The sequence below is a fragment of the Acetobacter sp. AAB5 genome, assembly GCF_050106715.1.
In the GTDB taxonomy this organism is placed as follows: Bacteria; Pseudomonadota; Alphaproteobacteria; order Acetobacterales; family Acetobacteraceae; genus Acetobacter; species Acetobacter oryzifermentans.
Genome location: NZ_JBNIEW010000003.1, coordinates 1 through 115,343 on the forward strand (window position 1 = coordinate 1; position 115,343 = coordinate 115,343).

The 115,343-nt window shown below is 50.3% G+C and carries 89 protein-coding genes, 2 tRNA genes and 2 pseudogenes; 50 read left to right on the plus strand and 43 right to left on the minus strand.

Annotation, left to right across the window (positions count from 1 at the left end):
• Window positions 1-115: pseudogene (locus tag ACP7IZ_RS04110) on the plus strand (biopolymer transporter ExbD); the annotation flags it as partial.
• Window positions 116-127: 12 nt separating this feature from the next.
• Window positions 128-1,357 carry a tetratricopeptide repeat protein gene (locus ACP7IZ_RS04115; protein ID WP_426847962.1) on the plus strand — a complete coding sequence of 410 codons (1,230 nt, stop codon included), beginning with the start codon at window positions 128-130 and terminating at the stop codon, window positions 1,355-1,357.
• 101 nt (window positions 1,358-1,458) lie between these two features.
• On the opposite strand, the gene rodA is transcribed toward ACP7IZ_RS04115, so the two are convergent.
• The 7 genes from rodA to ACP7IZ_RS04150 form a co-directional block, all read right to left on the minus strand.
• Window positions 1,459-2,625 carry a rod shape-determining protein RodA gene (gene rodA / locus ACP7IZ_RS04120; RefSeq protein WP_426847964.1) on the minus strand — a complete coding sequence of 389 codons (1,167 nt, stop codon included), beginning with the start codon at window positions 2,623-2,625 and terminating at the stop codon, window positions 1,459-1,461.
• Window positions 2,622-4,550, minus strand: a complete 1,929-nt coding sequence (gene mrdA, locus ACP7IZ_RS04125) for a penicillin-binding protein 2 (RefSeq protein ID WP_426847965.1) — start codon at window positions 4,548-4,550, stop codon at window positions 2,622-2,624. Before mrdA ends, rodA begins: the two co-directional genes overlap by 4 nt.
• A 19-nt stretch (window positions 4,551-4,569) precedes the next feature.
• Entirely contained in the window at window positions 4,570-5,133 is a 564-nt protein-coding gene (locus ACP7IZ_RS04130) for a hypothetical protein (RefSeq protein ID WP_006116663.1), read from the minus strand.
• Window positions 5,134-5,137: 4 nt separating this feature from the next.
• Window positions 5,138-6,052 (minus strand): rod shape-determining protein MreC, encoded by a 915-nt coding sequence (mreC, locus tag ACP7IZ_RS04135; RefSeq protein WP_006116664.1) that lies wholly within the window; start codon window positions 6,050-6,052, stop codon window positions 5,138-5,140.
• 95 nt (window positions 6,053-6,147) lie between these two features.
• Window positions 6,148-7,194 carry a rod shape-determining protein gene (locus ACP7IZ_RS04140; RefSeq protein ID WP_003629847.1) on the minus strand — a complete coding sequence of 349 codons (1,047 nt, stop codon included), beginning with the start codon at window positions 7,192-7,194 and terminating at the stop codon, window positions 6,148-6,150.
• Window positions 7,195-7,398: 204 nt separating this feature from the next.
• Window positions 7,399-8,988 carry a 2-isopropylmalate synthase gene (locus tag ACP7IZ_RS04145; RefSeq protein WP_063353276.1) on the minus strand — a complete coding sequence of 530 codons (1,590 nt, stop codon included), beginning with the start codon at window positions 8,986-8,988 and terminating at the stop codon, window positions 7,399-7,401.
• Window positions 8,989-9,282: 294 nt separating this feature from the next.
• Entirely contained in the window at window positions 9,283-10,332 is a 1,050-nt protein-coding gene (locus ACP7IZ_RS04150; RefSeq protein ID WP_426848228.1) for a COX15/CtaA family protein, read from the minus strand.
• 14 nt (window positions 10,333-10,346) lie between these two features.
• On the opposite strand from ACP7IZ_RS04150, the gene ACP7IZ_RS04155 reads away from it, so the two are divergent.
• The 6 genes from ACP7IZ_RS04155 (at window position 10,347) to ACP7IZ_RS04180 (ending at window position 19,329) form a co-directional block, all read left to right on the plus strand.
• Complete coding sequence (locus ACP7IZ_RS04155; RefSeq protein ID WP_426847967.1) at window positions 10,347-11,126, plus strand: TVP38/TMEM64 family protein; 780 nt, start codon at window positions 10,347-10,349, stop codon at window positions 11,124-11,126.
• A gap of 160 nt (window positions 11,127-11,286) precedes the next feature.
• Window positions 11,287-12,549 (plus strand): multidrug effflux MFS transporter, encoded by a 1,263-nt coding sequence (locus ACP7IZ_RS04160; RefSeq protein WP_426847968.1) that lies wholly within the window; start codon window positions 11,287-11,289, stop codon window positions 12,547-12,549.
• A gap of 103 nt (window positions 12,550-12,652) precedes the next feature.
• The gene (locus tag ACP7IZ_RS04165) at window positions 12,653-14,896 is read left to right on the plus strand and encodes an ATP-binding protein (RefSeq protein WP_035353919.1); all 2,244 of its coding nucleotides are present in this window, start codon (window positions 12,653-12,655) and stop codon (window positions 14,894-14,896) included.
• 162 nt (window positions 14,897-15,058) lie between these two features.
• Window positions 15,059-15,592 (plus strand): adenine phosphoribosyltransferase, encoded by a 534-nt coding sequence (locus tag ACP7IZ_RS04170; RefSeq protein ID WP_003629841.1) that lies wholly within the window; start codon window positions 15,059-15,061, stop codon window positions 15,590-15,592.
• A 143-nt stretch (window positions 15,593-15,735) separates the two neighbouring features.
• Entirely contained in the window at window positions 15,736-17,970 is a 2,235-nt protein-coding gene (locus ACP7IZ_RS04175; RefSeq protein WP_426847970.1) for an FUSC family protein, read from the plus strand.
• Between the two features lie 120 nt (window positions 17,971-18,090).
• On the plus strand, window positions 18,091-19,329 hold the full coding sequence (locus ACP7IZ_RS04180; RefSeq protein ID WP_426848229.1) for a glycerate kinase type-2 family protein: 1,239 nt from the start codon (window positions 18,091-18,093) through the stop codon (window positions 19,327-19,329).
• Between the two features lie 6 nt (window positions 19,330-19,335).
• Here ACP7IZ_RS04180 and ACP7IZ_RS04185 read toward each other — a convergent pair whose 3' ends face one another.
• The 4 genes from ACP7IZ_RS04185 to ACP7IZ_RS04200 all read right to left on the minus strand — a co-directional run bounded on the left by ACP7IZ_RS04185 (window position 19,336) and on the right by ACP7IZ_RS04200 (window position 24,579).
• The gene (locus tag ACP7IZ_RS04185; RefSeq protein WP_426848230.1) at window positions 19,336-19,977 is read right to left on the minus strand and encodes a uracil-DNA glycosylase family protein; all 642 of its coding nucleotides are present in this window, start codon (window positions 19,975-19,977) and stop codon (window positions 19,336-19,338) included.
• Between the two features lie 130 nt (window positions 19,978-20,107).
• Complete coding sequence (locus tag ACP7IZ_RS04190) at window positions 20,108-21,526, minus strand: cytochrome c (RefSeq protein WP_035353914.1); 1,419 nt, start codon at window positions 21,524-21,526, stop codon at window positions 20,108-20,110.
• A 52-nt stretch (window positions 21,527-21,578) separates the two neighbouring features.
• Complete coding sequence (locus ACP7IZ_RS04195; protein WP_426847972.1) at window positions 21,579-23,807, minus strand: PQQ-dependent dehydrogenase, methanol/ethanol family; 2,229 nt, start codon at window positions 23,805-23,807, stop codon at window positions 21,579-21,581.
• A 208-nt stretch (window positions 23,808-24,015) separates the two neighbouring features.
• On the minus strand, window positions 24,016-24,579 hold the full coding sequence (locus ACP7IZ_RS04200) for a hypothetical protein (RefSeq protein WP_426847973.1): 564 nt from the start codon (window positions 24,577-24,579) through the stop codon (window positions 24,016-24,018).
• Between the two features lie 188 nt (window positions 24,580-24,767).
• Here ACP7IZ_RS04200 and ACP7IZ_RS04205 point away from each other — a divergent pair, with 188 nt between their 5' ends.
• From ACP7IZ_RS04205 to cyoD, 5 genes are all read left to right on the plus strand, one after another.
• Window positions 24,768-25,544 carry a Bax inhibitor-1/YccA family protein gene (locus ACP7IZ_RS04205; protein ID WP_426847974.1) on the plus strand — a complete coding sequence of 259 codons (777 nt, stop codon included), beginning with the start codon at window positions 24,768-24,770 and terminating at the stop codon, window positions 25,542-25,544.
• Window positions 25,545-26,156: 612 nt separating this feature from the next.
• Complete coding sequence (gene cyoA / locus ACP7IZ_RS04210; protein ID WP_006116679.1) at window positions 26,157-27,083, plus strand: ubiquinol oxidase subunit II; 927 nt, start codon at window positions 26,157-26,159, stop codon at window positions 27,081-27,083.
• 5 nt (window positions 27,084-27,088) lie between these two features.
• Complete coding sequence (gene cyoB, locus ACP7IZ_RS04215) at window positions 27,089-29,080, plus strand: cytochrome o ubiquinol oxidase subunit I (protein WP_019087776.1); 1,992 nt, start codon at window positions 27,089-27,091, stop codon at window positions 29,078-29,080.
• Window position 29,081: 1 nt separating this feature from the next.
• Window positions 29,082-29,687, plus strand: a complete 606-nt coding sequence (gene cyoC / locus ACP7IZ_RS04220) for a cytochrome o ubiquinol oxidase subunit III (RefSeq protein ID WP_006116681.1) — start codon at window positions 29,082-29,084, stop codon at window positions 29,685-29,687.
• Window positions 29,687-30,019: a cytochrome o ubiquinol oxidase subunit IV gene (gene cyoD / locus ACP7IZ_RS04225; RefSeq protein ID WP_003629825.1), complete on the plus strand. Its 333-nt coding sequence runs from the start codon at window positions 29,687-29,689 to the stop codon at window positions 30,017-30,019. Before cyoC ends, cyoD begins: the two co-directional genes overlap by 1 nt.
• Window positions 30,020-30,278: 259 nt before the next feature.
• Here cyoD and fdxA read toward each other — a convergent pair whose 3' ends face one another.
• Together fdxA and ACP7IZ_RS04235 are read right to left on the minus strand one after the other, a co-directional pair.
• Window positions 30,279-30,611, minus strand: coding sequence for a ferredoxin FdxA (gene fdxA / locus ACP7IZ_RS04230; protein WP_012812302.1), 333 nt, complete (start codon window positions 30,609-30,611; stop codon window positions 30,279-30,281).
• Between the two features lie 170 nt (window positions 30,612-30,781).
• Entirely contained in the window at window positions 30,782-33,322 is a 2,541-nt protein-coding gene (locus ACP7IZ_RS04235) for a helicase-related protein (protein ID WP_426848231.1), read from the minus strand.
• Between the two features lie 9 nt (window positions 33,323-33,331).
• On the opposite strand from ACP7IZ_RS04235, the gene ACP7IZ_RS04240 reads away from it, so the two are divergent.
• From ACP7IZ_RS04240 to ACP7IZ_RS04250, 3 genes are all read left to right on the plus strand, one after another.
• On the plus strand, window positions 33,332-34,918 hold the full coding sequence (locus tag ACP7IZ_RS04240) for a leucyl aminopeptidase family protein (protein ID WP_426847976.1): 1,587 nt from the start codon (window positions 33,332-33,334) through the stop codon (window positions 34,916-34,918).
• Between the two features lie 156 nt (window positions 34,919-35,074).
• The gene (locus ACP7IZ_RS04245; protein WP_426847977.1) at window positions 35,075-35,491 is read left to right on the plus strand and encodes a MarR family transcriptional regulator; all 417 of its coding nucleotides are present in this window, start codon (window positions 35,075-35,077) and stop codon (window positions 35,489-35,491) included.
• Between the two features lie 142 nt (window positions 35,492-35,633).
• On the plus strand, window positions 35,634-36,080 hold the full coding sequence (locus tag ACP7IZ_RS04250; protein WP_426847978.1) for a hypothetical protein: 447 nt from the start codon (window positions 35,634-35,636) through the stop codon (window positions 36,078-36,080).
• A gap of 10 nt (window positions 36,081-36,090) precedes the next feature.
• On the opposite strand, the gene ACP7IZ_RS04255 is transcribed toward ACP7IZ_RS04250, so the two are convergent.
• Window positions 36,091-37,188 carry a UDP-phosphate alpha-N-acetylglucosaminephosphotransferase gene (locus ACP7IZ_RS04255; protein WP_426847979.1) on the minus strand — a complete coding sequence of 366 codons (1,098 nt, stop codon included), beginning with the start codon at window positions 37,186-37,188 and terminating at the stop codon, window positions 36,091-36,093.
• On the opposite strand from ACP7IZ_RS04255, the gene ACP7IZ_RS04260 reads away from it, so the two are divergent.
• The 3 genes from ACP7IZ_RS04260 to ACP7IZ_RS04270 are packed head-to-tail and all read left to right on the plus strand — an operon-like array spanning window position 37,182 to window position 40,826.
• Window positions 37,182-39,212, plus strand: coding sequence for a polysaccharide biosynthesis protein (locus tag ACP7IZ_RS04260; RefSeq protein ID WP_426847980.1), 2,031 nt, complete (start codon window positions 37,182-37,184; stop codon window positions 39,210-39,212). The genes ACP7IZ_RS04255 and ACP7IZ_RS04260 overlap by 7 nt on opposite strands.
• Window positions 39,209-40,345, plus strand: a complete 1,137-nt coding sequence (locus tag ACP7IZ_RS04265; RefSeq protein WP_426847981.1) for a DegT/DnrJ/EryC1/StrS family aminotransferase — start codon at window positions 39,209-39,211, stop codon at window positions 40,343-40,345. Before ACP7IZ_RS04260 ends, ACP7IZ_RS04265 begins: the two co-directional genes overlap by 4 nt.
• A gap of 16 nt (window positions 40,346-40,361) precedes the next feature.
• Complete coding sequence (locus ACP7IZ_RS04270) at window positions 40,362-40,826, plus strand: hypothetical protein (protein WP_003629813.1); 465 nt, start codon at window positions 40,362-40,364, stop codon at window positions 40,824-40,826.
• A 93-nt stretch (window positions 40,827-40,919) separates the two neighbouring features.
• Here ACP7IZ_RS04270 and ACP7IZ_RS04275 read toward each other — a convergent pair whose 3' ends face one another.
• From ACP7IZ_RS04275 to ACP7IZ_RS04285, 3 genes are read right to left on the minus strand one after another with little or no spacing between them, the layout of a single operon-like run.
• Entirely contained in the window at window positions 40,920-42,284 is a 1,365-nt protein-coding gene (locus ACP7IZ_RS04275) for a dihydroorotase (RefSeq protein WP_426847983.1), read from the minus strand.
• Between the two features lie 6 nt (window positions 42,285-42,290).
• On the minus strand, window positions 42,291-43,688 hold the full coding sequence (gorA, locus tag ACP7IZ_RS04280) for a glutathione-disulfide reductase (protein WP_426847984.1): 1,398 nt from the start codon (window positions 43,686-43,688) through the stop codon (window positions 42,291-42,293).
• A gap of 60 nt (window positions 43,689-43,748) precedes the next feature.
• Window positions 43,749-44,645, minus strand: coding sequence for a ferredoxin--NADP reductase (locus ACP7IZ_RS04285; RefSeq protein ID WP_052013458.1), 897 nt, complete (start codon window positions 44,643-44,645; stop codon window positions 43,749-43,751).
• Window positions 44,646-44,963: 318 nt separating this feature from the next.
• Here ACP7IZ_RS04285 and ACP7IZ_RS04290 point away from each other — a divergent pair, with 318 nt between their 5' ends.
• The gene (locus tag ACP7IZ_RS04290; protein ID WP_426847985.1) at window positions 44,964-47,312 is read left to right on the plus strand and encodes a helicase-related protein; all 2,349 of its coding nucleotides are present in this window, start codon (window positions 44,964-44,966) and stop codon (window positions 47,310-47,312) included.
• A 54-nt stretch (window positions 47,313-47,366) separates the two neighbouring features.
• On the opposite strand, the gene ACP7IZ_RS04295 is transcribed toward ACP7IZ_RS04290, so the two are convergent.
• Complete coding sequence (locus tag ACP7IZ_RS04295) at window positions 47,367-48,317, minus strand: SDR family oxidoreductase (RefSeq protein WP_426847986.1); 951 nt, start codon at window positions 48,315-48,317, stop codon at window positions 47,367-47,369.
• On the minus strand, window positions 48,314-48,976 hold the full coding sequence (locus tag ACP7IZ_RS04300; RefSeq protein WP_426847987.1) for a DedA family protein: 663 nt from the start codon (window positions 48,974-48,976) through the stop codon (window positions 48,314-48,316). The genes ACP7IZ_RS04295 and ACP7IZ_RS04300 overlap by 4 nt, the downstream gene beginning before the upstream one ends.
• Before the next feature lie 110 nt (window positions 48,977-49,086).
• Between ACP7IZ_RS04300 and ACP7IZ_RS04305 the strand changes: the two genes are divergently transcribed.
• Entirely contained in the window at window positions 49,087-51,114 is a 2,028-nt protein-coding gene (locus ACP7IZ_RS04305; RefSeq protein WP_426847988.1) for a prolyl oligopeptidase family serine peptidase, read from the plus strand.
• Between the two features lie 56 nt (window positions 51,115-51,170).
• Here the strand turns inward: ACP7IZ_RS04305 and ACP7IZ_RS04310 are convergent, their stop codons facing one another.
• The 4 genes from ACP7IZ_RS04310 to ACP7IZ_RS04325 all read right to left on the minus strand — a co-directional run bounded on the left by ACP7IZ_RS04310 (window position 51,171) and on the right by ACP7IZ_RS04325 (window position 53,904).
• Complete coding sequence (locus tag ACP7IZ_RS04310) at window positions 51,171-52,805, minus strand: NAD-dependent malic enzyme (protein ID WP_426847989.1); 1,635 nt, start codon at window positions 52,803-52,805, stop codon at window positions 51,171-51,173.
• A 148-nt stretch (window positions 52,806-52,953) separates the two neighbouring features.
• On the minus strand, window positions 52,954-53,484 hold the full coding sequence (gene nusG, locus ACP7IZ_RS04315; protein ID WP_003629802.1) for a transcription termination/antitermination protein NusG: 531 nt from the start codon (window positions 53,482-53,484) through the stop codon (window positions 52,954-52,956).
• Window positions 53,485-53,488: 4 nt separating this feature from the next.
• Window positions 53,489-53,683, minus strand: coding sequence for a preprotein translocase subunit SecE (gene secE, locus ACP7IZ_RS04320; RefSeq protein ID WP_003629800.1), 195 nt, complete (start codon window positions 53,681-53,683; stop codon window positions 53,489-53,491).
• 144 nt (window positions 53,684-53,827) lie between these two features.
• Window positions 53,828-53,904 (minus strand) — tRNA-Trp (locus ACP7IZ_RS04325).
• A gap of 224 nt (window positions 53,905-54,128) precedes the next feature.
• Here ACP7IZ_RS04325 and ACP7IZ_RS04330 point away from each other — a divergent pair.
• The 6 genes from ACP7IZ_RS04330 to atpC all read left to right on the plus strand — a co-directional run bounded on the left by ACP7IZ_RS04330 (window position 54,129) and on the right by atpC (window position 59,497).
• Window positions 54,129-54,202: transfer RNA gene (locus ACP7IZ_RS04330), tRNA-Gly, on the plus strand.
• Window positions 54,203-54,488: 286 nt separating this feature from the next.
• Window positions 54,489-55,112, plus strand: a complete 624-nt coding sequence (atpH, locus tag ACP7IZ_RS04335; RefSeq protein ID WP_012812312.1) for an ATP synthase F1 subunit delta — start codon at window positions 54,489-54,491, stop codon at window positions 55,110-55,112.
• A complete protein-coding gene (atpA, locus tag ACP7IZ_RS04340) occupies window positions 55,112-56,647 on the plus strand; it encodes a F0F1 ATP synthase subunit alpha (RefSeq protein ID WP_089178368.1) in 1,536 nt (511 codons plus the stop codon). Before atpH ends, atpA begins: the two co-directional genes overlap by 1 nt.
• A 17-nt stretch (window positions 56,648-56,664) precedes the next feature.
• The gene (locus ACP7IZ_RS04345) at window positions 56,665-57,555 is read left to right on the plus strand and encodes a F0F1 ATP synthase subunit gamma (RefSeq protein ID WP_006116702.1); all 891 of its coding nucleotides are present in this window, start codon (window positions 56,665-56,667) and stop codon (window positions 57,553-57,555) included.
• 31 nt (window positions 57,556-57,586) lie between these two features.
• Window positions 57,587-59,059, plus strand: a complete 1,473-nt coding sequence (atpD, locus tag ACP7IZ_RS04350) for a F0F1 ATP synthase subunit beta (protein ID WP_426847991.1) — start codon at window positions 57,587-57,589, stop codon at window positions 59,057-59,059.
• 27 nt (window positions 59,060-59,086) lie between these two features.
• A complete protein-coding gene (atpC, locus tag ACP7IZ_RS04355; RefSeq protein WP_426847993.1) occupies window positions 59,087-59,497 on the plus strand; it encodes an ATP synthase F1 subunit epsilon in 411 nt (136 codons plus the stop codon).
• Window positions 59,498-59,553: 56 nt separating this feature from the next.
• Here the strand turns inward: atpC and queF are convergent, their stop codons facing one another.
• Complete coding sequence (gene queF, locus ACP7IZ_RS04360) at window positions 59,554-60,024, minus strand: preQ(1) synthase (RefSeq protein WP_426847994.1); 471 nt, start codon at window positions 60,022-60,024, stop codon at window positions 59,554-59,556.
• A gap of 119 nt (window positions 60,025-60,143) precedes the next feature.
• Here queF and rnd point away from each other — a divergent pair, with 119 nt between their 5' ends.
• Window positions 60,144-61,352 carry a ribonuclease D gene (rnd, locus tag ACP7IZ_RS04365; RefSeq protein ID WP_426847995.1) on the plus strand — a complete coding sequence of 403 codons (1,209 nt, stop codon included), beginning with the start codon at window positions 60,144-60,146 and terminating at the stop codon, window positions 61,350-61,352.
• Window positions 61,353-61,383: 31 nt separating this feature from the next.
• Here the strand turns inward: rnd and ACP7IZ_RS04370 are convergent, their stop codons facing one another.
• Window positions 61,384-62,382, minus strand: a complete 999-nt coding sequence (locus ACP7IZ_RS04370; protein WP_426847996.1) for an adenosine kinase — start codon at window positions 62,380-62,382, stop codon at window positions 61,384-61,386.
• A gap of 157 nt (window positions 62,383-62,539) precedes the next feature.
• On the opposite strand from ACP7IZ_RS04370, the gene ACP7IZ_RS04375 reads away from it, so the two are divergent.
• Entirely contained in the window at window positions 62,540-63,280 is a 741-nt protein-coding gene (locus ACP7IZ_RS04375; protein ID WP_426847997.1) for a bactofilin family protein, read from the plus strand.
• Window positions 63,281-63,365: 85 nt separating this feature from the next.
• Here ACP7IZ_RS04375 and ACP7IZ_RS04380 read toward each other — a convergent pair whose 3' ends face one another.
• The 5 genes from ACP7IZ_RS04380 to cysT all read right to left on the minus strand — a co-directional run bounded on the left by ACP7IZ_RS04380 (window position 63,366) and on the right by cysT (window position 68,460).
• Window positions 63,366-63,971 (minus strand): GcrA family cell cycle regulator, encoded by a 606-nt coding sequence (locus tag ACP7IZ_RS04380; protein WP_426847998.1) that lies wholly within the window; start codon window positions 63,969-63,971, stop codon window positions 63,366-63,368.
• Window positions 63,972-64,119: 148 nt separating this feature from the next.
• Window positions 64,120-65,601, minus strand: a complete 1,482-nt coding sequence (locus ACP7IZ_RS04385) for an amino acid permease (RefSeq protein WP_426847999.1) — start codon at window positions 65,599-65,601, stop codon at window positions 64,120-64,122.
• A gap of 170 nt (window positions 65,602-65,771) precedes the next feature.
• Window positions 65,772-66,809, minus strand: a complete 1,038-nt coding sequence (locus ACP7IZ_RS04390; protein ID WP_426848001.1) for a sulfate/molybdate ABC transporter ATP-binding protein — start codon at window positions 66,807-66,809, stop codon at window positions 65,772-65,774.
• Window positions 66,806-67,624 (minus strand): sulfate ABC transporter permease subunit CysW, encoded by an 819-nt coding sequence (cysW, locus tag ACP7IZ_RS04395; RefSeq protein WP_150177522.1) that lies wholly within the window; start codon window positions 67,622-67,624, stop codon window positions 66,806-66,808. The genes ACP7IZ_RS04390 and cysW overlap by 4 nt, the downstream gene beginning before the upstream one ends.
• A complete protein-coding gene (cysT, locus tag ACP7IZ_RS04400) occupies window positions 67,621-68,460 on the minus strand; it encodes a sulfate ABC transporter permease subunit CysT (protein ID WP_426848232.1) in 840 nt (279 codons plus the stop codon). The genes cysW and cysT overlap by 4 nt, the downstream gene beginning before the upstream one ends.
• Before the next feature lie 549 nt (window positions 68,461-69,009).
• Here cysT and ACP7IZ_RS04405 point away from each other — a divergent pair.
• The 3 genes from ACP7IZ_RS04405 (at window position 69,010) to ACP7IZ_RS04415 (ending at window position 72,166) form a co-directional block, all read left to right on the plus strand.
• Entirely contained in the window at window positions 69,010-69,219 is a 210-nt protein-coding gene (locus ACP7IZ_RS04405; RefSeq protein WP_426848002.1) for a hypothetical protein, read from the plus strand.
• A 218-nt stretch (window positions 69,220-69,437) separates the two neighbouring features.
• Window positions 69,438-71,105 carry an OprO/OprP family phosphate-selective porin gene (locus ACP7IZ_RS04410; protein ID WP_426848003.1) on the plus strand — a complete coding sequence of 556 codons (1,668 nt, stop codon included), beginning with the start codon at window positions 69,438-69,440 and terminating at the stop codon, window positions 71,103-71,105.
• A gap of 26 nt (window positions 71,106-71,131) precedes the next feature.
• Window positions 71,132-72,166, plus strand: coding sequence for a sulfate ABC transporter substrate-binding protein (locus tag ACP7IZ_RS04415; RefSeq protein ID WP_426848004.1), 1,035 nt, complete (start codon window positions 71,132-71,134; stop codon window positions 72,164-72,166).
• 28 nt (window positions 72,167-72,194) lie between these two features.
• Here the strand turns inward: ACP7IZ_RS04415 and qhpR are convergent, their stop codons facing one another.
• The gene (gene qhpR, locus ACP7IZ_RS04420) at window positions 72,195-73,340 is read right to left on the minus strand and encodes an AraC-like transcriptional regulator QhpR (RefSeq protein WP_426848234.1); all 1,146 of its coding nucleotides are present in this window, start codon (window positions 73,338-73,340) and stop codon (window positions 72,195-72,197) included.
• 92 nt (window positions 73,341-73,432) lie between these two features.
• Between qhpR and ACP7IZ_RS04425 the strand changes: the two genes are divergently transcribed.
• The 6 genes from ACP7IZ_RS04425 to ACP7IZ_RS04450 all read left to right on the plus strand — a co-directional run bounded on the left by ACP7IZ_RS04425 (window position 73,433) and on the right by ACP7IZ_RS04450 (window position 83,327).
• Window positions 73,433-74,821: an ethanolamine ammonia-lyase subunit EutB gene (locus ACP7IZ_RS04425; protein WP_426848005.1), complete on the plus strand. Its 1,389-nt coding sequence runs from the start codon at window positions 73,433-73,435 to the stop codon at window positions 74,819-74,821.
• Window positions 74,818-75,603, plus strand: a complete 786-nt coding sequence (gene eutC / locus ACP7IZ_RS04430) for an ethanolamine ammonia-lyase subunit EutC (protein ID WP_426848006.1) — start codon at window positions 74,818-74,820, stop codon at window positions 75,601-75,603. The genes ACP7IZ_RS04425 and eutC overlap by 4 nt, the downstream gene beginning before the upstream one ends.
• Before the next feature lie 32 nt (window positions 75,604-75,635).
• Window positions 75,636-76,988, plus strand: coding sequence for an ethanolamine permease (eat, locus tag ACP7IZ_RS04435; RefSeq protein ID WP_426848007.1), 1,353 nt, complete (start codon window positions 75,636-75,638; stop codon window positions 76,986-76,988).
• A gap of 498 nt (window positions 76,989-77,486) precedes the next feature.
• Entirely contained in the window at window positions 77,487-78,677 is a 1,191-nt protein-coding gene (locus ACP7IZ_RS04440; RefSeq protein ID WP_426848008.1) for an efflux RND transporter periplasmic adaptor subunit, read from the plus strand.
• Between the two features lie 5 nt (window positions 78,678-78,682).
• Window positions 78,683-81,838, plus strand: coding sequence for an efflux RND transporter permease subunit (locus tag ACP7IZ_RS04445; RefSeq protein WP_426848009.1), 3,156 nt, complete (start codon window positions 78,683-78,685; stop codon window positions 81,836-81,838).
• 4 nt (window positions 81,839-81,842) lie between these two features.
• Window positions 81,843-83,327: an efflux transporter outer membrane subunit gene (locus ACP7IZ_RS04450; RefSeq protein WP_426848010.1), complete on the plus strand. Its 1,485-nt coding sequence runs from the start codon at window positions 81,843-81,845 to the stop codon at window positions 83,325-83,327.
• Between the two features lie 79 nt (window positions 83,328-83,406).
• On the opposite strand, the gene ACP7IZ_RS04455 is transcribed toward ACP7IZ_RS04450, so the two are convergent.
• From ACP7IZ_RS04455 to ACP7IZ_RS04485, 7 genes are all read right to left on the minus strand, one after another.
• A complete protein-coding gene (locus ACP7IZ_RS04455; RefSeq protein ID WP_003623691.1) occupies window positions 83,407-83,613 on the minus strand; it encodes a cold-shock protein in 207 nt (68 codons plus the stop codon).
• Between the two features lie 294 nt (window positions 83,614-83,907).
• Entirely contained in the window at window positions 83,908-85,431 is a 1,524-nt protein-coding gene (locus ACP7IZ_RS04460; protein ID WP_426848011.1) for a hypothetical protein, read from the minus strand.
• 43 nt (window positions 85,432-85,474) lie between these two features.
• Window positions 85,475-87,829, minus strand: a complete 2,355-nt coding sequence (locus ACP7IZ_RS04465; protein ID WP_426848012.1) for a TonB-dependent siderophore receptor — start codon at window positions 87,827-87,829, stop codon at window positions 85,475-85,477.
• 271 nt (window positions 87,830-88,100) lie between these two features.
• A complete protein-coding gene (locus ACP7IZ_RS04470) occupies window positions 88,101-91,250 on the minus strand; it encodes a Hint domain-containing protein (protein ID WP_426848013.1) in 3,150 nt (1,049 codons plus the stop codon).
• A 5-nt stretch (window positions 91,251-91,255) separates the two neighbouring features.
• Window positions 91,256-92,527, minus strand: a complete 1,272-nt coding sequence (locus ACP7IZ_RS04475; RefSeq protein WP_426848014.1) for an autotransporter strand-loop-strand O-heptosyltransferase — start codon at window positions 92,525-92,527, stop codon at window positions 91,256-91,258.
• Window positions 92,528-93,032: 505 nt separating this feature from the next.
• Window positions 93,033-93,509: a hypothetical protein gene (locus ACP7IZ_RS04480; protein ID WP_426848015.1), complete on the minus strand. Its 477-nt coding sequence runs from the start codon at window positions 93,507-93,509 to the stop codon at window positions 93,033-93,035.
• Between the two features lie 34 nt (window positions 93,510-93,543).
• Window positions 93,544-94,494, minus strand: a complete 951-nt coding sequence (locus tag ACP7IZ_RS04485; protein WP_426848235.1) for a porin — start codon at window positions 94,492-94,494, stop codon at window positions 93,544-93,546.
• A gap of 639 nt (window positions 94,495-95,133) precedes the next feature.
• On the opposite strand from ACP7IZ_RS04485, the gene ACP7IZ_RS04490 reads away from it, so the two are divergent.
• Window positions 95,134-96,141, plus strand: a complete 1,008-nt coding sequence (locus ACP7IZ_RS04490) for a formamidase (RefSeq protein ID WP_426848016.1) — start codon at window positions 95,134-95,136, stop codon at window positions 96,139-96,141.
• A 48-nt stretch (window positions 96,142-96,189) separates the two neighbouring features.
• Here the strand turns inward: ACP7IZ_RS04490 and ACP7IZ_RS04495 are convergent, their stop codons facing one another.
• Together ACP7IZ_RS04495 and ACP7IZ_RS04500 are read right to left on the minus strand one after the other, a co-directional pair.
• The gene (locus tag ACP7IZ_RS04495; RefSeq protein WP_426848017.1) at window positions 96,190-97,083 is read right to left on the minus strand and encodes a DNA-binding response regulator; all 894 of its coding nucleotides are present in this window, start codon (window positions 97,081-97,083) and stop codon (window positions 96,190-96,192) included.
• Window positions 97,080-100,418: a hybrid sensor histidine kinase/response regulator gene (locus ACP7IZ_RS04500; RefSeq protein WP_426848018.1), complete on the minus strand. Its 3,339-nt coding sequence runs from the start codon at window positions 100,416-100,418 to the stop codon at window positions 97,080-97,082. The genes ACP7IZ_RS04495 and ACP7IZ_RS04500 overlap by 4 nt, the downstream gene beginning before the upstream one ends.
• Before the next feature lie 209 nt (window positions 100,419-100,627).
• Between ACP7IZ_RS04500 and urtA the strand changes: the two genes are divergently transcribed.
• The 5 genes from urtA to urtE all read left to right on the plus strand — a co-directional run bounded on the left by urtA (window position 100,628) and on the right by urtE (window position 105,503).
• The gene (gene urtA, locus ACP7IZ_RS04505) at window positions 100,628-101,893 is read left to right on the plus strand and encodes an urea ABC transporter substrate-binding protein (protein ID WP_426848019.1); all 1,266 of its coding nucleotides are present in this window, start codon (window positions 100,628-100,630) and stop codon (window positions 101,891-101,893) included.
• A 63-nt stretch (window positions 101,894-101,956) separates the two neighbouring features.
• Window positions 101,957-102,883, plus strand: coding sequence for an urea ABC transporter permease subunit UrtB (gene urtB, locus ACP7IZ_RS04510; protein ID WP_426848020.1), 927 nt, complete (start codon window positions 101,957-101,959; stop codon window positions 102,881-102,883).
• 11 nt (window positions 102,884-102,894) lie between these two features.
• A complete protein-coding gene (urtC, locus tag ACP7IZ_RS04515; RefSeq protein ID WP_426848021.1) occupies window positions 102,895-104,010 on the plus strand; it encodes an urea ABC transporter permease subunit UrtC in 1,116 nt (371 codons plus the stop codon).
• A gap of 13 nt (window positions 104,011-104,023) precedes the next feature.
• A complete protein-coding gene (gene urtD, locus ACP7IZ_RS04520) occupies window positions 104,024-104,776 on the plus strand; it encodes an urea ABC transporter ATP-binding protein UrtD (RefSeq protein ID WP_426848022.1) in 753 nt (250 codons plus the stop codon).
• A gap of 22 nt (window positions 104,777-104,798) precedes the next feature.
• On the plus strand, window positions 104,799-105,503 hold the full coding sequence (gene urtE, locus ACP7IZ_RS04525; RefSeq protein WP_426848236.1) for an urea ABC transporter ATP-binding subunit UrtE: 705 nt from the start codon (window positions 104,799-104,801) through the stop codon (window positions 105,501-105,503).
• A gap of 280 nt (window positions 105,504-105,783) precedes the next feature.
• Here the strand turns inward: urtE and ACP7IZ_RS04530 are convergent, their stop codons facing one another.
• The gene (locus ACP7IZ_RS04530; protein WP_426848023.1) at window positions 105,784-106,329 is read right to left on the minus strand and encodes a DUF4142 domain-containing protein; all 546 of its coding nucleotides are present in this window, start codon (window positions 106,327-106,329) and stop codon (window positions 105,784-105,786) included.
• Between the two features lie 416 nt (window positions 106,330-106,745).
• Here ACP7IZ_RS04530 and ACP7IZ_RS04535 point away from each other — a divergent pair, with 416 nt between their 5' ends.
• A complete protein-coding gene (locus ACP7IZ_RS04535; RefSeq protein ID WP_426848024.1) occupies window positions 106,746-107,240 on the plus strand; it encodes a hypothetical protein in 495 nt (164 codons plus the stop codon).
• Window positions 107,241-107,315: 75 nt separating this feature from the next.
• Here the strand turns inward: ACP7IZ_RS04535 and ACP7IZ_RS04540 are convergent, their stop codons facing one another.
• Complete coding sequence (locus ACP7IZ_RS04540) at window positions 107,316-107,720, minus strand: hypothetical protein (RefSeq protein WP_426848025.1); 405 nt, start codon at window positions 107,718-107,720, stop codon at window positions 107,316-107,318.
• Window positions 107,721-107,991: 271 nt separating this feature from the next.
• Between ACP7IZ_RS04540 and ACP7IZ_RS04545 the strand changes: the two are divergent.
• The 5 genes and pseudogenes from ACP7IZ_RS04545 (at window position 107,992) to ACP7IZ_RS04565 (ending at window position 113,395) form a co-directional block, all read left to right on the plus strand.
• Window positions 107,992-108,524: pseudogene (locus ACP7IZ_RS04545) on the plus strand (transposase).
• Window positions 108,525-109,817: 1,293 nt separating this feature from the next.
• Window positions 109,818-110,582, plus strand: a complete 765-nt coding sequence (locus ACP7IZ_RS04550) for a hypothetical protein (RefSeq protein ID WP_426848026.1) — start codon at window positions 109,818-109,820, stop codon at window positions 110,580-110,582.
• The gene (locus ACP7IZ_RS04555; RefSeq protein ID WP_426848027.1) at window positions 110,566-111,231 is read left to right on the plus strand and encodes a hypothetical protein; all 666 of its coding nucleotides are present in this window, start codon (window positions 110,566-110,568) and stop codon (window positions 111,229-111,231) included. The genes ACP7IZ_RS04550 and ACP7IZ_RS04555 overlap by 17 nt, the downstream gene beginning before the upstream one ends.
• 15 nt (window positions 111,232-111,246) lie before the next feature.
• Window positions 111,247-111,879 carry a hypothetical protein gene (locus ACP7IZ_RS04560; RefSeq protein WP_426848028.1) on the plus strand — a complete coding sequence of 211 codons (633 nt, stop codon included), beginning with the start codon at window positions 111,247-111,249 and terminating at the stop codon, window positions 111,877-111,879.
• A gap of 301 nt (window positions 111,880-112,180) precedes the next feature.
• Window positions 112,181-113,395, plus strand: a complete 1,215-nt coding sequence (locus ACP7IZ_RS04565) for an IS256 family transposase (RefSeq protein WP_426848029.1) — start codon at window positions 112,181-112,183, stop codon at window positions 113,393-113,395.
• A 1,033-nt stretch (window positions 113,396-114,428) separates the two neighbouring features.
• On the opposite strand, the gene ACP7IZ_RS04570 is transcribed toward ACP7IZ_RS04565, so the two are convergent.
• On the minus strand, window positions 114,429-115,097 hold the full coding sequence (locus tag ACP7IZ_RS04570) for a recombinase family protein (RefSeq protein ID WP_426848030.1): 669 nt from the start codon (window positions 115,095-115,097) through the stop codon (window positions 114,429-114,431).
• Window positions 115,098-115,343: the final 246 nt, after the last annotated feature.

A 115,343-nucleotide genomic window follows, 5' to 3' on the forward strand; every position in this document is an offset into this window, starting at 1 on the left:
GCCCAACCGTCTGGCAGACTACAAAACCGTCATCCACGTCATGGCCGACGCACAGCGCCTCGGCGTTACAAAACTCGGAATCGTCGGGCAGGAACAGTTCGCAGACGGTAAGTGAGGATTTTTGAGAATGGCTTCTCGTTTTTTACGTACCCTTTTGTGTGCAACAACAGCATGGATTGTCATGCAGCCCGTTGCACATGCGGCAGATGAACTCGGCCAACAGGTTGGGACAGAACTGGAAGCCGCGCAGTCTGCTCTGGCAGCACATAATTATGCCAAGGCGATGGATGCAGTAAATGCTGCAGATGCCGTAAAAGGCAAAACAGATTACGAAGATTACACCATTGCGCAGATGCGTGCCGCTGTGGCCACACAGGCAGGCAATCTTTCGGCAGCAACAGCGGCTTACGATAAGCTGATCGCCTCCCCCCGCACGCCGCAGGCCATGAAAAATCAGATGTTAAAGTCTGAAGCGACCATGGCTTATACTGCCAAGGACTACCCTAAGGCAGTTGCCAATATTCAGCGTTACCTGAAAACTGCTGGTTCTGATCCCCAGATGGAAACATTGCTGGCGCAATCCTACTACCTTCAGAAGGATTACCCCAATACCATCAAGGTGGTGAAGCAACAGGCAGGTGCCGCTATAAAGGCCGGCAAAACACCAACAGAATCTGAACTGCAAATGCTTGCAGCCAGTGCAACGGCACTAAAGGATTCTGCTGCTACAACCCACGCATACGTTCTGCTGGCAACGTATTACCCTAAAAAGGAATACTGGGCGCTGTTGCTGCATGAACTGGTGGTAAATACCAAAATTCCGGCATCGTTACAGTTGGATGTTTATCGTATCCGTTTGGCCGTTGGGGATGTTTCCCAAGCGCGTGATTTTATGGATATGACGGAAATTGCTATCCAGCAAAATACGCCGCAACTGGCGCTGGACCTGATGAATCAAGGTTACCAATCTGGTATTTTAGGGCAGGGGGCGGAGGCCCCCCGTCAAGCCCGTTTGAAAGCTATGGTTGAAAAAGCTGTAGCTTCCAAGAAGGCTTCCATTGCAGCAGATGAGCAGGCTGCTGCTTCTGCCAGCAATGGGGATGATTTGCTGACAGTCGGGTACAATTACGTCACTTTTGGGCAGGCTGATAAAGGCTTGCAACTTATGCAGCAGGCCATCAGCAAAGGTGTAAGCGACGTGAATATTGCGCGCCTGCACTTAGGGCTTGCAGAGCTTTATGCTGGCCATAAGGATCAGGCTCTGGCGGCTTTGCGTAGTGTTGAAGGAGACAATGGTGCGCATGATATCGCGCAGCTTTGGATCTTGCACGTGATGCAGCCCGTGAGCGCTAAATAGCCTAAACTGCAAAGTTATATAAAAAAGGCCATCCTGATATTGAGGGTGGCCTTTTTTATAAGGAACGAAACTGCGGTATCGGAAGCATGAGGCTGATTTTATCAGATAAGATCTTTGTTGGCGTCTTCTTCTTCCCCATCGTTAACAGAATCACGATGAACCCATGTTGAAAGGAGCAACCCAAACCCCAGCATGACATTCAGCATGGCGGAACCACCGTAAGAGACCAATGGTAGAGGCACACCCCCTACGGGAATAGCGCCCATCACCATGGAAAGATTAACCAAGCAGTAGAAAAAGAAGTTCATGCTGATACCAAGGGCAATAAGGCGCCCAAAGCGGTTACGGCAGCGGATAGCCATGATCATGCCGCCCAGAATGATTGTGAGCAGCAACCCGATAACAGCAGCAGCGCCAACAAAGCCCCATTCTTCTGCAATCATTGTAAAAATGAAGTCTGTTTGCTTTTCGGGCAGAAAGTTTAATTGCCCTTGTGATCCATGCAGATAGCCCTGCCCCCACATACCGCCAGAACCCAAGGCAATTTTAGACTGGATGATATTGTAGCCTGCTCCTAGTGGGTCATTTTCCGGATGCAAAAAGGTGGTTATGCGCGCGCGTTGGTAATCATGCAGATGGTTGTATGCAAATTTGATAAGCGAAGGCACGGGAAGTAAAAGCAGCACAATTTGCCAAAGCCGCATGCCTGCCGCAAAAAACAGAGATGCGCCAATGCCGCCAATAATGACGGCAGTGCCAAGGTTAGGTTCCTTTAATACAAGGCCAACAGGCACAAGCACGATAAGTGCAGGCGGGATCAACCACAAAGGGTTGCCCATACGGGCATAGCTTATGCGAGAAAACCACGCAGAAAGTGCCAGAACCAGCGCAATTTTGGCGAATTCTGAGGGTTGAACCTGCAACCCACCTATAATCAACCAACGTTCTGCGCCCTTGCCCACATGGCCCATGCGTAACACGGCTACAAGCAGGATAAGCGAAAGCACATACATGGGTGCTGCCGCGTGGATAAGCATGCGTGGGGGCAGCATGGCGATGGTAATCATCATTACCAAACCCACAGCAAAGCGTGCAGCTTGTGGGGCCGCAAAGGGGTAAGGCGTGCCACCACCGGCAGAATAGAGTGTAACGTACCCAACGCCAGCTAATGTGCAGATCAGTAGAATGTACAGCCAACTGATACGCCATAACTTGGACATCAGGCGGAAGCTTGGTTCTGCCCGGAGCAGCCGTTTATGAAACTTCATGGATCACTTACCAGACTGCTTGCATCAGCTACACTTTCTGGTGGCGGCGTGGTGTGTGTTACCGGATCACGCAACAAAGTATCGCGCATGATAATACGGGCCAGAGGGGCTGCGGCATCTGCACCTGCGTTTCCGTGTTCGATCACAACAGAAACAGCATAACGTGGGGAATCATACGGGGCGAAGCAGATAAACAACGCGTGCGGCCGATACTCCCATGGCAGATTGGCAGAGTTAAAATGCCCACTTTCACGCAATGCGCGTGAAACACGCCGTACCTGTGCAGAACCCGTTTTGCCAGCCATAGTGATGCCGGGTAGATCCAGCCGCGCTTTAGGGGCCGTTCCATGGGGTTCGTTAATAACGGCAAACATGCCAGAGCGTAGGGCTGCCAGATATCTGTCAGGCATATCGAGGGAAGGCCAATGGTCAGGCTGTACTTGCTTGCCAATTTCTCCATTTATGGCGCGCACAAGATGGGGCTGCACGGCCCGGCCAGAGGCAATGCGGGCTGTATAGGTTGCCAGTTGTAAAGGCGTAACCTGTACAAACCCCTGTCCAATGCCGCTTACAATTGTATCTCCGCCATTCCAATGGTGGTGGTGGGCCTGCCGCCATGCGGGAGTGGGAATGAGGCCGGTGCGGGTATGGGGTAACTCGATATCCAACTGCGTGCCAAGGCCGAATTTATGGGCTGTGGCTGCAATACGTTCCATGCCTATACGACGTGCGACTTCGTAAAAATAAACGTCGCAGGAATATTTAAGCGCCAGATGCAGATCAACAGACCCATGCCCCCACCGAGACCAGCAGTGAAAGCGTGTGCCACCGACATCTAGGTGACCAGGGCAGAAAAAACGATCTGTGGGGGAAACAAGGCCAGATTCCAAAGCCGCCATGGCAACGGCGGGTTTAAAGGTGGAGCCGGGAGGATACACCCCAGCTACAGCTTTGTTGATAAGGGGCGTGCGCTGGTTGTTTGTCCATTCAATCCACTGCGCATGGCTTACGCCACTATCAAACAATGAGGGATCAAACGAGGGTGTACTGACCATGGCAAGCACCTCGCCATTCTGGCAGTCCATCACCACGGCAGAGGCTGTTTGATCTCCGATGGCGTTCAGCACTTTTTGCTGAAGCGCGCGATCTATGGTTAGGCTGATTTCTTCACCCGGCACGCCTTCTTCGCGGTTTAGCTCAGACATCACACGCCCAACGGCGTTGACCTCCATTTCCACAGATCCGGCCGTGCCACGAAGGTTGTCATCCTGACTTTGCTCAATACCCGCACGGCCTACGCGCATCCCAGGCAGAGCCAACAAAGCAGAGCGGGCTACATCTTTTTCATTGGGCGGGGCTACGTAACCGATAATATGCGCGAGCAGTTCGCCTTCCGGGTAAACGCGGCGTGTGCCCACATCAATCAACACGCCGGGGAGAGAGGGGGCATTGAGTTCAATACGTGCCATTTCATCCCACGAGAGGAAATCTCGCAGCATGACCGGCACAAAGCGTCGTTGATGCCGCATTTCACGCGCGATTCGTGTGCGGTCACGTTCATCTAGCGGAATAATGCTGGAAAAGCGTTCAATCGTGCCCGTTACATCCGTGGTTTCTTCGGGCATCAAAAGGGCGCGCCAGTTTTCCTTGTTATTGGCAAGGGCCACGCCGTAGCGGTCTACAATACGCCCGCGTGGTGGTGCCAAAAGGCGCTTGCTGATACGGTTTTTGGCGGCCATGCGGGCATAATGGTCACCATCTTCTATCTGGATTTTATACAGGCGGCGGCCAAGCTCCCCCAACGCCACCGTTTGGACAGCCATAAACAGCAGCGCCCGGCGTGTAAAAACGCCACGGGCAGGGTCTTTCTGTTCACGAACAGGTAGAAAACGCCGGTTTTCTTTCTTGCGCCGCTTCAGCCACATAAGAAGCTTTCATGCCTGTTCATGCGGATTCCTTTTCATCCAGAATATGCAGGAACCATGAGAAGGTGGCGGAAAGCAACGGATAAACCCCTATGCACAGTAGTGCTTCAAAAAAGGCAGGAGCCGGATCAAGGCCATGCAGCCGGAACAAACATGCCAATGCCCACTGTAGGAAAGAGGCGGCTCCACCTATCAGACCGTAAAGGCACCATACTACTAAAAAATTCATGCGCATGAGCCCAAATCGGGCATAGGTGCTGATTCCGTAAACCAGAAGCAGAATAAATGAGCTTACGCCCAAGGGTGTAAAGCCAACCAGATCCATAAACAGGCCCAGCAAGAAAGGCGCCAGCGCGGGCATACCGGTAGGCCGCCAAACAGACCAGAAAAATACAGAGCCGATAACAATGGCAGAAAGCAGTTCGGCAGAACCGGGAATGGCTAGGGGGGCCGAAAAAAAGATAATAACCAGAACAATAAAAGCAGATGGCAGCAGATGGCGCGCTGTGCGGTCAAGCTTCTGGCCGAGCGTTAGGCGCGGTTCAAGATCTGGGTCCCATGATGGGGGTGAGGGATCGGACATCAGGTTACCCTTCCTGTCCTTGTCCCAGAAGTGTTTTAAATGGCAGTGCTAATGGCCGATGCGGGCGGGTAAGTGGCACATGGCCCGGTGCATCAGGCGGTTCAATTTCAGATTGTCCAAAATCGAACACACGCAGCATGGTCAGTTTATCCAATTGCACAAAGGGCTGCACAACTGGTTGCCCCGGGTGCAGGTAATGTACGGTGCCAATAGGCAACCCCATGGGGAAGGCACCAGCCTGATCACTGGTAACAACACGCTCCCCTTCAATGGGGCGTGAATCCTGCGGATAATACATCAGCCTTGGCATGGGGGAGTTGTCGCCTGCCATTATGGCCGTGGCATGGCTGGATTCCAGTTCAATGGGCAGGCGGCTGGCAATATCGGTTATTAACAAGATGCGGGCCGCATGTGGGCCAACTTCGGTAACGCGTCCTGCCAGACCATTTGTTGCTAAAGCAACATTGCCAACATGCACACCACTGGTGGTGCCAGCCACAAGCAAAACAGCGCGGGCATACATGCCGCCACTATCTGCCACCACTCGGCCCGTTACAAAGGCTGGGGTAGGTTCTGGCACCCAGTGCAGTTCTGTTTTTAAGCTATCATTTTCACGCGCAAGGGAAACTGCAACATCATACCACCGGCGCAGTTTGGCATTTTCGGTTTGGAGTTTGGCGTTTTCTTCCGCCAGGTGGCGGGCATCTTTTATGCCCTGCACAAGGTGGCTAACATCTGTTTGCGTATGGGCAATAAGCCCCCACAAAGGGGCCAAAGCATCTGCCACATACATACGCGCAGTATCAGCCAGCTTTCTATCGGCTTGGCCTGCAATAATAATCCCGACAGACAACAGCAGCAGCACTGGCAAAACCAGTTTGCCAAGAGCTTGTCTTACCTGGATGGAAACCGGGATCATAAAAGCCGGGAACCCCTATCAGAGGGAAGGAAAGCGGAAGGCATGCCCATTTGCATTCTGGCGCCGGGTTACAGCCAGATAGCTGGTGCCTTGGGTTAATACATGGTTGTCAGCACGTTGCGCAGACGTTTCATTTCCTCCAACGCGCGGCCTGTACCCAAAGCCACGCAGGAAAGTGCATCTTCAGCTACTGTAACAGGCAGGCCTGTTGCAAGGCGCAGTACGTCACTCAGCCGGTAAAGCAATGCGCCGCCACCGGTCAGAACAATGCCTTTATCAACAATATCGGCAGCAAGTTCCGGGGGCGTATTTTCCAGCGCGGTTGTTACGGCATCCACAATCTGGCTTACAGGCTCCATAAGGCTTTCTGCAATTTGCGCTTGTGAAACCTGAACTTCACGCGGGACACCGTTAATCAGATCACGTCCTTTAACATCCTGCCACGGGCCATTTTCATAAGGCTCATCTGGCATCATGGCGGAGCCAAGGCTGATCTTGATACGTTCTGCTGAGCTTTCACCAATCAACAAGCTGTGGGTGCGGCGAATATAGGAGATAATGGCTTCATCCATTTTATCTCCGCCCACGCGTACGGAACGCGCATACACAATGCCGCCGAGGGAGATAACGGCCACTTCTGTTGTGCCGCCGCCAATATCTACAATCATGCTGCCAGAAGGTTCTGTAACTGGCAGGCCCGCACCTATGGCGGCTGCCATGGGCTCTTCAATCAGGAACACACGCCGGGCACCGGCACTTTCTGCACTTTCCTGAATGGCGCGGCGTTCTACCGCAGTGGAGCCGGAAGGCACACACACAATAATCTGGGGACTGGCGAAAGCGCGACGATTATGAACCTTGCGGATGAAATGTTTGATCATTTCTTCCGCCACTTCAAAATCAGCAATCACGCCATCACGCATGGGACGAATGGCCGTAATATTGCCCGGGGTACGACCAACCATCTGCTTGGCTTCTTCCCCTACGGCAAGAAGCTGCTTTTTTCCTCGTATATCTGCAATAGCCACAACAGAGGGTTCGTTCAGTACGATACCCCGTCCTTTTACGTAAACAAGGGTGTTGGCAGTACCCAGGTCAATAGCCATGTCGGCAGACATGAGACCGAGCAGACGAGAAAACATCCAGGACTCCTGGTTGAAGCGGGCACCATACAACAGAGGGCGAGAAAGCCGGACACGCTAACCCGCCCCTGCTGCTTTGGAAATATGTGAGCAGGAATTACCGGTGCGTAACGAGGCAGACAAGACCTTCCGTCAAGAAACTGACATATAATGTCAAGGTAAGGTCTGTCTGCCCGGTTTTGCAGGAGGGCCTGAAAAGTTTTTTCAGGCTGTCAGGGCTTCTGGTTCCGTACGTGCCCGTTTAACCAGCAGCTTGTTTAGTGCATGCACGTACGCACGCACGGCAGAAACAACCGTATCTGCATCTGCGCCTTGGCCATCTACCATCTTACCGGCTTCTTCCAGGCGCACGGTTGTGCGGGCCTGCGCATCCGTACCTTCGGTTACGGCGCCAACAGAGAACAAGGCCAGACGTGCTTCATGCGGGAAGGCCTTGCGCAGCGCGTTAAAGGCGGCATCCACTGGGCCGTTGCCTGTGGCTTTGGCTTCAATGGCTTTGCCATCCACGCTCAGTTCCAGATCAACTTCGGAAGGCTGGCCAGAAATGGATTTCAGGCTCAGCGCACCAAAGCGGATGCGGTCATGATCACGGGCTTCATCGTCCACCAGTGCGATGATGTCATCATCGTACACAACCTTTTTGCGGTCTGCCAGATCCTTAAAGCGAGTGAAGGCTTCGTTCAGGCGTGTGTCATCCATGCCGTCATAACCCAGCACCTTCAGCTTATCACGGAAGGCAGCCCGGCCGGAATGCTTGCCCATTACGAGGGAAGAGCGTGTCCAACCCACGCTTTCGGGGGTCATGATTTCATAGGTGGCGGCATTTTTCAGCACGCCATCCTGGTGGATACCGCTTTCATGCGCAAAGGCGTTACGGCCCACAATGGCTTTGTTAGGCTGCACGTCAAAGCTGGTGATGGTGGCCAGCATCCGAGAAACCTTCAGCAGCCCTTCGGTGTGGATGCCGGTGGTGAAGGGGTATTGGTCATGCCGTGTGCGCAGCGCCATAACAATTTCTTCCAGCGCGGCATTCCCGGCACGTTCGCCAATGCCGTTGATGGTGCATTCCACCTGCCGCGCACCACCACGGATAGAAGCCAGCGTATTGGCAACAGCCAGCCCCAGATCATTATGGTTATGGGCAGAGAAGATTACCTGATCTGCCCCCGGTACGCGCTGGCGCAGCATGGAAAAAATCTTTTCCATATCTTCTGGCGTGGCGTACCCAACCGTATCGGGAATGTTGATGGTGGTAGCACCAGCCTTAATGGCGGCTTCTACACAGCGGCACAGAAAATCTGGTTCTGTGCGGGAGCCATCCTCAGCAGACCATTCCACATCATCTGTCAGATTACGGGCGGCTGCGTTGCCGGAGGTAATCAGTTCCAGAACAGTTTCTGGTTCCATCCGCAGCTTGTATTTCATGTGCAGCGGAGAAGTGGAAATAAAGTTGTGGATACGCTTGCGTTCTGCCGGGGCCAGAGCCTCACCCGCAGCGGCAATATCCTTGGCGCCGCCGCTGCGTGCCAGTGCGCAGATAACGGAACCCTTGGTGTGTTTGGCAATCTCGTTAACGGATTCGAAATCACCTTTGGATGCAACAGGAAAGCCCGCTTCAATCACGTCTACACCCAGATTGGCCAGTGCTTCCGCCATACGGAGCTTTTCTGCCAGGTTCATGGAAAAACCGGGAGATTGCTCGCCATCACGCAGGGTGGTGTCAAACACAATCACGCGGTCTGGCGTCATGCGGCCAAAGGACGGATGATTGAAGCTGGTGGTATCAGCAGACATGGAATTCTTCCTGAAAAAGTCTGGTCTGGAACAAGAATAGAGGGGCTGTGCCATATTCTGCCCGTTTATGCACGGGCGCTCTTTTCGTTCTCCCCTGGGCGTGGCAGCGCTTGGCCACCTGGCTCGCTCAGGGGCAGATTAGTCGAAGGAGAAGGTCCAGACGGAGGGCCACGCCGCCCGCACCCGTCAATTTACGGGTTTGCAGGGAATCGGACGTGAACCACTCGGAATTCATGCGCAGCACCATACCGTCCAGTTTTTCAAACGCAACAGTAAACGTTGTTAAATGCCCCTTTAGGCCACAGCTTTTGTGCCACGCAGGCAATGCAGCACATACAGCATAACGCCCAGCAACACGGCAGCGAATGTTTGGTGCACCGCACCCGCCCACACAGGCACGACCAGCAGCAGAGTGGTGACACCCAGCGCGTACTGGATAACAACGGCCCACCCTAAAAGGATGAAGGCGTTATGCGCCTTGGCCCCCAGATCTGTTGCTTTCAGGCCAACAAATAGCACAGCGCCAATGCTGAGGGCTGTAAGGGTGGCCAGAAGGCGGTGGTCAAACTGCACAGCCGCTTTGTTGATGAACCAGTTCATCCAGAAAGGGGAAAGTTGGGCGTAATCTGTCGGGATCAAATGCCCGTCCATCAGCGGAAAGGTGTTGAACAGGAATCCCGCATGTGTGCCAGCCGTAAACCCACCAGCAATAATCGTGGTGCACAGCAGCACAATAGTAAAGCAGGCCAACCGCTTGGCCAGACGTGCGGCGGAAGATGAAGCATGACTTTCTGGTACAGGCCAACGGATAGAAAATGCCGTCCACAAAATGGCGCCATAAAGCAACAGGGCTGCACTCAGGTGCAGCACAAGCCGGATAGGTTCTACTGCCGTGCTGTTGGGGCGGAAGCCAGAAGCCACCATAAACCACCCAATGGCGCCCTGTAGCGCACCCAGAATGAAAAAGATGAACAAACGCAGGGCCAACCGGCGCGTGATCATGCCTCTCACAACAAACCAGATCAGAGGCAGCAGAAGAACCAGCCCCATTAGGCGGCCCCAGAAGCGGTGAATCCATTCTGCCCAGAAAATTCTCTGGAACCCTTCCAGCCCAAATCCTTCGTGCTGAAGATGATATTGCGGAATGGTTTTATAAAGTGCGAACAACCTTTCCCACTCAGCATGGGAAAGAGGCGGAATAAAACCGCTTACGGGCTGCCAATCCATAATGGAAAGGCCCGAGCCTGTCAGGCGCGTTACGCCACCAATGGCGATCATGCCCAGCAGCATGAAGCAAAGCAGAAACAGCCAGCCTGAAATGAGTTTGCGGTGGGCGGGTGTCATGTCTGTCTGGGGGGATGATGAGGTGGGCATGGCAGCCTTTGGCGCTGTGGGTTAAATTTCTGTATCGGGTTTACAGCCAGCTTGCGGGCTGCTGCAAGAAGATGGTACCGCTAGGCCGGATGGAACAGCATATTCGTCCACCCTCCCGGTCTTCTGTATCGCTTCTGCGTCCGCTGCTCATGCTGCTTGTATTGGTGGTGGGGGCGGTTGGGTTGCGGCATGTGCCAGTACTCCACAGTATGTTGCATGGCACAGATGTGCTGCGCCAAGGCGTGTGGGGCCGCATGGTGTTTTTATCTGGTGCTGTTTTGTGGTGCGGGTTTGGGCTGCCACGTCAGGTGGCTGGATTTGCCGCCGGATTGGCTTATGGTTTGTGGGAAGGCCTTGCACTTATCACCATAGCCTCCACATTGGGGTGCTTGGCAGGGTTTTTCTGGGCCAGATGGGGCGGGCGCGCATGGGCGCGGCAGAAATTGGGGCAACGTTTTGCCCAAATGGACGCATTTCTGACACGTCAGCCGTTTTCAAGTATTCTTACCTTGCGGCTGCTGCCCGTGGGGTCTGCGTTACTGCTGAACCTTTTGGGGGGCATTTCAGGTATGGATGTGCTGCCGTTTTTTACAGCAACTCTTTTGGGGAGCATACCGCAGAACCTTGTTGCCGTTTTGTTGGGCGCGGGGGTTCAGGTCGGTACTTTTTGGCAGTATGCAGCAGGGGGCGCGTTGTTTGTGCTTTCTGGCGCTATTGGGGTGTGGCTATGGCGGCATGCACGTATAGCCCGGCAGGTTTCCTGATCCATATATGGTCTGGCTGCTGCTGAGATGTCAGGAATTAAAGGCTGATCTTAAGCCCGTTGTAAAATAAAAGGCGCTGGCCTGTTGGGCTGTTGCCTGTCTTTTTGCCAGACATTTTTCTTTTTCCTTCTGTTTTTGTTTGTTTTTTGGAGTGCTGCTTATGGCTTCTCCCTCTGCTGTGCGGGATGCCGGAACGTCTTTTATTGGTGGGCGCATTCCCATGTGGATGCCGGTGCTTTTAGGGTTCCTGACAGCCGTTGGACCTATTTCGACAGATATCTATCTGCCGGCTTTTCCGGCCATGGAGCAGACCTTCCATACAAGTGCGGGCAATGTGCAGTTCACATTGTCCATCTGGTTTGTTGGGTTAGCTATTGGGCAGATTACTGTAGGCCCCTTGTCCGATAGGTTTGGGCGGCGCAAGCCCATGCTTATAGGCAATGCCCTGTATGCCGTGGCTTCTGCCGTATGTGCGTTTGCGCCAGATATCACCACATTTTCCATTGCACGGTTTGTGGCCTCCGTTGGGGCATCAGCCAGTCTGGTTATTCCAACGGCTTGTGTGCGCGATATGGTGCCAGACCGTAATGCCGGAGCACGCATGATGTCTCAGCTGGTCATGGTGATGGGTGTTGTGCCCATTCTGGCCCCTATGCTGGGCGGGTTGGTTGTTGAGTTTGTTTCCTGGCGGATTATTTTTTGGGCTTCTGCGGCCTATGGCGCGATATGTGTGGCGTTGATTCTGTTCGTGCTGCCAGAAACTCTGCCATATGACCGGCGCGTGGCTCTTTCTCCTTTCACGCTGGTATCACGTTACGTCACCCTGATTCGGGATCGGGCCTTTGCCAGCCATGCGCTGATAACGGCTTTTTCTACTTTCATGTCCTTTAGCTACCTTACCGCAGCGCCTTTTGTGTTTGTGCAGTTGTTTCATTTCTCACCGCTGCATTTTTCCATGCTGTTTGGGTTTTTTGCGGTGTTCATGATCGGGGCTTCGCAGGTGAACGGGCTTTTGGTCGGGCGCATCGATTCTGGCAAACTGCTTCAGGGGGCTATCTGTCTTTCCGTTGTCGGGGGGATTTTGCTGGTAGCAGTAAGTTTGTGGAGCGCTTGGTACGCACCTCCGGCATGGCAGCCATATGAAGTGTGGTTGGTTATTGCGGCTATGCTGCTGGCACTTGCACCTACCGGCATTATTTTTCCCAATGCCATGATGGGCGCTTTGGCGGATCATCCATCGCTTGCCGGGGCGGCATCTGCTTTGGCCGGCACGCTGCAATATGTGTTTGGGGCTGTGGCTGGTGTTGTGGTTGGACAATTTCCGGCTGTTTCTGCAATTCCTATGGCAGGATGCATGTGTTGTGGTGCTATTCTGATGTTCTTGGCGGGCCTATCGCGCCCTCATCGACAGAATGTGAACTAAAAATTGAACAAAAAGCGGTTATGCCCGCTCTGCTCTTGACGGTGACAGGGCTGCGGCCCAGTCCAGATGAAAAGATGGCGTTAGGGAAGGGAGCGTGCATAACATGCCACGGCATCCAGCAAGACGGGCCCACATTCTGGCGCTTATTGGCGCCGGGCTGCTGATTGTAACTTTTGGCACAATGGGGATTGAGCTGGGTAATGAAATGGCCCGGCATGGTAATCTGGACCGTCAGAGCACCGCAGCAGGCAATTACTTGCGCGGGTTGCACCATGCCACCAGTGATGCCCGCATATGCCATTACGCTTGGATGGCCGAGCATAGGCCGCAGGATGGCAGTTGTTACATTCAGGCTATTCAACAGCTTTCTGATGCGCGGCGTGGGTTTGAATCCTTTCGCGTCGTTCAACTGCGAGAGGGTGGGGGCCGTGTAGAACCGCTGCAAAGCGTGTGGCAGCAGCTTGAAACCATAAGCGCATGGCCCCATTCCCCAGAGGGGACTCCCGCCGGAGGGGCGCAGCTTCTGGCAGATCTGGATCAGAATCTTTCTATTCTAAGCCGTGCCAGTACGCTGGATCAGGCAGACCGTGTTGCCAACATGCTGCGCAACACAAGTTGGCAGCGGCGCTTGGCGTTGCTGGGGATTCTTACTGGTGTTTTCAGCCTTGTTTCTGCAGGCTGGGTGTTGGATCGTTCTTCCTTGGCGGCAGCGCGGGCAGAGGCTTCATCGCGTGATCTGGCGTTGCGTTTGCGGGCAACGCTGGACAGCTTGAGCCTTGGCGTGGCTGTATTTGGTGCTGATGGCCATTTGTGGCACTGGAACGAACAACTGGCTATGGCCTTGGGCTTGGAAAAAAGCTTTTTCAAACCCGGCCTATCTTACAATGATTTAAGTGCAGTGCTGGTGGTAGATGGTGTGCCGCTGCTTGAACCCTTGGAACATGTTGAAACCAGTTTGGCCAAAGGGCAGCCCGCACCACCTGTTGTCGTGGAGTGCAAAGGCATTAACGGCGCGGATCTGGAATTGTGCCGCACCTTGTTTTTTGCTCCGGATGGAGCAGCGGAGCGGCGCGGGTTTGTGCTGACAGCCGCAGATATCACCATGCGTTTGCGCAGTGAACGTGCATTGGGTGAGGCGCAAAAGCTGCGAGCACTGGGGCAGTTTACCGCAGGTATTGCTCACGATTTCAAAAATCTTCTCACCGTCATTTTGGGAAATCTGGAGCTTGCGGCAGAGCACGATCTGCCAGATCAGGTAGAGCAGCGGCAGGAATATCTATCTGCTGCCACACATGCCGGGCATAGGTCTGAAGCTCTTACAAGCCAGCTTCTTTCCTTTATGCGCAGGCAGCAAACTGGCGTGCCAGACTGTTTTGATTTGGCCGACCTGTTTTCTCTGCTGGATGGATTGTTGGCGCGTGTTATCGGCCCCAGAATTGTGGTGGAATGTGCTGATGTTTCAGGCGTATGGCCTGTACGTGCAGACCCAGCGCAGCTTGAAAGCGCGGTGCTCAATCTGGCTATCAATGCGCGAGATGCCATGCCTTCCGGTGGTCGGCTGCGTATTGCTGCCCGTAATGTCACATTCTCCGTCAACGCAGATCTGATGAGCTTGCCCGTTGAGGAAGGTCGCAACATGCGCGTGGTTTCAGACCCGACTCCGCTGCCTGCCGGGGACTGGGTGCGGTTGGATGTGATTGATAGCGGCAGCGGCATGACGCGTGAGGTGTTGGACCATCTGTTTGAACCGTTTTTTACCACCAAACGGGAGGGCGCAGGCACAGGGCTTGGTATGGCCATGGTTCTGGCTTTTTCCCAACAGGTGAAGGGGCGGGTTGTGGTGGCAACAGGGAGTGGCAGCGGAACAGAGGTTTCCTTGTGGTTGCCTAAGGCTGCGGCTCTTTCTGCCGCACAGGTTTTGCAGCCAGCGGTGTTGCCCAAAATAAGCAAATCAGCGCCATCACAGGCTTTACAAGTGCTGGTGGTGGAAGATGATGCCGCTATCCGCGATATTGTTGTGACCATTCTGAGTATGGCTGGTCATCGCGTGTTAGAAGCCGGAGATGGTGAGCAGGCTTTTGATGTGGCCGCGGCTGCGGAAGGGCCTCTTGATCTGTTGGTAACGGATATTCAACTGCCCGGACCACTGGATGGGCTAACCCTCTCACGCGTGCTGGTAGAACGGTATCCTGAACTGGCTGTCGTTTATATGTCGGGGGATCTTACAGCGGATTCCAAACTCCCCGAAGGTGGCGTGGCCAATGCGCGGCTTTTGGCCAAACCTTTCCGCAGAGATGGCCTGATGGAAGTGGTAACAGCAGCACTGAGTGCACGCACTGGAGCATAAGCAGACCATAAGGGAAAAGCCGCCATACCTTGCAGAACCGGCGCATGCAGGATAGAGCGGGCGCCGGATTGCCCGAACGTGTTCTTCTTTTTTGGCAGGATACAAGGCAGAAGTAACAGAGGGTCAGCCAAGGGCTGGCACGCAGGAAGGATTATTAAGGCCATGACGGCACATGAGGAAATCGACCTCAAGCGCTTTATCCGGCACGTTCCCGATTTTCCTAAACCGGGCATTCTATTTTACGACATTTCCACCCTGATGCGGAATCCGGATGCCTGGCAGTTGGCCATGGGGCGTTTGGCACGGCAGGTGGCGCCGCTTAAGCCAGATCTGCTGGCTGCCGTTGAATCCCGCGGGTTTTTAACGGCTGCACCGTTGGCGGATCGCTTGGGCTGTGGGCTGCTGATGCTACGTAAATGTGGCAAGCTGCCGGGTGAAACCATTTCCCACACCTATGATCTGGAATACGGCAGCGATACGCTGGAAATTCAGGCAGATGCCATTCAGCCCGGCCAGCGCGTGGTGGTTATGGATGATCTGCTGGCAACCGGCGGTACTTTGGCTGCTTCTGTAGCGCTGCTGCGCAAGGCGGGAGCGAACGTGGTTGGCGCTTCTGTTATGGTGGAATTAACAAGCTTGGGTGGCCGTAATAAAGTAGATGCACCTGTTTCCACTTTATTGACGTACAAAGAATAAGCTCTTTCAACATTCATATGTTCTGTTTGCGCATCTGGGTGCTGAACAGAACATATGAGGTGTGAATACGCTTTTCTGCCATGTTGGGGTAAGAGAAGATGTATGGCACGTTGTTTCCCCATTAGTACCTCAGGTTTGGCCGCGTGAAAAGCATGACGCTTTCCTTGGGGCAGCTTTGGCGGTCGGTCTCTATTATTGTCCGACAGGCGCTTGTTGGTGGCGGCCCACCACGCAAGCTTGACCATTTACGTTGGCTGTTTGCGCCCAATCTCCTTTCTTTTGGGTATGCGCTTCGCACCACCATTTCATCCTTAATCGCTCTTGGCATTGCCTTGTGGTGGGAACTGGGGAGCCCGCAATGGGCAGCCCTTACTGTGTGGATGGTGGCGCAGGGCACGCGCGGCAAATCCATTGCCAAGGCGCGCTGGCATATGTTTGGCATGGTAGTGGGCACAATATGTGCCATCGTGCTGGTGGCCAGCATGCCGCAATCTCCGCTGCTGTATATCTTTTTTGTGGCAGTAGGAATTGGCACTTTTTGCTTTATAGGCACGTTGTTGCCCGGCCCAGCCGCCATGACCAATTATCGTATTCACGGTATGCGGGCATCGGGTTTTACGTACGTTATTATTGCGCTGGATGGCATCGTTGCGCCTGATCATATTTTTCAGATCGCAATGGCACGTGCCACATACATTACGCTTGGTATTGTGGTGGAAACCACAATTTCATCCCTTTTTCAGTATCAGTTGGGGTTGCGGGCTAGAACACGGTTGGCAACCAACTTTGTGCAAGCCCTTAAAGGTGCCGTGCCCGCCATTTTGCGCTTGTTGCAGGGTGATAGACGGGCGGTAGCAAATTCCCCCGGTGTGTTTTCCACTCTTATTGCGCTGAGCGATCAGGTTGAGTTTGCTGAAATTGAGATGGGCAAACATCAGCATGAAGGTGATCACGCCAGAGCCGCCTTGGCAGCCATTACGGTACTGTTGTCACGCGGGTTGGATTTGGGTGCGCTGCTAGAGGTGCCGCACAGTCAGGGCGCGGAATATCAGGATACAGCCCAGCAAGTGAGCACTTTTTTGCAAGCCTTGCCAGACAGGCTGGATAACGATCAGCCTATTGAGCCAGTTTTGCGGGATCTTACATCTTTACGGGCAACATGCCGGCAGCTTGCCGCTGGGTGTCTGGAAAAGGAAATGGAAGCGGCCACGCATCCCCCGCTTGATGAGCAGCAGGATGAAGTGCTGACCCGGCAAGGGCAATTGCTGCATAAGCTGGATACCATGCTGGAAGAGCTGTATCTGGCCATTGAGCAGTTTGAAATGAGCCGCAACCCGCAGCCGCATGACCATTTCCGTTACCCCATGAAGTCTTACCGAGACTGGCGGATGGCGTTTACCAATAGCTTGCGGGCTTCTGTCACCATCTTTCTGGCTGGTGTTCTATGGATTACCACCGCTTGGCCTGATGGCCTGACATTTATTATGTTTGTGGGCATTGTGTGCGCGCTGTTTTCCACTTTGGAGCAGCCAGCCCTTGCCACGCAGGCGTTCTTGCACGGCACTGTGTGCGTGATTGGCATGAGCGCACTGCTTGATCTGTGGGTGATGGCACAGCCTACAATTTACGAAATGATGGCCATGTGTCTGGCTGTGCCCATGCTGATTGGTGGGCTGGCTTTTGCATGGCCACCGCTGGTGCTTGCGGCGGTCGCTTATAATCTGTTTCTGCCTATTCTGGTGGGGCCGATCAATCAGGGGCGGATGGATGAAATCATGTATTTCAACACCGCCATGCCACTGTTGTTGGCCATGATGTTCTGCATGTGGATGTACCGCGTGTTTCTGCCATATGATCCAGATGGTTTGCGGTGGGATATGCGTGTGAATATTCTGCGCGGTCTGCGCCGTTTGGCAGGCCAGCGCAGACCGCCCGCTGTAACGGAAATTATTGGGCGGAGTGTAGATGGGTTTGTACGCCTTTCCACCATGGCGACAGATGATGGCAATACCTATGTGCTGGAGCGGTATTTAAGCGGCGTGCTGTCTAGCATGACCATTGCGCTTAATGTGCTGCGGTTACGTACCGTTTTAGCGAAGAATGTTCTGCCACCAGAGGCACAGAAAGCCGTAGAGGTGATGATGGAACGCATGCAGCGTTTTACAGGCCGATATGGTGGGCAGTACGGCCGAACTGCGCGGGCAACACATATAGCTGTAGAGTATTTGTTGAACTGTGAAGAAACCGAAGCAAACCTTTCTGTGCGTGAAGAGATGTTACGGGCATTAGCCAGTTTGCGGGTGATAGAAACAGAACTTGCAGAGAACCGAGCGTTCTTTGATGCGTCTTCTCCATATCTGGATAAAGCATTTACCTAAACCAGATGGGTCATAAACAGGCTCTGATATTAAGGTAGAGCATTGTAGGAGAGTGTTGCATTGGCGCAGTCAGACATCACAAAAGAACAAAACGAACAGGCGCGCAACCTGTTGCGCAGTATGTTTGATGCTGCGGTTACCGCGGCTGATCCTTTCAAGGTATTAGCAGAATATCTGCCCCAAAAACCCAAAGGCCGCTGCATTGTTGTGGGGGCAGGTAAGGCGTCTGCTGCTATGGCTGCTGCGCTGGAGGCGGCATGGCCAGATGTGCCTTTGCAAGGCGTTGTGGTCACGCGGGATGGGCATGCCGTTCCAACGCGCCACATTACAATTCTGGAAGCATCCCACCCTGTGCCAGATGCGCGGAGTGAACAGGCAGCACATGATATCTTGCAGGCTGTAAAAGGGTTGGGGCCAGATGATCTTGTTCTTGCTTTGATATCCGGTGGAGGATCTGCGCTTCTGGCTTTGCCGGTAGAAGGCACCACGCTGGCAGAAAAACAGAATATTGGCCGCCAGCTTTTGCATTCTGGCGCAACAATTTCTGAAATGAACACAGTGCGTAAGCACTTATCTGCCATTAAAGGCGGCAAGCTGGCTGTTGCAGCGGCCCCTGCGCAAGTGGTTACGCTTGTTATTAGTGATGTACCGGGAGATGACCCGGCAATTATTGCCAGCGGCCCCACTGTGCCAGATGCAACAACACCTCAAGATGCTTTGCGTATTCTCAATAAATACAATTTAGACGTGCCCGATACTGTTCGTCATGTTCTGGAGAAAAACACCACGGCAGTTTCGTCCCAGCACTCTGCCAATGCAGATAATCGGGTTGAAATGATAGCAACTCCTTTTATGGCGCTACAGGCCGCAGCCGAGGTGGCGCGTGCAGCAGGAGTGACCCCTTTAATTTTAGGGGATGCGCTGGAAGGTGAAAGCTGTGTTATGGGCGTGGTGATGAGTGGCATTGCCCGTTCTGTTCAGGCACACGCTGTGCCTGTTCGTGCTCCGGCTGTTTTGCTAAGTGGCGGGGAAACAACAGTAAGTATTCGCGCAGGCACAAAGCCGGGAAAAGGCGGACGGAATACAGAGTTTTTGCTCTCTTGCGCACTGGCCTTAAATGGCCAGGCAGGCATATGGGGCTTGGCGGGGGATACAGATGGTATTGATGGCACGGAAGATGCCGCTGGCGCCATATTTGCCCCGGATACATTAGCCCGTGGCCTGCAAAATGGTGTAGCTGCCGAGGATTTTTTGAAACAGCATGACAGCTACAGTTTTTTTGAAAAACTCGATGACCTTATTAAAACAGGCCCAACGTTAACAAATGTGAATGACGTGCGCCTGCTTTTGGTGCTTTAGTTCTGTTTAATCATCAAGTGCACGCGCCACTTCGCGTCGAAGGGCAGGAATAATCTTTTCCTGAAACATGGGGGTTTTGCGCTCCCATGCCCCGGTGCGCCATGATGGGTGGGGCAAAGGAAAATATTGCGGCAGAAAATCCTGAAAATGCTCTGTCCGTTCATATACTTTGCCTTTTCCCAAAACGTAATTCTGGGCATAAGACCCGACCAGAAGTGTCAGCCGAAGGTTGGGCAGCAAAGCGAGAATACGTTCTCGCCATAGGTTGGCGCATTCCGGTGGTGGTGGACGATCACCACCTTTAGGTAGTACGCCCGGGTAACAAAGCGCCATAGGTAAAATGGCTACACGGTTGGAATCATAAAAAACATCTCGGCTCATTCCAAGCCATCCCCGCAGGCGGTCTCCCGAGGCATCGTTAAAGGAAATTCCAGTTTCATGCACACGTGTGCCCGGAGCTTGCCCGGCAATAAGTAAACGTGCGTGAGGGGAAACATGTAAAACAGGCCGAGGGCCTAGCGGTAACTTATGCGCACAGGCTGTGCATTGCCGGATTTCCTGTACCAAGCAGTTCAGTTGTGTTTCAACATCATTGCTTTCTGCAGAACTTGGCGCGCGCCATTTCAATTTTGTCTGAGTGTGGATCATTCTGTTGAAATATGTGGGGATGATCCGTCCGCTCACAATGCAAACAATATAAAAAAAGCGCCGTAGTGTTGCCACTACGGCGCTTTGTAACCAGCCCATAAAAGTAGGGCTGGTTATTTAAGCAGAAGCTTTACTGTGCTTCATCCACACCAGCATGTGTCTGCGGTGCGAAGGTCCAGCCAGCGCCGTAAGGCTGCGGCATGAAGAGGCCCCATGTAGCGGATTCTTCAGTTGCATTAGCCCAACCCGGTGTCGGCAGCGGCGTATGATCCAGACGGAGTTTCTGGATATCTGCTGCTGTTGTGTTAGCCGGTGCGCGGTTACCCCATGCAGAACGGATGAAGTTTACGACATCTGCAATCTGCTGGTCAGACAGGATGTTTTTGTAATCCGGCATAGCCACAGCAGAAGGTGCCCAGTTGGTGGGAGGCAGAACGCCACCATCAACAACAATATGGGCAACAGATGTCGGGTTATCGGAAACAACAACCGGGTTGCCAGCCAGCGGCGGGAACATACGGGCTACACCACCACCATCGTTACGATGGCAGATAGCGCACTGTTCCACATATGTTTTGGCACCAGCATTGCCGGAGAAGTTGTTGGAATCCAGCATCTGAGCCGTAGAGGCATCGTAGCTGTAATCACCACGTGCAGGCGGAACCGGCGGCAGGGATTTAATGTATTTCACCATGGCGTGCAGATCTGCATCGGTGAAGTACTGGGTGCTCCAGCCAACCACGTCTGCCATGCCACCAAAGGCTGCGGAGTGATCAGTACGACCGGATTTCAGGAACAGGAACAGATCTTCATCAGACCAGCGGCCAAGGCCCAGAACCGGATCGTTGCGCAGGCTTGGGGCAATCCAGTTGTCGATTACGCCACCGCCGCCAAGGAAGTCTGGCCCACCAGATGCATCCAGAGCTTTTTCCTGCATACCAAAGCCGCGCGGTGTATGACATGCACCACAGTGGCCAGGGCCGGTTACAAGGTATTCACCACGTGCTGTTTCAGCATCTGTGCCGGGTGCCGGAGTGAAATCCTTCGGAGCCGGTGCAAACACAGAGCGCCAGATGGACAGCGGCCAACGCATGGACATCGGCCAAGAAATATCAGTTGCGTGATTTTTCTGAGCAATCGGCTGCACACCATGCATGAAATATGCATACAGAGCCTTCATGTCATCCTGCGTCATGCGGGCGAAGGATGGGTAGGGCATTGCTGGATACAGCGTAGCACCATCCTTACGCACGCCATGGCGCACGGCTTCATCAAACTCTTTAAATGTGTAGGTGCCAATCCCGTAAGTAGGGTCTGGCGTGATGTTGGTGGAGTAAATTGTGCCGATGGGGGTCTTGATAGAAAGACCACCAGCATATTTCTGACCATTTAGGGATGTGTGGCAAGCCACACAGTCCCCCAGACGAGCAACGTACTCGCCCTTCTTGATCAGATCTTCATCAGCGTTCTGTGCATGCGCTAGGGACGTTCCCGCAAGAAGCCCGACAGCGACTGCCCCCAGGGCAGCTTTTAGCCTGTTAATCATCATTTTTACCACTTATCGCCTGTGTGCTGAATGACGTCGTAACTCTGCCGAGGCATTAGGGGTTAATGCCAAGTGTCGGGTTTTCGGGAATGTTCTTGTCATTCTTCCGAGCATCCACTTCACGCTGATACGTGTCGTTTGCTCGTTTGATCAGATACTGACGGATAGCTTCAATTTCATCCGGCGTCATGCTGGTGTCAAAGCGATCCATCCCGTAAGCCGTCAGCGCACCGCGACCAACCACGTTGTAGAAGGCATCCTGGTGGCGGATAGCACCGGCCCAACGCAGATCAGGCAGCATGCCTGCGCCTTCGCCGTTATCACCATGACAGGTCTGGCAGTAGGTCTGATACTGGAAGTAACCATTATCAACGACCTTCTGGTCATACTGTGCAGGTGGTTTTACGGGCAGGAAGCCGCGGTTGTTCAGAGCCGGCAGTTTGGCTTTGCCATCCAGAGAGAACGCAGCAATGTAGGAGTGGTTAACTGTCCAGCCAGAAGTACGGCCTACGCCACCCATGGAAATCGGGTAGATGCCGCCCCAGCCCACTTCAACAGCAACATACTGCTTGCCGTTGACGCTATAGGTCATAGGCGGAGCGATAATGCCGCTCTGTGCGTCAAACTTGTAAAGATCGCTACCGTTTGTGGCGTCATAGGCGTGGAATTCACCATTGGCCAAGCCCTGGAACAGAAGATCACCGCCGGTGGCCAGAACGCCGCCGTTCCACGGACCTTTGTGGTCAATCTTCCAGACCGTTTCCATCTTGACCGGATCCCATGCCAGCAGCCAGCCGTGCAGATCCTTAATATAAGCGGTACGTGCTTCTGGGGTGTCAGGCAGACCGTTCTTGGTCATGTCCAGACCAACGTTCCAGGAATCCGCATGTGGCTTAAAGCCACCAACCTGGTTTTTATAACCAAACGGAATCTGATGAGCCGGGATATAGACCAGATGCGTTTTGGGGCTGTAAGCCATGCCCATAAAGTTATGTGCACCCAGTGGGCCAGGAATACCGTACCAGAACTTGCCGTTCAGGGTGTACAGACCATCCGGGTTGTAAATCGGGCGACCTGTCAGCGGGTCCAGACCATTGGCCCAGTTCTGGTAAACGTAGTTTTTGCCAGACAGGAATTCACCAGTCTTGGCATCCAGAACGTAGAAGAAGCCGTTTTTAGGAGCATGCACGATCACGTGGCGCATTTCGCCATTCACTGGCATGTCCAGTGTCATGATCTGCTGAACAGAAGTGTAATCCCACTGATCCATCGGGGTTGCCTGGAAGTGCCAGACATATTCACCCGTTTCAGGCTTCAGGGCGACAATGCTGCCCAGGAATAGGTTGGAACCAATGCCTTCGGAACGGTATTTATAGTTCCAGGGGGAGCCGTTACCAACAGCCAGGTAGATCAGGTCACTGACCGGATCATAAACCAGAGAATCCCATACGGTGCCGCCGCCGCCCTGACGTACCCAAGCGCCTTTGGGGCCCCAGGTTTTGTAGGCTTTGCTCATCAGAATATTGTCTGATACAGCGTGATCAGGTTCGTTCTTGTTGTTCGGAACGGTGTAGAAGCGCCATTTCAGCTTGCCGGTTTCGGCATCAAAAGCGGAAACAAAGCCACGGGCACCAAATTCAGCACCACCGTTACCAATCAGCACCAGGCCTTTTGCTACGCGTACCGCGCCATCCACTGTGTAGGAGCGCTGCTTGCCCAAGGAGGCATCGGCTGGGATGGTGTTAACTTCCCAAACCTTTTTACCGGTTTTTGCATCGGCAGCAACCAGACGGCCGTCAAACGTGCCCCAGAAAACCTTGCCGTTCCAATAGCCTGCACCACGGTTAACCGTATCACAGCAGCCTTTATCAGCAATGTTGCCGGGCACTTTGGGGTCATACTGCCACAGCAGCTTACCTGTGGCAGCGTCCAGCGCTTCCATTTTAGACCAGTTGGTTGTGGCATACATAATGCCATCTACCACCAGCGGGGTTGCTTCCTGCCCGCGGTTGGTATCCAGCGTGTAGTACCAAGCCAGCTTAAGATCACCCACGTTGGAGCGGTTGATCTGATCTAGGGGGCTATAGCGCTGTTCGCTGTAAGTGCGACCATAAGAAAGCCAGTTTTCGGGGTGATCATCTGCGTGGATGATAGCTTCCCCCGTATTACCCTGACCGTCAGCGCGGGCAGGGACTGCCGCGTAAGGCAAAGCAGCGGCACAGATTGTTCCGGCCGCGAGAATTCCTAGCAGTGAACGTCTCTTGGCGGAGGCGGGGCGGGTCATGCGTTCATGTCCTCGACTATTATATACGGTGAGGAAAAAGATAGCCGGCAGGCCGGTTTCTCACACAACAGCCAAGGGGAACGCTGTCTGTCAATCACGGGGAAGGAATAGCAGCTTCCATTCTGCGGGATAATTTCCCGTGCTTACAGGCCTGTAGAGCCGGAAATTATGCTCACAATCAGGTTATGAAAGGCGCTTACAAAGCTTGTTATAACAAGTGTGTAGGTTCTATGCAACCTGATGTAAACGCATAATCGGCCAGAAGTTCCATATCTGTCGTTTCACGATTTTTCCAAGAACTGAACAGGGTGAATTCATAAACCTCGTCCTCTGGTGCACGCAGACTGTGGTGGATGCGCAACCAGTTATGGACGTCTTCTGGTGGAACAGTTGAGATTGTGGCCAGTGGCACGCTGAGTGGGTGGCAGATACGCTTTACCTTCAAGCCTGCTTGCTGAGTCTGACGCCTGATTTTCACGGAAAGGTGATCACATACGGCAGATAGAATCTTGGCCGTAAGAATGATTCGCTCGCCTTGCTGCACAACGTCTAACCCGGAGTGGACAAGTGTTGCCGGAGTTGATGTCTGGATAGAAAGCAGCCCCGCATCCAGATTCTCCATGATGTCTGGATCAGAGGTTTCTCCCATGATCACCAGCGGAAGAAACAGGAAGGGTTCAGGCTCCCATTCCCGATTGGGGAAGAAGGTCTGAATTTGCTGAAAGAATTCCAGCATGGGGGCGGGAAGGCGAATTCCGGCAATCAAAAACATACTGGTACTTTATTCCTTGGCTTGTGATGGCCGATTTGTGGGGGAGCGCGTTATATGAAGAGATAAAAATCAGGCAGGAATAAAGCGCCCTGTTTTTGACCTGATTCTTTGTAACCCTTGACGACAGGGCAGGGCAGCCACAAGTATTAAGCAAAGCCGGCCTGTCCGGACAAGGAGAGTTAAACACCATGTCGTTTAGTCACGACTACCGATCCCCCGCTACGCCCACAGACTGGAATGCTCAGGCAGCCAATCTGGATGCTGGGCTGCGGGCCTATATGCTACGCGTTTATAACTGGATGGCATCTGGCCTGCTGCTTACCGGTATAGTGGCATATGTTATTGCCAACACAAGTTTGAGCCATCTGTTTTTTCAGGTGGTACAGGTACCGGGTGGCTTGGTGCCGCGCCCAACATTGTTGGGTGATGTGGCTATGCTTTCGCCATTGGCATTTGTGCTTGTTATGTCCTTCGGTTTGAACAGGCTTTCCCTGCAGGGTGCGCAAGCGCTGTTTTGGGCGTTTTGTGCCACCATGGGCGCTAGCATGGCCAATATTTTCGTTATTTATACAGATACATCTATTGTCCGGGTGTTTCTGGTAACGGCCTGCATGTTCGCTGCAACGTCTTTGTGGGGATACGTTACCAAAGCCAATCTGTTGCGCTTTAGCTCTTTCCTGATGATGGGGCTGTTTGGGCTGCTGATTGCTGGCTTGGTGAACCTGTTCCTGAAGAGCCCGGCTTTGTATTATGTGTACAGCATTGTGGGTGTCTTCATCTTTACAGCGTTCAGTGCATTTGATGCGCAGCGTATCCGGGTTACCTATCCGCAGCTTGCTGCGTATGAAGGCCCGGAAATGACAGCTAAGCGCAGCGTATATGATGCGTTGAGCCTGTATCTGAACTTCATCAACCTTTTTCAGTTTCTTCTGCAGTTTATGGGCGCAAGAAACTCCAACGATTAATTTATACAGGAGTCGGTATGGGGCGTACGCTCCGCCGGTATCCTAGAAAAGAAAACCCAGCCTCTCAGAGGGCTGGGTTTTTTTGTATGGGAAGGTATGCCCTGAATGAATGGCGGCATGTTTGTCCGGAATGCGTACCAAAATAGGCCGTTATCTTGATTCAAGATTCTGTAACGAAAATGTGAGATAAAATATTTTCGTGTAACGGCATGAAATCGAAAGCGAAATTGTATTTTCCAGAAAAATACAGAAATATTTTGAAATATTTCGTGAAGTTGTTTGCCTCTGTTTTTATCGCACCAGAGTACCCATGCCGCACCGCCATATCAGCTAACCTGATTATGACGAAAGGCTGATGGAACTTTTCCGACATTTGAGAATCTGCGCTTTAGGAATAAAGTGCGCGCAAGGTGTTTTCGCGCTCCGTTCATTCTGTCACCAGCACGATATGCCGTGTTCCTTGTGTTTATGAAGGAAACAACGGTCTGATATGTGTTTGTGGTAGGTGGGGAATGTTGAAACGCGGTTTTTCTTGCTGTTGTCAGGCTTCTATGGCAGCAGAACAAAGAGTCTTAGTGAGGCTAATTTGATGTCAGAACCAAGAGGCGTGCGATGAAAAACAAGTTACTGGCGAGAGTGGCGCGATTGGGCGGCCTATCGTCAGCATTGCTGCTTGCCGGGTGTGAACTTGATGTTCTCGACCCGAAAGGCCCGGTTGGTGAAGGGGTTAAAACCCTAATTGCCACCTCCACAGTCGCAATGCTGATTGTTGTGATTCCGACCATCCTGCTGACGCTTCTGTTTGCCTGGCAGTATCGCCAGTCTAACACGAGCGCCGAGTATCTGCCGAAGTGGTGCCACTCCAACAAAATTGAAGTGATTATTTGGGGCGTGCCTTCCCTGATTATCCTCTTCCTGGCAGTGATTACCTATCAGACCTGTCATTCTCTGGATCCGTATAAGCCACTTGAAGCAGAAGCAAATACCAAGCCTCTGCACGTTGAAGTGGTGGCTCTGGACTGGAAATGGCTGTTCATCTACCCAGAACAGGGTATTGCAACGGTCAATCAGCTGGCCATTCCGGTCAACACCCCGATTGACTTCAACATCACCTCTGATTCCGTGATGAACTCCTTCTTCATCCCGCGTCTTGGTTCCATGATCTACGCAATGGCAGGCATGCAGACCCAGCTTCATCTGCTGGCGAGCGAACCAGGCGACTATCTGGGTGAGTCTGCCAACTACAGTGGCCGTGGCTTTTCTGACATGAAATTCCACACGCTTGCTGTAAGCGGTGATGAATTCAATGCCTGGGTTGAAAAGGTGAAGTCTTCTTCCGAGCAGCTGGATAGCCAGACCTATCCGAAACTTGCTGCCCCAAGCGAAGCGAACCCCGTCGAGTATTTCGCGCATGTTGAACCCGGCATGTTCAACACGATCGTTGCCAAGTACAACAATGGCATGGTCATGGACAAAAGCACTGGCAAGATGATCCAGGTGCAGCAGTCTGCGATGTCCGACATGAATATGAAGGAATAGGATCTATGCTAGGGAGACTATCGCTCTCGGCCATCCCGTTGGATGTGCCGATCCTGGTAGGGACGTTCATCGGCGTTGTCATTGTCGGTGTCGCGGTACTGGGACTTATTACGTATTACGGTAAGTGGGGCTACCTCTGGAAAGAGTGGTTCACTTCTGTCGATCATAAGCGTCTAGCCGTGATGTACATCATCCTGGCACTGGTCGCTCTTTTCCGTGGTTTTGCTGACGCTATCATGATGCGTACTCAGCTCGCGCTGGCGTATGCAGGTAACCCAGGCTACCTACCACCACACCATTACGATCAGATCTTCTCCGCTCACGGAACGATCATGATCTTCTTCCTGGCCATGGCGTTCATGACCGGTCTGTTCAACTTCATCGTGCCTCTGCAAATTGGTGCGCGTGACGTTGCTTTCCCGTTCCTGAACAACCTGAGCTTCTGGATGACGGCTGTTGCGTTTATCCTGGTGAACGTTTCTCTGTTCATTGGTGAATTCTCGCAGTGCGGCTGGCTGGCATATCCGCCTCTGTCTGAAAATCAGTTCAGCCCTGGCGTTGGTGTTGATTACTACATCTGGGCCGTTCAGATTTCCGGTGTTGGCACGCTGCTGACCGGTGTGAACTTCTTTGTAACCATCGTGAAGATGCGCGCTCCGGGCATGACCTGGATGAAAATGCCTGTTTTCACCTGGACAGCTTTCTGCGCTTCCATCCTGATCATGGTGGCCTTCCCTGTTCTGACGGTTGCTGTTGCTCTGCTGGGTCTGGACCGTTACTTCGGGATGCACTTCTTCACCAATGATGGTGGGGGCAACCAGATGCTGTACCTGAACCTGATCTGGGCTTGGGGCCATCCGGAAGTTTACATTCTTGTTATTCCTGCCTTCGGTGTGTTTTCGGAAGTTGTTCCTGCATTTTCCGGCAAGCCGCTGTTTGGTTACAGCACCATGGTTTATGCAACCTGCTCCATCATGGTTCTGTCCTTCATGGTATGGGTTCATCACTTCTTCACAATGGGCGCTGGTCCGGACGTGAATGCCTTCTTTGGTATCGCGACCATGATCATCTCCATTCCTACTGGTGTTAAGCTGTTTAACTGGCTGTTCACCATGTATAAGGGCCGCATCCAGTTCCATGCCTGCATGTACTGGGCTGTTGGCTTCATGATCACCTTCACCATCGGTGGTATGACTGGCGTTATGCTGGCTATCCCGGGTGCTGACTTTGTTCTGCATAACTCCCTGTTCCTGATTGCCCACTTCCATAATACCATTATTGGTGGTGTGTATTTCGGTTACATCTGTGGCATGAACTTCTGGTTCCCGAAGGTGATGGGCTTTAAGCTGGATGAAACCTGGGGCAAGCGCGCTTTCTGGTTCTGGTTTGTTGGCTTCTATTGTGCATTCGTACCGCTCTACATTGTCGGTTTCGAAGGTATGACCCGTCGTCTGAACCACTACGACAATCCGGCATGGCATCCGTGGCTGCTGGTTGCTGAAGTTGGTGCAGTGCTGGTTATGCTTGGTATCGCTTGCCAGCTTACACAGCTGTATGTTTCCATCCGTGACCGTAACCTGCCGCAGAACCGCGACGTGACCGGTGACCCATGGAATGGCCGTACGCTGGAATGGTCCACCTCTTCCCCGCCGCCGGTATACAACTTTGCTATCGTTCCTCATGTGCACGAACTCGATGCGTTCATGCATGATAAGGAAAATGGTATTGATACCCGTCAGGCTGGTGCTCAGTACGAAGCAATCCACATGCCCAAGAACACCTCTTTGGGGCTGGCTTGTGGTATCTTCTCCCTGATCTTCGGTTTTGCTGCGGTTTGGTACATCTGGTGGCTGGCTGCTATTGGTCTTGTTGGTGTTATCGGTTCGGTAATTGCCCGCAGCGCTGATAAGGATATCGACTACTATATCCCTGCCGATGAGGTTGCCCGGATTGAAAACGAGCACACCCGTAAACTGATGGCACAGGCAGCTGAATAATATGGCACAGAACACAACTGTTCAGACCGCAGGCCACGACGAACATCACCACGAATCTCCGGTGGTGTTCGGGTTCTGGGTCTATCTGATGACGGACTGCATCATCTTCGGCACGCTTTTTGCCGTGTTTGCAGTTCTGCGTAACCAGTTTAACGGTGGCCCAACCGGCCACGAACTGTTCGAATTTGGTGGGCTTGGGCTGGAAACAGCCCTCCTGCTGGTTTCGTCCATCACTTATGGGTTCGGCATGATTGCCGCCCATAAGAGCCAGGTTTCCAAGGTTATCCTTTGGCTTGGCGTTACCTTCCTGCTGGGCCTTGGCTTTGTGGGGCTGGAACTGCGTGAATTTGCGCACATGATCGCAGAAGGCGCCGGTCCGGATCGCAGTGCATTCCTGTCTGCGTTCTTTACGCTGGTGTCTACTCACGGTCTGCATGTCACGTGTGGTCTGATCTGGATTGTTACCCTGATCGTTCAGCTGATGGGTACGACTGAAATTCCGGAACGTATGATGAATAAGCTCACCTGCCTGAGCTTGTTCTGGCACTTTCTGGATATCGTCTGGATCTGCGTTTTCACCTATGTCTATCTGGCGAGCATGATCTGATGAGCAATCCGCATACATCCTCCTCAGGCGAGAGCCACGGTAGCGTATCTTCTTACATTATCGGGTTTGTTCTTGCCGTCGTTCTAACGGTGCTGTCGTTTGGTGTGGTGATGAGCCATAGCCTCTCGCCGGCAGGCACTCTGGCTGCTGTTTCAGCTCTCGCTCTGGTTCAGGTTCTGGTGCATCTGCACTACTTCCTGCACATGGGCGGAGATTCCGAACAGCGCTGGAACAACATGTGCTTTGTTTTCACCGTTGCTTTCGTGGCCATCCTGATTGTTGGTTCGGTGTTCATCATGAACAACACCGCACTGCACATGATGTCCCGCTAATATGGTGATGTTTCTACCGCCGCGTTAAGTGGCGGTAGAGAGCAAGCTGAAAAAAGCCCCTGTAGCTATTATGGCTACAGGGGCTTTTTTATTGGGTATTTTCTGGCAGGGCATGCGGGGCGCATCTCGCGCCAACACATTATGCAGCTTCTGGGGAAAGCAGAGGTAACTCAAGGTGAGGTGTTAGGGGCTGGGTACAAAAAAATGGTGCCAGCCTAAGGCCGACACCATTTCTCCAAACCTTAGTAAATAAAGGTTCTCAGTCTTTCTGCGGATTGGGGGAAAGCAGCTCTGTTTTGTTAGGCTTGTCTTTCCATTCTTCCGCATCAGCCGGGGGCGTGCCCTTGCGCGTAATGTTTGGCCACTGGGTAGCGTATTTTGCGTTGATTTCTGCCCACGCTGCTGCACGGTCGTCGCTATCAGGGAAAATGGCTTCGGCGGGGCATTCAGGCTCACACACGCCGCAGTCAATGCATTCATCTGGGTTGATGACCAGAAAGTTTTCACCAGCGTAGAAGCAGTCAACGGGGCAGACTTCCACACAGTCCATGAATTTGCAGCGGATGCAGTTTTCAGTGACCACGTAGGTCATTGCCATCTCCGAAAATATCTGGCGGTGGAGGAGGGGCTCTCACCGCGTGGGGTCAGATGGCAGTACCTTTATATAGAAGCCTGCCACCAAGGATGGCGCAGATATGAGGTGCTTTTGCCCTAATGGCAACCCGCCTGTGTAAGGAGGGCAGCTTTCTTTTTACAACAGGGCTATGGTTGATAGTGTTGCCGAAGCGTTGCCAGCACAGCAAAGGGGCTGTTGTGGTTATATTTTTCTGGCTGAACTCTACCTGTACGCTTTTTTGAGTGTTTCCGATTTTTTACAGTTTTCTGGGGGATAATCAGAAAGGGAGCAGGTGGGCCAGCATGTGTATCCGGTAAAATCTGGGGTTTTTGTATATGCAGCCCAAGGCTGCGCAAAATGCCCGGAAGAATAGCCTTTTTCACACCTAGCCGAGAGGCAAAGAAATTCGGAATCTGCCGTGATCCGTGTGAAATCAGAGCAATAGATTCAGCATATAGCGCAGCAGCAATATCGAGTCGGATCAAGGTGCCTTCAGAAATAATCCATCCAAGCCGCATCAGGAGAGATTTCTGCGGCGGTGTGAGCAAAGCGGGCAAAGGGGCCGAAACAGCGCCTGTGCGGGGCAGTTCTGGTAAAACAATGCCAGAATGTAAGCTTAACAAAAGGGCCCGCAAAGCCATGGAGCTAGGGCGCATTATTTTACTACAAAACACAGTGTTTTTTTGTTGGGCAATATGAAGGCGCTTCAGCATGTGTCTGGCACGTACTGGCAAGGCGGAAAGGTGCGGCACCTCAGCCACACCTCCGTTTTCTACCAGCATATGCACCATACCGCGGAGCAATGGCTGATCAGCTACTGCTTTTTCTGCATGAAATAGGGGTGCCAATTCTTTGCGGATATGTGCATCAACAAAGGCAGCTAGTCGTTGCCGGATTTTTTCTTTCTGTCCGGGTTCCAGAAATTCTGCCTCACGCACTTCAATAACCGGGTGCAGTACATCTGCTCCGGCTTGCAAGCGCGCAATGGCATCTTTCTGCCAGCTGAGTGCGCCATTTTGCAGGTTCAGCGTTATTTCTGTGTCTGGTGCCTGCAAAAACTGGGAAACACGATAGGGTATCTGGTTACGTGCCGCCCGACGTGCCGCTTTGAGAATAAGTTTCTGGTCAGACTGTGCAGCTTCAGGGTCTGGGGTAAAGCTAAAGCCCCGCATATGGCCTACTGCATGCCCTTCTACGCTCACTTCACCCGTGCGGGTAATGGCAGAAAGCAAAGGGGTGGTGTCTGCTTCTTCCAAGCGCCGTGCCAAACTTGCTGCACGTTTATCTACAAAGCGTGTGGTCAGGCGTTCATGTAATACGTCGGAAAGAGCATCTTCCAGCCTTAGGGTATGGTTCCGCCAGTGCGCAGCGTTTTCGACCCAATCTGGTCTGGCTGAAACGTAGGACCACGTGCGAATACCCATAAGGCGCTGCATCAGGACATCAATATCCCCCTCCAGCTGTTCCAGATTGGCAAGGCGAGATTTCATCCAAGCGGAAGGCAGGTGTCCTTTTTGGGCAAGCAGGATGAAAATCTGCTCACACAGTCGGATATGGCTGTCTTCCCCCAGTTTGCGAAAATCCGGAATCTGGCACACCTCCCACAACAACTGGGTGCGGGCAGGCGTATGGGCTAACTTTTGCACTGTGGCATTCTGCATCAGCGCAGACAGCGCCAGTAAGTCGGATGCAGGGGCGGCAGATTTCAGGCATCGGTCAGGAGGCTTCTGGCATAAGCTGGCGTAAAGCGTGCTGGGAGAGGTAAAATTGAGCTTGCTATTACGCCACCACAAAAACGGCAGCGGCTCGAAATGGTGGGTTTCAATGGCTTCTACCATTCCTTCCGGAAAAGATGGGCATTCTCCGGTTGTGCCAAAAGTGCCATCCTGTGTGCCTCGGCCTGCGCGGCCTGCAATTTGTGCCGCTTCCGCTGGGGTGAGCAGCCGGTTTCTGTATCCATCAAACTTGCAGATATTGGCAAAGGCAATGTGCCGGATATCCATGTTCAGCCCCATGCCAATAGCATCGGTTGCAACCAGATAATCCACTTCCCGGTTCTGGTAGAGGGCAACCTGCGCATTGCGGGTGCGGGGTGAAAGCTGGCCCATTACCACAGCACACCCCCCGCGTTTACGGCGGATAAGTTCTGCAATGGCGTAAACTTCAGCCATGGAAAAAGCCACAATGGCCGTGCGTGCTGGCAGGCGGGACAGGCGCATGTGCCCTGTATATGTCAGGTTGGAAAGGCGCGGGCGTGTGTCTATTTCTATGTCACGGATCAGGGTTTTGAGCAGAGGCGCAATGGTTTCTGCACCCAGAAAAAGGGTCTCAGATCGCCCGCGCGCATTTAAAAGCCGATCTGTAAAAACATGGCCGCGCTCGGGGTCAGCGCACAGTTGAATTTCATCTACGGCTACAAACTCCACCTTACGGTCAGATGGCATGGCCTCCACCGTGCAGGAAAACCAGCGTGCCTGTGGTGGGATAATTTTTTCTTCACCGGTAATCAGCCCAACGGAGCGCACGCCTTTAAGCTTAACCATGCGTTCGTAATTTTCGCGCGCCAGCAAACGGAGCGGAAAGCCGATCATGCCAGAGGAATGGGCTAGCATACGTTCTAGCGCCAGATGTGTTTTTCCGGTGTTGGTGGGGCCCAAAATGGCCCGCACGGGCGCATCGTCCGGCATAGATGCGTGATGAGCGGCAGCAGCCATACGGCGGGAAGAAACCATCATGCAAACATCGTCTGCCGCTGCGTGTGGAAAAGCAAGCCATCAGATGCCATTATCCTTGCAGAAGGAAATATGCTGACGGGTAATTCGCCTGAAAGCGAAGGGAGAAATGTCATGCCTGTTCGTGAAGCCGATTGTCTGGTTGTGTCCCGCCGAGGAAGTAAGGTGCGCACTGTTCATGCTGTTCGCCCATCGGAGCAGGCGGTTTTAGATACATGGGTAGGGGAACAGGCAGCGGCTTTTGCAGAAAGTTGTGGCTTTAAGGCTCGCCCCGGCCAACTGGTTATGGTGCCGGATACAAACGGGGCGCCAACGGCGCTATTTGGCGTGCCAGAAAAGGGTGTGGTTGACCCATTTATTTTTGGGGCTCTGGCGCAAGAATTGCCAGACGGAGACTGGCGGGTGGAAGCGCCGGATGACATTGCGCGCCATGATGTGATTTTAGGCTTCTGCCTTGGAGCATATCAGTATGGTTTGAAATCTGCATCCGCCAAAAAACCAACAACACGGTTGGTAGTCACGGCGCAGGAACGTGCAAGCGTGGCATCGGAAATGGCGCGTTCCATCTGGCTTGCGCGTGATCTGATTAATACGCCAGCCAACCTGTTGGGCCCGTCTGATCTGGCACGAGCAGCCAAAACAGTGCTGAAGGAATTTGGTGCTGATGTGGATGTTATAAAAGGGTCTGCGCTGGATAAAGCCTACCCTTTGCTGGCGCATGTGGGCAACGGGTCAGACCGCGGCCCACGCGTGGTGGTAGCGCAGTGGCATGGCAGCACGGCAGATAAAAAAGCGCCGCTGATTTCTTTGGTCGGTAAAGGCGTGTGTTTTGATAGCGGCGGGTACGATCTTAAACCCTCCAGCGGCATGCTGCGCATGAAAAAGGATATGGGCGGGGCCGCAACAGTTCTGGCGCTTGCCCGCCTGATTATGACGCAGGATTTGCCAGTAAGGCTGGAACTGCGGCTTGGCTGTGTGGAAAACAGCGTTTCGGGGCATGCCATGCGCCCGTTGGATGTGGTGCGTAGCCGTTCTGGCCTTACGGTAGAGATTGGCAATACAGATGCAGAAGGCCGTCTGGTTTTGTGTGATTTGCTGCATGAAGCAGGAGAGCAGAACCCCGATCTGCTGTTGGATGTTGCAACCCTAACAGGGGCCGCCCGTGTAGCTCTGGGGCCAGACCTGCCCGCCTTGTTCTGTAATGATGAGGCCTTTTCCGAGGTGTTTCTGGAAGCAGGGCAGCAGGAAGCAGACCCCATGTGGCGCTTGCCTTTGTGGCAAGGGTATCGGGAATGGTTGGGAAGTTCTGTTGCAGATATCAGTAATATTTCATCAAGACCTACGGCGGGCGCGATTACTGCCGGATTATTTCTTGAACGGTTTGTAAATCCAGATCAGCGTTGGGTGCATATCGACAGTTATGCCTGGAATGACAGTTCCCGCCCAGGGCGGCCAAAAGGTGGCGATTCTCCTGGGGTTCGGGCCGTTTTCAAAGCGATTACACAGCTTTTTTGTGAAGGGCAGGATACCGCTGCCATAAAGGCGTCATAAAAGAAGGGACAATATGTTCTTATTAATACTTTAAAAGAGTCGTTTCGCCTCCTATATGAAATCCCAAGGGGATTCGTTCCGTAACAGGAAGCGGGAATATGTCGCTTTATCTTGAGAGACCAAGATAAAGCGTGCAGCAAAAGGAAAGTGAAGCTTATGCCTCAGGCAGCAGAAAAAACAGAGGATCTGGCCAAAACCCTGCGGGATACGATTGTATCTTTGGTGCGCGGAGATGCTCCAGATCTGTCCGCTCGCCAACTGGCAGTGTTTTTGACATGTTATCTGGATGAAACCGGCCATACCGTACGTGGTCTGGCTGCCAGCCTGAATGTTTCCAAGCCGGCTATTACCCGCGCTTTGGACCGGTTGAGTGAACTGGATCTGGCCCGCCGTAAGGTAGATCCGCTGGATCGTCGTTCCGTGCTGGTGCAGCGTACGCCTAAAGGTGCTGCTTACCTAAAGGAAATTCGCACCATTATGGGCGAAACCGTAGAAAATGCAGCACGCAAGGCTCAGCGTTCCGCAGAGCGTGAACCAGTAGCTCGGCGTGTGCGCCGTGTAATGGCTGCCTAAGTTTTTGCTGGTTCAACCAGTTTGAAACTTTTGTAGGAAGTAAGCGTTTTTTCTTCACGGTTTTCTGAAAAGCCTGCTGTTTTATATTCTAAAGCAGCAGGCTGATTTTTCGGCCAGACCAACAAGAAGAAAGGAACGTTTCATGCGATTTTCTTCATTTTTTGCCGCAGCTGCGCTTGCGGCATCAGCCAGTTTTATTCCTGTCGCCCATGCTGAAGATGCCATGGGCTCACCCACTGCTACGGTTACTATTACAGCGCGGTCAGCCGATCTGGGAGTAGGCTATACATGGGGTGGCGGCAGGCTGCGTTACGGCGGTAAAACCTACAAGTTTTCCATTACCGGCGGCACAATTGCAGCTGTTGGTTATTCTAAAATTGAAGGAAAAGGCACCGTTTATAATCTGCATCGTTTGTCAGATTTTAATGGTACTTATGGCGCTGCTCATGGTGAAGCAACGCTGGGGCAAGGCTTGGGTGGCGCTGTTCTGGAAAACAAGAATGGCGTGCGAATCAAGATTGAAACCATTTCTCAGGGTGCACGACTTGCAGGTTCTGCACAGGGGCTGACCTTGACGCTGGGAAAATAAAAGATTGCAGTTACCACGCGCCAACAGGGTGTTGGCGCGTGCGTAAAATGGCAAAGCCTGTCCATATAAGCTGCGGCACACATACAAGTATAAAAGCCGTTATGCTTCCTGCTGTTAGAGGCATAGGGGCCACAAAACAGGCTACCATTATCCCCCAAAGTGTGAAGGCCCATTCCATGCAGGAAATGGCGGAAGCATATATGCCGCTCCGGTGGAGCACCTGATACAAATGCCCACGATGCGCCTGCACCAAGGAATGTCCGGCCAGTTTGCGGCGAATCAGCGTGAAAATAACATCATAAATCAACGGAAACAGCAGCGCAGGCCCCACAACCCACCCAGAGGGAAGCGCAGAATGTGCTGCAGCATACAGGGCGGCAGCACCTGCCAGTAGCCCACATCCTTGGCTTCCTACATCTCCTAGAAAAATGCGGGCATTGGGGAAATTAAAAGGCAGAAAACCTGCCAAACAAAAAGCCATAAGCAATGCAGGCCAATGTAAAGTTGGTACGCCCAGATAAGTAGCCGCTCCGGCTATACATAGCGCTGCAAGACATAAGCAGCCAGAAATCAGCCCGTTTAATCCATCCATGAAATTAACGGCGTTCGTTATAAATATCAGCCATAATACGGAAAGAATGGCCCCAATAAGCGGTGTGGGCCAAGGCAGAGTAATGCCTCCGGCCACAATGATGCAGGCAGCGGCGCATTGTGCTGCAAACTTAATGGCGGGGGACCACTGATAAATGTCATCAAGCCATGAAACGGCACATAACAAAAGGGTAGCCGCAGCCAGCGCGCAGGCGGGAAGGGAAAGAAACGGCTGGCCAGTAACATACATAAGCACCGGCAAAACAGCCGCAAAAGCAAGCATTACACCTATGCCGCCCCCTTTGGGGGTGGGCGTATCGTGGGCACTGCGATGCCCCGGTGTATCCATAACGGCAAGCCCGATCATGCCCCGCACAATACAGGCGGAAAGAATGCAGGCACCTAAAAGGCAGAAAATTGCCACACAGGAAAAAGAAAAAGACATGAAAAGACAGTCGTCCGGTTGAGCCGCTTCTAGGATGGCAGGTGCTACGCTATAGGTGCAAGATAATGGCATCACAACACTCTCAGCCCCTACACCGTAATCCGCGTCTGCGCCCTGTAAACAGGATAGCCGTAAATATCGTGCTGGATGGCGTATTGGCGGCACTTGCTGCACCTCTGGCGCGGTGGCTGGCGGCCCCGCAAGATGGGTTGCTGCACCCACTCTGGTTTCTGGCTGGGGGGGCTATCACGCTGCTTGTCAGTGGGTTGCCATTCCGTATGCCACAGCAATACTGGCGATTTTCCGGTGTTTCAGACCTTCTGGGTATTGCCGGGGCCTCCATTGCCAGTTCCGTGCTGTTTTCATGCGGGCTTGTGGCAGTGGGCTTTCCGTTACCTAGCCTGACCTTTCCCATTATTTATGCACTGGTTCTGCTGGTTATGCTGGGCGGGTTGCGTGTGGGGTATCGTCTGGCACACAGAATAGCCCTCCGCCGGGCCAACCTACGGCGAGTAGTGTTGATAGGGGCAGATACGGTTGCAGATCTGTATCTGCGTGCGCTGGAGCGTAACCCAGAGGCAGGGATTCGTGTTGTAGGGCTTGTGGCCTTGGGCACGCATCAAGCGGGCCGACGTATCCACAACGTTCCCATTTTGGGGCATGTGGAAGATATTGGTGCCGTTTTAGATCGGTTGGCCAAAAATAATATGCTGCCCGAATCCTTGGTGGTGACAGATCCTTCCTTCCGAGGTCGTGCTCTTACCAATGTGCTGGATGCAGCAGCCGTGCATGGTATCTCAGTATTGCGCACGCCCGCTTTAACAGATCTTACCCCCGCAGAGCGTGTGCAACTGCGGCCTGTGCCATTGGAAGACTTGCTCAACCGCCCACAGGTGCCACTGGATCGGGAAGGTATGGAGCGGCTGGTGGGCAACCGCACCGTTCTGGTTACGGGGGCAGGGGGCACTATTGGTTCTGAACTGGTGCGGCAGATTGCTCTGCTTGGCCCTAAACGCCTGATTCTGCTTGACCATGGCGAATTCGAGCTGTGGCAGATAGATGTGGAACTTGCAGATTGTGCCCCTCATGTGCCGCGAGAAGTGGTGGTGGCCGATGTGCGGGATGAAGCGCGGCTTGATGATGTGATGGCGCGTTTCCGTCCGGAATTGGTGTTTCATGCCGCAGCGCTGAAGCATGTGCCTATTGTGGAGGCAAACCCGGCTGAAGGATTGCTAACCAATGTGCATGGCACGCGTGTTGTAGCCGATACGGCATCTCGCCACGGGGCACGGGCCATGGTGGTGATTTCAACAGACAAAGCGGTGAATCCCTCCAGCCTGATGGGCGCATCCAAGCGAGCGGCAGAAATGTACTGTCAGGCGCTGGACGTGCGTGCCCGTGCATCGGGTAAGCCAAATGCCATGCGGTGCGTTACCGTGCGCTTTGGTAATGTCTTAGGGTCTACTGGTTCTGTTGTGCCATTGTTCCGCCGCCAGTTGGAACGTGGTGGCCCACTTACCGTCACGCACCCTGAAATGCGCCGATATTTCATGACAGTGCCAGAAGCGGTGGGGCTGGTGCTGCAAGCTAGTGTGCGCGGCATGCGCCATACAGATGGCTCTGGCACCGATGACTTACTGCGGCATGGCGGTATTTTTGTGCTGGATATGGGAGAACCTGTCCGCATTGTAGATCTGGCCCGGCAGATGATCCGTATGGCCGGTTTGCGCCCGGATGAAGATGTAACCATTCGTTTTACGGGCTTAAGGCCCGGTGAAAAACTGTATGAGGAACTGTTTCATGGCCGGGAAGCCCCAGTGCCAACCGATGAACCCGGCCTGCTAATGGCAACGCCCCGGCTGGTTGATCTGGAGCAGATACGCCAAGCGGTGGATCAGATTACGGCCTATGCGCGAGAAGGTGATGTGCAGGCTGCTTTGCGTATTCTGGCATTGCTGGTGCCGGAATTCGATCATAACCCAGCAGGAGAGGTGCGTGCCCTGGCGCCAGAATCTGCGGCGTCTGGTGCTATGGCGGCGGGTGTTGTACACAGCGGACAGGCGCAGGCCGATGGCAATGAGCAGGTGGCATTATGAACAGTTCACAAAACAGGCCTATCGCTTTTCTTGATCTCGCAGCCCAGCAAAAACGGCTGGAACCCGCATTGCGGCAACGGTTGGAAGCTGTTCTGGCGCATTGTCGCTTTGTAATGGGGCCAGAGGTTCTGGAGCTGGAACAGCGCTTGGCCCAGTGGTGTGGCGCGCAAGAGTGCGTGGGTGTTTCCTCCGGCACAGATGCTTTGCAGATTGTGATGATGGGGGAACAGATTGGTCGGGGTGACGCTGTATTCCTGCCCGCGTTTACCTACACAGCCACGGCAGAAGTGCCATTGGTATTGGGTGCCACGCCTGTTTTTGTGGATGTTGACCCACAGACCTTCCAGATTGACCCAGAGCACCTGCGCAAGCGCATTCGTGCCGTGCGGGAAGCTGGTAAACTGAAACCACGCGCCATTGTTGGGGTGGATCTGTTTGGTCAGCCTGCGCCTTGGGCGGATTTACGGGCCATTGCGCAGGAAGAAGACCTTTTTCTGCTAGCTGATTGTGCACAATCCTTTGGGGCAAAGCTGCATGGTGCGCCTTTGGGGCGAGAAGCCACAGCAACAACGCTATCCTTTTTTCCATCCAAGCCTTTGGGTGGCTATGGTGATGGTGGTGCTATTCTGACGGATGACCCGGAACGCGCAGCTCTTTATCGTTCCTTGCGTACGCATGGCGAAGGCACAACCCGGTATGAGGTGTTGCGCACCGGTATGAACGGACGGCTGGATACTCTGCAAGCCGCTGTACTACTGGCCAAGCTGGATGACTTTGCGCGAGAACTTACGCGGCGTGAGGAAATTGCCTGCCAGTATGATGCAGGCCTGAAAGATGTGGTGCAGGTGCCTGCGCGTGTGCCAGATAGCCAGAGCGCATGGGCCATTTATTCCGTATTGCTGAAAAACAGCGCCGAGCGTGAGCAGATGCAGGCCCGCCTGAAAGAACAGGGTGTGCCATCAGCCATTTACTACCCGCTGCCGCTGCATAAACAACCAGCCTACCGGGATCATCATGATGGTACGGCGTTGCCTGTTTCAGAAGATTTGGCACAACGCATTCTGGCGTTGCCAATCCATCCGGAACTGACAGATGAAGAAGTAGCCCGCGTTATTTCTGCGGTGCGCGGGTAAGAGAAAGATACAGATAATGCGGAAAGAGACGGCTTTTATTATTGGCTTTTTTATTTTTACGCTCAGTACGGCAGCCCTGATCTGGAAAGTGGCTCTGCCTAACCTCAAGCCGGTTTCCTTTCCGCAAGTGGCAAGTGGTACTTTGGATGTTGGCCCCATGCACCGCACACGCGCTTTAAGCCCGGATGAAGTAAAAGCGGTGAATGACTGGTTTAAGGATAACAAAGGTGGCTGGGGGCCGTTAACGCGCACGCCGCCATCATCTGGCGATGCCCGCATGGTGCTGAACGATGCTCAGGGTAAAGAAGCCCTGGTGCTTACGCTGTGGACAGGTATTAGTGCCGCGGATTGGAACTCTACCGTGTTTGTTGAAAACCCGGATGGCTCACAGGTGCATTACAGATCGTTTTCCAACAAGGAATTTGCACCTCTGCGGATGATGGTTGATCGTTACCCCTATAAACGGTCCAGCTTCCCCTGATTTTTAGAAGCGTAGAGTGCTACAAAAACAAACCCCTTCCACCCATACGGTGGAAGGGGTTTTTGCTGTGAGCTGAATAGCTGTGCCGGAGGGTTAGCCAGCAGGCCTGTCTGTTGCATCAAAACGGAAAGGCTCGCCAATGGCTTTGTCTGCCAGAGTGCCTTCCCACATAACCTGATGGCCACGGACAATGGTGCCAACAGGGCGGCCTGTAATGGTGTTACCTGTAAAAGGAGACCACCCGCAGCGTGAAGCCAGCCATTCTTCCTTGATCGTCCACTGGGCTTTCAGATCCACAATTGTAAAGTCTGCATCATACCCAACGGCAATGCGGCCTTTACGCACCAAACCGAACAAACGCTGTGGCCCTGCGGATGTGAGATCTACCAAGCGGCGCAGTGTCAGCCGGTGGTGCGCAACGTGGTTGAGCATCAACGGCAGAAGTGTTTGCACGCCCGGCATGCCGGAGGGAGAAGCAGGATAGGTACGTGCTTTTGCTTCCTTGCTGTGGGGAGCGTGGTCAGACCCAATGACATCCGGCAAACCCTGAGAAACCCAATACCACAGGCCGTCACGGTGTGCGCCGGAGCGGATAGGTGGGTTCATCTGCGCGAATGTGCCAAGGCGGGCGTAAGCTTCCTCTCCCGCAAGTGTTAGATGCTGAGGGGTGAGTTCACAGCTTGCTACATCCCGGTGCTGGGCAATCAGGGCCAGTTCTGCCGGGGTGGTAATATGTAGCACATGCACACGCCGCCCGGTTTTGCGCGCCAGATGCAGCACGCGGGTGGTGGCGCGTAGGGCTGTTTCATCATCACGCCAAACAGGGTGGGATGATGGATCGCCTTCAACCCGTTCCCCCATACGTTCTTTTAGGCGGGTTTCATCTTCGGCATGAATTGCAACGCGGCGGCGTCCAGATTTCAGCACGCGTTCCAACATGCTGTCTTCTGAAACCAGCAGGCTGCCGGTGGAAGAGCCCATGAACACCTTAATGCCAGCCGTGCCCGGCAATTTTTCAAGCTCACCACATTGGTCGGCATTATCAACCGTGGCCCCTACGTAAAAGGCATGTTCGCACCACATACGGCCTTTTGCGCGGGCCAGCTTGTCTGCCACAGCTTCTGGCGTAGAGGTGGTGGGTTTTGTGTTGGGCATTTCAAACACGCCCGTTACCCCACCCAGCACGGCTGCACGGCTGCCGGATTCGAGGTTTTCATTTTCCTCGGCGCCGGGTTCACGGAAATGAACCTGCGTATCTATCACGCCGGGCAGAATGGTCAGGCCCGTGCAGTCTATGGTGCGGGCGGCATCAGCTTGTCCGCCAAGGGCGGCAATGGTGCCATCTTTAACGTAAACCGTGGTTTCCACTGTGCCATCAGGCAGCACAACGGAGCCACCCTTCAGTGCCAGATCAAAAGGGCCGCGCTGGTCGCCAATAAAAGGGGCAGAAGGTGCCATAGGGAATTATCCTTCAGCTTTCGGGGTTTCCCGCGTGCGGGTACGCATGGTCACCAGCTCTTCAGCCGATGTGGGGTGAATACCAATTGTGCGGTCAAAATCTGCTTTTGTCAGTTCGGCCGTTACAGCAATGGCCACACCTTGCAGCATTTCTGGTGCGTCATCCCCCAGAATATGCACCCCCACAACCTTTTGGCTTTTTTGGTCCACAACCAGTTTCATAACTGTTTTACGTGTGCGGCCGGTCAGGGTGTGCCGCATGGGGGTAAAGCGGGTGAAATAAATGTCCACCGCGCCATTACGGGCGGCTTCCTGCTCTGTCAGCCCAACGGTTGCCAATGGGGGAGAAAAGAAAACAGCTTTGGGGGTTGTGGCGTAGCACCATTGGCGGGCAGGGCCTTTGCCAAACAGGCGGTCAGCCAGATGATGGCCCTCTGCAATGGCAACGGGGGTTAGGTTGATGCGGTCTGTTACATCGCCAATGGCGTAAACATCCGGCTGGGCTGTTTCACTATTGGTATCAACTTTGATGCGCCCATTATCTGCGGTGGTGATGGCTGTATTTTCCAGCCCCAGCGCATCAATTTTGGGCCGACGGCCTGTTGCCATAAAAACGCAATCTGTGCGCAGGTGCTGGCCATTATCCAGCGTAACCACAAGGTCTGTGCCATCTTTGGTAATGGCGGTGGAGCAGGTGTGGCGGTGCTGGGTAATGCCGCGTGCATCAATGGCTTCTGCCATGGCGCTGCGCATTTCTTCATCAAAACAGCGTAAGGGCAAATCACGCCGGTACACCAGATCTACCTGAGAACCCAAGCCCGCAAAGATACCGGCAAATTCAATCCCGATATATCCGCTGCCAATAATAACTACCCGTTCTGGCCGCTGCGGCAGGTGGAAAGCCTCATCAGAGGTAATTGCCAGTTCCTTGCCGGGGATATCAGGTTTTACGGGGGTGGAACCAGTGGCAATAACAATGCGTTCTGCCGTAACAGTGCGGGGGGCTTCGTCCGGCGCAAGGGGAGAAGGTTCAATGCGGATGGTATGTCCATCTACAAACCGGGCATGGCCGGTTAAGAGCGTAATACCGGCTTTTTCCAGCATGGAGACGTAAATGCCGTTCAGGCGGGTAATTTCCCGGTCCTTGGCGGCCATGAGCTTGCCCCAGTCATGCGTGCCGCGGGTGGAGGTCCAGCCAAAACCGTGGCTGTCCTCTACCATATCGCCGTATTCACTGGCCTGCACCATCAGCTTTTTGGGCACGCAGCCCAAATTTACACAGGTGCCGCCCCAGTGTCGGCTTTCTGCAATGGCAACGCGCGCGCCGTGGCTGGCGGCAATGCGCGCGCACCGTACGCCGCCGGAGCCCGCCCCAATAACCAGAAGATCAAAATCATAGCTCATGGGGAGCGCTCCTTTAATAATGTGTTTTAAGCGGCGGTATTGGGCATAAAAACGTGTGCCTTATCTTTCAGCAAACGCTTTTTCCACCACGTATGCACCTGGGGTGGACATGTTGCCTTCATCAAACCCACGCGCACGCAGCAGGGCTTCTGTATCAGCCAGCATTTCCGGAGAACCGCAAATCATGACGCGGTCATGTTCCGGGTCAAGCTCAGGAATGTTCAGATCCTTGAAGATCTTGCCTGATTCAATCAGCTTGGTGATGCGTTCTGTTACGGCAAAGTCTTCACGCGTAACAGCTGGGTAATACAGCAGCTTTTCCTTGATTTCTTCTCCAAGGAACTCGTGCTGAGGCAGTTCGTGACGGATGTGGTTGGAATATGCCAGCTCACCAGACAGACGTACGGTGTGTGTCAGAATAACGTGGTCATACCGTTCGTAGCATTCCGGATCCTTGATCAGGCTCATGAACGGGGCCAGCCCTGTGCCTGTAGAAAGGAAATACAGGTTACGGCCGGGGCGCAGGTTATCAAGCAGCAATGTGCCGGTTGGTTTGCGGCCGATCAGCACCGTATCACCCACCTTTACGTGGCGCAGGCGGGATGTCAGCGGGCCGTTGGGCACAGCAATGGAAAGAAATTCCATTTCATCCGCATAGTTGGGGGATGCAATGGAATAGGCACGCAGCAGGGGCTTGCCGTCTACTTCAATCCCGATCATGGCAAACTGGCCGTTTTCAAAGCGCAGGCCGGGGTCACGGGTGGTGGTGAAGCTGAACAGGCGGTCCGTCCAGTGATGAACGGTCAGAACCTTGGCAGGGTAAAGGTGCCCGTATTCTTTGGTTGGCGGGGCGAGATGCCACACGCCTTCCTGTCCATCAACAGGCAGCAGGCCGCTGGGCACTTCAGAGGCAGACATCCGTGGCAGGATATCGTTTTCAAGCATGGTTTCAGACATGGACCGCTATGTACTCCGCTTGTAGCAGATCAGAACAATGTGCCTTTGCGTAGTAGATACAAAAGCACCGTGAATTTCTTGCTGGCGGCGTTTTTAGAAGGGTGAGGCGTCTAATGCCAGTGTAAATTCATCACACAACGTGTTCGCGCAACACGTAACTGGCTGAAAACCGCCTGCCGCTTCTGTCTGCTGGGTAGGTTGGGGGCGCCACAATGGCCAAATCAGGCCATAGGGGCAAGGCGGATTTTTGATTTATTTTGCATGAAGTATGCCGCCAAGGCATTGTTCCGGCCCGCAGGATGACGCAAGAGAGAAGGCATGACGTCAGACAGCTCTGCTTCTCCAGCTCGTCAGGCTCTTGCCTGCGCTGTAGCCCACACCACCATTGCCCCAGAGGCCAAGGAAGAACATGAAGTTCTTCGTCGCCTTGCCCGCAATCTTGAACCCGGTGCCCATGAGGTGCCGAATGAAACCTACCTGCAGGTTTTGTGCCAGGTGCGGCGCAAGCGCTGGATTTCCCGCTTGCTGGATAAAACACGCCGCAGCGGGCGAATATGGATTAGTCGGGAAGAAATAGAAGAAGCGGTTTCTGGTATTACAGATCCGCAGGCCGATGATAAGGCGCTAGAGCGTGCGCTTGCGCCTGTGGCCGAGTCTCGCTTGCGTGGGTATGCACCAACACCCAGAGCAGTGTTTGAAACGGTGCAGGCTGATCTGGTGGATACAGGGCGCGTGCTCTCTCCAGATCAGACAGATCTGCTGCTTATGGCTATTGCCGTGGCGTTTGGCCTGCCAGAGGGAGACCCGTTTCTTGAAACGGCCCGGCGGGATGAAGCCCGCAGGCAGCAGGCCGCCAGTAAAATAGAACAGACAGCCCGCCAGAAGCGCGACAAGGAAGAAGCGCAGCTACGGGAATGGGAAGAAAGTCTTGTTCCGTTTGCTGAAGTGCCACGCCTGCTGCGCTGCTCCCAACGGGAGGCTTTGCGCTGGATTGCAGAAAACCGTTTGCCGGTTGCCAGAAAGGTGCGCGAATCCGGCGGGCGTGAACGGTGGGAGTTTGATCCGGCTGCTTTGGTGGCCTTGCGTGGCAAGCTGGGAGAGTGGCGGAAAGATAATGGCCGTGGGGCAGAAATTGGTGGCCCCAAAACGGCACCGGATATGGGCCGCAAGGTGGCCAATTCCGTTATTGCCCGCGTGGCGGCGTTAGATCGCTATGCCGCGCATTTTCGTACAGCACGTGCGCTCAACCGGCAGATTACGCTTGTTACGGGGCCAACCAATAGCGGTAAATCCTACACGGCTTTGAACGCATTGGCGCAGGCCGAAAGCGGTCTGGCCTTAGCCCCATTGCGATTGTTGGCCCATGAATTTCGTGAAGCGCTGGCTTCCAGAGGTGTTGAGGCGTCTCTTTCCACGGGTGAAGAACGGATTGTGGTGCCGGGCAGCAAGCATCTGGCTGCAACTGTAGAAATGTGCCCGTTTTACAGCCCCGTAGATGTGGCTGTTATTGATGAAGCCCAGATGCTGTTTGATACAGACCGCGGTGCAGCATGGACAGCCGCCATTATGGGGGCACCCGCGCGCCATCTCTATGTATTGGGGGCGCCAGATTGTATTCCCATGGTACGGCGTATTGCCGAACTGTGCGGTGATCCGCTGGATGAAATTTCTCTGGAGCGCAAAAGCCCGCTGCGTGCGGCATCACACCCTGTGCGATTGGCGGATCTGGGGGCAGGGGATGCGCTGATTGCGTTTTCCCGCCGTGAAGTTCTGGATTTGCGCGCAGCCCTGCTTCAGCACGGTAAACGTGTGGCCGTGGTGTATGGGGCGTTAAGCCCGGAGGTGCGGCGTGCCGAAGCACAGCGTTTTAATGATGGAGAGGCCGATATTCTGGTGGCCACAGATGCCATTGGTATGGGGCTTAATCTTTCCATCAAGCGTGTGGTATTTGCGGCCCTGAAAAAATACGATGGCCGCCAGACGCGAGATTTAACCGTGCAGGAAGTGAAGCAGATTGGCGGGCGTGCGGGCCGTTTTGGCAAGCATGAAACCGGTGTTGTTGCGGTTCTTGCCGGTGCGGGCAGCCCAACCTTTATTCGGCGGCAGTTGGAAGCAGACCCAGAACAGCCCGATGATTTGAGACCATATGTACAGCCCGATGCTGATATTGTAAAAGCTGTGGCAACGGAAATTGGCTCTCAAAGCTTGTACGGTGTTCTCTCACGGATTCACCGTGCCGTGTTGCGTAAAGATGACCCGAATTATCGCTTGTCAGATATGGAACAGGCTTTTGCCATTGCATCTGCTCTGGAAGGGGTGGAAGGCTTGGATCTGACAACGCGCTGGTCTTACGCCATGTGCCCGGTGGATGACCGAGATAATGGTATTCGCCGTTTGGTGGGCTGGGCGGCAGATCATGCGGCGGGGCGGCGTGTATTGCCACCGGGCACAGGCCGTTTACCCCCAAGTGAGCGGGCAGGGCGTGAAGAGCTGGAAAGGGCCGAAAAACGGCACAAGCGTTTGGTGGCATGGCGTTGGTTGGCGCTACGATTCCCCGAAATCTACCCAGATCGGGAAGAAGCGGAGGATACCACGCGCAGGCTGAATGATTGGATTGAAAGCGTATTACGGCAGCAGAGCCGCACACGCCGTTCGACCCGATTCTGAATACAAAAAGGGTGGTGTCTGGTTTAATGAGACACCACCCTTTTTTGTAAGATATTACCAGCTTGTGCCGGTCAGCCTTTCAGAAACATCCCATAGGCGTGCGGCTGTGCTGCCTTTGCGCGCAGTGGGAGGAATATGGGCCGGACCGGGTGGGCCGCGTCTTTCCTGATGTCCTTGTGGGCCGTAATAATCCCCATCTCGCGCGGTGGGGGAAAGTGCTGCGTACAAAATAGGTTCAGCCCCATGCGCGGCGGATTGCCCCATAACGCGCAAAACCATGCCGCCCAGAAATTGTTCAATACGACCGAGAGGGGCGGGCAGACTAGCCGCTTGCCCATTGGCAATAATGGATGTGCTGGCCCAGCCAGGATGTGCTGCGCGTGCATGCACATTCCACCCCTGCTCACCCGCTCGGCGTGCCAATTCCATGGCAAAGAGTAGGTTGGCCAGCTTGCTTTGCTGATACGCCCCAAAAGGGCTGTAGCGATAACGGGATTGCAGATCATCAAAGCGAATCTGGCCTTTGCAGGCTGCCAAACTGGCAACACTTACAACAACACCTCCGCCCGGAGCACTTTCCAGCAAATGCCGCAAATGGGCTGTCAGGGCAAAATGCCCTAAATGATTCACCCCAAACTGAAGCTCAAACCCGTTTTTGGTTTCCTTACGGCGTGTTGGGGCCATAACGCCCGCATTGTTGACCAGCAGGTTCAGCCTATCCGTATATTTTGTAACAGCGGCAGCACATTCTGCGACAGACTGGAGCGAAGAAAGATCCAGAGACAATGGGATAATCTGTGCATTTGGACATTCCGCTTTTATGCGGGATATAGCCTCACGCCCACGCTCTGCATGCCTTATAGGCAGCAATAAACGTGCGCCCCTATGCGCAAGCCCCAAAGCAACCTGAAACCCCAGCCCACTATTGCCACCGGTTACAAGGGCAACCTGCCCTTTTAGGTCAGGCTGGCTGTGGTTAACGCGCCATGCTCTGCGCCCTGTCATGAGGGAAGAACTTTCAGGCGTTCATCCTGCTCGGCTGCTTTCATGGCTTCCTCCGTCAGACGTTTTTCATTGCGCTTGATGAATATGAACAAAGACCCAATCACAATACAGGCCACCGCCCCAAAGGCGATAGCCAGAGGACCGGAAAGCCGGAGGATCTCATTGCCCAGCAGATAGGCAACAAGCGTGTAGCCACCCGCCCAGAATATGCCACCAAGTGCGTTATGGAGCAGAAACGTATGCCACGGCATATGGTTCGCCCCAGCCAACAGGGCCACAAACATACGTAGCACGGCAATAAACCGCCCAAAAAATACAACCGGGCCGCCATGTTTGAGAAAAACGTAGCGCCCTAGCAAAAGGCGCTGAGATGTTAGGCCAATTTTAGGCCCGTATTTTTGTAACACTCTCAGCCCAACAAGATGGCCAATCAGGTAGCCAAAATTGTCGCCCATAATGGCGCCCAGCACTCCGGCCAGTGCTACGCCCTCAATATGCAGTTTGTGCGTTGTGGCACAAAACAGCGCTCCGGTAATAAGCAGGCTTTCTGCTGGCAGCGGAAAGCCCATGCTTTCTAGCATTACCACAACCCCTACCACCCCATAACCGTACTGGGCGAAAAGGCTGCTTAGGTAATCTACCGAAAAGAAATTGTGCAAAGAGTGTAACAGAACAGAACATCCAATTTAGACAGAGCACGAGACTGCTCACGGCAGAAACCGTTCAGGTTCTGTTATGTCAAGCATTCTGCGTAAGAGCGTATGTCGGAATGCTTAACACGTGCAGTGTCTGGGCGCATGTTTTTCTGGATGCAACAGTCGGAATGGTAAAAAATACCTGCATGAATAACACACCTCCTTTTTCTTCTTCTGTAAAGCCAATGCCGTGCGGCACATGGCCTTCTCCTGTTACGCCGGATCTGGTGGCAGGAAAGACACTGTCCTTTTCCGAGGTTCGGGCCGTAGAAAATACAGTTTTCTGGCTGGAACGGCGGCCCGCAGAGGCAGGTCGCTCTGTGCTGATGCGGTGGACTCAGGCAGAAGGTGCCTCTGAGGCACTGGCGCCAGATACAGATGTAGCAACCCGCGTGCACGAGTATGGTGGCGGAGCTTATGCAGTTAAAAGCGGGAGCATTGCCTATTCTGATAAACGCACAGGAAATGTGTGGCTGCGTAGGGAATCAGAAACCGAAGCAGTTTTTATGGCCGGAGAGGCAGGACTTCGGTTTGCAGATCTGCGGTTTGATGTGAATTCTGAAGCAGTGCTGGCCGTGCGGGAAGATCACCAAGAAGCAGGGGAAGCCAAAACGGCACTGGTGGCGTTACACGTGCAGGGCAACAAAGCCGGTGTAGTGCTTAAAGCTGGAGCAGATTTTTATGCGGCCCCGGCTTTTTCACCAGATGGGAAATGGTTGACGTGGGTTGAGTGGGATCACCCCAACATGCCGTGGGATGCTACACGCCTGTGTCTTGCCCGTGTTCAGCGAAATGCTTCAGGCGAAATTAGCGGTATTGAAGATGCCCGTGTGTTGGCAGGTGAACAAACAAGCGAATCGCTTATAGAGCCGCGATGGACATCTGATGGGCAATTACTGGTTCTGTCTGATCGTTCAGGAAGCTGGACCATATGGAACGTCCATTGGCAGGAAAACAGCCCCATTTTATCCCGTTATCCTGCTCCAGAAGGAGAGGTAGGGCAGCCTGCATGGGTCTTTGGGCAGAGTAGCTATCAACTGCTTGAAAATGAGGGCTGTCTGGTTTTGGCAGTTACGCAGGGGCAGGCAACATGCTGGATAAAACCGGATCGCGTATCTGATTACCGCATCTTCCATGCCAAACCCGATCAATGCCCTGTTCCCTTGGCTGATGGTCGTTTTGCCTGGTTGCAGGCGCCCCCAGATGCGCTGCCTTCTGTTGTGGTGGGCACGCCAGAGAATGGGGCAGAGGTTATTTTGCAGCGTTCATCAACAGAACGGCTGGATGCGGCAGATATCTCTATTCCCGAATCGATTCGTTTTTCGGTGGACGGAGAAAATGGCCTATGTGGCCATGCCTTCTTTTATCCCCCCACCAACCAGCATGCATCTGTGCCAAAGGGTGAGTTACCCCCCATGGTTGTGCAGGTGCACGGAGGCCCCACGGCTCGGGCGCAGGAAGGGCTATCTTTTAAAATCCAGTGGTGGACGTCTCGCGGCTTTGCTGTGTTGGATGTGAATTATGGTGGCTCTACCGGATTCGGGCGCGCATGGCGGAATCGTCTGAAAGGCCAGTGGGGTATGGTGGATGTGGCAGATTGTCTGTCTGCTTGCCGTGCCGTTGTAGAATCGGGGCGTGTAGATCCGAATCGTATAGCTATTCGTGGCTCCAGTGCGGGGGGCATGACCGTACTGGTAGCGTTGGCTGTTTCAGATATATTTGCAGCAGGTGTGAGCCTGTATGGCGTAACCGATCTGCGAGCCTTAGCGCAGGAAACACATAAGTTTGAAGCACGCTACCTAGATGGTCTGATTGGTCCGTGGCCAGAGGCCGAGGCACTTTATCTACAGCGCTCTCCAATCTCCGTTGCCGATCAGATTCGCGCACCGGTGCTGCTGTTGCAGGGCATAGACGATAAAGTTGTGCCGCCAGAACAGGCCTATTCTATGGCGGATGCCTTAAAAGCAGCAGGCACTCCGGTAACTTTACGAGAATTTGAAGGAGAAGGGCATGGCTTCCGTAAGGAAGCGACTATTCGTGCCGCTTTTGCAGAAGAGTTGGCTTTTTATGCCCGTGTGTTTGGATTTGCTACGCAAAACTAACCTGTAGAAATGGAAAATGGCTGAAGGACGGTTGTTCCTTCAGCCATTGTTCGTAGTCAGTCTGTATAGCGTGGTTTGTAAGTCAGGTTTTCAATCCACGCCCGAATGTCTGAGGGGCGTTCAACGGTTGCGGCATTTTTATCAAAAATAAACTCCGCAATACGTGTGGCGGAGGTGATGGACACTTCCAGAATATCGCTTTGTGGCGGGAACAAGCGGCCCCGTTCACGCGCTGCCGGATCTACCTGATCTGCCAGAGCCTGTGCGGCTTCAATCACCATTTCATCTGTAATCAGCTTGGGGCGCGTAGCATATACAGCCAGCCCTAAAGCCGGGAAGATGTAGAAATTATTAGCCTGGCCCGGATAGAACGTACGATCATTATACGTCACTTCCGGATACTGTAGGCCTGCGGCAAAAAGTGCGCGGCCTTTAGACCATTCATAGGCCTGCTCAGCCGTGCATTCCCCATTTTTTTGCGGCAGAGAAAGCGGGAAAATAATGGGGCGTTCGTTCAGCTTGCTCATTTCTTCCACCACTTCTTGGGTGAAAGAACCGCCAGCAGTGGAAACGCCAATCAGCACTGTGGGTTTAACAGTTTTGATCATGCCCAGCAGATCACGTGATGGCGGAAGATTTTTGGCAAAACGTTCCTGCTCAGGCAGCAGATCAGAGCGGGATGTTTCTAAAAGACCATTCACATCCATCAATGTAATGCGGTCAATGGCTTCCTGCTCAGATAGCCCTTCCTGTTTCAAGGCGGAAACCAGCATATCGGCAGTGCCGATGCCGGAGGAACCCGCCCCCAAGAACAAGAAGCGTTGTTGAGCCAGCGATTCGTTCTTGATTTTTAGGGCTGTAATCAGACCAGCCAGCGTAACGGCAGCTGTGCCCTGAATATCATCATTATAGCACAGCACACGATCATGATATTTTTTGAGGTAGCGTAGGGCATCTGTGCCCTTCCAATCCTCAAAATGGATACAGCTTTGCGGGAAAACTTCCTGCACGGCCTGAATGAATTCTTCCACAAAAGAATCCAGCTCTTCTATCGGGGGTGGTTCACGCCGTAGGCCCAGATACAGAGGGTCGGCTCTCAGGGCGCTGTTTGTGGTACCGATATCAAGCTGCACAGGCAAAAGCGAATCGGGGGGTACCGCACCGCAAGCCGTATACAGATCCAGCTTACCAATGGGGATACCCATGCCGTTTACGCCAATATCCCCAAGCCCCAGAATACGGCCGCCTGTGGTCACGCACATAAAGCGAACATTTTCCATAGGCCAGTTGCGCAGCACGTCTTTAATGCGGCCACGCATATCCAGGCTGATATACATGCCGCGCGGGCGGCGATAGATATGGCTGAACTGTTGGCATACGGCGGCCAGCGTGGGTGCGTACACAATTGGTACGAATCGGGCCGGGTTAGACATCAAAACCTTGTAAAACAGGGTTTCGTTCTGGTCGCGCAGGCCACTAAGATAGATGTAGCGTTCCAGATTGCTGGGTTTGGCCTCAAGATGGCGGTGGATACGCTCTACCTGCCTGTCTAGGTTTTCAACCTGTGTGGGTAACAGTCCTTCCAGCCCATAAAGGCGGCGCTCTTCCTCGGTAAACGCCGTGCCCTTGTTCAGGTGCGCATTATTAAGAAGGGCCATTCCTCGCAGTTGGGGCGTGGAAGCAGATGGCATGATAACTCCATGAATTGTGAGGCCAGGGGCAAGATTACAGCGGTTTTTTATGCCGAGGGGAAGAGTGCAAAACAGCAGGTCTGGGTTAAGACAATAAAAAAGGCGGCACCAAGGCCGCCTTGAGTTCTTTCAAATGGGAAAGCTGATTTTACAGCTTTTCCACCTGATTGTATTCCAGATCCACTGGTGTGGAGCGCCCGAAAATGGAGACACTTACTTTCAAGCGGCCTTTTTCTTCGTCCACTTCTTCAATCACACCATTGAAGGATGTGAACGGACCATCTGCCACACGAATCTGCTCACCCACTTCAAACGATACGGCAGAACGAGGATGCTGCACACCTTCTTCTGTCTGCTTGATAATGCGTTCAGCTTCAGCCGCAGAAATAGGGGTAGGGCGATTTCTGGTACCCAGAAAACCCGTAACCTTTGGCGTGTCTTTTACCAGATGCCACGTTTCGTCAGTCATTTCCATTTTGACGAGCACATAGCCGGGGAAGAACTTGCGTTCCGTATTCACCTTCTGGCCACGACGCACTTCAATGACTTCCTCGGAAGGCACCAGAATTTCATCAATATGGTCGCTCAGGCCCTTCTGTTCCGCTTCTTCGCGAATGTGCTGGGCAATTTTCTTTTCGAAGCCCGAATAGACGTGAACCACATACCAGCGCTTGGCCATGTCGTTAGCCTCCCAGCCCGAAAAGTTGACGCACACCGAGACCGATCAGCTGGTCAACAAAAAAGAAGAAAATGGATGCCATGCCTGCCATGGCCAGAACGGCGCCCGTGGTAACCAAGGTAGCACGGCGGGTGGGCCATGTGACCCGTTCCGCCTCGGCACGCACATCATGCAGGAACTTACCGGGACTGAACGACACGAACCACCCTTTCTACACTGCACGAAAACCGGATATTTCTCCGGCGGCAGTCCTGAATACACCACACATTCCACACAGGATTTCCGCGTTGAAACTTAGAAAAACGAGGCGGAAACTACGGCGCAGAACCTGCAATCTTAAACCTGGCAGGGGTGGAGGGTCTCGAACCCACAACCTCCGGTTTTGGAGACCGGCGCTCTAGCCAATTGAGCTACACCCCTACAGCCTGTCTGCCGTAGCTGGATCAAAGCTATAACGGATAACCGCCAGCCTGACCAGCCACTTAACAGCAGCCTTTGCAGGTGGCGGAAGAAAATATGTTGTGGGCTTAAAGTCAAGAGGGAAACAACAAGTGCCCGCTCTTTTTTAGCGTGTGATCAAAAATTTTCTCTTCAAACTTGCAAAATGTCGTCTTTGGGGTTAGTGGCAAAAACATAAGAAATATGCGGGCATAGCATAGTGGTAATGCAGTAGCCTTCCAAGCTACTGAGGAGGGTTCGATTCCCTCTGTCCGCTCCATCTTCCATTCCCCAAAAATTTGGCAGTTCAAAAATTTCCGCCTTGGCATCCGCAGATGTTGAGGGTGAGTTTTTTATTACGTGTCTGGCGTCTTTTTGTGTTTCGTGGTTTGTGGTGGTTTATAGCCTGTTTTTGCACGCTTTTGGTGGCGCAAACAGGTGCGGAAATAAAAATGGCGCGTCAGGGATGTTGCGTGGGGCTGATGAGCATGCTAGAGGCCGCGCCGATGGTTGCGTGCTGTAAGACCTTTAACGGATAAGCCGCGGCACCGTCAGAGTTTGTTAGTGTGGAATGCCGGCGCGCACAGAAGGAAAGAACCAAAAGAGTGGTGGCCTCGGGCGTAACGACAGCACAACCGGTTGCTTTTGCTTCCAATGGTCTTGAAGGCCGTTATGCAACGGCGCTTTATGATCTTGCAGCCGAACAGCGCCAGTTGGATGCAGTGCTTGATGAAGGTGCCGCACTTGCGCGCCTGATTGATGAAAGTGCGCCTTTGCGCACAGTCCTGGAAGACAGGCGTCTTGATATCCTTGTATCTCGCAAAGCCGTTTTGGCTGTGCTTGAGGCGCAGGGGTTCGGGCAGACTCTTCGTAATTTTGTGGGCGTTGTGGCTGATAACCGCCGCCTGCCTGTTTTGCGCCGGATTCTGGCTGCGCTTGATGCGTTGGCTGTTTCCCGCCGGGGTGAAGTGGTGGCAGAAGTTGCCAGCGCTTATCCGCTTACGCCTGAGCAGCGTGCCCAAGTGCAGGCACGGCTGGCAGAAGCCGGATACTCCCGTATTAATATTCGCGAGCGTGTCGATTCCTCCCTCCTCGGCGGTTTGGTCGTGCGGGTGGGGGCAAAGCTTTATGACGCCAGCCTTAAGACTCGCCTGTTTCGTTTGCATTACGCCATGAAGGGAGCCGCGTGATGGAAATCCGTCCCGCAGAGATTTCGGATATCCTCAAGCAGCAGATTGCCTCGTTCGACAAGGAATCTGATGTTGTCGAAACCGGCACGATTCTGTCTGTTGGAGACGGTATTGCCCGTGTGTTCGGCCTGCAGAATGTAATGTCAGGCGAACTGGTGGACTTTCCGACCGCCGGTCAGAAGGGCATGGCCCTGAACCTGGAAAGCGATAACGTCGGTATCGTTATTTTTGGTGATGACACCAACATCCGCGAAGGTGACACGGTCACACGTTCCGGCATGGTGGTGAGTGTCCCCGTCGGTAAGGGGCTGCTGGGCCGTGTTGTTGATGGTCTGGGTAACCCGATTGACGGCAAGGGCCCGCTGACGGACGTTGAGTTGCGCCGCGCCGAAGTAAAGGCGCCGGGCATTATGCCGCGTCAGTCCGTGCATGAACCCATGCAGACCGGCATTAAGGCCATTGATGCCCTCGTGCCAGTTGGCCGCGGTCAGCGTGAACTGGTGATTGGTGACCGTCAGACCGGTAAAACCACCATTCTGACAGACACCATTCTTGCTCAGAAAACAGTGAATGATGAAGGTGACGATAAAAAGTCACTTTACTGCATTTACGTTGCCATCGGCCAGAAGCGTTCCACAGTTGCACAGCTTGTGCGTCTGCTGGAAGAAAAAGGCGCGATGAAATATTCCATCGTCGTTGCGGCTACTGCATCTGACCCGGCTCCGCTGCAGTATCTGGCGCCTTATGCTGCTTGCGCAATGGGTGAATACTTCCGTGACAACGGTATGCATGCCCTGATCTGCTACGATGATCTTTCCAAGCAGGCTGTGGCTTATCGTCAGATGTCCCTGCTGCTGCGTCGTCCGCCAGGCCGTGAAGCTTATCCGGGTGACGTGTTCTTCCTGCATTCCCGTTTGCTGGAACGCGCTGCGAAGATGTCTGATGAATATGGCGCTGGTTCGCTCACGGCTCTGCCTGTTATTGAAACGCAGGCTGGTGACGTTTCCGCCTATATTCCGACAAACGTTATTTCCATTACAGATGGTCAGATCTTCCTTGAAACCGACCTGTTCTATCGCGGCATTCGTCCTGCGGTAAACGTGGGTGGCTCAGTGTCTCGTGTGGGTTCTGCCGCACAGATCAAAGCCATGAAGCAGGTTGCAGGTAAGATTAAGCTGGAACTGGCGCAGTATCGTGAAATGGCTGCGTTCTCCCAGTTTGCATCTGATCTTGATCCGGCAACCCAGAAGATGCTGGCACGCGGTGCCCGTCTGGTTGAGTTGCTGAAGCAGAGCCAGTCTTCTCCGCTTACTGTTGAAGAACAGGTTGTTGTGCTCTTTGCCGGCACCCGTGGTTTTGTTGATGGTATTGCTGTCGATAAGGTTGTGGGTTGGGAACGTGCGCTGCTGAACGATGTGCGCAGCGCAGGTAAAGATATTCTGGATACCATTAAAAAGGAAAAGGCCATTTCCAAAGATCTGGAAGCGCGCCTGACAGAATACCTGACAACCTTCAACCGCAACTTTGCCGGCTAAGAGGGTAGAATCGTCCAATGGCTTCCCTGAAGGAACTCCGCGCGCGTATCGGAAGTATCAAATCGACACGGAAGATCACGAGCGCCATGAAAATGGTGGCGGCTGCTAAGCTGCGGCGGGCTCAGGCCAGTGCGGAAGCCGCAGCTCCCTATGCAGCGGCCATGCGCCGTATGCTTGGTGAGCTTGCTGCTGCGACAAAAGGTGAGGACGGTGGTCCACGCCTTTTGGCAGGCACAGGTCAGGATAAGGTGCATTTGTTGGTGCCTCTGACCAGTGATCGTGGGCTTTGTGGCGGTTTTAATTCCAATGTGCATCGCTTAACAGTGCAGACAATCCGTCGCCTTCAGTCTGAAGGCAAAACGGTTAAACTGCTCCCTGTTGGCCGTCGTGCATTTAACTTCTTCTCGCGTGATTATGCTGATCTTATCATTGATAAGGTTATCGGTGTCAGCGGTAAGGAAGTACCTTTTTCTGCTGCCAGCAACCTGGGTGAAAAAATCAACACCCTGCTGGAAGCAGGAGAAATTGATGTCTGTACCCTAGTGTTCAACAAGTTTAAAAACGCGATGACACAGGTGCCGACATGTCAGCAGCTGGTGCCCATGGTTATGGATGAGGCAGAAGAAAAACCTGCTGCGGCATCTAATGATGTGGCTCTGTATGAATTTGAACCAGATGAAGCAACGCTGCTGGAAATGCTGCTGCCGCGTAATCTGCAGGTTCAGATTTATGCTTCGCTGCTTGAAACCGCAGCGGGCGAGAACGGTGCCCGTATGACGGCAATGGATAACGCTACGCGTAATGCTGGCCGTTCCATTGATAGTCTGAGCAAGGTTTATAACAGAACCCGCCAGACAAATATTACTAACGAATTGATCGAAATCATTTCGGGCGCACAGGCTGTCTGAGCCCGCTCGTTTGCCCCGCAGGAGCTGACCCATGTCGGATACCACAACCCAGACCCAGGCCCCTGCGGCCACGAAGACCAATGCAGTTGGCCGCATTACCGAGATTAAGGGCCCGGTTGTTGACGTGCAGTTCGAAGGTGAACTGCCTAAAATTCTGAATGCCTTGCACGTCAAGCTGGGTGATCAGACACTGGTGCTGGAAGTTGCTCAGGAAATTGGTGAGCACGAAGTGCGCTGCATTGCCATGGACAGCACAGACGGTTTGGTCCGTGGTGCAGAAGTGGCTGATACAGGCGCACAGATTACTGTGCCGGTTGGCCCGGAAACACTTGGCCGTATCCTGAACGTTATTGGTGAGCCGATTGACGAAAAAGGTCCTATCCCGACCTCTCGTCGTGCGCCTATTCACCGTCAGGCACCTTCTTTCGAAGATCAGGCTGCCGCATCAGAAATTCTGATGACCGGTATTAAGGTTGTTGATCTGCTCTGCCCTTACCTCAAAGGTGGTAAGATTGGCCTGTTCGGTGGTGCCGGTGTGGGCAAAACCGTTATTATTCAGGAACTGATCAATAACATCGCAAAGGCGCACGGTGGTGTGTCCGTATTTGCTGGTGTTGGTGAACGTACCCGTGAAGGGAACGACCTGTATTACGAAATGCAGGATGCCGGCGTTATCAAGCTGGGTGAAAACGGTTCTACCGAAGGCTCCAAAGTGGCGCTTGTATTCGGGCAGATGAACGAACCGCCGGGTGCACGTGCACGTGTTGCTCTTACCGGTCTGACACTGGCTGAATACTTCCGCGACGAAGAAAATCAGGACGTTCTGTTCTTCGTTGATAACATCTTCCGCTTTACGCAGGCTGGTTCGGAAGTGTCCGCTCTGCTGGGCCGTATTCCTTCCGCCGTGGGTTATCAGCCTACGCTGGCTACAGAAATGGGCGCTCTGCAGGAACGTATTACGTCCACCAAAAAGGGCTCTATTACATCTGTGCAGGCCGTGTATGTGCCAGCGGATGACTTGACTGACCCTGCTCCGGCCGCGACCTTCGCCCACTTGGATGCAACCACGGTTCTTAACCGTTCAATTGCAGAAATGGGTATTTACCCAGCAGTGGACCCGCTGGATTCTACATCACGCGCTCTGGACCCGCAGATTGTTGGTCAGGAACATTATGATGTGGCCTGTGAAGTGCAGCGTATTCTGCAGACCTACAAATCCCTGCAGGACATCATCGCCATTCTGGGTATGGATGAACTGTCTGAAGACGATAAGCTGATTGTGGCACGTGCCCGTCGTATTCAGCGCTTCCTGTCTCAGCCGTTCCATGTGGCAGAAGTGTTTACGGGTGCGCCGGGTAAGCTGGTTTCCGTGGCTGATACCGTACGTTCTTTTAAAGCCATCTGTGCTGGCGAATATGACGATCTGCCAGAAGCCGCCTTCTACATGGTGGGTTCTATTGAAGATGTTGTTGCCAAGGCCGAAAAACTGAGGGAGTCGGCCTAACAGCCGGCTTCGGGAAGGAGCGCATTCATGCCGATCCAGATTGAGATAATCAGTCCTGAAAAGGTTCTGGTGTCGCGTGAAGTAGATATGGCTGTTCTGCCTGGCATGGAAGGTGATATTGCCGCCATGCCAGAACGGGCGCCCATGATGCTTCTTCTGCGTGGTGGTATTGTTGCCCTGTATGACGGGGATACAGTGAAGGATCGCTACTTTGTTGGCGGTGGCTTTGCAGACATTACCCCAACACGTTGTACCGTGCTGGCTGATAAAGCTGTGCCGGTAAGCGAAATTTCCATCGATAATGCAACAGCTCAGCTAGAAGCATTGTCTGAAGCTTGGGATCAGGCAGATAAGACGGATACAACCCGCCTTAGCGTTCTGCAGGATCAGATTCAGGCCGTACGTGCTGAAATTGAAGCCGGCTCTCCAGCTAGCTGAGGTTCGTGCAAGTATTATAAAAAAAGCCACCTATAAGGTGGCTTTTTTTGTGCCTTTTAGCCGCGCCCCCGATAAGTAGGTACGTCTTGTGCAGGCACCCATACACCAGCGGGTGGTTCACCCGTTTGCCAGAATACATCAATGGGAATACCACCGCGAGGGTACCAGTAGGCACCTATTCTCAGCCAGCGTGGTGCTAACCTTTCAACAAGGGTATTCGCAATCTGGATTGAGCAGGCTTCGTGGAAAGCACCATGGTTACGAAAGCTGGTCAGGTACAGTTTGAGTGATTTGCTTTCTACAATCCATTGGTCCGGCACATAATCAATCACAATGTGTGCAAAATCAGGCTGACCGGTAATGGGGCAAAGCGAAGTGAATTCTGGTGCTGTGAATCGCACCAGATAGTGTTTGTCTGGATAAGGAGCTGGCACACGTTCCAGAATGGCTTCTTCTGGGCTTTGTGGGGCAGCAACTTGTTTTCCAAGTTGGGTTAGCTGGTTGCGGCCATCATCTGATGGGTTCATTTTGTGCTCCTGCACATGTGGTTTTTTGCAGATGTTCCGTGAGTTGGCTCGTTCGTCAAGTTTCACGTGTAACGTTTGGTCACTTCTTTTTCTAACGGTCTGGATGTATGAAGAAAAACATGGCCAGATCAGCAACACCTGAATTCCCTCCCGCGCGTCTTATTTCCTCTACTCAGGAGTTAGAGGCGGCTCTTGCACCTTTCCATAATGAAAGCTTCGTAACGGTTGATACGGAGTTTATGCGGGAGCAGACATACTGGCCGGAACTCTGTCTGGTTCAGATTGGCGCGACTCATGATATCGTGCTGATAGATGCATTGGCTGAAGGTATTGACCTTACCCCGCTGAAAAATCTTTTTGCAGATACAACGGTGCTCAAGGTGTTTCATGCTGCCCGGCAGGATCTGGAAATTTTTTTGCATCTGTTTGATGCCTTGCCGACTCCGCTTTTTGATACGCAAGTGGCTGCAATGGTGGCCGGGTTTGGAGATCAGGTTGGGTATGACAGTCTGGTTGGCTCTCTTACTGGGCATATGATTGATAAAAGCCACCGTTTTACAGATTGGTCTGTACGCCCCCTGTCTCCTGCTCAGCTTACATATGCTGCAGGTGATGTAACGTGGCTACGCTTGGTTTATGAACGGCTTGTTAAAAAACTGGAGCAGGAACAGCGTTTGGATTGGGTTGCGGCAGAAATGGCCGAGCTGGAAGATCCAGCCACATTTCGTCCCGATCCTGAAAAACAGTGGGAGCGTTTACGCGCCCGCACCAATAACCGGCGCATGCTTGCTGTTTTGCGTGCCATTGCAGCCTTGCGTGAGCGTGAAGCGCAACGGGTAAATGTTCCGCGCCAACGGCTTGTGAAAGATGAGAGTCTGCTGGAAATTGCCGCAACGACTCCGGCAACGACCGAAGCTTTAACCCGTGTTCGCGGTGTTTCTCGCGGGTTGGCAGAAGGGCGTACAGGGCATGCCTTGTTGCAAGCTATCAAGCAGGCACAGGCTTTGCCAGACTCGGAGCTGCCGCGTTCTCCGCGCGGCAAGAACAAAGATACGCCACGGCCTTCTGCATCGTTGGTGGCATTGTTGAAGGTGCTTTTAACATCTTGCTGTGAAAAGCACGATGTCGCCCCGCGCTTGGTGGCCTCCGCTGATGATCTGGATGCCTTGGCGTTAGATCCTTCTCAGCCTCATGCCGTGTTGGCCGGGTGGCGGCGCAAGGTGTTTGGTGAAACAGCGCAGGCTTTGTGCGAAGGAAAAATAGCCTTATGCGTAAAATCTGGCCGCGTTGTGGCTATTCCTCAGAATATGGATGTGCCTTCCACTTAAATACAAAGCAGAAGGCACAAAGCTGGTAGGCTTAGAAGCCCATTTCTTCCCACAGATTGGAAAGTGGGCGCGCGCCGTAGTGTGAGATAATTTCAGAAGCAGCAACGGAAGCCAGACGGCCACATTCAGGCAATGTTCGGCCAGATGTCAGACCCGCCATAAAGCCAGCGGCGTAGGCATCTCCCGCACCTGTTGTATCCACAACCTGAGTTGGCACAGGGGCAACTTTGGTCATCTGTCCTTCGTGCAGCACAACACTTCCTAAGCCGGAACGTGTAAGGGCTGCAAAAGTTGTGTCCTGCGCGGTATGGCGTGCGGCAACGTCAAAGTTTTCTGTTTCGTACAGAGCGCAGATTTCATCCTCATTTGCAAAAAGAATGTCTACATGGCCTTTCACCAGATCCAGAAAAGCCTGACGGTGACGGCCAACGCAGAACGGATCAGAAAGAGAAAGAGCCACTTTGCGCCCGGCTGCGTGCGCCAGCGCTGCTGCACGGCGGAATGCTTCCTGCGCATGCGGTGGGTCAAACAGATACCCTTCCAGATACACAATGCTGGAATCTGCAATCATGTCTGGCAGTACATCTTCTGGCGTAAAGCAGGTGCATGCGCCCAGATAGGTTGCCATTGTGCGCTGCCCATCTGGCGTAACCATAACAATGCAGCGTGCTGTTGGCAGGTTATCAAAAACCTGAGTGTTCAACGGCGCAGATGGAAAGGTAATGCCATTGCCACGCATATCTTCGGTAAACTGCTTACCGGCATCATCCCGCGCAACTTTACCCAGATAAGCAACGCGCGCGCCAAACTGGGCTGCCACAACGCAGCTATTTGCCACAGAACCGCCACCCATAATTTGCTCTGGAGTAAGGAGAGCCTGCAATGTATTGGCCCGGTCTGCATCAATCAGCGTCATGCTGCCGGGGGTCAGGCCTTGTTTTTGCAGAAAAGCGGGTTCTACGCGGGCCAGAATATCCGTAATGGCATTACCAATGCCGAGGATGTCATATTTTACATCTGAAACAGTCATGATAGCGGAAGATTTTCCTGAAAAATTTCACATACCAGCTGTTTCGCTACAGTGCTGCCATAAAAAGGGCAACACTAGGGCGTATGGAATGCTTGCCGCAGAACCGCCTGGCTGTATAAGAAAATGAGCACATGGCGAGACGGTTTGATGCGGGCGGGTGCCTGAGCAGTGGGGCCCGTCCAATAGTGAACAGCCAGCAAGGCGGGGGATTTTCTTGTTTAAAAGACGTAAGCCCGAAGATAATCGGCCATCTGAGCAGTCCGGTTCCGCCAGTCAGGCGGGCGCGCAGCGTTCCGCTGGCGGGTTTGGTTCCATTTTTTCTTCTAATCCAGCGGGAACGCCAGCAAAACCTGCGCCCCGCCCTGATACAGTAAAGGAGACCTCATCCATGGGTCGTGCGCCTCTTCCTTCCGGTTCCCCTCTTCCTTCAGGTGCGGGCATGCCGCCATTTCCTGGTGCGGCCGCAGCGCGTGGTATGCCGCAGCAACCTCAGCAGCCTAAAAAGGATGAGCCGGAACAGCGCACCTTGGTGGTTGGGCGTGGCATTAGCGTGCAGGGAACCGTGCAGGATGCAGAACGCCTTGTGGTTGAAGGCACTGTTGAATCCAGCATGATTACTGCCAAGGAACTGGTGGTTAAGCCCGGTGGCCTGTTCCGCGGTGGTGTGGAAGTGGAAAATGCAGAAATTGCAGGCACCGTTGATGGCACGCTAACGGCTCGTGGTAGCCTGACATTGCAGGGTAGTGGCCGTTTGTTGGGTAAGGCTGCCTGCCATCGTCTGAAAGTTGAAGATGGCGGCCAGATTACTGGTCAGCTGGAAATGCTGAGCGGTGATTCCGCTTCCAAGCCAGCTTCTGCAACGCCGGCTCCAGAAAAGCCCGCAGCAGCCGAAGGCTGATATTACAACGCCCCTGACTTGCCCCTGAAGGCCTGTTGTATAAGGCCTTCAGGGGATGGGGTTTATTATTTTAGAAAAACAAGATTTAGGCGACGTTATCGCGCCTGTCACGCAGCCTTACATAGGCAATTTGCGCATGTTCCTCACAATACGGTTTGCCCGGTATTGGGGTGGCGCCACAAAAATGGAAGCCCGGCGTGCCTGGGTCTCCGATCGGCCAGCAGCAAGATGGGCCGCGGCGCTTTTGGGGTTCTGGATCAGAAATGCTGCGCAAAGGGGCCTTGGGCTTGCTTTTGCTGGAAGCCGCAGGCTTTTCCTTTTTTGCAGGTTTTTCTTCTGCCACAGGGGCGGCAGTTGCAGCCGGTGGAGTTGAACGGGCAGGCGTAGGTGGTGTGGCTGTCTGTTTTTCTGTTTCACTCACCGGGGCAGCTTCGGCCTGTTTTACAGGCTGGGCAGGCGTTGCCGTTTGTGCCGTAGCAGGAGTAGCTGCTGCTGGAGCTTCAGATTTCTCTGCTGTTTTGGGTTTGGCATTGCGCCGAATGGGGGATGGCCGTGGCGGCAACCCCAAACGATGCGCCTTTCCGACAACCGCATTTTTGGTGATGGAAAGACGCCTACCAATTTCTGCCGTTGAAAGACCTTCCGCCCATAATGCCTTGAGCTGGGCGATAATTTCTTCGGTCCACTCCATTTACGGCCACCTTACTATAAATATTGCATCGTTCGCGGGTAAAATACCACGCTTTCAGTCGCGGATATATTACGGTGATGCCCGTTTCATCTCAAGAAGAAAGCCTGCAAGACAGGATACACCACAAGAATAAGTTGGGTATGGGGCGTTAATCCGGCTTGTTTGAAGTGTCTGATGTTCCCAGTAAATCATCTGTCAGCGTGATGGAAGATTGTGTGGGCGGAACAAGGTGAATGGGTTTGTGGCTGAAGGTTTTCCAGCCCACAAACAGGATGATGGCCAAGATAGGAATACAGGCTACAGAGAATGATCCTGTTGGGTAATCAAACGCCATAAGTACAATGATGCTGCAAAAGAACAAAATGGTTGCCCAAGATGTAAAGGGTGCGCCTGGCATGGCAAACCCGGTGGGGGCAATACGGCCAGCATTAATGGCTTGCCGCAGCTTGATCTGGCTAAGCAGGATAAAGCACCAGGTGCTGATAATACCCAGAGAGGCCAGATTAAGAACAATTTCAAAGATTTGCGAAGGCAGTAGATAGTTCAGAAAAACGCCAACAAGGTAAATGCCCACTGTTGTCAAAATGGCGGCAGAAGGAACGGATTGCTTGCTCATGTGCGTCAGATAGCGCGGGGCTGAGCCATTAAGTGCCAGAGCGCGTAAAACGCGGCCCGTGGAATACAAGCCAGAGTTCAAGCTGGAGAGTGCTGCCGTAAGCACCACAATATTCATAATGGAATCCACGCCCGATATACCCAGATGGGAGAAAAATGTCACAAATGGGCTGGTGCCTGCCTGATAGGCAGACCAAGGCAGCAGAAGAACCAGCAGAGTAACAGTGCCAACATAAAAAATGGCAATGCGCCACATCACGTTATTGATGGCGGTGGGCAGAACGGTGCGTACATCTTGGCATTCACCAGCGGCAGTGCCGATCATTTCTATGCCTGAATAGGCAAAAATCACCCCTTGTGTGAGTGCTAACGCAGGCAAAATGCCATGGGGAAACCAGCCGCCATGCTGTGTAATCAGGTTCAAGCCTGTTGTGTGGTGATCTACGGGCACACGTAGGCCCAAAATGGCACTTCCGATCACAAGAAAGAGAACCAGAGCGACAATTTTGATAAGGGAAAACCAGAACTCCATTTCCCCAAACCATTTCACGCCAATCAGGTTCATGCCGGTTATGAGCAAGAGCGCCAGCATGGCAAATACCCATTGGGGCATGTGCGCAAAAGTTCCCCAGAAATGCATGTAAAGTGCTACGGCGGTGATATCGACAATGCCTGTCATGGCCCAGTTGAAAAAAGACATGGCGCCAGCAATGTAAGACGCCTTGGGACCTAGAAATTCTAAAGTATAGGAAACAAAGCTGCCGCTGGTGGGGCGATACATGACCAGCTCACCCAAAGCGCGCAGCATCAGAAAACAAAAAATCCCGCACACCAGATAAATAAGAGCTAATGAAGGCCCTACAGCCTGCAAGCGCCCACCCGCGCCTAAAAACAGGCCAGTACCAATAGCGCCACCAATGGAGATCATCTGGATCTGCCGTTTGTTAAGGGCGCGGTGATAACCTTCTGATGTATGTGATGGTGTTGCGTGCGGAGTAGATGTTTTGTCTGGCATACAAACATTCCATGCAGATAGAAATTCTGTATTTTCACAATAAATTGAAAATACAGAATCAATTTATACAGAAATGCAAAAGGTTATCTAAGTTCTTGCATATCAACCGTTATTTTAACGCAACATATAAAATAAGTGCTGTCAATCCAGCTTGTGGGTAGAGCTTGATCTTACAGAAGGTTTGAGAAGATTTTGCCGTGTGAAATGTCCAACCCGAACTGGTCACCTTCAGAAATTTCTGTTGGCATTGGTGTTGTAATATCAAGTGCTCTTTCGGTGGTCTGCACGGTATAATGATACAGCCCATTGGGGTTGCGGCTACGAGAAAGAATGCGCGCAGCACCTTGGCCGCTTATAAACTGCACATCGCAGGGGCGGATAAATACGGTTGTTTTTCCGTTTTTTGCAGTTACCGGAAATGGCAGCGCATCTGTATCTTCAGGGATAAACTCTCCCTCTCGTATTTCTCCTGCAAATTCGAGTGTTTCACCCAGAAACTGCATGACAAACGGTGTTTGTGGAGAGGTATTCAGGGTGTCAGCGTCAGCATCCTGCACAATACGGCCATCCTGCATGACCACAAGCCTATCAGCGATATCTAAGGCTTCTTCATGATCATGCGTAACCAGAATAGTTGTAAGCCCCAGCTTATCATGGAGCTCTCGTAACCATCGGCGGATGGTGCGGCGTACAATCGGGTCTAACGCTCCAAAGGGTTCATCTAACAAAAGCAGCTTGGGTTCTGTTGCAAGGGCGCGCGCCAGAGCAACACGTTGCCGTTGCCCACCAGAAAGTTGATCTGGGCGGGCATCCGCCAAATGCGGAAGCTGTATAAGTTCAAGCAAGTCTTGCACGCGGGCTGTAATAGCAATGCGATCTGGGCGCTGCTTGCGTGGCAGAACATCAAGCCCAAAAGAAATATTGCGCGCCACGCTCATATGTCTGAACAGCGCATAGTTCTGGAAAACAAAGCCGGTTTTGCGTTTTGGAAGATCAGAATGACCAATGGGGAGGTTATCAATTAGCAACTGCCCTTCGTATATCGGGGACAGACCACCAATCGCGCGTAGTAAAGATGTTTTGCCTGCGCCAGAAGGGCCAACCAATGCAATAAAGGCGCCGTCTTCAACTGTCAGATTGATATTATCCAAAATCTTGCGGGTGGAACCAGGAGCATATTGTGTAAAAGAGTGCAGGTTAACGCTCATGAAGGCTGTTTCCTAAAAGAATGCTCAAATATTGTGCGAAGCAAAACTGTGCTCATGGCACACAGGGCAAGAAGTGCCGCCATGCTGAAGGCAGCTACGGTTTGATATCCATTGTAAAGTGTTTCGATATGCAAGGGCATGGTTTCTGTAACACCGGGGATATGGCCTGAAACAACGGAAACAGCACCAAATTCACCAATAGCGCGGGCGGTAGTAAGCAGGATGCCAGAAAGCAGGGCCCAGCGTGCATCTGGCAGGGTGACTTGCCATAAGGTTTGCCAGAAATTTGCGCCCAGCAAAAATGCGGCTTCTTCTGCATCGCGGCCTTGCTGTTCCATATAGGGCATAAGAGTACGCGTGACGTAAGGAAACGTTACAAACAGGGTGGCCAGCACGATGCCGGGCACGGCAAAGGCAATTTGCATATTATGGGCAGCCAACCAATTACCCCACCAACCTTCCTGCCCAAACAGCAACAGCCATATGAGACCGGCAATGACGGGGGATACGCTGATAGGAAGTTCTATCAGCATGATGAGAAAGCGTTTGCCTACAAAAGAATATTTTGTCAGGCACCAAGCTGCCGCAATGCCGCCGAGTGTATTTGTTACGGTCACAATTACGGTAACAAACGCGGTTAACCGAATAGCGGAAAGGGCATCCGGTTCCAGCAATGCAGATAGGGCGGCATGAAACCCTTGCCTGAGTGCTTCTGTAAAAATGAGCACAAGTGGCAGCAGAAGCATCAGCAGCACAACAGCATAACTGCACCCGCAAAGAATAAAGCGGTTTATGGAAAAGCGTGCGGTTGTCATTTTACCTCTTCCATAACAAGCCCGCGTGAAACACGTAGGCGCAAGAAACTCACACCTCCCAAGCAAACCAAAGCGGTGAGCAGAAGCAGAACAGCAATAGTTGTTGCGCCAGAATAATCGAATTCCTGCAGGCGCATTACAATGAGCAGGGGGGCGATTTCGCTGCGGAAAGGTTGATTGCCTGCAATAAAGATAACGGAGCCATATTCACCAATACAGCGCGCAAATGCCAACCCAAAACCGCTTAATGTTGCCGGAAGAATGGCGGGTAGAATAACACGATAAAATTTCTGAAAAGGCGTTGCCCCAAGCAAGAAGGCTGCTTCTTCTACCTCTGATGGAAAATTCTGTAATACGGGTTCAATGGTGCGTACCAAAAACGGTAGGCCCACAAACATCAGGGCAATAACAATGCCGGTTGGTGTAAAAGCCACTTGTAAACCAGCATGCGCTAGAAGCTTTCCCATCCAGCCATTAGGTCCGTACAAAGTTGCAAGAGTAATGCCAGTTACAGCTGTGGGGATAGCAAAAGGCAGATCAATGCAGGCATTGATAATTTTATAACCCGGTGGACGAAGCCGCACCAATGTCCATGCCAACAGAATGCCTAACGGTAAATCAAGCAAAGCTGCAAAAAGCGCACAACCAAAGCTAACACGAAAGGCTGCAAATACCCGGGTATCATGCAGGGTTTGCAAGATAGCCGCCGTCCCATCCTGCCAAGGGCGTACTATAAGGGCCAGCAAGGGCAGAATAACAAGCAATCCTACCCATAAAAGCGTGATGCCAAAGGTAAGCGGAAAGCCGGGCAGAGTATGGCGGCGCAGGAAAAACATGGGCAAGCAGATAAATCCATCGTGGAGGCGCGTTATACATATGATTTGTTTTGAAAATGGAATATGCCATGGAGCATACTCTAGGGGTCAAACCATGCTGGGTCTTCAGAGCCTTTCCTTACGCTGAATGTTATTAAAACCTATCCTATCGCAGGAAATAACAAAATACGAAAAATATACGTGCTAAGGGTTTTCCGCGATTCTTTGGGGCAACGCCCTGTGAGATCAAAATTTTTCTAAGCGGAGAAATTTCATTAGTACATTGATTAACAACAAAAAATTAACATGCAAAAATTTTTGTTGTTAAAAAAAATAACCATTTTTTATGGTTTATTATTGCGTAGTTGTGTGTTTGCTCATAATGTCTTTCAAGCTACAACACGGCAGAATCACAAAGGGTGATATGCATGTATCCGGTTTGTTTACGAATGTGCTGTGCGGTTCGATGTCGTGCAGCCAAGGTGTCTGAAGATACGCCTGTTTTCTTTTTCTGATCTGGCCGGATAATCAGTTTGCCGGCTGGATGTTTCTTTATCCAGAGGCATTAAAATGCTGGAATCTCAGATTGTCGAAGTAAACGGTACTTTTTTGGGTACTGTTATTTTAGAAGCAGACCGTTCTACGCGTCGTTTTTATGCGGCGCATGAAAGTGTAAAATCTTTACATAACAGCAGATTTACGCAGACAGATAATCCAATATTGTCTGTTACATGTGTGTTTCGCCGTGTAGGCCAAGGGCGGGGTGGAATGCGCGCCTAAAAGCAGGTTTTCGTGTATTGCAACGGCCAAGCTTATCTATTGTGTGTATGCAGAAATAAAAACCTTTCCAAACAGTGTTTTATGTTTTGACAGGAAGGGGTACTGCAAGCTAAATAGTTCTTGGTCCGAAATAATATACGTAAAATTGTATTCAAGTAAAGTAACAAGTATTTCCCTTACGGGGTAAAAACAACCAAAAGGGTTGTTGGGGGCGCTTAATGACTGGTTCCGTTCGCTCTGGTTTTTTGCTGACAACAGCCATATCTGGTCTGTTTTTTCCGTGCGTATTGCATGCAGAAACATCGGAGTCTGAAGTTGCAGCCTTGCGGCGTGAAATGGCCATGATGCGCCGTGACATGCAGGGCGAAATTCATCGCTTGCAAATGCGTGTTGCGCGCTATGAGCATGTTGCGCAGGGTAAGGGAAATACCGCCAAGGTGGCATCTGGTGCTTCGCATCCACATCTTGTGGCAGCTGGGCCAGAAGAACCCCAGCCGGTATTTGCAGAAGAACCTTCTCGTCCTGTGCATCATGGCCCCCGCACAGGTTCAGAAGCGCATCCTGCTTTGCCGGAAGGCCCAGTTGCTTCTTGGGCAGAGTTTAAGGCTGCTTCTGCAAAGGAAGAAACAGTACATATTGGTGGCATTCAAGTTGGTTTTCCAAAAGGGCGCCCAACTATTGCTTCGGATGATAAAGCCTACGCATTTTCCATTGGCTTGTTAGCTCAGGAAGATGTGGGTGGGTTTTTTGGAATGTCTCCACGCAATGGAGAAACCAAAGGTAATTTCAATTCATTAACACAAAATGCGCGTCGTCTGCGGCTCTATCTTTCATGGCGGTATAAAGACTGGGTTGTGAACGTAACGCCAGATTTTGGGTCCAGCAGTGTTGATGGAACAGTGGGCTTGTTTGAAGCAAACCTAAACTACACAGGATTGCGGAACACAACGCTTACTGTTGGGTATTTTCAGCCGCGTATGGAAGAAGAAAGCGCGGAGCGTTCAGGCGCTTTCGAATTTTTGGAACGTCCAACTATTGTGGATCTGGTGCGTAATCTTGCTGGTGGTGTGGCACGCTTTAGTGTTGGTGGTGAGCATTACGAAAAACGTTGGCTTGTTGCTGGGTATTTTACGGGGCAGAAGTTTGGGGATCGCTCCAAGGATACCACAATCGTTGATAGTCAGACAGGCGCAGTTATCCGTGCAGCAGGTCGTCTTTATGTCTCAAAAGATATAGATGTGCATGTGGGAGCCGGAGCAACCTCTGTATTCAAGGTTAATGAAAACAGTAGTGGGCGCCAGTTGAAATTGTCAGACAATATGGAAGTGCCTTTGGGAGAAACCAGTTTGCTAACATCAGGAGCCCTTACGGATGTTGCGCAAATCTGGGCCGCTGGGCCACAGTTGGCTTTGCGTTGGAAGCGCTTTTTGCTGAAAGGCGAATATTACCATATTGGCGTACAGCGTGACCATCAAGCGCAAACGGTTCATTTACCGTCTTTGGGTTTCGATGGTTGGTATGTGGCGGCAAACTATACAATTTTGGGAACACCAAGATCTTATAGTGAGAAAACGGCAGCATTTACCACACCCGGCGTAACGTATGACTTTGATCCGGCAACCGGCCACTGGGGCGCGCTGGAAGTTAGCGGGCGTTGGAGTGTAACAGACTTGTATGGTACGGAAAATCAAGGTGGAGTAGGCATTAACGGAAACCAGCAAACAGTCTGGCAGGGTGGATTCAACTGGTATCCTAATAGGCATATCAAGGTGATGTTGGATTACGCACACTTTATTGTATCACGCTCCAAGGGCGTATCTGGTGGCGTTAATCTGTTTGGGCGCGATGGAAATGCAGTTGTTGGCCGCGTGCAGGCGGCATTCTGAAAAACTGGTTTGAAGGTCTCATAATCATGAAAAATAAAACCTTTTCTTTCTCTCGCCGTCACTTGCTTGTTGGGGCTGCGGTTTTAGGGGGCGGTGCCTTCTTGGGTGTACATGCAAAACAGGCGCAGGCTGCTTCTTTCAATCTTCTGAATGTATCCTACGACCCAACCCGTGAATTATATGCTGAAGTGGACAAGGCTTTTGCAAATACATGGCATCAGACACACCCAGAAGATAGTGTAACTGTAAAAACAGCACATGGAGGGTCTGGCGCGCAGGCGCGTTCTGTTCTGGAAGGTGTACCAGCAGATGTGGTCACATTAGGTTTAGCCTATGATATTGATTTGCTTGCACAGAAAGGCCTGATTGCTACAGATTGGCAAACACGTTTGCCGTATAATTCTACACCTTATACAAGCACAATTGTTTTTCTTGTGCGCAAGGGAAATCCGAAAAACATTAAGGATTGGCCAGATCTTGTGCGTGATGGTGTGCAGGTTATTACCCCCAACCCCAAAACTTCTGGGGGTGCACGTTGGAATTATCTGGCTGCGTGGGGATGGGCGTTGCATCAGAATAATGGTTCAGAAGATGCAGCAAAAACTTATCTCAAAAGCTTATTCAAGCATGTTCCCGTTTTGGATACTGGAGCACGCGGTGCAACAAACAGTTTCGTACAACGCCATTTAGGTGATGTTTTACTGGCGTGGGAAGATGAAGCATTGATGGCGGCGCGTGATATTGGGCCAGATCAGTTTGATATTGTCGTACCCTCACAAACTATTCTTGCAGAACCTCCTGTTTCTTTGGTGGATAAAAATGTGAAGGCACATGGTACAGAAGCTGTTGCCAAAGCATATCTGGAGTTTTTGTTTAGTCCGGAAGGACAAAAAATTGGTGCCAAACATTATTTCCGTCCGGTAGATCCGGCAGTGTTGGCGGACTATGGTCAGGTGTTTCCAAAGGTGGAAACATTTGATGTCGCAAGTCTTGGTGGATGGACAAAGCTACAAAAAGACCATTTCTCAAACGGCGGTATTTTTGATAGCCTTTATAGATAGATAATTATCTATAAAGTATTTTTTGATATTAGATGAGGGATGGCGCTGGCATGTATTGCTGGCGCCATGTTCGTGGGGAAACACCGCTCCATTTACGGAATGCTCTGCTGAACGCACTGGTTTCAGAATATCCCAGTAGTCTGGCAATCTGGCTGATATCATTTTCTGGCTGTTGTAGAAAAACACATGCCTGTTTATAGCGCGTAGTTTCTACCAGATCAGAATAAGATATTCCAAGATCTGCAAGCCTTCTTTGCAAAGTCCAAACCGGCATGTTCATGCGCGTAGATAATTGGGTTAGATGGCCGCCTTCTGGTAAAATTTCTTCAAGCGCTAACAAAACATGTTCTTTAAAAGACATGTGCGGATGAGGTGCGCTGTATCCGTTGCGAGCGAGTGAGATAAGAGACGCTTTTACAATTTCCAGCGTATGCGGTTGTGCGTCTGGCATTGCGCATTCCAAACCAACATCACGGAAAATAAGAGCATTGGTCGGGCGGTCAAAGTGGATAGCTGCCTGAAAGGCATCTTGGTGCTCGTGCGCCTGTTCAGGTTGCGCATGTGCAAAATACACTTCTTCTGGTTGCCATGCTGGCCCTAAAGCATAGCGCAGCACATTGCAAAACATGCCGAGTGTAAGTTCTGCATCTTGCCGTCGTTCTGTAATGGTTGGGTCTGTAATAGCGTATTCAAGCCGCAATAGGTTACCCTGCCGCACAAGGCGTGTGTGCGTGCAGCTTTGATGATAAATAAAATGCGTTGCAAGGTTATGAATGGCTTCTTTTACCGTGGGTGAAAGAAGCGCCACAAACCCGATTAACCCCAATGTTTGTGGTTGAAACTGCTGCCCAAACCATAGTCCCAGATTACCGTTCTGGGTTTCCTTTGCGGCTTCAGTAAACAGGCGGCAATATGCGTTCAGGTTCAGCATATCCGTGGGCAAGGCTAATTTGCCCGGTGCTAACCCTGCGCGGCCAGCAATGCGGTCAATATCTCCCCCATGGCTTGTAATAAAGCCTTCTGCGCCAGAAGCAGCGGCAGCCATAACACCAGAGGCAGAAAAGGCGGGCAGGGGAGACATTGCAATCCTTTGTCTAAAGCGAGAGTGTGATCTGCAGCCTGCTTTGTTATGAAATGTTAAAAATATGTACCGAGCAGTCAAGTCGCAAATCATTTCCATATGATATCATTCCGAAGTAGATATGATTTCAATGCATGCAGAAAGCGAGTCCTATCTCTTTCGCGTGTAGCTAAGGAGTTCCTTCAATGGTGTATCGTTGCACTCTGGGGGGTGAGACATACAGCTTCGATGATCTGAAAACGTTGCTGGCAGTTGCATCATCCGAACGCTCGGGAGACCAGTTGGCCGGTGTTGCGGCGCAGTCGGATGTGCAGCGCATAGCCGCACGTTATGCCTTGGCTGATCTACCATTGCAGACCTTTTTGGACGTTGCGCTCGTTCCGTATGAGGAAGATGAGGTAACGCGCCTTATTATGGATACGCATGATAAGGCGGCCTTTGCACCGCTTGCACATATGACAGTCGGTCAGTTTCGGGATTGGCTGCTCTCGCACGAAGCTGATACCGCAACACTTGCTGCTGTTGCACCGGGTATCACGCCAGAAATGGCTGCGGCAGTTAGTAAACTGATGCGTAATCAGGATTTAATGAGCGTAGCGCGCAAAATTCGTGTGATCACAGGCTTTAGAAATACCATTGGTTTAGAAGGATGTTTGTCTTCTCGCTTGCAACCTAATCACCCTACGGATGATCTTAAAGGAATTGCTGCATCAACACTGGATGGTTTGCTGTACGGTATGGGTGATGCTGTTATTGGCATTAACCCAGCTACAGATAGTGTAGCAAATGGCATGGCTTTGCTGGATATGTTGGATCATGCGCGCCAGCGCTATGATATTCCGACCCAGACCTGTGTGCTCACGCATGTAACCAATACATTGGAAATCATGAATAAGGGCGGAGCAGTAGATCTGGTTTTTCAATCTATTGCGGGTACACAAAAGGCCAATGAAGGATTTGGAATTAACCTTTCCATTCTGGCAGAAGCGCAAGATGCTGCGGTAGGGCTTAAACGTGGTACGGTTGGCCAGAATGTCATGTATTTTGAGACGGGCCAGGGGGCGGCTCTTTCAGCCAATGCACATCATGGTATGGATCAGCAAACAGCAGAGGCGCGGGCTTATGCTGTTGCGCGTGCGTATAATCCCTTGCTGGTAAACACAGTTGTTGGATTTATCGGCCCTGAATATTTGTATGATGGTAAGCAGATTATCCGTGCCGGTTTGGAAGACCATTTCTGTGCCAAGCTGTTAGGTGTGCCAATGGGGTGTGATGCCTGTTACACTAACCATGCTGAGGCAGATCAGGATGATATGGATAACCTGATGGTGCTGCTTGGCGCAGCGGGTATTACCTTTCTGATAGGTGTGCCAGGTGCTGATGATGTGATGCTGAATTATCAGAGTCTTTCGTTTCATGACATTCTGACATTACGCAACTTGTTAGGGCTAAAGCCTGCTCCAGAATTTGCGGCATGGTTGGAGCAAATGGAACTGTATGACGGCAAGCACAATCGCATGCGGGAACTAGCGCCGGGGCAAACCCGCCTTGGGCAGTTGGTTGGTGCAGTATGATAGATAAAAAACTGCTTTCTACGGGACCATCCATTCCAGAAAAACGTGATGACTGGCAAGATTTGCGCCAGTTTACGCGGGCTAGAATTGGCTTGAGTCGTTCAGGAAATGCACAATGCACAAAAGATGTTTTGGCGTTTCAGGAATCGCATTCCAAGGCTCGGGATGCTGTGCATATTCCTTTGGATATTGCTCATTTACAGGCAGAAATGGGAGATGCGCCAGTTATCTGCGTTTCCAGCCAAGCACCAGATCGGCAAACTTATTTGCGCCGTCCAGATCTAGGGCGCAAGCTGAACGGCGCATCACTTGAGGTTTTGCCTCATGAAGGCTGGGATGTTGTCTTTGTTGCGGCAGATGGACTGTCTTCTATCGCAACACAGAAAGAAGCCCTGCCGCTGTATAGGGCGATGTGCAAACGGTTGGTGGGGTGGCGTATTGCACCTTTGGTTGTGGCAACGCAAAGCAGAGTAGCTTTGGGTGATGAAATTGCCCAGAAAATGGGCGCAAAAATTGTTGTCATGATGATTGGGGAGCGCCCCGGCCTAAGTGTTGCCGACAGTATGGGGGTGTATCTGACATACGCGCCTTATGTAGGCTGTCCAGATTCTTCCAGAAACTGTCTCTCAAATATTCATACATATGGCCTTTCTACGTCTGCCGCGGCTGACAAACTCACCTGGTTGATGCAGGAAGCCATGCGTTTGAAAGAAACAGGAATTGGTTTGAAAGATTCTTCCCCAGAGAATGGAATAATCGAAAATACACCGAAAATTTCTTGATAATTCTCTGACACAAAAGGATGTACTGAAGCATGGGTGAGGGTTCAACGCATCTCAACAAATCTCTAAGCACGTTCCATCTATGGGGTATTGCTGTTGGTCTGGTTATTTCCGGGGAGTATTTTGGCTGGAGCTATGGCTGGGGTACCGCTGGAACTTTAGGGTTTTTGGTCGCCACAGTTTTTGTGGCGATTATGTACACGGCTTTTATCTTTAGTTTTACAGAACTCACCTGTGCCATCCCGCATGCTGGTGGCCCATTTGCTTATAGTTTTCGTGCATTGGGGCGTTGGGGTGGTTTGTTAGCAGGGCTTGCCACGCTGGTTGAATTTATTTTTGCACCACCAGCTATTGCGTTGGCTATTGGCGCGTACCTGAATGTGCAGTTTCCAAACCTCTCCCCTAAAGTTGCGGCGTTGGGGGCGTATTTGGTGTTCATGACACTAAATATTGTGGGGGTGCATATTGCTGCTACATTTGAACTGTTTGTAACAATAGCTGCCATTATAGAGCTTCTTGTATTTATGGGGGTCGTGGCACCAGCCTTTTCATGGCATAATTTTCTGCAGAATGGCTGGGGCGTTGCACCGCATTTTGGCTGGACAGCTATGGGCGGTATTTTTGCAGCCATTCCATTTGCTATTTGGTTCTTTCTGGCCATTGAAGGCGTGGCCATGGCAGCAGAGGAAGCAAAAGATCCGCGCCGTTCCATTCCCATTGCTTATATTGCAGGTGTGCTTACGCTTGTTTCATTGGCGTTTGGTGTCATGCTTTTTGCTGGCGGTGTTGGGGATTGGCATACGCTTGCCAACCTGAATGATCCTTTGCCGCAAGCCATGAAGGCCGTTGTGGGCAGCAACAGCGGATGGTTGCACATGTTGGTGTGGCTGGGGCTGTTTGGTCTGGTTGCCTCCTTGCATGGTATTATCATGGGGTATGGTCGGCAGATCTTTGCTTTGGCGCGTGCAGGGTTCTTGCCTGCTGTGTTGGGCAAACTGCATCCACGTTTCAAAACGCCTTATACAGCCACGCTGGCTGGTGGCAGTATCGGGATTGCAGCTATCTTTTCGGATGACATTATCTCTATCAATGGGCAGTCTTTAACGGCCACACTGGTTACGATGTCTGTGTTTGGCGCTTTGACCATGTATCTGCTGAGTATGATCAGCTTGTTTCGTTTGCGCTTGCAAGAACCCGCTTTGTCTCGTCCTTATCGGGCACCGTTGTATCCGGTTTTGCCAGCTATTGCGTTGCTTGGCGCCATTATTTCACTTGTGGCGGTTATTTATTATAATCTTACGATATTTTTCATATATGTTGGGTTTATCGCGGTTATTACGTGTCTTTTCATGGCGTTTTCGCGTAAATCACAATCAAGCATTTAATGCTGCTAGAGATTATACAATAAAGCATTGTTAGATTAGATTTTATTGGCCATTTACTATTGTGTTATAACGTTTGAGTATATTCAGGCGTTATAACACATTTATTTTTTAATCACTTTATTCTTGCGTAAATGAGAATGTAAATGCATCTCAAGCCTTGCATGTGGTGTCATGCAAAGGCATATAATCACGCAAAAGTGATCATGACACGACAAGATACAGACTGCTATGCCAGAAGTTCCTAGAGCCCGGTAGGATTGTTGCGTTTCAGGCAAGCCAGATATGAATATAGTGTTTGACAAGCCGCAAATTTATGCAAGAAACAGGACTAAAATGATCTTGTTTATGCGGCTTTGAATTGCATTCTGAATGGCTTGCATTGTTCAGGTAAAACATGTGGTTTTTTGCAGGTACAGGGTGAGTAAGATGTTATTTTAAAACAGTATCTGCAGATGTTGGAGCAACGATTATTTCAAAATTTCTTAAAAGGATTCCCTGATGAAGCGGGAAGTCAGTAGTTTAACCCATGCTGCTGTTGTGGGTGTGCTTATAGGGCTGTCAGGATGCGATCAAAAGGCATCTGCCCCTGAAATGCCGCCGCAAAGTGTGCAGATTCAGGTTATGAAAAAGCAGTCTGTTGCGGTGCATACCTCTCTTCCCGGTCGTACGGATGCTTTTGAAATTGCACAGGTTCGCCCACAGGTTACAGGTGTTATTGAAAAACGGTTGTTCCGCGAAGGTGCGGATGTTGTTGCAGGCCAGCAGCTGTACCAGATTGATCCTTCACGTTATAAAGCAGTGTATGATACAGCACGTGGGCAGTTGGCAGAAGCTCAGGCTGCCGAGGTTACGGCGCGCGCTAAGCTGAACCGCTACCGTGGGCTTGTGCAGTCTCATGCTATTAGCCAGCAGGACTACGATGATGCCCTGGCAGCGGAAAAGGAAGCACAAGGGCGTATCCTAAACGCGCAGGGGCAGGTAGAAAGCGCACAGGTGAATCTGGGCTATACAAAAATGTATGCGCCCATTTCTGGCCGGATCAGCCGTACGCTGATAACCGTTGGTGCGTTGGTTACCGCAAACCAGACAGATAATACGGCCATTATCACGCGGCTGGACCCCATATATGTTGACGTTAACCTGCCTGCCATCACGCTGTTGCGCCTTAAGCGCGAACTGGCGGAAGGACGTATTCAACGGCAGGAAGATGGTAAGGTTCCGGTACAGGTTACGCTGGAAGATGGCTCTGTATATGAACACACAGGCCAGATGGCGCTTTCTGAAGTAAACGTGGATACGGCTACGGCCACTGTTATCGTACGCGCTATTATGCCCAACCCAGATAAGCTGTTGCTTCCCGGTATGTACGTACACGCTCAGTTGGATGAGGGCGTGGACCCCGCAGCGCTTGTTGTGCCGCAAGATGCCGTAACCCGTAACACACATGGGGACCCGCAGGTGTGGGTGGTGAAGCCCGATAACACGGTCGATTTACGCCAGATCACCACAGGGCAAACCGTTGGCACCAATTGGATTGTGACATCCGGGCTAAAGGAAGGCGAACGCATTGTTGTGGAAGGGCTGCAGAAAGTTACGCCCGGAGCCAAGGTTGATCCGCACGAAGAAGCATCTCAGCCAGCAGCCAATGCCACCAGCCCCGTAGATCAGAACTCTCAAAAGAGCCAGTAACCAGCATGAGCCTTTCACGCTTCTTTATTGATCGGCCAATTTTTGCGTGGGTGATCAGTCTTATTATTATGCTGGTTGGGGGGCTGTCTATTTTCCGGCTGCCTATTTCCCAGTACCCCAGTATTGCGCCGCCGCAAATTGCCATCAGTGTAACGTATCCGGGTGCTTCGGCTGATACGGTGAACGATACTGTTGTACGCCCGATCTTGCAGCAGATGTTCGGGCTGGATCATCTGGAATATATTTCTGCGCAGTCTTACGCATCGGGCCAGATGGAAATTGATCTGACCTTTGCACAGGGGACAGATCCAGACATTGCTCAGGTGCAGGTTCAGAACAAGCTTCAGCTTGCCCAGCCAAAATTGCCAACAGAAGTGACTGCTCAGGGTTTGAGCATTACCAAGGCGGTTAAGAACTTCATGCTTGTGGTGGCCTTTATTTCCACCGATGGCAGCATGAACGGCGGCGATATTGCAGATTATGTGGCGTCTAATATTTCCGACCCGCTCAGCCGTGTTTCCGGTGTGGGTGATCATACGCTGTTTGGTTCTGAATACTCCATGCGTATCTGGATGGATCCGGCCAAGCTGTTCAACTATGGTCTGACCGTAAGAGATGTTGAAACCGCCATTCAGACCCAGAATATCCAGCTTTCATCGGGTGAGCTTGGTGGTTTGCCTGCAACCAAAGGCATTCGGCTGGATGCCACTATTATTGGCCCGCAGCGCCTGACATCTCCAGAAGAGTTTGAAAGAATTCTGCTGAAAGTGCAGCCCGATGGTTCTCAGGTGCGTATCCGGGACATTGCCAAGGTTGAACTTGGGCCGCAGACCTACAACACCAACTCCTATTATAATAACATGCCGGCTTCTGGCATGGCGCTTAAGCTGGCGCCGGGTGCAAACCAGATTGCAACAGAAGCCGCAGTGCGTGCCCAGTTGCATGAGTTGGAGCAGTTTTTCCCGCCGGGTTTGAAAACCGTTTATCCGCTGGATACCGAGCCGTTTATTACCCTTTCTATTGGGGAAGTGGTTGAAACGCTGCTGGAAGCCATTGGCCTTGTCTTTTTGGTCATGCTGGTGTTTTTGCAGAACTTCCGCGCCACGCTTATTCCCACCATTGCAGTGCCTGTTGTGCTGCTGGGTACGTTCGGGCTGCTGAATCTTTTGGGCTATTCCATCAACACACTTACCATGCTGGCCATGGTGCTGGCTGTTGGCCTGCTGGTGGATGATGCCATTGTGGTGGTGGAAAACGTTGAACGTGTGATGACGGAAAAGCAGCTTTCCCCGCGTGAGGCTGCCCGTGTTTCCATGGATGAAATCTCTGGCGCGCTTGTAGGTATTGTGCTGGTTCTGTCAGCTGTTTTCCTGCCTATGGCTGCGTTTTCTGGTTCTGTCGGGGTTATTTATCGGCAGTTTTCTATCACCATTGTTGCGGCCATGTGGCTTTCTGTGTTGGTAGCTATGGTGCTTACGCCTGCCCTGTGCGCCACTATGCTCAAACCCGGTCAGCATGAAAAAACCAAAGGTCTGGCTGGGTGGTTTAATCGCCATTTTACAAGGCTGACCAATGGTTATCTTGGTGGTGTAAACTACCTTTTGCGGCATTTTATGCTGGCAATGGGGGCTTTTGTTCTTATTACAGCGGCTGTGGTTGTTCTGTTCCTTCGGGTTCCCGGTGGCTTTTTGCCGGATGAAGATCAGGGGCTGATTTTTGGGCAGATCACCATGCCGCCCAATGCCCCCATGGAAAAAACAGCCGAGATTAATCATGCTGTTGCAGACTATATTCTTAAGACGGAAGCAGATTCTGTTGAATCCGTTTATTCTGTAAACGGCTTTAACTTTGCCGGGCAGGGCCAGAACTCTGGCGCGTTCTTTATCCGTTTGAAGGATTGGTCTGTCCGCCCGAAAGCATCACAATCTTCTGCTGCAATTGCCATGCGGATTATGATGCACTTTTGGGGCAGCCCTAAAGCACAGATTCTGGCCTTTAACCCGCCAGCAGTTCTGGAATTGGGGAACGCAACAGGCTTTGACCTTGAGTTGGAAGACCGTGCGCATCTAGGCCACCAAAAACTGCTGGAAGCCCGTAACATGGTGCTGGGCCTGGCTGCTCAGGACCCCAGCCTGTTGGCTGTGCGCCCAAATGGTATGGAAGATGCTGGCCAGTACCATCTGGATATTGACCGGGAAAAAGCAAACGCTCTGGGTGTGACTATTGATGATATCAATACCACTATTGAAGGGGCGTTGGGCTCTATTTACGTCAACCAGTTTACGCGCAATGACCGTGTAAAGCAGGTATATATCCAAGGTGTTGCCAGTTCCCGCATGCAGCCGCAGGATCTGGACAAATGGTATATCCGAAACTTTACGAACACGTTGGTGCCGCTGAATGCTTTTGTAAGCGCCCACTGGATTTCTGGTCCGCAGAAGGTTGAAAACTATAATAGCTTCAACGCTTTTGAAATTCTGGGCCAACCGGCTGCGGGGTATAGCTCCGGCCAGGCGCTGGCGACAATTACCAATATTCTGAAAAAACTGCCCGCAGGCATCGGGTATGAATGGACGGGTCTGTCTTTTGAGCAGAATGCGTCTGGGTCTTCTACAGGGCCACTTTATGCTCTGGCCATGATTGTTATTCTGCTGTGTCTGGCCGCATTGTACGAAAGCTGGGCCATTCCGCTGGCGGTTCTGCTGGTTATTCCGCTGGGGGTTGTTGGCGCAATTATTGCAACATTAATGCGCGGCTTAGCGAACGACGTTTATTTTCAGGTGGGGCTGCTCACAACGGTTGGGCTGGCAGTTAAGAACGCCATTCTGATTGTTGAATTTGCCAAAATGGGCTTTGAGCAAGGCAAAACCTTGGAAGAGGCTGTTCTAACGGCTGCGCGGGAACGCCTGCGCCCCATTTTGATGACATCCATTGCCTTTGTGGTGGGGGTATTTCCGCTGGCTATCGCATCAGGGGCGGGGTCTGCCGCGCGTGTTGCTATTGGCACGGCTGTAGTGGGTGGTATGGCTTCGGCAACGTTGCTGGCTGTTTATTTTGTGCCTGTGTTCTTTGTGGTTGTTCTTCGGCTTTTCAAGGTGAAGCGCATCAACGAACGCACGGACCCGCATGCCCAGATTATGAATTCTGACGGACACGAGTAAAATTATGACGCATTTTTCCGCATCCCGTCAGTCGCGCCTGTATCGTCAAGTTGCATGTTTTGCGGTGGCTGTCGGGCTTTTGGGTGGCTGCACCATGATACCCAAATACAAGCGGCCACAACCGCCGCTTGCACAAACATGGGCAGATTATCAGCATACAGATAATGCCATGCTGCAAAAGGCCGCATCTGATATCGGCTGGCGAGACTTCTTTATAGACCCGCGTTTGCAGCAGCTGATTACCATTGCCCTGCGTGAAAACAGAGATATCCGGCAGGCGGCGGCCAGCATTGTAGAAGCGCAGGGGCGTTATGATATCCAGCACGCAGGCTTGTTCCCCAGCATTGGGGCAACTGGTGGGCCAATGTATCAGGCTCCATCTGATGCTGCGGGTTTGAGCTTTGCGCCTGGTTTGGATTCAGCCCAAACAGGTACGGGTATGGCGCGTAATCCGTTCCGCTTTTATCAGGGTGGTATTGGGTTTTCGGCTTACGAAATTGATATTTTTGGCCGCATCCGTTCCCTTAGCCGAGAAGCGGCAGAAGAAACGCTGGCCCAGCAGGAAAACCTGCGTGGTGTTACCATCAGTATTATTGCCCAGATTGCCAACGCATATATTGCGTGGCTGGGTGATAAGCAGGATGTCATCCTTGCGCAAAATACATTGGGAAGCCAGCAAGGCACATTGCAGCTTATCCAAGATAAATATAACCACGGAGAAGCCGATCTGCTGACTGTCAGGCAGGCAGAAACGCAGGTTGCACAAAGTGCTGGCCTGTTGGCTGATTCTCAAAGAAAGGTAGAGCAGGATGAAAACCTTATCAGCTTGCTGATAGGCGCGCCCATTCCTGCTGATTTGCCGCCGCCTTCCAATTTGGGGCAGCAAACTGTTCTGGCGGATGTGCCTGCTGGTTTACCATCGGATTTGCTGAACCGTCGGCCTGATATTGTGCAGGCTGAACATGATCTGTTGTCTGCGCAGGCAGATATTGGTGCAGCGCGTGCCGCGTTTTTCCCGCGTATTACACTTACGGCCAGTGATGGTATTTCCAGCTTGCAGTTTCATAAACTGTTTACATCTGCGGCAACCACTTGGGGTGTGAACCCAAACATTCAAATTCCTTTGTGGACGTGGGGGCAGAATTCAGGGAACCTGAAAGCTTCTAAAGCGCGCCGGGATAGCAAAATTACAGCCTACGAAAAAACAGTGCAGACAGCATTCCGGGAAGTTGCAGATGCGCTGGCTGGAAGAAAGGCGTATCTGGATGAGCAGAAGGAAGTAGATGCTTTGGTAAATGCTTCTGGAGATGCGTATCGTCTTGCAAAGATGCGTTATGAAGCAGGGATCGATTCCTACTTAACAACGCTGGAATCGCAGCGAGCCTATTTGCAAGCACAGCAAAATCAAATTTCGGTAGATGTATCCAGATATCAAAATCTGGTCACGCTTTATCGTTCACTTGGTGGCGGCTGGAAAGAAAAAGGGTAATTGGGTATTTGCAAAAATGGCAAATAAAAAGCCGCCCCAAAGGGCGGCTTTTTACAGCATCAAATGCAGCTTAAAGCAATTAGATTGCTTTAATGCTTACTGCAGATGTCTTGCCGTTACGGCCAGCTTCGAGCTCGTAAGAGACCTGCTGACCTTCGGTAAGGGTATGCATACCGGCGCGCTCAAGCTCAGAGATATGAACGAACGCGTCCTGTCCCCCATTGTCCGGCTGAATGAAACCAAAACCCTTTGTAGGGTTAAACCATTTTACGGTGCCTGTTGCCATAACAAGGCTCCTTTTTCACAACAGCGGTCGTGTACAAAATACACACGAAATCATAACTTTTAAGGAGAAAAACTGACGCAACATGCGCCGATGACTCAGATAAAAGCATCCGCTTGCGCTATCAATGTGCGCAAAACAAAAGGAATGCAAGGATAAACTGATGAGCATCAAAAATTAAATCATTATTCCCATGCCAACACGCTGTAGAATAACGCTTTTTAGTATTTTTATTTTTAAATTTATAAAGTTAAACAAAGCAGCTTCATAAAAATTAATGTGATGATTATTTATGTTTCAGGATGGTAGCTGGGGTAGGCGGTCATTTCTGATATAAACGGAAGATCCCGCAGGCATTTGTGTATAGTCTGTACGCAGAATATCAACCACGCAGAGCATGAACTTTTTGGGGTCATGCACCCCCCAGATAACCCAGCTATCAAAATAAATGGCTGGAGGTTTATCTTTGGGTAAATCAGCACATAAATCACGATCATACCCGTGCCACGGGTGGGCGGCGTAATCGGCTTCCCACGGGAGATACGCATGATATTTCTTTATGGGTAATCTGTGGGCCAGAAGATACGCATCAGGATTATAAGGGACAGCCAAAATTCGTTCATCGGGATGTGTATAGGCACGAATGGTTTTGGCAAAATCAACAGAGTCATCTTGTGTCAGATGCCACGCAGTAGCACGCCTTTGTGCCAATGTTTGCCCCCAAGGGGAGGAAAGGGCGTGTTGGGAGGAGAAGAATATTCCGCCAATGCTACCGAATACCAAGAACGATAAAGTATTAGGACGGTTTTTTAAACAGGTTGTGGCCATTAAGCTTGCCAAACCAAACGCAGCCATAAGAAAAGCCCCGTTTTGAAAACCATCCATGCCCCGGATCTGAAGCGTCATCAGGCCGCAAATAGCCAGAAGGGCACAAACCTTATAGGTGCTTTTCCAAACAAGAAGAAAACTACCAAAACTGATGGTGATGACAGCCAGTGTTTCTATAATGCGGTCAGGCGCAAAGGAAAGTGCCATGCCATGTAGAAAGGCATCCATGCCAAAGGGAATGTAATGTGCATACCATTTCTGGTTGGCGATAACATGAAAAGCAATCATGCCACCGATATCACCATAGAGGGCGAGCCATAATGTCATGACCAAACAGGCACAAAGACACCCCAGAGTGACCCATTTTAGAGTTTTTTTGTAAGCTGAGCGATTAAATACCCAGATCAGGCACGGGGTGGCGTAAAACAAAACAGCGAGTGGGCCAAACGCATAAGCTGCGAAAGGTAAAAGTGCTGTGGCAAAGCCTCCGCAAAAAGCCTGAGGCTCAGATACAGGTCTATTCAGGCAAAGTGGCACTACAAAAATAGCCATGCTGATAACAGTTAATGCACCGCCAATGGGCCAATAACTATCCAGATGCAGACCTTGCACGGTCCAGACAGACGCAATCCCTCCCACCCACATGGCGGTTGCCAGATAACGCTGCCAATTAAAAGTAAAAAGAGGCGTACAAAAAATGGCCAGCCCGGCAAGGCTGGCCATCAATGTAGAAACAAGCCGGAAAACCCAAAGGTGCGAAACACCAGCAACAGGCCCCAGTATCCATGAGAGCATGAAAACCAAAGGCCCATGCGCATCAATATAGTCTCGATAAAGCCGATCACCATGTTGCATGGCGAGAACACCCAGAAAGTGCCCAGATTCATCGCTGAAAGGCAGGCCGCCAAAGCCTTCTATATTTCTGAATATGAAAAAACTGATACATACGGAAAATAGAACCAGCGGAGCTGTCAGCCTTTTGGTAACACGCATGTTGGTTCTATTTTCCGTGCGTTTGATTGTGCAGAAAAGAGTATCAGAACTCCGCAGAGAAAGTGAAGTGATAAACACGTGGCAGACCAGCATACAAGCTGGATGCCGCGCCAGATGTGCCACTTGGTGCGCCGGTATAAACCGAGGCCCAGTAGCGTTCATTGGTAGCGTTGCTTACCCCAAAACGCACAACCCATGGAAATTGTGCCACATGGAATGCATAGCGCGTGCCCAGATCCAACGTGGTGTAGGACCCGGTATGGAGTGTGTTGGTAACGTTAGCTGCGCGATTGCCCATGTAATGCACATTGGCATTGAAGGCCCAGCCAGATGCAAATGACCCCATGGAGGCCGGCAAGCGATAATCCAGCAACATGTTCGCCTGCAAAGGTGCTGCGCCAACAATTTCCTTATTGTTGAGCGAGGAAGATGCTGCATGCACGAGTTCTGCATCCAGCCAGGTCATGCCAGCAAGTACAGAAAGGTTAGGCAGCACTTCGCCAGAAATCTGGGCTTCCACACCATAGTTGCGCTGTGTGCCGCCGTATTGATAGGTCTGGCAATTTGTCATGGCTGCGCAACCTGCATCTGGGTTTTTTGCGGCCACATACATTGCGTATGGTGATGTCATACGGAAACCGGCAACGTTAAACTGCATTGTTTTGTAACGCAGTTTGTAGCCCACTTCATATTCTTCAGAATGGGCAATGGGCAGCGCCATGTTTGTGTTGGTGTAGCTTGCACTATTAGGGGTAACAGGCCCTGCTTCAACAGAACGACCATAGGTAAAATAGATGGTCTGGTTATCTGTTGGTTTGTACATCACGCTGGCTGTGGGGCTGAAAGCTGCTGATGTATCAAAAGTTTTTCTTAGAGGGCTTTTGGAGTTAAGCGCACTTTCCTGATTGATCCAGCTCCAGGCAAGTGTGCCCATAACAGACCAATGTTTGTTGATGCGCATGGTGTCACCCACAATAAAAGACTGGCTAGTGACACTGCTGGATTTATAACGCCCATGATAATAAGGCTGTGTGCCGCTGGAAGGGGAGGGGCCGGAGAGATTATATACCCCTAAGTTCTGTGCGCTTGTAACAGCGCCTGTGGGGTTATAATTCCCCATCATGTAACCGTTGGTGCCAATCACCAGATCATGCTGCAAGGGCCCAGTGTGAACACGGCCGTTAAAATAGGCCATGTTACTGCCAACACGGAAATCATTCGCCGTGGTTGTGGCTGTTGCTTTAGAACTGAACCAGCCATCGCTGCCAGTTAGGCCACCGCAGGTTTTGCTGCCATCACACAATGTATCAGCCACACCAAAAGATTGTCTGGCGGCATCTTGATACAAACCACCCAGCGTGAAGCTCCAATCTTTGTTGATCTGGTGCTTGATTTTGGCAAGAAACGTATTGGTTTCCATATTGTAGCCGCTCCATTCAGGAGCCAGCCGTTTGCTCAAATCCGGTGCTTCGGGCAGTTTATCTCCGCCCACTCCGGTTGCCAGAATACCAAAACCGGGCGCAGTGCCGCGCTGGTCAAAAGTGTAGTGGCTGGCATCAATTTCGATAACCGTCTTGTCATCAAGGTGGATATCAAAATCACCGCTGACCATTTCGCGGCGGACCATACTGCCTTGCGTATAAGCGGTGCCGTTGGCATGCAGCATGTTCAGGCGGTACCCAAACCAGCCATTCCGCCCCAAACGACCAGAAATATCACCATTAACTGTTGGTGTGCCGATGGAATCTACACCAACAGAAAGGCGTTCTGTACGCCGATCCGTTGGGCGTTTAAGAGTATATTCAAAAACACCAGCTGGGTTTTCTGGCCCATACATTGCGCCTGCCAAGCCGTTCAGAACTTGCAGATTGTCTACCCATTCTGCCGCATAAGGCGTGGTGGCAACAACGTTTAGCCCATCAAGGCGAGAGTTGGAGATGACATCGGCCTCAAACCCACGAGATTGTGGGCGAGATGTGTTGGGATCACCCCGAACTTCCAACTGCACGGAAGGGAGATATTGCGCCATGTCATTGAGGTTGCGGATCTGCTGGTTCACCACAACATCGTGCGGAACACCCATGACAGAATAAGGTGTATCCAAAGTATCTCGGTTACCCAATGGGCCAAGATAAACAATCTTGTTCATATATTTGGCGGCTGTGCCATCTGCGGCATGATGGCCATGAACATTCACAGTCTCACCATTGGAGCCATCCAGTATCCCTGCAATAGGGGCGGCAGTGGCTTGTTTTTTTGGTGCTGCTGTTTTGATGGCAGCTTGTTTGCTGCCTGCATGCGGCTTTGTAGGATCAGGCGTTGCAGCCAGTGCCGAGGTTGTCAACAAAAGGGCGCTAAACGTTCCAGCGGCGCAAAAAGTATGAAAACGATCGTGCATAGATTCTGGCAGGTCCGGGTTTAAAGTAAAAAACAAGGGGTGAGCTTCTTTTGCCGGGCCAGATGTCAGCTTGTCTATATATATCGGTACATAAATCTGTATATGCATGAATATGGATGGAGAGTGATGCCAAAATAATACAGTTATGCTGAATGGACTGTAGAGCGATAAGATGCGCAGTGAGTGCCAAAAGATAATTGTGGAACGCTAGAAAAAAGGCTCTACCTACAAAAGGTAGAGCCTGCATAAAAATAAGTATCGTATCAGCGTATTAGGCAGAATGTTTGGTATCTGCCTTATGCTGATGATTAACTAAAAAAGGTCCTGTTGCTCGAATATTTATAGACAGAATGCCAATAGTGCAGTGGGATAAGTCACCTTCTAAAGGCATTACAGCGTTACCATTGGTCCAGGCGCAATCAGTCCAATTTGTATCGTGCCAGCCTTCTGGTTTTTGGGCCTGAAGGTGAGAAGTGATTTTATGCTGATGTTTGGCAGAAAGGAAATGTACATCTCCCACAGCAACACCCATTAAACGGCGGTCATTTACAAATGGGCCGATGACATCTGTCGGACGATTGGCACGGGAAACAATACGCACAGATTTTGTGTTGGCTGGCAGTATGAAGCTGTAGTGTTGTCCCTCTTGCCGAAGGGGGCGAAGTGTGGTTCCGTTTTCTGTGATGAGGTGTAGATTAGGATCATATGTCAGTTCAACAGATACGGATGTGCTCTCAGAGTTTCTGTTCCGTGCTTCCAGTTTGCGAAACAAGGGTTCCACAAAATCACGATCTGTGCACAAAGGCGCTCCGGCATCTTCTGCCCAATTATGATGAGCACCACGTAGGCGGATAACCGTACCTTCCTGACGGAAAGTATGGCGGTTTCCTGTATCCAGATAGCTTTCTGTTAGCATGCCATCTGCGATGATGACGGAATGCTGATCTGTTTCTACATGATAGTAATCATAGGAGGTGATGGATTTATCGTAAAAAATAGAAACCCCATTTACCAGCATGCGCACAGGCACAAACTTGCCATTAAAGAATAGGCAGTGTTCTGCGGTAATCAGCATGTCCTTGTAAGGCACACCTTCGGCAAGGGCATTTTCGCATACACGCACAGGGTAACCGGCTTGATCGTCAGGTAGATCGGGGCGAACGCTGCACTGAGCTTTGCCTATCCACACAACCGGACGTGTGATTTCCTTATTATTCTGCCAGTCAAATGTAACAACTTCAGTGCCAATAACAAGATTTTCGACAGCAATATCACCTTCAGGGGTACGAATCATACTACCGCTTAAGAAACAAACTTCGTAAATCAGGTTGCCATCATCTCCAACAACCAAAGCATTGCCGTGTTGTGATACGCCATCAATAGTTAAACCTATGGCGTGGCCATTTTTCAGATTAATCCATACCTTGTTCGTATCATTAGCATCGTAGGATACGTTCAGAACATCTCCATCTTTTATACCGTCCAGCACAATCCCATCTGAATTGCCAGCAGATGCGCCGTTAAAACCAGAAATGACAGTGCTAACAATACCGCCATCCGTTAGACCAGAAATGACCAAACCCGTGTTTGTATCACCATCCATAATAATGGTGCCGCCAGCATCGGAATAGATGGATGCTTTGCCACCATTTAACAAAGTTACGGTGCCACTTAACTGGCCGCCACTTCCAATGCTTAATGATGCACCGTTCTGAATGGTGGCGTTACTTAAAATGCCTTGGTTATGAATGGTGATTGCCCCACCGTTTTCAGCGGTTGGGTTAATGATTGTAGCGCCCGCATTGGCATATTCATGACCACCATCGCTTATCTTGGCACTAATAGAGCTTCCCCCTGCAGAAACAGCTTCAAAGGCGTTTGTGCCGCTTACAATGGTATTGGTTGTTGTGGCGCCATCGTAAACAATGAGATTGCCGTTTGCATTAATTGTTGTGTCTGTCAGAGATGCATTGGAAGCAAAGCCATAACCGCTGTTATTAAATGTAATATTTTGAAGTGTGCCGCCTGTTGCGTTCAACGTGCTCCCGGCTGTAAAAGACGCGCTGGTAAGCGTGCCGCCCGAAACGTTTACACCACCATTCCCATTTGTAAGATTGCTTCCGGTGCCGGTAATATCTGTGGCAGAGCCCCCATTATAGAGATTAATAAACCCGCCTGTGTTGATGTGAAGGCCAGAAACGCTGCCGCCAGAAACCTCAAAGCCCCCACCGCTATCAGCCGTTGTATTGGAAACAAGGCCACCGGAAACAGTTATGATGCCACTTTGTATGGAACCACCAAGAACTTTTCCATCATCGTAAACTGTTGCATAACCGCTTACAATTTTAGTATCGGCAGCAACACCGCCACCAGATACAATGATGTTTGCATCTGAAGTTAGGATTTGAGCGGAAATACTGCTGCCACCATTGTCTACATATTCTGTGCCGCCGCTTGTAACGATATCAGAAATTGCAGTGCCACCAGCAGAAACATGAACATATCCACCGCTTGCCAGCGTTGCGGAGGTTAAGCTGCCACCATCATCAACAATAATTCCACCACTGCCATTTGTTGCATTCACAACCGTAGCACTGCCGCCAGATAGAGTAATGAGACCGCTCTGGACTGTTGTATCAGTCAGTTCACCGCCTGCATAAACATTAACGGCACCGGCAGAAAGAGTTGTATCCGAAGCAGACCCAGAAAGATTTAAGGTAGCATCAGGTTCTTTTAAAGTGGCAGATATGCTTGTGCCGCCAGAGGCAACATCCATCACACCGCTTGTGCCAATGAAGCTTTGTGCTGCAGTGCCACCGCCCGAAACCTGGATGGCTCCACCTGATGAGGCGCTTATAACAGAAACTGTTACGCCGCTTTCTATCTGAAGGATGCTATCGTTTGTAACTGTGGCGTTGGTAACTTGTCCGCCCTGAACATCAACGTATGTATTCGCACCATCAACAGTAATACCGTTTAACGTGCCACCATCATATACGCCTGCCCAGCCACCGTCTTCGTTAGTCCAGTTTGAGCCAATTCCGCCTGCACTCAGGTAGGCATGAGCACCGCCCCCTGAAAGGGTTAGATTGTTTGCTGTTCCCCAGACAGTCTCTTGTCCATTTGGGCCGATTGCATCGTTATTGCTGATACCACCAGAGGAAACGAGAATATTCCCACCTGCGGTTGCTGATGTAAACGAGGTTGATCCAACAGTTTCAAGCGTGCCGCCAGATATGAGTGAGCTAATGGCGGCCCCATTATTATAAACATGTATATATCCCCCGGCCTCAGCAGTAACACCGCTGGCAGTGCCGCCTGAGCTAACAAAAAGCCCAACACCGTTAACAACTGTGCCGCCGTTCTGCTCAGTGTTGCTGCTGTCACCACCAATGGTAGTATTTTGAGAAATATCTGACATGATCGTTATCTTTTATGAACAATGGGTTTTATTGTTTCAATAACTTGTTTCGCCGTAATAAGGCGCGTGCATTCAAACTGGCGCGGCGTGTTGGCATGCCGTGGGCACCATAAAAAATCATGGTGATCAAAACGCTCTTTCGGGTCATTCCAGCAAGAATTACAGGTGTGCCAGTTGATGATACGGAAAGGCGTTTCAAATTCGGTTGTCGGGTGGCTAAAGCCAGCAATCATGACCACAGGGGTTCCGGTAGACCATGCCAGCCAAGATAACCCAGAGCCAAGTCCGATAAAAAATTCTGCATGTTTCAGCCAGCGCGCACGTTCTGTGAGAGGGCGGCTACCGGTTTGGTCTTCTGCTCCATACGGAATATGGTTCCAGACAATACCAGTACCATGTACGGTTTTCTGATCAACACAGATCACCCGGTATCCTTGGGCTTTCAGCCATTTAATAACTTCATCCCATCCCGTCGGGTTGTTCCAGTATTTGCATTGAGATGATGCCTGGGCAGCAATGCAGACATAGGGCTCCTCAATAGGGCGTCCTTCATCTGGAAAGCTGATTTTTGCGGGTTCTTCTTTGGGGCTAACCCCAAGAATATAGGCCGCTGTTTTATGTAGCCCTACCAAACGGAAATCGGAAGGTTGCCAGTCACAAGTGGCATCATCAAAAAAGAGGCCTAGATAATAAGTTGCGTAAGCCTGCTCTGTAAGTTTTTTTGTGCGCACATCATCATGCGTGACAAAATTGATGTGTGGGTAGGCATTTTGAAATAATGGAATCAGGAGTTCGGACATGGCGCACGTTACTTGCGCTTGCCGCATTTCTGCAAAGCGTGCGGCATAGGGCACCCATGCCAACGTATCTCCCAATGTTCCAACGGGGAATATGATAAGAACCTGCTTATCTTTTGAATCGTAAACGTGGGAAAAAACCTGCGTGCTGGTAACTTTTCCGTCTTCTGCTGTAACATCCTGCCAGACTGTGATGCCAAACCGCACGTACCAGCGCTTGGATGAACGAACGAGCGCTTGGTTCAAGCCCGTCTGTGCAAACAAAATATTTCCGGTATCCAGATCTGCGAGTTCAATACGCCATGTACCTTCAGTTTCTTCCAACAAAGGGAGGTGAACGCGGCACCCTTCGTTAAAATCAAACCGAATGTTCTTTGGTGCCTGCTGTGTGGGAAGCGCGGCAGCTGTGGGGTATGGGGGTGCTTGTATTGTCTTGGACTGATTAGCTTGCGTGCTTGTTACCGTTGTCTGATCAGTCATGTTTTATGCCACCAATAGAGAATGTTTGACTATCTTTGGCTTGGAAATGCGTGTGTGTTTTCATTTTCTCAACCATCGAATTGCGCGAGGATAAATCTCTGCCCATTGAGTTGTTAACTAATTGCGGGACAAACTTATAACATTTATTTATGTTAGTGCAATCGAAACATAAATATTCATAAAAATTTTGCGCATTCGACGAGGGTTAAACAAAGAACTCCCATGTATTCCTAAGCTTATGACTCATTCCTTGATGGGGAATGATAACACTTGTTGCGAGTGGATGGCAGACAAGAATGTATAAATACAGTGATCATATCGTGTTGCGACAAGTGCTAGTTTTGTAGCTTTGCGAACATGCTTTCGATATTAAGATTGCGTACTTACCCAGAACGCACGCGCCAGAAAGATGGCGCGTGCATATTTTTCAACGTGGATTAATGCATATAGAAAAATACATTTTATGATCTATTAATATTTGGAAATATCATATTTAATTTTGAATTTACTGAACACTGCGTACTTGATCATCGAGGATAGTTGTACGCTTTTGAGGGGATATTCCTATTTCAGGGCACATCTTACGCTGTTCTAGACTGCGTACGGATGCCAGGCGTGTTTGTAAAGTGTTCAGCCCCATTTCGGTAGAATCTTCTCGAAGAGGTTTACCTGCTGGGGTGAGGGTCACACCTTTCATAACACCTATACCTGGTATTGGATCAAGTTTTACAAAAAATCCTTTATCTTCTTCTGCATTTCCATTTTCTATGTCAGTTTCTTCCTTGTGCTGTAGTGCATCAACTTTGTCTGAAAGTTTCACATCTTCTGCAAAAAGATGCCGACAATCTAGACTTTCCAACGCTGGTTCTACAGCCCATGCAGTATTCCCAACGATACTCATAGTTAGAGCAACAGCAGCGCTTGCTATTCGTTGCTTTAGGTTTAGCATTTTCCTATCTCCCAGCGGTTCATTTTGAACCATCCATTATATAATTTACCTTTATTAGGTGCAGTGATTAGTACTGAAATTGCATCCCCAGTAAGAAAGCATTGGAAGCATGTGTGCCCATTGGTTTGTACCTGACATAGTCAAAGGTAAAACGAAGGTTGTGGCCATCCAGAACATAGTTTGCGCCGGCATCAAACTGGGTGGTTTTAGGATGGCCAGGCCCGTACATATCTTTTTTGTAGCGAAATTGCTGGTATCGTACCAAGGGCTGCAACCGGCCCCAGCCTAGTGTGTAAGGAATAAGATAAGCGGTGCTAGCCAGAAAAGCCGTACCATTGTTAATGCCCCCAACATTACCATAATCGGCAGAACGTTGGTGATAACCTGCGGCAATATCTTTTACGCCATCCGTATAATACTGATAGTAGGCACCTTCTAAAGTATAAACACCATAGCGTGCATCGGGGCCAATTCGTTTTTCAAACAGGCCATCAATGTTCCAGGCTTTATAATCGCCTTTTTGTTGTGCTGTACCTACACCATCCGTTTCGTACTGGCCTGCTAGGCCAATAGCAAGGATATCAGCTTTTCCATAATAAGTGCTGGCTGTGTAATAGGCAGGTGATGGTTCGGGATCAAGAAAGTTGTATTCTAAGCGACTGGCAAACAAAGGATGCTCACCATAGTTGGAGGCATCGCGCTGCCAGTTATGACCGCGATAGACACCCGCCACATAGCGAAAATGATCTTTTAGAAGTCTGCCCCAAACAGCCAGCCCATCATCACGGCCAGACCAGGCGCCAGGGTATTGAGCAACAATGGGGAAGGCATATGTACTGAGGAAGTATGGTCCATCAAGGTTGGAGCGATCACTTGGGGTGAGCATACGGCCGCCCCAAACATTGAATGCTTTCCAGGGTTCAATTTGCAAAATACCATCAAGAACGTTCCAGTTTCCATCACGCAATCGTTCAAGATTGACTGTTGTTTTAACATATTTATGGAACTGCGCCCCCATATAAATACGCAAGTTGCTTGCGCTGGCGGCACTTGAATTGCTTGGTGTTGCATTCGGATCTTTTGATAGGTACTGCGCTTTGACACCAACTCCAAGTGTAAAAAACTGATCCTTGCCGAAATTTACCGTGACTGCAGCATGTGCCTGTTGTGAAGCTATGGCTCCCAAAATGAAGCAGGTAGAAAGGATGCGACTAGAGCGAGAAAGATGTATCGTCAATTTTTTCGAAAACCTTGAACTGACCGTAGTCATGCGTTCCCTCCTTTATCCGAGGTTCATTGTTGGGTTGCATCTATAACATTACGATATCGAACCTAAATTTTTGCATGCGTAAAATGACTTATTCCAATGAGGTGAAACAGTTTTGGAAATTCTCTAAAAAACAAAAAATCAAGTGATAAAATTTAAAAATTCCTTATAAAACAAAATACAATAAATATTTTGTTGAATTTATTTTGTAAGAATTTTGTATGTTTTGTTTTTAAAGATGAAATTTTCATTTTCCGTACGTCAAACAACGTATGGGCCAAAAGCCATATTATATCGGACGCTCCTGAAGCGGGTTTGAGGAATATATGCCTCCAAACCACATACCACCGAACCTAAATAGGTTCTCGACACAAAGTATGGGAGAGATTCATGGGAAGCACCGGCAGTGTGAGTGCGTGGGAAGAAGCCCTTCTTGTTGCATTGATTCAATATCCGGTCCCGGTCATTAAAGGTCCTGAAGATATTCAGACACAGGTTGACCAGATCTGTCGTGCGGTTGATTCAACCAAGGCAGGATATCCGGATCTCGACCTTATCGTTTTTCCTGAGTATTCAACGCAGGGTCTCAATACGGCAATCTGGACTTATGATGAGATGTTGCTGACCCTCGAAAGTGAGGAAATTACTCGTTTTCGGGAGGCATGCCGTAGGAATGCTGTATGGGGTGTGTTTTCTCTGATGGAGAAAAACGAGAATCCTTCATTACCTCCTTATAATACAGCCATTATTATTAATGCTGAGGGTGAAATCGCCTTACATTATCGTAAACTACAACCATGGGTACCGATCGAGCCTTGGTCTCCAGGTAATTTGGGAATGCCTGTGTGTGAAGGCCCCAAAGGATCGCGGTTGGCTGTATGCATCTGTCACGATGGTATGTTTCCGGAATTAGCGCGTGAAGCCGCGTATAAAGGGGCTAATGTTTATATCCGCATTTCTGGATATTCAACACAGGTCAATGATCAGTGGATTTGGACTAATAAAACAAATGCCTGGCAGAACCTCATGTACACCATGTCTGTCAATTTGGCTGGATATGACAACGTATTTTATTACTTTGGTGAAGGCACAATCTGTAATTATGATGGCAATGTAATCCAACAAGGGCATCGCAACCCATGGGAAATTGTCACGGCGGAATTGTTCCCTCGTTTGGTAGATAAGGCACGTGAAAACTGGGCACTAGAAAACAATATATTTAATCTTGGGTGTCGTGCTTATGTTGGAAAACCTGGAGGAGAAAAAGAAAATTACCTTACATGGGTAAGAGATCTTGCTGCAGGAGAATATAAGCTTCCGTGGGATAATAAGGTTCGTATTCGAGATGGGTGGAAATACTATCCTGATGGCGTAAAACTTGGTCCGATGCCAAAATAGCTTTTGAAAACAACCACCTGTTAAATAAGACAGGTGGTTGTTTTTTATCTACACCAGAAGGGCTTGAAGAACACGTGCGGTTGCGGCTGCACGGTTTTCAACCCCTATTTTTACGTAAGCTTGTTCAAGATGTTTATTAACTGTTCTGTGGCTGATAGAAAGTATTTCTGCAATATCCCGATTGGTTTTACCTTTTGAAATCCAGAATAGAACTTCTGCTTCTCGTGCTGTTAGATTAAGGCGTTTTTGTAATGAAGAAATCTCATTCCCTTCTTTAGAAACAGTTAGACGAATAAGAAATTCTTCCGGTTCTGGTTGCCCCATAAAAATAAGATTTACATTTATATTCTTATTTGAATATTTATAGCACACTTCTACTGGTGTAGGCTCTATCTTGCAACGTTGATACCAGTGTAAGATATCTTCTGGAAGATATGAGCTCTCTGCGATGAGAGTATCGCCCAGAATCAGGGGAACTTGTGGCGTGAACCATAAGATTTTTCCCTGTTTGTTTACAGCCAGAAAATGGCGCCCGGAAAAATCAATTGCTCGGTAGATAGATCTTGTGGTGCGAGCGTTTTTAAGGTGAGTTTGAACACGAGCTAGAAGTTCAGGCGGTTGTATAGGTTTAATGATATAATCAACGCTGCCAACATCAAAAGCCTGTACAATATGTTTTTGCTCAGAAAGACCAGTCATGAATATGACAGGAATATCACAGAGCTCTGGCATCTGTTTCATTTGCGTGCACATTTCAAAACCATTTGTTTCTGGCATAAGGGCATCCAAAAGCACCAGATCAACATCCACATCTAAAAGTATAGCAAGGGCATTCTTGGCAGATTGTGAGACAAGGGTCGTGAAGCCAGCATTTTCCAATATATTCATTATAAGAGAAAGATTTTCGGGGCTGTCATCTACAACAAGAACAATGCCGTTCATGATCTTTCCTTATAATTTTCTAAGAAATTCTGCAATTTTTGCATTTGCGATCGGCAAGCCATATCTCGAATAAGCTGAGCATCAACAGAATCATCTATTTTATCAAGAAAACGTATGATTCCGGCAACATGTCCAATTCGGGATAAGCGACGTAATTCTGCAAGATGGTTATCTTGTAATCTATTACGAGAAGTAGCCGGGGGTTTCGTCGGCTTTGGGGGCAGTTTTATAGCACTGAGTGCTTGGTTTATAAGAAGAAGCAGATCAGGAATTGAAACAGGTTTGGAAAGAATGCTATTGCAAAGTCCTTCTCGGTTATTACCTAAGCGCGTTTGTTCATCAGCAGAAATAACAAAGATAGTAGAGTCACGGTTTATACTGTTCCGTAAATGACGTGCTAATTCCCATCCATTCATTCCGGGCATGTTGATATCAATAAGGAAAATATCTATCCGAACATGTTTTGCAATATCAAGGCATTCTTGCGCACTTGCAGCAGAGTAAACTAAAAATCCAAAAGGCTCTAGAATATCATTTATCATTCCACGATGAATACTATCATCATCAACAACAAAAACAGCTGGGCGCTTACTGCCTTCATGTATCTGCACATTATATGTAGGTGCCGGGGTTTCCTTTGATTCTGTCTGTGCAAGCATTAGCCGTACGCGGCAAGTTGTGCCTACTCCAACCTGGCTTTTGATTGTGAGTTCACCTCCTAAAATCTGAACAAGAAGGCGAGTTATAGTTAAACCAAGGCCGGTTCCCTGAATGCCTTGTGAAGCAGGGTGAGAACTGCGCTGGAAGGGTTCATGAATACGTTCTATGTCAGTTGCAGGTATTCCTATTCCTGTATCTTGTATCTCAAAAGTTGCAATTTCCATGCTCCATCTGACGGAAAATGAGACAGATCCGCTTGGTGTAAATTTGATGGCATTGGAAAGAAGATTAATTAAAATTTGTCGTAGTCTTCTTTGATCTGTCATAACATATTTGGGAAGATCATCTGGAATATGCTCAACAAACAGAAGTTTTTTTTGATTGACCTGAAAACGAAGCATTTCAGTTAGATGTTTTAGAAATTCTCGAAAATTAATTTTTTCGCGCAGAATATCCATACGACCCGCTTCTATTTTTGAAATATCAAATAAACCTTCAATCAGACCACTTAAATGTTCTGTGCTCCGTTGTATAACTTTTAATCCTTCATTTTGTTTTTCAGGCGTGAGCATTTTATTTTCTAGAAGGTACGCGTATCCCATGATGGAGTTGAGGGGTGTACGAATTTCGTGGCTAACACCTACCATAAATCGACTTTTTGAAAGATTAGCTGATTCAGCACGTTCTTTAGCTTTTTTTAGTTCCTGATCTGTGCGTTTATGCGCATGTATTTCTCTCATAAGAAGGCGTGTCTGAAATCTATTTTCGTCTTCTGCGGCACGATAACTGCGCTGGCTGAGTACCAGAAACCATGCAATGACGGTTAAAGGCGCACTGAGCAAAAAGAATGTCTTCCAGAAAATAATGTAAAGCTGGTTGGGCACAATATGTGGAATTTTCAAAATATTTATATAAATACTGTACAAAATAATGCCCGTGCAAAAAACAAGCGTCGAAAAAATAATAAAATAACGACCTAAAATACCAGATACCTGCGTAGCAATAAATTTAGGGAATATATTGTAGGTTACTTTTTTTATTTGCCCTGAAAGATGTGCTGTTTCTGCTTTGCATGCATCGCGACAACGGGAGTCTAACGTGCAACACAATGAGCAGATAAACCCCGTATAGACAGGACAGAAGGCTATATCTTCCTGTTCAAAAGAGTTTTTGCAAATCACGCACACACAATGAATTTTGTCGCTCTGAAGAGAGAGGGGAGGGCGTGCCAGATAATAACGTCCTTCGGTCAACCATCCGATAAAAGGCGCCAGACAAAAGGAGGTTGTTAACCCGATAAATGGGGAAAAAGCTGACAATGTATCACCAAATAACCCTGTGTAACTTGCTGTGGCCGTAACAAGGCCGCCTGTCATGCTTCCCATACCTACAGGGTTGATGTCGTAAAGATAGGCGCGGCGGAATTCGATTCCTGCTGGGCTAAAACCAAGTGGTTTATTGATGATGAGGTCTGATGTAAGCGCACCTATCCATGAGGCCGCAATTGTTGAATGGAGAAAGAGCATATGCACAATGGTGCTATATACATCCATCTCCATCAAAAGTAGGCCCAGCCCGACATTGAATACCACCCACACAATGCGCCCAGGGTGGCTATGCGTCATGCGGGAAAAGAAATTGGACCATGCAATAGATCCCGCGTAGGCATTTGTAATATTGATTTTTAGCTGGGACAGCACAATGAATAGAATGGTCAATGCGAGTGCAAGGCCATGAACCGATGTTACCTGCTGAAAGGCAAGAAGATACATGGTTGTAGGTTGTTGTGCTTCTACCGGAAGCACGCCACGAATAATAGCAAGCCATGCGAGAAACATACCTGCAAGGATTTTCAACCCGCCGGGGAATATCCAGCCCGCACCGCATGTAAGTAGCACGCCCCACCACGTCCATTTCTGGTACGTCTGTTTAGGCACGGGAAGAAAGCGAAGAAAATCTACTTGTTCACCTATCTGGGTAATCACCGAAAATATGATCGACAGAGCCCCTCCAATTCCAGCCAATTCCAAAACAGGAAGTTCACGCGTACCAGCGTAATGTATCCAATTTGTTATAGGTACAGGTTGCTTACAGGCCATAACCAAGAAAGGGAGTAACTGAAGGATAAGCCATGGTGCGACAGTCCATCTCTGAAAGCGGCTTATAAGAGTAAAACCTTTGGCAACTATCGGAATGATAACGAGTGCTGAAAATATGTAACCCAGCCAAAGGGGGATACCGAGGCACATTTTGAGTATGTCGGAGAGTATCGCGCCTTCTATGGCAAAAAATATAAAAGTGAATGACGCATAAATGAGAGAGGTAAGCGTTGAACCAATGTAACCGAAGCCAGCACCACGTGTAAGTAGATCAAGATCTATGCCATAGCGTGAGGAATAGTAGCTGATAGGGAGGCTTAATAGGAAAATCAGCGTAATACCCAACAGCAGTGCTAGGCAGGCGTTTGGAAAGCCATATTTTAAAAAGACGATACCTCCAATCATTTCGAGGGCAAGAAAAGAAACACCTCCAAAAGCTGTATTCGCGACACTTAAAGGAGACCATCGCCGTGCTGCTTCGGGCGTGAAGCGCAAGGCATAATCTTCCATTGTTTCATCCGCGACCCAGCGATTGTAGGTGCGGCGTGATCTGATGATTCGTTGATGTGGGAACATGCGTCTCCCCACGACACTATGAGGGCTTCTGCTGGAGTGTGGACCAAAAACCTGTCGAATGTATATTAAATAACGATTCCGAAATGAAAAGAGTCTTTTAGACCCATTGTTGTACGTTAATCGACGTATGGCGAACGCGTGCCTACTTTCCGACAGTCAGGTTGTTGTCACGGAGTGTATCGACACTCGCAGCCAAGGTGGTAGGTCTTATGCCTGACAAGAAAATTGATCTTTTGAAACAACAAGCCAGCCGTCGTCAGATGCTTGCTGGCCTTTCGGCTCTTTCACTCAGTCCTCTTCTGTCTCGTCTTGCATATGCAGATGTTCCATCGACTGCCGCAGTTAATACGACGGGGCTAGCCGTTACCGATGATACTGTCACAGTTGGAATTCTACATTCTATCACAGGTACCATGGCGCTGAGCGAGATCGGGTCCGTTGAAGCAGAGAAGTTGGCCATTGCGCAGATTAATGAAAGTGGTGGCGTTCTCGGCCGAAAAATCAACTTCATTCAGGAAGATGGTGCCAGTGACTGGCCAACCTTTGCCGAAAAAGCGCGTAAACTTCTTGAAAATGACAAATGCGCATCTGTCTTTGGGTGCTGGACATCTGCATCACGCAAAGCTGTGTTACCTGTATTCGAACAGTACAATGGGCTGCTTTATTACCCGACATTTTATGAAGGACTCGAGCAGTCACGTAACGTGATCTATACCGGACAGGAGGCTACACAGCAGATTCTTGCTGGCCTTGACTGGATCAGTAAGGAGAAGAACGCGAAAACATACTATCTCCTCGGGTCTGATTATATTTGGCCCCGAACAGCGAACAAAATAGCGCGCAAGCATATTGAGAATCACCTTAAGGGATCCCGTGTGGTGGGTGAAGAATACTTCCCGCTGGGGGACTCTCAATTCAACTCCGTCATTAATAAAATTAAGCTCATGAAGCCAGATGTGATCTATGCGATCATTGTCGGTGGTTCAAATGTGGCCTTTTACAAGCAACTTAAGGCCGCAGGTCTGGATCTATCCAAACACAACTTGATGACCATTTCTGTTACAGAAGATGAAATACTTGGCATTGGAGGTGAAAATATAGCAGGCGCTTACGCATGCATGAAGTACTTCCAGAGCATTGATACTCCTGACAACAAAAAATTTGTTGCGGCTTTCAAAAAAATGTGGGGCGAAAAAAGTGTCATTGGGGATGTTACACAAGCAGCTTATCTGGGGCCATGGCTATGGAAACTTACAGTAGAAAAGGCCGGAACTTTCGATATCAGTAAGGTGATTGACGCATCTCCGGGTATTGAATTCAAGAATGCTCCAGAAGGTTATGTGCGGATTCATAAAAATCATCATCTGTGGAGTAAAACACTGGTTGGGCGTGCCCGTACAGATGGTCAGTTCGATGTAATTTATGAAACACCAGAACTCATGGAGCCAAATCCGTTCCCCGTTGGATATCAATAAACTGCGTGGGCACTGAGCGTTCATTTGGTTTTTCTTTCTCCCCTCATCAGGAGATACTTGGTTATGCTTTCGGGATATTCATTCAATGACCTGGCATCCATTTTTGTTATGCAAAGTTTTGCTGGGCTCATCTTGTTTTCTGTTTTTCTCCTGATGGCATTGGGTCTGGCCATCGTTTTTGGTCAGATGGGTGTGATCAATATGGCTCATGGGGAGTTCATGATCCTCGGGGCTTACACAACTTACCTCTGTTCCTATGTTTTTGCGCAATGGGCGCCAGCACTGTTTGGGCTATATTTTTTTGTTGCCGTGGTTCTTGCATTTATTGTTGCTGGTACAGCCGGGATGTTTCTGGAATGGTCATTAATACGTTTTCTCTATAAAAGGCCGCTGGATACACTTCTTGCTACATGGGGTGTCAGTTTGATTTTGCAGCAAGTCTTTCGGTCAATATTTGGTGCTCGTGAAGTAGGGGTAACGCTTCCTGACTGGATGATGGGATCATGGAATCTCAGTGATACTATTCAGATTCCCATCAATGGTATGATTGTCATTGCGATTACACTTCTCATTACCGGTGTGATCTATGCTCTGCTTTATAAATCAGGCTGGGGTAAGCAGGTACGTGCAGTCATGCAAAATCGGACAATGGCCGGTAACGTCGGCATTAATACCGAACGGGTTGATCGTTTTACTTTCGGCTTAGGTTGTGGTGTTGCCGGGGTTGCGGGTTCGGCTTTTACCATGATTGGGTCCACAAGTCCTACGGCAGGCCAGCAATATATTGTGGATACATTTTTGGTTGTTGCGTTTGGAGGTACTGAAAGTCTGGGGGGAACAATTGCGTCTTCATTCAGTATTTCTCAAGCACGTTCTATCCTTGAGTTTTTCCTTAATGGCTCCATGGCGCAAGTGCTTGTTCTGCTTACTGTCATAGGTATTCTCATGCTGCGTCCACAGGGTCTGTTTGCCCTTAAAGTCCGTCGTTAGGAGAAGGGAATATGTTTTCGCTTCAAAGCCGCAAGGATATCTTATTCCTTTCAATTTTGTCTGCCATTCTCCTGATTGTATTGCCTTTGGGATTGGATGCGTTTCGTCTTAATCTTGTCGGCAAATATCTTACGTATGCTTTTGTAACCATTGGGCTGGTTGCATGCTGGGGAGATTCAGGAATTCTTAGTCTTGGTCAGGGAATATTTTTTGGGCTTGGTGGATATTGCATGGCAATGTTTCTAAAGCTCCAGGCGTCCACTTTGGAGGCTACGAAAAGCCAGTCTACTCCAGGTATCCCCGATTTTATGGATTGGAACCAGATTACGGCTTTACCTTGGTTCTGGAAGCCGTTTCATAGCCTTTCTTTTTCACTCGTGGCAATTATAGCCGTGCCAGCGCTTCTTGCGATGGTGATTGGTGCAGCGATGTTTAAACGCCGTGTTGGAGGAACATATTTTGCAATTATTACACAAGCCATAGCATCTGTTTTGACCATTCTTATCATCGGTCAGCAGGGATATACCGGTGGAGTCAACGGTATCACAGACCTTCGTACGCTTGATGGTTGGGATATTCGGACTGATCATGCAAAACTTGTTCTTTACTACGCAGGTGTTTTTTTACTTTTGGCTTGTTTGCTTTTGGTGCGTTTTGTGCGGCAAAGCAAGCTCGGCCGTATTTTGCGTGCGATGCGGGATCAGGAAGATAGAGTAAGATTTTCTGGTTATAATGTTGCAAATTTTAAAATATTCATTTTTGCTTTGGCGGCAGCCATGGCTGGTGTTGGTGGTGCTCTCTTTACATTAGAAGTGGGCTTTATGTCTCCCACATTTGTTGGAATTGTACCGTCTATTGAAATGGTCATTTACTGTGCGGTAGGTGGACGTAATTCATTGGTTGGGGCTGTGTATGGCACACTTTTGGTAAACTGGGCCCGCACAAGCTTTTCGGAATCGCTTCCGGAGCTTTGGACATTTGCTATGGGCGGCTTGTTTATTGGAATTGTTGTTTTTCTACCTGGAGGACTCGCCAGTCTTTATGAGAATTATATTGACCCATATGTCCTTCGTATTCTTGGAGGAAACCGCAGGCAGACCTCACATGCCGTAGATGAAGCAGCATAAGGAAGAAAGCAAGATGAAAATGCAAAATGAAACATTGCTTTCTGTTGAAAACCTTAGTGTATCTTTCGATGGATTTAAAGCTGTTGATAACTTATCGTTCCAGCTTGCAAAAGGAGAAATTCGGGTAATAATTGGGCCTAATGGCGCAGGTAAGACAACAGTTCTAGACCTCATTTGTGGGCGTACAAAAGCCACATCAGGTTCTATTCAGTTCGAAGGGCGGGAGCTCACTCGGCTTAAGGAGTATGATATTGTTCGGGCCGGGGTAGGGCGTAAGTTTCAGACGCCATCTGTCTATGAAGATCTAACGGTTTTTGAAAATCTGGAAATATCTTACCCATCCGGAAGAAGTGTTTTTGAGGCACTTTTTTTTAGGAGAGATAAGAAAATAATCAATCGCATAAAAGAAATTGCGGAAATGATTTTTCTTGATAACCAGCTCGATCGTAAAGCTGCTGATCTTAGCCATGGCCAGAAACAGTGGCTGGAAATAGGAATGTTGCTTATTCAGGACCCTGCGCTTTTGATGCTGGATGAACCTGTTGCAGGTATGACAGTTAATGAACGCGTACGTACAGCAGAGCTACTTCAGCGTATTATACAATCACGTTCAGTTCTTGTAATTGAGCATGATATGGGGTTTGTCGAAAAAATTGCCCACCGGGTTACTGTTCTTCATCAGGGACGTATTATTTCAGATGGTTCGATGGAACATGTGAAAAACGACCCAAAAGTTGTGGAGGTGTATCTTGGACACTCAATATAACAATAAAACCACGAATGTTTCAGTGTTGGATAAATCGCTGTTGGATGCTCGAGGCTTACATGTAGCTTATGGGGCTAGTGAAGTTCTGCACGGCGTTGATTTACAAGTTGGGCGTGGTGAAATTGTCGTTCTCATGGGGCGTAATGGTATGGGAAAAACGACACTCATGAAATCACTTATTGGCAATTTACCTCTCCGTTCAGGAAGTATCAGGCTTGATGGTAAGGATATTACAAAGTTGCCAGCTTATAAGCGTGTTGAATCTGGTCTGGCCTATGTTCCTCAAGGGCGTATGATATTCCCTGCCATGACAGTAACCGAAAATATTGAGACGGGTTTATTTGTAAGAAATGAAAAGTCTGTTCCAGAAGATCTCTATAAAATTTTTCCGGTTTTGCGAGAAATGGGATCACGAAGAGGAGGTAATTTATCTGGCGGACAGCAACAGCAGCTTGCAATAGCACGTGCTTTGGCAACACGTCCTAAAGTTCTTTTGTTGGACGAACCTACAGAAGGAATACAACCATCTATTATCCTTGAGATGGCGCGGACGTTGAAACAAATTCGTGATAATAGTGGTTTAAGTATTATGGTGTCTGAACAGGTGCTCAGTTTTGCTTTGGATATTGCAGACCGTATTCTGGTGATTGAAGGGGGTAATATTGTGCATCAGACAACAAAAGCAGATGTTGACGTTGAGAAACTTACACGTTTTCTGTCTGTTTGAGGTATTTTAAAAATGATTTTGGAATAAGGAGAAAATCAGAAAGTTTGTCTAAAAATTTTATGAAATCAGGTCGTGTTGAGTATGCATGATAGAAAAGTAGTTAACCAAAGATCATTTATCATAATGTCGGACGTCTGAAACAATAGGGTTGTAAGTATATATCTAGGTATGTGGGATTGGTGTAATGGCTGGAGCACGAACAAACCGCCCTTACAGAAGGTTCCATTTCGGTGGCACCTTCTGTGTAAATATGTTTTCGTAATTATATAGAGTAAAATTCTTATTTGATTTGCGACTGATAAGTTGTGAGTTTGGTCTTGGTATCGGTAGCGAGTTTGACCAGGTCTGTATTTTTGGATGTGGTAATTTCTGTCGTAAGAACTAATTTCATTTTGGCTGTGCTGCTCATGAAATAGCGGGAGTAGCTTCGGTCAAACGCTGAGCCATATAAATGTTGCAACCGATCAATAATTTTTTGGTTTTGAGCAGAGGGTTTTGCGGGCAGCGTTAAAGTATGAGTTGTTGCTAATTTGGTGAGCGTGTCATGGTTTTCTGTTAGATCTTTCACGATAGTCGGGCTGAGAAGAGCGATATCGTTGCGAGCCGAATGGGTTTTGGCAAGATTTGCCAACGCAATATGGGTGAGATCCATTTCATTAAGTTGTTGGACGAAATTTGCGTCAGCAGACGTAAATGGCGCAGCTTGTGCCAAGGCAGGCAAAGGAGGTGCTGGTGGCTGACCGGGGCTGATACAGGCGCTCAGCGCAAAAAGGCCAATAAGAAGTGGCGAATAGGTAAGCGCTTTACAACGAGACAGGGCCAGCATGATCAGCAAATTCTCCTTTGGCCGCACAGGCCGTTTTGTATGACAGTTTTGAATTGTGTCATACACTGCTTGGGAAAGTCTATGATGATAGGAAGGGATCAAGGAGGCAAGATAGTATTTTCTGGTTAATATTATAAAATAAAGTGACAATAAGAAATATATATTGATAATATTTGTGATTTAATTTATCAAAAAAGAAATGTTCACACTTTATTTAACATCGTGCATTGTATGGAGTAGAGCACAGTAAATTAGAATGGCTGCGCTTCTCTGTGTAAGTGTTTAGGTAAAGTGTGAGGATAGTCGAAGAAATGAAGTGTCGTATTGCGGGTTTGTTCGCGGTTGCCTCACTCTCTGTGAGTCTGAGTGGGTGCGGGTATTTTGATTCACGGGCTGCTCATAAAGCACAAATCACAATGATCGGGATGACTTCCTATGATCTGCAAGCCTGTGCGGGTCTGCCAACAGCAACCAAGCAGATTAATGATACAACTCAGATTTTTGTTTACACAGGAACGCAGCCACAGCCGAGTTATGGTGGTTCCACCCTTATTCCGATAGGTGATATTGCAACAACAATTGCACAACTTGGTGGCGGGGGTGGAACGAGTTGTTCTGCTGTGATCCGTCTGGATCATGACCGTGTCTCGGATGTGCATTATACAGGCAATAATGACGAAATGGTTGGAACAGATGGTATCTGTTCCATTATTACACGTGGCTGCGCCCGCCAGCCTGAAGGCACAATGCAAAAATCTGCTGGCGGTATTTTGGGCCCGGTTTCAGCTTTCCATCCGCCGCGTACGCCACAGCAATCCACAACGGCAACGTACTCTACGCAATCTGGTGGTGCTGTCTTGAATTCTGATCAAAAATCATCAGATCCAATCATTGTTCCTAGAACAAAATAAGGCGCAGGTTTAAAAAGTATTTCTATTGTATTTTTAGAGGAAGCATAGTTTTGGAAATGCTTCCTCTTTATTATGTTATTTTCGTAACCCTATAATATTTGATGACTTTGTGGGTAATATATTTTGGGAGGCTTGATAATAAGCTTTGGCGGTTACCCAGTGGAGAGCTGTTTCGCCTTCCTGTACGGTCAGAATGCCCTCATCAATTTCCTGCCCTACACTCAAGGATGCCAAGTCTACCTGCAAGAGAAGGTTATAATGGTCCCCCATAGCAGCAGGCCCGTATTGAAAATGTGCCTGATAGATGCAGCTAAAGCGTTTATAGGCTGTGCCTTTTACAAGTGGATATTTTGAAAAACACTTTGAAACAGCAGCATGCATTTCTCCTTTACCGTGGTCATCTGCGCATCCTGATAAGAACATACAGATAGAAGCAGCGACAAGAAAATACTTCGGTGTTATGTTTGTGAAAATTTTCATGTTCCAGATAAATATTTTGTAGACAATAGTATGTATAGACATTTTTAAAACATATGGAATGTAACATAAAAATCTAGAGAAATAACTTGTTAAATATTTGTCTGGATTGAATATTAACCTTCTCATCTTTGGCCTTGCTGCACGAAACGATGCACACGTCGTAGTTTCGGGGCGGTAGTCTTGAGGAAAGAAGATACCCTTGGCTGATCTTCCTTTTGTGCCAGAAGATGTTCCACACTTTTGTGTCTGATTGGTGCAGTAATGAGGAATGATGCCTGCACATAAACCGTATCCTTCTGATGTATCAGATGAAGAATGGACCCGGGTTGTCCCGTATCTGGTTCTGATGTGCGAGGATGCGGAGCAGTGACATCACGCGTTGCGCGAACTGTTTAACAGATTACGTTATGTGCTCCGCTACGGAATTGCCTAGCGCACCATGCCGAATGACCTTCCACCGTGCTCGGCGGTCTACTAGCAATCCCCTCGCTGGATGAAGGCTGGCAGCTTCGAAGTGTTGGTGTCTGATCTGCGTATCGCCTCTGGTCGCAGAGCGGAGTTAACGGCAGCCATTCTCGATAGCCGGGGTTGTGTTTGACATCGGCGAGAAACCTACCGGGGCAGCATGGACCTAGAGAATTGTCCTTAAGGTTGTCGGGTTGCCCGAGGTCAAACGTGGTTTCGTCCTACTGCCGCGCCGATGGGGCATCGAACAATTTTCGCATGGGCTACGCGATGTTGCAGACTCGTCAAGTATTACGACGTTACCCTTCAATACTCGCAAGTATTCATACTCAGAGGTGATGCTATACTTTCTCACAGTATATAATACTCTCTAGCGCGTATCGGGAATGATCTATTGCAGCATGAATATCATCAGTCATGGTGCATTTTACGCACAAGGAAGAGCTGAAATGCCAGTCCATAGATAAGGTCGGTGCGTGTCTTGGCAAGTTGACGGTCTGTTGTGGCGAGGGAATGCCAGATTTCATTTTTGCCGAGAACAGGGCGCAGGGATGCCGTGCCGGAAATGATAGCCAGAAGGAAGGCAAATAACACAAAAGGCCTCGGGCTGAAGAAGCTCCTTGGAGTAGGTGCAAAACTCTGGGAGCATCAAAACTCACAAGCCCCTTTGTTTTCAATGAGGTAGATGTGGTGCGAACTGCGGGACTCGAACCTACACATAGTCGCAACTCACTTTGCAACCACCTGAAAAACATCAATTATTTTTCAGGTCGGTGTAGCAAAAGTGTAGCACGCATAGGTAGCAATGCAAGCTGTTTTGTAGCCGCTACATTATTCGTTGCAGTCGTGGAGATGTTGCTTTGTCACCAAAACCCGATAATGCTTGTGATAAGAACCGTCACCTTGTCAGCCATACGCCTTTTCCAGAAAGCTTCAGATCAACAAAGATGTAATCCATTGTTCGGGTTTCTGATGCGGGCAAATATCCATGCACCTTCAAGTCAGAAGGAGTGACTACTTAAAACGGTGAGCCTTTCATTTTTGCTTTAAGTGGATAGGCCATAAAACAACCTGTGCTGACATTGAAGCTACGTTCGGATAAAACCAAAACACAGTGTTCATCCGCCATTGCACTTCCAGCCTGGAGAGACAAATTTAGAAGGAAAGTGTCCCCTCGCTCTGGTGCGTAGGCTACAGACGACCTTTTTTCCGACTGCTTGAACATCAAGAGCCAATTTATGCCGATGCTGTTCCGGATCAAAATGGGTCATTAGTTCGTCCAAGATGGCACGCTTTCTACGGAGACGGATAATAATTTCCTCCCCGTAGACACAGGTTTCCACTTTGTTTTTTATATTAAGATTAGCCTCACGAAGGCTGGAAGCATTTGGCCGGACACCGGCGCTGTTTCTCCGTCTTCCAATGGCCGCAACTATAGCATTAGACAATTTCTCATCCGTTTAGTGTATAAAGTTTATGCACTATGCTAAGTAATTTTTTTGATGTTGGTTAATCCACGGGGAAGGGATCTGTAAGAAATTACGGGTATCTAGAGAAAACTGTAGAATATGCTACAATGCAGTGTAAGTGTATGATTTAGTGTAAATGTATGATTTAGTGAGGGTATTCATCGTGAAAAATTTTAATGTTCACAGATTGAAGGGCGTCATATTCCCGCTTCCTGATAGTCATCAGGGCGATTTTTTCGATGAGTGGGGTAAGATTTGGTCTGATATCAAGCCGACCTCTTTTCAGCAGATGGCTTCCCACCCATTTCCGCAAAGTCGTGGAAGTGCAGTTATGGAAGGGCTTCTCGTAACCTTGACCATCCAACCTGGACGCGTGGAGGTGATGGTTGAGGCTGTACCTTTTGAAGCTTCAGCTTCACAGGAAAGCAGTGATGCTCCTCCTCGTATATTAAAAATCAATGATGCTTTAGATCTGTTGTCTGACTCGATGAAAAAAATATGCCAGATACATCAGCCCGTGCGGGTGTCACAGATTTTGGATTCAACGAAGTCGGTCGAGAAAATTGATCAATTACCAGAGGTTATGAGAATTTGTAAAAACGTGTCTCCGCCACCAGGCACTTCAGATTTGATGATAAGATTTAATGTTCCACGAAAATTCAAATCAAATCGTCAGTTGGAAATGAATAGAGTATGTACCATTGTCGCAGGAAAACAGTTGATCATGGTAAGTTCGGCTGTATTGAAGGGTGGTATTCCTGAGGTTAGCGAAAGCAGTAGGGAAAAGTATTTTGTTGGAGTAAAATTTGACTTCAATAGTGCAGCAGATAATATTCAGCCTATAGAGGCGTCAGATGAAATTTTGGAAGAAATTCTTAGTGAAATCAAGAAGATTTTCACGGGAGGGATTGATGAATTGGCGGAATGAAGATTTGAATAAATCCGGTTGTTTCGGGGGTAGCATATATCATTTTAGTGCGGATAGTCTTCAGGTATTTGATTCTGTGTTAAGTGAACAATTCGGAGATGTGTATTTTGACACGTCAATTAATTCCGACCTTGGTTGGGTTCTTACCCCTCAGTTTAGCACTGAAGGAAGTAATGAGCAGGGTATGATCCTCCCTTTTTACCAAGATGTTGATAATTTTTATCGAAATATTGATGATGGCCGTTCCGATGAAAGCGCTGAGTGGGTAGATATTGATCTGAGTAAAGAGGCCGGAGAGAGTTACCCAGTTGTGTTTGACCAAGTCTACGGTAAAGCTTTTCAGTGTCTTCTTTCGTGGAAAACTGATGATGAAGGGGTAGAAGAAGGAGCTGTTATAAGTGCTCAGGCAGTGTTGCGGCAAATGTACAAAGAACAATGGCCACCACCAAAGATGTCCAACCACGGTGGAGATGCTGTAGTGTTTTTGTGGTCATTAGGAGAGCGAGTGAACGCAATTACAGTTACAGAAGGAGCATTTGGTTGTTTGACACGAGAGAACAGGGAAACTGTTTTTTATAAAGAGGAAATTAAATTTAATGTGAATGATTTGAATTTTAAAACTATAGAATGTTTGATTCAGAATAGTTGAGCTGTGTGTAGAGCAATGCTGGTTTCTATAGAAAAATCTGACACCGTTTCGCGATGGATATTTTATGATCCTGCATTCAGCAATGGCGTTCAAGCGGACGAAGTTTTATTTCCGTTTAGAGGACGATCTGATGATGATGGCTATTATCATGAGTCTGCGATTCTGGACAAACTAACTTCGCCGGAAGAAATTAATTCAAGAGGATGTCAAACGGCTGCAAAACGAAATAAAGACAAACTGAAAAGAGGGCCAATTCCTGAGGGAAAGAGAAGGTATTATTGTGGATACAGAAGTGCGACATACTCGGATATTCGCATGAAAGATGAACGCTTCGAGTTTAAATTTACGCATCGACCAGAAGATGATTATGATGCACATATTGATGTTGCTCTTAAAGTAGATGGAAGTAGACAAATAAAAGCTCAACGGCGGACTGAAGCGATAATAATTCTCTCTGAAGCATTTGGTTCCCCATATATTTATCGTTGTTCGTGTGATAACGAAGATATTGAACATCCTTTCGATCGGTTTGGAACAGGTTGCATGAGTGAGGCGAACAAAACATGGCATAAAGAAACAATAGAAAAGGTTAAAAATTTACAGGTGAAGCATTGTATGAATGATACGGATTGTTCCAAAGTAGTTTAAGTTTTTTATTTGGCAAGAGAAGATGTTCATTGAATTTGTGGAAATATCCAGAGCATGAATTGCTCAGCGACCAAAGGATTCAAGAATGTTTGGGATTGTACAGTGAATATAATGCTGATGAATGAACCCCACACGTCGCAATACCGCTTCCATCGTGACGATAAGGGAAAACTTCAGGGAGAAGTTATCTCTGAATAACCGGCTTTTCCCTTCTTCACATCCCGACCAACGCGGTTCAGGAGAGTGTCTGATCTTCTGTGTATGAGTGATTTGGTTCATGCTTGACCGAAAGGAAGCATGAATGACCATCTCGATGGAACTGCTGGACGAATTGCTGACGGGCGTGGAGCGTCCTGAAGACCTGCTTGGAGACGCCGGGCTGCTGAAGGAGCTGAAAATTCGGCTCATGGAGCGTATGCTGGGTGGGGAGCTGACCGCGCATCTGGGCTATGAGGAAGGCAAGGCTGCCCCGCCAGGCCAGTCGAACCGGCGGAATGGCTCCACAACCAAGGTGCTGAAGGGCCAGGACGGCGCATTTCCAATGACGGTGCCGCGCGACCGCGACAGCAGCTTCGAGCCGGAGCTTGTAAAGAAGGGCCAGACCCGGATCGACGGGATCGACGACAAGATCATCGGTCTCTATGCCGCTGGTCTGACTGTCCGGGACATCCAGACCCATCTGCTTGATCTTTATGGCCTGAAGGTCTCTCCCGACCTGATCAGCCGCGTCACCGATGCCGTTCTGGACGAGGTCCGGGAATGGCAAGGCCGGGCGCTGGATCGGATGTATCCCATCGTGATCTTCGATGCCCTTCGGGTAAAGATCCGCGATGCTGACAGCCGGACTGTTAAAAACAAGGCCGTTTACGTCGCCCTCGGTGTCACCCGCGAGGGGGTGCGCGAGGTTCTGGGGCTCTGGATCGCCGAGAATGAGGGGGCCAAATTCTGGCTTTCGGTGATGAACGAGTTGAAGAACCGGGGTATCCAGGACATCCTGATCACGGTCGTGGACGGGCTGAAAGGCTTCCCCGAGGCCATCGCCGCCGCCTTTCCCGAGGCAATGGTTCAAACCTGCATTGTTCACCTGGTCCGCCACAGCCTGAACTTCTGCTCATGGAAGGACCGCAAGGCCGTGGCTGCCGACCTGCGCCGGATCTACGGGGCCGCGACCGCTGACATGGCGGCGGCCGAGCTTGATGAATTCGAGGAGAAATGGGCCGAGAAATACGCTTCGATCGCCCCGGCATGGCGCCGGGCATGGGCCGAGGTGATCCCGTTTTTTGCCTTCGATCCGGCGATCCGCAAGATCATATATACCACGAACGCCATCGAGAGCCTGAACCGGGTCATCCGCAAATCGATCAAGACGCGCGGTTCGTTCCCCACCGACGATGCCGCAACGAAACTGATCTACCTGGCGATCCGCAGCTTCGAGAAAGATGGCCGCAATGTTCGGGAATGGTTTGCAGCCCGCAACCAGTTCGCCATAATGTTCGGCGAGCGCTTCGCCGCTTGAGTATTTGAAAACGCATGGGCCAGGCCAGATACACAGACTTCAGGACACTCCCCGGTTCCAGTAATGAAACAGCATTCCTTGACAGCGTCAGCGGGATTTTCACACCAGCATCCGCCAGCGTTGCAATCATGGAAACAAAACTGGTGGCATCCTGAATGCTAACAGGGCTTTTTCCCGCGACAGTCAGAGAGCGACCGCTGGACCTATCTGATTTTATCTTTTCCCGGATAGCCTGCTCAATATACTGACCAACCGGGATACCGGATTTTTTCGCCTGTATTCCTACAGCCTGCCGGATATCGGGGGAAACTCCGCGAATGCTCCATGAACCTTTTCCTGTATTACATTCGGCAATTTTGTTCCGAAAATTGCTATCAGTCATTGTCATACATTCTCCACACTATGTATGACATTATATCTGCAAATGTCTTACATTTTCAGAAGTCTGTCTGACAGTATCCCGGCTACGATGCAGGTCAATCGCACTCAGGCCATATTCTGAGTCTCTGATGACTTTCTGAAGCTCCCTGATCCGGATCCGGTCCGGTAGATAACTTCCATCGACATTGAGAAACAGAACCTGTTCCATCAGGCCGCCAAGTTCAGAGAGAGCTTCTATCGACTGGATGAACTGCTGTTTCTTCCTTCATTCTTTTCTCTGTTGACGCTCTTTATTACTCATGGCGTTTTCAAATATGGGTGGACGGCCTCTTTTTTTCATAATAAAATTCCTCTAATAAATAAACTATATCACATATTTTGTGTAACGCACAAATAAAAAAACAAACTGTATTGCAGTAAATGTAAAATGCATGACAATGCCTAAAAAATGTCATACAGAATACGGAATCCTGTCAGGCAAATTCGTAAAAACTGTCTGACATAGAAAGGTATTTTGTCATACACTGTATGACATGGAATTTCGTGTCACACATAATTCTGATTTTTGTGTAACACGATATTTTTCATTTTGTGTAACAGGAAATTCTCATGAGATGAAAATAGAGGATATCAGCAGGTAATCCTGTGGTGATTATCCATTGACCAGTAAATTGCGGACGGTGACAGGGCTCCAGTTTTCTTTCTTGTGATATGTCCTGATGCCAAGTTCCTTCAGTCGCTGGCATATCTGAGCATATGTCATTCCGGAATTCCTTAAATCTCTGACGACCGGGAGCACCCGGCTTCTATAGGCCGACAGTCTGGATTGCCTGACTGTTATAGCCTTCTGGACATCATCAGCCCCAAAATGATGGCATTTGTCACGCCAGCCCCCCAATTTCTTGCCACCGGCCTTCAACACAGCAAGGGCGTCCTTGGTGCGTTGGGAGATCATCTCTCTTTCCTGTTGAGCCAGCAGAGCCATGATTCCAACAGTCATGACGTTTGCATCTGGCATATCGCAGGCGATGAATGGAACCTCCCCGCGTTGAAGCTGTAACAGGAACACAGCATCACGGGAGAGCCGGTCCAGCTTTGCAATCAGAAGTGTGGCCCCATACAGACGACAGGCTTCCATAGCTTTGAACAGTTCTGGTCGGTCATTCTTTCCTCCTGATTCAACTTCCCTGAATTCCTGGAGTAATGTTCCATTTCTGTGAGTCACGAAATTACTGACTGCATCCTGTTGCGACTGTAATCCCAGACCTGACTTTCCCTGTTTTTCTGTTGATACGCGATAATATCCGATAAATCTGTTCATTATAATAATACCTCAAGACCCCTTGAGGTTATTTTACCATATCAACGTCTTATATTTCTGTTTGTGATGAAAACAGAGAGCGTGAATCTCTCTGCTATTATTTATCTCGATCAGTCAGAACCTTGTGCCATGTATTGTCAGAACCACAGAAGAGGAGAGTGTTCTGTGATTTGTCGACATCTACGGAACCGGGGCCGGTGCTGGCATTGCCATTGAGCAATGTCTGTCCACAGTAGCCACCCTGAA

Excerpts from the sequence above, each read along its gene's own strand:
- ACP7IZ_RS04115 (WP_426847962.1), top strand. The coding sequence starts at position 128 with ATGGCTTCTCGTTTTTTACGTACCCTTTTGTGTGCAACAACAGCATGG.
- rodA (WP_426847964.1), bottom strand. The coding sequence starts at position 2,625 with ATGAAGTTTCATAAACGGCTGCTCCGGGCAGAACCAAGCTTCCGCCTG.
- mrdA (WP_426847965.1), bottom strand. The coding sequence starts at position 4,550 with ATGTGGCTGAAGCGGCGCAAGAAAGAAAACCGGCGTTTTCTACCTGTT.
- ACP7IZ_RS04130 (WP_006116663.1), bottom strand. The coding sequence starts at position 5,133 with ATGTCCGATCCCTCACCCCCATCATGGGACCCAGATCTTGAACCGCGC.
- mreC (WP_006116664.1), bottom strand. The coding sequence starts at position 6,052 with ATGATCCCGGTTTCCATCCAGGTAAGACAAGCTCTTGGCAAACTGGTT.
- ACP7IZ_RS04140 (WP_003629847.1), bottom strand. The coding sequence starts at position 7,194 with ATGTTTTCTCGTCTGCTCGGTCTCATGTCTGCCGACATGGCTATTGAC.
- ACP7IZ_RS04145 (WP_063353276.1), bottom strand. The coding sequence starts at position 8,988 with ATGTCTGCTGATACCACCAGCTTCAATCATCCGTCCTTTGGCCGCATG.
- ACP7IZ_RS04150 (WP_426848228.1), bottom strand. The coding sequence starts at position 10,332 with ATGACACCCGCCCACCGCAAACTCATTTCAGGCTGGCTGTTTCTGCTT.
- ACP7IZ_RS04155 (WP_426847967.1), top strand. The coding sequence starts at position 10,347 with ATGATGAGGTGGGCATGGCAGCCTTTGGCGCTGTGGGTTAAATTTCTG.
- ACP7IZ_RS04160 (WP_426847968.1), top strand. The coding sequence starts at position 11,287 with ATGGCTTCTCCCTCTGCTGTGCGGGATGCCGGAACGTCTTTTATTGGT.
- ACP7IZ_RS04165 (WP_035353919.1), top strand. The coding sequence starts at position 12,653 with ATGCCACGGCATCCAGCAAGACGGGCCCACATTCTGGCGCTTATTGGC.
- ACP7IZ_RS04170 (WP_003629841.1), top strand. The coding sequence starts at position 15,059 with ATGACGGCACATGAGGAAATCGACCTCAAGCGCTTTATCCGGCACGTT.
- ACP7IZ_RS04180 (WP_426848229.1), top strand. The coding sequence starts at position 18,091 with ATGTTTGATGCTGCGGTTACCGCGGCTGATCCTTTCAAGGTATTAGCA.
- ACP7IZ_RS04185 (WP_426848230.1), bottom strand. The coding sequence starts at position 19,977 with ATGATCCACACTCAGACAAAATTGAAATGGCGCGCGCCAAGTTCTGCA.
- ACP7IZ_RS04190 (WP_035353914.1), bottom strand. The coding sequence starts at position 21,526 with ATGATGATTAACAGGCTAAAAGCTGCCCTGGGGGCAGTCGCTGTCGGG.
- ACP7IZ_RS04195 (WP_426847972.1), bottom strand. The coding sequence starts at position 23,807 with ATGACCCGCCCCGCCTCCGCCAAGAGACGTTCACTGCTAGGAATTCTC.
- ACP7IZ_RS04200 (WP_426847973.1), bottom strand. The coding sequence starts at position 24,579 with ATGTTTTTGATTGCCGGAATTCGCCTTCCCGCCCCCATGCTGGAATTC.
- ACP7IZ_RS04205 (WP_426847974.1), top strand. The coding sequence starts at position 24,768 with ATGTCGTTTAGTCACGACTACCGATCCCCCGCTACGCCCACAGACTGG.
- cyoA (WP_006116679.1), top strand. The coding sequence starts at position 26,157 with ATGAAAAACAAGTTACTGGCGAGAGTGGCGCGATTGGGCGGCCTATCG.
- cyoB (WP_019087776.1), top strand. The coding sequence starts at position 27,089 with ATGCTAGGGAGACTATCGCTCTCGGCCATCCCGTTGGATGTGCCGATC.
- cyoC (WP_006116681.1), top strand. The coding sequence starts at position 29,082 with ATGGCACAGAACACAACTGTTCAGACCGCAGGCCACGACGAACATCAC.
- cyoD (WP_003629825.1), top strand. The coding sequence starts at position 29,687 with ATGAGCAATCCGCATACATCCTCCTCAGGCGAGAGCCACGGTAGCGTA.
- fdxA (WP_012812302.1), bottom strand. The coding sequence starts at position 30,611 with ATGACCTACGTGGTCACTGAAAACTGCATCCGCTGCAAATTCATGGAC.
- ACP7IZ_RS04235 (WP_426848231.1), bottom strand. The coding sequence starts at position 33,322 with ATGCCGGACGATGCGCCCGTGCGGGCCATTTTGGGCCCCACCAACACC.
- ACP7IZ_RS04240 (WP_426847976.1), top strand. The coding sequence starts at position 33,332 with ATGAGCGGCAGCAGCCATACGGCGGGAAGAAACCATCATGCAAACATC.
- ACP7IZ_RS04245 (WP_426847977.1), top strand. The coding sequence starts at position 35,075 with ATGCCTCAGGCAGCAGAAAAAACAGAGGATCTGGCCAAAACCCTGCGG.
- ACP7IZ_RS04250 (WP_426847978.1), top strand. The coding sequence starts at position 35,634 with ATGCGATTTTCTTCATTTTTTGCCGCAGCTGCGCTTGCGGCATCAGCC.
- ACP7IZ_RS04260 (WP_426847980.1), top strand. The coding sequence starts at position 37,182 with ATGGCATCACAACACTCTCAGCCCCTACACCGTAATCCGCGTCTGCGC.
- ACP7IZ_RS04255 (WP_426847979.1), bottom strand. The coding sequence starts at position 37,188 with ATGCCATTATCTTGCACCTATAGCGTAGCACCTGCCATCCTAGAAGCG.
- ACP7IZ_RS04265 (WP_426847981.1), top strand. The coding sequence starts at position 39,209 with ATGAACAGTTCACAAAACAGGCCTATCGCTTTTCTTGATCTCGCAGCC.
- ACP7IZ_RS04270 (WP_003629813.1), top strand. The coding sequence starts at position 40,362 with ATGCGGAAAGAGACGGCTTTTATTATTGGCTTTTTTATTTTTACGCTC.
- ACP7IZ_RS04275 (WP_426847983.1), bottom strand. The coding sequence starts at position 42,284 with ATGGCACCTTCTGCCCCTTTTATTGGCGACCAGCGCGGCCCTTTTGAT.
- gorA (WP_426847984.1), bottom strand. The coding sequence starts at position 43,688 with ATGAGCTATGATTTTGATCTTCTGGTTATTGGGGCGGGCTCCGGCGGC.
- ACP7IZ_RS04285 (WP_052013458.1), bottom strand. The coding sequence starts at position 44,645 with ATGTCTGAAACCATGCTTGAAAACGATATCCTGCCACGGATGTCTGCC.
- ACP7IZ_RS04290 (WP_426847985.1), top strand. The coding sequence starts at position 44,964 with ATGACGTCAGACAGCTCTGCTTCTCCAGCTCGTCAGGCTCTTGCCTGC.
- ACP7IZ_RS04295 (WP_426847986.1), bottom strand. The coding sequence starts at position 48,317 with ATGACAGGGCGCAGAGCATGGCGCGTTAACCACAGCCAGCCTGACCTA.
- ACP7IZ_RS04305 (WP_426847988.1), top strand. The coding sequence starts at position 49,087 with ATGCTTAACACGTGCAGTGTCTGGGCGCATGTTTTTCTGGATGCAACA.
- ACP7IZ_RS04310 (WP_426847989.1), bottom strand. The coding sequence starts at position 52,805 with ATGCCATCTGCTTCCACGCCCCAACTGCGAGGAATGGCCCTTCTTAAT.
- nusG (WP_003629802.1), bottom strand. The coding sequence starts at position 53,484 with ATGGCCAAGCGCTGGTATGTGGTTCACGTCTATTCGGGCTTCGAAAAG.
- atpA (WP_089178368.1), top strand. The coding sequence starts at position 55,112 with ATGGAAATCCGTCCCGCAGAGATTTCGGATATCCTCAAGCAGCAGATT.
- ACP7IZ_RS04345 (WP_006116702.1), top strand. The coding sequence starts at position 56,665 with ATGGCTTCCCTGAAGGAACTCCGCGCGCGTATCGGAAGTATCAAATCG.
- atpD (WP_426847991.1), top strand. The coding sequence starts at position 57,587 with ATGTCGGATACCACAACCCAGACCCAGGCCCCTGCGGCCACGAAGACC.
- atpC (WP_426847993.1), top strand. The coding sequence starts at position 59,087 with ATGCCGATCCAGATTGAGATAATCAGTCCTGAAAAGGTTCTGGTGTCG.
- queF (WP_426847994.1), bottom strand. The coding sequence starts at position 60,024 with ATGAACCCATCAGATGATGGCCGCAACCAGCTAACCCAACTTGGAAAA.
- rnd (WP_426847995.1), top strand. The coding sequence starts at position 60,144 with ATGGCCAGATCAGCAACACCTGAATTCCCTCCCGCGCGTCTTATTTCC.
- ACP7IZ_RS04370 (WP_426847996.1), bottom strand. The coding sequence starts at position 62,382 with ATGACTGTTTCAGATGTAAAATATGACATCCTCGGCATTGGTAATGCC.
- ACP7IZ_RS04380 (WP_426847998.1), bottom strand. The coding sequence starts at position 63,971 with ATGGAGTGGACCGAAGAAATTATCGCCCAGCTCAAGGCATTATGGGCG.
- ACP7IZ_RS04385 (WP_426847999.1), bottom strand. The coding sequence starts at position 65,601 with ATGCCAGACAAAACATCTACTCCGCACGCAACACCATCACATACATCA.
- ACP7IZ_RS04390 (WP_426848001.1), bottom strand. The coding sequence starts at position 66,809 with ATGAGCGTTAACCTGCACTCTTTTACACAATATGCTCCTGGTTCCACC.
- cysW (WP_150177522.1), bottom strand. The coding sequence starts at position 67,624 with ATGACAACCGCACGCTTTTCCATAAACCGCTTTATTCTTTGCGGGTGC.
- cysT (WP_426848232.1), bottom strand. The coding sequence starts at position 68,460 with ATGTTTTTCCTGCGCCGCCATACTCTGCCCGGCTTTCCGCTTACCTTT.
- ACP7IZ_RS04405 (WP_426848002.1), top strand. The coding sequence starts at position 69,010 with ATGCTGGAATCTCAGATTGTCGAAGTAAACGGTACTTTTTTGGGTACT.
- ACP7IZ_RS04410 (WP_426848003.1), top strand. The coding sequence starts at position 69,438 with ATGACTGGTTCCGTTCGCTCTGGTTTTTTGCTGACAACAGCCATATCT.
- ACP7IZ_RS04415 (WP_426848004.1), top strand. The coding sequence starts at position 71,132 with ATGAAAAATAAAACCTTTTCTTTCTCTCGCCGTCACTTGCTTGTTGGG.
- qhpR (WP_426848234.1), bottom strand. The coding sequence starts at position 73,340 with ATGATTTGCGACTTGACTGCTCGGTACATATTTTTAACATTTCATAAC.
- ACP7IZ_RS04425 (WP_426848005.1), top strand. The coding sequence starts at position 73,433 with ATGGTGTATCGTTGCACTCTGGGGGGTGAGACATACAGCTTCGATGAT.
- eutC (WP_426848006.1), top strand. The coding sequence starts at position 74,818 with ATGATAGATAAAAAACTGCTTTCTACGGGACCATCCATTCCAGAAAAA.
- eat (WP_426848007.1), top strand. The coding sequence starts at position 75,636 with ATGGGTGAGGGTTCAACGCATCTCAACAAATCTCTAAGCACGTTCCAT.
- ACP7IZ_RS04440 (WP_426848008.1), top strand. The coding sequence starts at position 77,487 with ATGAAGCGGGAAGTCAGTAGTTTAACCCATGCTGCTGTTGTGGGTGTG.
- ACP7IZ_RS04445 (WP_426848009.1), top strand. The coding sequence starts at position 78,683 with ATGAGCCTTTCACGCTTCTTTATTGATCGGCCAATTTTTGCGTGGGTG.
- ACP7IZ_RS04450 (WP_426848010.1), top strand. The coding sequence starts at position 81,843 with ATGACGCATTTTTCCGCATCCCGTCAGTCGCGCCTGTATCGTCAAGTT.
- ACP7IZ_RS04455 (WP_003623691.1), bottom strand. The coding sequence starts at position 83,613 with ATGGCAACAGGCACCGTAAAATGGTTTAACCCTACAAAGGGTTTTGGT.
- ACP7IZ_RS04460 (WP_426848011.1), bottom strand. The coding sequence starts at position 85,431 with ATGCGTGTTACCAAAAGGCTGACAGCTCCGCTGGTTCTATTTTCCGTA.
- ACP7IZ_RS04465 (WP_426848012.1), bottom strand. The coding sequence starts at position 87,829 with ATGCACGATCGTTTTCATACTTTTTGCGCCGCTGGAACGTTTAGCGCC.
- ACP7IZ_RS04470 (WP_426848013.1), bottom strand. The coding sequence starts at position 91,250 with ATGTCAGATATTTCTCAAAATACTACCATTGGTGGTGACAGCAGCAAC.
- ACP7IZ_RS04475 (WP_426848014.1), bottom strand. The coding sequence starts at position 92,527 with ATGACTGATCAGACAACGGTAACAAGCACGCAAGCTAATCAGTCCAAG.
- ACP7IZ_RS04480 (WP_426848015.1), bottom strand. The coding sequence starts at position 93,509 with ATGGTTCAAAATGAACCGCTGGGAGATAGGAAAATGCTAAACCTAAAG.
- ACP7IZ_RS04485 (WP_426848235.1), bottom strand. The coding sequence starts at position 94,494 with ATGGGGGCGCAGTTCCATAAATATGTTAAAACAACAGTCAATCTTGAA.
- ACP7IZ_RS04490 (WP_426848016.1), top strand. The coding sequence starts at position 95,134 with ATGGGAAGCACCGGCAGTGTGAGTGCGTGGGAAGAAGCCCTTCTTGTT.
- ACP7IZ_RS04495 (WP_426848017.1), bottom strand. The coding sequence starts at position 97,083 with ATGAACGGCATTGTTCTTGTTGTAGATGACAGCCCCGAAAATCTTTCT.
- ACP7IZ_RS04500 (WP_426848018.1), bottom strand. The coding sequence starts at position 100,418 with ATGTTCCCACATCAACGAATCATCAGATCACGCCGCACCTACAATCGC.
- urtA (WP_426848019.1), top strand. The coding sequence starts at position 100,628 with ATGCCTGACAAGAAAATTGATCTTTTGAAACAACAAGCCAGCCGTCGT.
- urtB (WP_426848020.1), top strand. The coding sequence starts at position 101,957 with ATGCTTTCGGGATATTCATTCAATGACCTGGCATCCATTTTTGTTATG.
- urtC (WP_426848021.1), top strand. The coding sequence starts at position 102,895 with ATGTTTTCGCTTCAAAGCCGCAAGGATATCTTATTCCTTTCAATTTTG.
- urtD (WP_426848022.1), top strand. The coding sequence starts at position 104,024 with ATGAAAATGCAAAATGAAACATTGCTTTCTGTTGAAAACCTTAGTGTA.
- ACP7IZ_RS04530 (WP_426848023.1), bottom strand. The coding sequence starts at position 106,329 with ATGCTGGCCCTGTCTCGTTGTAAAGCGCTTACCTATTCGCCACTTCTT.
- ACP7IZ_RS04535 (WP_426848024.1), top strand. The coding sequence starts at position 106,746 with ATGATCGGGATGACTTCCTATGATCTGCAAGCCTGTGCGGGTCTGCCA.
- ACP7IZ_RS04540 (WP_426848025.1), bottom strand. The coding sequence starts at position 107,720 with ATGAAAATTTTCACAAACATAACACCGAAGTATTTTCTTGTCGCTGCT.
- ACP7IZ_RS04555 (WP_426848027.1), top strand. The coding sequence starts at position 110,566 with ATGAATTGGCGGAATGAAGATTTGAATAAATCCGGTTGTTTCGGGGGT.
- ACP7IZ_RS04560 (WP_426848028.1), top strand. The coding sequence starts at position 111,247 with ATGCTGGTTTCTATAGAAAAATCTGACACCGTTTCGCGATGGATATTT.
- ACP7IZ_RS04565 (WP_426848029.1), top strand. The coding sequence starts at position 112,181 with ATGACCATCTCGATGGAACTGCTGGACGAATTGCTGACGGGCGTGGAG.
- ACP7IZ_RS04570 (WP_426848030.1), bottom strand. The coding sequence starts at position 115,097 with ATGAACAGATTTATCGGATATTATCGCGTATCAACAGAAAAACAGGGA.